Below are 115,343 nucleotides of genomic sequence, written 5' to 3' on the forward strand. Positions count from 1 at the left end.
TTCCCGGGCCAGTTCTGCGATGCGGGCAAATTTACCTTCCACAGGAATTTTAGTGTAATAATGCATCACATCAAGCGGTACGGCGCTATAATCATTAGCCTGGCGCAGGATTTGAAAACGTGCATCCTGAAAGGCCTGGAGCTGTGGATTGTCGGGCGTATTATACACGAAATAAGCCGAGTTAAGTTCCGACACATAACTTTTAGCACGATAGGCGGACGTATACTCATTTTTATTGCTCTTATCAATCGCGATCGGCTGTATAAAAAAGGAGGTGCTCGGTGCTACGAATTCTGTCGCCGAGAGTTTTGTTTTATATACTTCAATTTCCACTACCTTTTTGTTCTGCTCGGTTAGGGCATCCTTTAAAACAGTAGAATCGGTTTTGGTAAAATACAGGGGAATTGTAGCCGGATTGGGCAAAAACAAATCGCTTCTGGGAATGGCAGCATCCCGTTCAAAGGTCTGGCTCTCTGTATCAAATTTAGAATAGTAAAAGGCCGTTAAATATAGAGGATTGGGTTCTTCTTCATTATCTGAAAAATAGTTCTTAATGTGCGCCACAAAAAGCAATTGTTTGTCACGGCCCTGGCCACCACTCAACTGCGTATGATCTTTCAGGCTACTCGAACCATCTTTGTTTTTTTGCAACATAGACGACTGCCCCGCTTTACCACCGGCACCATATTCCGCTACTTTCTGTTTAATTTCGTCTTCCATCACCCAAACGACAGCGGCCAATACTAGGGAACTGAGCAGGATAAATAAACCTAACCTGCGCGTTAAAAACCACCAGTATCGCTGGGAAAGATCTTTATTATTATAAATAACTTGTACCGCATAGATAATGTAAGCAGTATATAATACCAGGGGCACAAAGGCTTGTAAAAGGCTCTGCACCGTAATATCACTTTGTTTCGCAATTAATACGAGGCTGATCACAAAGAATAAAGCAGCAGCCAATATAGGAAAATACCGCTTTCGGGAAAAGCCCCAACCCAGCAGCCAGCCAAAGGAAAACAGCAAAGCAAAAAGGGTAAATTGTATACTGACAAAAAAGACATCTATTTTTCCCAGCGTGATCCGGTCTATTGCAAAATAGATGAGGTAAAAAACAAGAATCAGTAGTAAGAAAGTAGATCCGAAACGAAGCCGGAAACTATATAACAGGACGGCCGCAAGAATTCCCAATTCCACAAAAACAGTATGCATGATATACTGGTTTTCCATGATCACGGCATAGAACTGCGCTGCATTCCATAAAATGAAATAGCAAACCAGCATCGTGGGTAAAACGAGGAAGAGGAATTTGGCTAAGGTATCTTTAGTATGTCTGCTGGCTAGGCCCATTTTCGGTTATATATGCATTTGTTCAAATTCACGGAGCACGACGATCAGTTCCTTCACATCTGCTATGCTGATCGCATTGTACATCGATACACGGATACCACCTACACTGCGGTGCCCCTCAATACCGGTAATGTTGCGGGCAGTAGCAAAGGCAACCAGATCTTTGGTCAACTCTTCCCTGTTCAGTACAAAACAGGCATTCATCCGGCTGCGGCTACTCTTTTCGGCTACGCCATTATATAATTGGCTTTGATCAATATAATCATACAGCATCCTTGCTTTTTCAAGACTCTCCTGTTCGATCAGGTCCAAACCTTTTTCTTTAATCCACCTAAGGTTAAGCAGCGAAGTATATATAGCAAATACCGGAGCGGTATTAATCAAAGAATTGTTTTTAGCCATGGCACTATAACTCAGGATATCAGTCAAATCCCGTACCGGCCGATCGATAAAATCTTTTTTTGCCACGACCAAGGTCACACCGGCAGGGCCTATATTCTTTTGCGCAACCGCATAAATCAGGCTAAATTGGCTATAATCGATCTTACGGCTAAATAATTCGGAACTAAAATCCGCGATCAGCGGTACGCTCGTTTCCGGAAAAGAAAACGTTTGTGTACCATAAATCGTATTGTTGGCGGTAAGGTGCAGGTATGCTGCATCAGCAGGAATATCCAGCACTTCGGGCACCGTACGATATTTTGATGCTTTGGTACTTCCGGCCACATGCAGGTTTCCATACCGGGGCGCATTGCTCATGGCATCGGCGGCCCAATGACCGGAGTCGATATAGGCCGCGGTACTTCCTTCTTTCAAAAAATTCATGGGAATCATTTCAAATTGCAATCTTCCCCCACCCTGCAACCACATTACGGCATAGCTATCATCCAGCCCCAACAGCTCCAATACCAATTGATTGGCCTCCTTCAAAATTGCGGTAAAATGACTGCCCCGGTGAGAGATACTCAGTATGGACATACCGGAATGGTCATACTCTATTACGGCGGTAGCGGCGGCGGCTAAAACATCTTGGGGTAAAGCGGCAGGACCTGCATTAAAATTGATCTTCATGAATGATATATGCTTTAATCGATGTCCAAATATCGCATATAATAACCACAATTATGAAAATCGAAATCGGGAATTACCATTTTTTTATAGAATCAAATCACAGAAATCAAGCTGCCTTTCGGGGAAGCATCTGTAAAGAAGGCGCTGTGCTATATACCGGGAGAAATAAATCGATCATTTAGCAGGCAATAAGCTATAGTAATAATATCTTTGCGGCTATGCATTATGTATCGGTAGACCATTTAAGTAAAACATACGCGGACAAACCTCTGTTTGAAGATATCAGCTTTCACATTAATGAAGGCGACAAAATAGCCCTGGTGGCCCTGAACGGCGCCGGAAAATCCACTTTATTAAAAATATTATGTGGTCAGGAGATCGCAGATGAAGGAACGGTATGGATTCATAAGGATGTAAAAGTAGTCCTGCTCGACCAGGATCCTTATTTAAATGACAGCAGAACCATTCTCGAAAATATATTCAGTTACGATCACCCGATCGTGAATGCCTTAAAAAGGTATGAAAGCCTTACGGAAGGCGATAACACACCTGATGCTGCCGCTCTAGCGGATGCGATTCAGGAAATGGATAACCTCAATGCCTGGCACTATGACAGCACGGTAAAGCAAATCTTAGGCAAATTAAATATCCATCATCTCGACCATCAGGTCAGTACCCTTTCCGGAGGACAGAAAAAGAGAATCGCACTGGCAAAGGTGCTGATCGATATGGATTTTGAACATCGCCATACCCTGTTGATACTCGATGAACCGACCAACCACCTGGATGTGGGCATGATCGAATGGCTGGAGCATTATTTAAGCCAGGATAAAGTAACCCTGCTGCTCGTAACCCACGATCGTTATTTCCTGGATAATATCTGTACCGATATTTTGGAGCTGGATAATGCCCGCGTTTACCATACCAGAGGGAATTATGAACGGTTCCTGGAACAAAAAGCCTCCCGCGTAGAAAATGAACAGGCCAGTATCGACAAAGCACGCAATCGGTACCGCAAGGAATTGGAATGGATGCGCAAGCAGCCCAAAGCCAGAACCACCAAGTCTAAAGCACGTGAAGAAGCTTTCTACGACTGGAAAGCAAGGGCGCAAAAGAAAATACAGGATGCGGAGCTGGAATTACAGGTAAAGATGACCAGGCTGGGTGGAAAAATTCTGGAGATTAAAAAATTATATAAGTCATTTGGCGACAAAGTAATCCTGAAAGGCTTTGACTATACCTTCAAACGTGGAGAGCGTGTAGGGGTTGTCGGTATTAACGGTGCGGGAAAATCGACCTTTATCAATATGCTCCTGGGTAAAGAACCTGCCGACAGTGGCAAGATCAATATCGGTGATACAATCGTATTCGGTGATTTCTCGCAAGACGGATTAGTGATCAAAGAGGATGTACGCGTGATCGAATATGTAAAAAACATTGCGGAATATTTCCCCTTGGCTGATGGTACTAAAGTGAGTGCGGCACAGTTTCTGGAGCGTTTTCTCTTTACGCCGCAAAAGCAATTTACCTTTATCTCAAAACTAAGTGGTGGAGAGAAGAAAAGATTACAACTCTTATCTATCCTGTTCCGCAATCCCAACTTCCTGGTATTGGATGAGCCGACCAATGACCTGGACTTGCCCACACTGGATATCTTGGAAGAATTCCTGATTGAATACCCCGGTTGTATCATTATTGTATCGCATGACCGTTACTTTATGGACAAGCTGGTGGATCACTTATTTGTCTTTGAAGGAAATGGCGCCATTCGCGATTTTCCGGGCAATTACTCCCAGTATCGCGATATCCTAAAAGAGGAACAAAAAGGAGCAAGCATGCCGGCAGTTGCAGCACCGGTAAGTGCTATTCAAATTGACGTTGAAGAACCCCAGGCAGCAGTGGCAGCAGGCCCTAAGCTTTCTTTTAAAGAAAAAAGAGAATTAGAGCAACTCAACAAGGAGATTCCCGCTTTAGAGGCCGAAAGAAAATCGCTGGAAGAGGCAATGGCACAGTCCGGTATTGATTTTCAGGAATTGCAAAAGATGGGCGACCGTATTTCTGAGATCATTCTTAAGATCGACGAGAAAGAATTACGCTGGTTGGAATTGAGTGAACGCTGATCATTGCCCTGTTAAAAAACAATACAATATCCTTTAGTAAGTGTAAAAAGTATACTTTTATACTGAATTAACTATTTTCATCATATATGACGCAATACACCAGGCTTTTTGACTGTATAGAACCAGAGCGTATTGGCAATAAAGAAGTGTTGCTGGCCGGGAAGAAGAACAAACAGTACGAACCTTTGTCCGGACCGGCAGTTATCGAAGAAGTAAATGCCCTGGCGAATGGACTGATTCATTTGGGACTACAACATAACCCTACGACTGAAACCCGGGAAAAGGTAGGCATTGTCAGCAACAGCAGACCTGAATGGATTATTACCGACCTTGCCGTGCAAAAAACAGGTGCCATTCTGGTACCGCTTTATCCTAATACTAACCTGGATGAAATCGCCTATGTTTTCAACGAAGCAGGTGTAAAGTATTGTTTTGTCCATGACAAAGCAACGTATAAGAAATTATGCAGCATTAAAGATCAGGTACCCTCACTGGAATATATTTATACCTTTTTAGAAGTAGAAGATGCTCCGAACTGGGCGAGCCTCAAACGCAGTCCTGATGCGGAAGCACAAAAAGTTATCGATCAAAGAAGCGAGGCCATTACAGAAGATGATGTCGCCACGATTATTTATACCTCGGGCACTACCGGAAAGCCCAAAGGGGTTATGCTCACGCATAAAAACATCATGAGCAATGTACGGACTACCGAAGAGGTGATCAATGGCATTGGCGTGGAAGAGAAGAAAAGCCTGAGCTTTTTGCCGCTCAATCATATTTTCGAAAAAACGGTAACGTATATCTACCTGTTCAATCAGTATTCCATCTACTATGCAGAAAGCATGGAAACCATAGCGGAAAACCTGAAAGAGGTACAACCCTCTTTATTTGTGACCGTGCCCCGCTTGCTCGAAAAAGTATATGAGAAAATCATGAATACCGGTAGCACCCTCACCGGTGTAAAAAGAAATTTATTCTACTGGGCCGTGGGCTTAGGCAATCAATACGATCCGCAAAAGCGTTCTGCCCTGTACAATATGAAGCTTGCGGTGGCCAATAAAATCATCTTCAATAAATGGAGGGCTGCGCTGGGTGGCAAAGTAAAAGCTATTGTAGTAGGCGGAGCGGCCTGTCCGCCCCGTATCGCCAGGCTATTTTCTGCGGCACAGCTTACGATTATGGAAGGATATGGCCTCACCGAAAGTTCTCCCGTCATTGCGGTAAACCGTTATGAAGCGGAAAACAGGGTATTAGGTACGGTAGGGCCGGCCATAAAGGGAGTGGCTCTGAAAATAGCAGAAGATGGAGAGATTTTGTGTAAAGGAGATAATGTGATGCTCGGCTATTACAAAAATCCGGAAGAGACCAAAAATGCTATTGTAGACGGATGGCTGCATACAGGCGATATCGGCACTTTAATCGAAGGGAAATTTTTAAAAATAACCGATCGTAAAAAAGAGCTATTCAAAAATAGCGGTGGTAAATACATTGCGCCACAACCTATCGAAAACAAACTGAAAGAAAGCCGTTATATCGAACAGATTATGGTTTTGGGTGCCAATGAAAAATATGTAGGTGCGCTCATCGTTCCTAATTTCGCAAACATGCAAAAATGGATGTTGCTGAACGGGCTGGAATATACTTCTGATGCGGAAGCCGTCAAAAATGAAGCGGTGATCAAACATTACAAATCGGTAGTAGAAAAACACAACAAGGACTTCAGTGCCATAGAGCAGGTAAAGCGTTTTGTATTGCTCGATAAAGAATGGAGTGTAGAAGAAGGCACCATGACGCCTAAACTAAGTTTAAAAAGAAAGATTATTACGGAAAAATACCAAACACAGATCGACGAAATTTACCGTAGATAAAACCTCAATATTATTTGATTAAGCCCATCCAAGGATTTTGCAAGGAATCTTTTGGTGGGCTTATTTCTTTCCCGAATATTGGACTAGCTTTGTAGCAAAAGCACCTCATATGGCAACAGCACTAATTACGGGAGCCTCCAACGGCATTGGCCTGGAACTATCTAAAATATTTGCCCGGCAAGGTAACGACCTCGTACTCGTAGCCAGAAGTGTCGATAAACTGCAGACCCTTAAATCGGATATCAGCCATCAATACCCCAACCTTAAGGTACATATAATGGCTAAAGACTTGTCCTTAGCGGATGCCGCACAGGAAGTATACGAGGAACTGAAAGCCATGCAGATTTCCATAGATTATTTGGTTAATAATGCGGGCTTTGGTGATTTTGGGTTCTTTACAGAAACGAGTTGGGCAAAGGAGCAGCAAATGATCGACCTGAACATCACTGCCCTGACGCAGTTTACAAAACTGTTTGCCCGGGATATGGTCAAGCAGCGTTCGGGAAAGATCATGAATGTGGCTTCTACAGCGGCTTTCCAACCCGGCCCGCTGATGGCCGTGTATTTTGCCACAAAGGCCTATGTCCTGCATTTATCAGAAGCCGTAAACAATGAAGTGAAGGATGCCGGTGTCAGCGTTACCGCTTTATGTCCGGGGCCTACAGAAAGTGGTTTTGTGGCTGCCGCATCGATGGATGACAGCGGCCTGATCAAAGGTAGAAAACTACCCACCTCAAAAACCGTTGCTGAATATGGTTATAAAGCCATGATGAAAGGAAAAGCGGTTGCCATCCACGGAACCTTAAACTACATTATGGCAAATGCCGCACGGCTTACGCCCCGTAACTGGGTGGTCGCTATCGCACGCAAATTACAAGGTGGCAACCTGTAATTGCGTCGCAGAGGCATAGCTCATACATAATTGCTCAGTTCTATCAAATTCAGATCCGGGTCTCTGAAATAAACGGAAAGAATCGGGCCTTGCGCACCCGTACGCGATACAATCCCCCCTTCCAGTATGTCAATATTCAAGGCATTCAATTCGGCCAGCACAAGAGCCACAGGTGTCCGGGTTATAAAACACATATCGGCTGTGCCCGGAGCAGGATGTGCCGCTTTCGGATCAAGCTCCCTGCCTTTTTGGTGCAGGTTTATTTTTTGATTGCCGAACTTTAAAGCTTTTCTGCCTGCGCCAAAAGTGATGACTTCCATTCCCAATACCTGTTCATAAAAAGCAACCGTACGGGCTATGTCGGCCACGGTCAATACCAGATGATCTAGATGATCTATTTCCATTTTAATTTAAGTTGTGATGTAAAGACGAAGATAATAAAACCACAAAATAGTATCTATACCTGGTCTTAAAAACGGGCTTACAAATAAACATGGCCTATGCACTTATTCAACATTTTAACAATACATTGCCAGAAATCGCTTGTTTATTCCCGACTAATTTCTATTTTTGCGGTTCAATGAATGCCAATTCTATTATATCAGTAGCTAATTATTATTACTATTCTAAACTATCCAGTTTGGAGTAGCGGCTACTTGTATATATCTCAAATGATATACTTTATCCCCGGTTCCAAAAGAACCGGGGATTTCTTTTTTTCAAAAAAACCATAAACAATGGAACGTAACAAACCACAGACACAGCAGTACGATCAGTACACACAAGAGGACTTTACGGTTTGGCAAACCCTCTTCGAACGCCAGATGATTCTTTTAAAACAACATGCCAGCCATACCTATTTGCAAGCACTCGAAACCATCGGTTTTCATGCCGGCGAGATACCGGATTTCAACAAAGTAAATGAAACCCTGTCCGGGCTTACGGGCTGGCAGCTCACCGTCGTACCGGAATTGGTGCCGCAACAACATTTTTTCGAGTTGCTCTCCCAAAAAATATTCCCGGCTACCTGTTGGCTTCGTACCTTTGAAGAACTGGATTATATCGAAGAGCCGGATATGTTTCATGATGTATTCGGGCATGTACCTTTACTGGCCAATCCCGCTTATGCCTCCTTTATGCAGTCCTTTGGCCAGTTGGCCTTGGAATGGATTGACGACGAAGAGATGATCGCAATTCTGAGCCGCATCTATTGGTTTACGATTGAGTTCGGGCTGATCAAAGAGGGTTCGGAACATAAAGTGTATGGCGCAGGCATCTTGTCTTCTCCGGGTGAAACGCGACACAGTATGGATACGGACACGACAACCATAACCTTTGACGTAGACACGATCTTACAGACAGCCTACCGCACAGATGTAATTCAGGAGCAGTATTTCGTGATCGACAAGCTGGAACAGCTAGACCAAATGCTACCAGAGGTGCGCTCTTTATTGCATAAAAAAGGCGATCATTTTAAATTATCTGCCCCGGCAGAAAAAACGATTATATATGAACCATAACAGCAACACAAACTGGGAAACACAAGACAATTGTCTGTACAAATCATTCCAGTTTACCGATTTTAGCGAGGCCTTCGGGTTTATGACCCGTGTTGCCTTGCTGGCAGAAACACAGAACCATCATCCCAAATGGACCAATGAATGGAATAAAGTAAGTATTTGGCTAAGCACGCATGATGCCGGTAATATCGTGACGGATAAAGACCGGGCGCTTGCTGCCGCAATCGATACCTTGTTGCCATAAAATATACACACCGTTATTAAGCGTTTTGCAAAAAGGCAATGCTCCGTATTAACGGTGTGTATTATCTGTATTTACGTTTGGCCTTTAGTAGACAAGCCGGTTATCTCTATTTTATTTGTAAGCGTTATGGCTGTGATTAAAACGGAAGCAGCTGTTTGTTTTAAATGGATACTCCGGTTACCTATATCCTACTTCAGTACAGCGGCCAGGCGTTTTAATTGTGCGACCAGAGCAGCAGATTCTTCAAAATTAAGCGTCTGTTGTGCATCACTCAAAGCCCGTTCGGGCTGCGCGTGCACCTCGTATATAATCCCGTCTGCTCCCGCTGCGGCGGCCGCCAGTGCTACAGCCGCGACATGGCTGCGTATGCCAATTCCATGAGAAGGATCTGCAATAACGGGTAAATGTGTCTTTTCTTTGAGCAAAGGAATAGCATTGATGTCAAAGGTATTCCTATAGGCACTTTCAAATGAACGAATACCTCGTTCACATAGCATCAGCTGTTCATTACCCGCCGAGAAAACATATTCTGCAGACTGCAATAATTCATCTATAGTACCGCTAATACCGCGTTTCAACAGTACCGGCTTATCCGTTTTTCCCAAGGCATTCAACAGGTTGAAATTTTGCGTATTTCGGGCACCCACCTGAAATACATCTACATAATCGTACATCTGCTCTATTTGGGCAATCTCCATGACTTCTGTAATCAGATAGATACCCGCTTCTTTACAGACACGATGAAACATACGTAAACCCTCTATACCCAAGCCCTGAAAGGTATAAGGCGAGCTTCTGGGTTTGAATACCCCACCCCTCATCACACGAATGCCTTGTTGTTTCAGATGATCCACAACAGCCCTCACCTGATCTTCACTTTCAATTGCACAGGGTCCGGCCATCAAAACGGGTTCCGGCCCGCCGATCAGCACACCGGGTCCCAGCTCAATTGCGCTGGTCTGTTGCTTCCATTTACGGGACACCAATTTATAATTTTCGGAAACCCGGTATACATCCGCCACCCCTTCCAAAGAACCGATATGGCGTATATCAATCTCTTTTTTACCGATGCCCACAAAATAATTTCCTTTCTGCGTACTGACTTCTGAAACAGTGTAATCAAGGCTTTGCACAAATTGAGCAATCCTCTCCTTTGTACTACTGTCGATATGATGTTTTAATTGAATGATCATGAGTATAATGATTTAATAAAATGAGGAATTGTATCCTGAAGAGCAGCATCGCCACCGGTCGCAATGGCTTTTATAAAACCACTGCCCACAATGGCACCCTGTACATATTGGCAAACGGTATGGAAACCGGTATGGTCATGGATTCCAAATCCAGCCAGCACGGGATTGCGCAAATCCATTTTTTGTATCGCTTCGAAATAATGCGTCTGCTGAGTGGTAAAGCTGCTCTGGCGGCCTGTAGTACTGGCTGCCGTAACCATATAGACAAAGCCGGTAGACAAGCGATCGATCTCCCGGATCCTTTCTGGAGCCGTCTGAGGGGTAATCAGGAAAATCATTGCGATGCCATATTGTGCAAACAATGACTGATATGCCTGCTCATATTCCCGCAGCGGCAGATCGGGTATAATCAAGCCATCAATACCACAAGCCTTTGCCTGTTTCAATAAGGCCTCCATGCCATATTGCAGGATCGGATTGAGATAGCCCATGAGGATAAGCGGAACGGAAGTGACCGTTCTGATCTCCTTCAATTGCTCCAGGAGCAAAGCCAGGGTCATTCCGTTTTTCAAGGCTACAGTATTGCTTTGCTGTATTACCGGCCCATCCGCAACAGGATCAGAAAACGGGATTCCGATTTCGATCATATCCACCCCTTGTTCCGAAAGGGTTTTGATTACCGTCACCGTACTGTTGAGACAGGGATAACCCGCCGTACAGTACACGGAAAGGATACGGTTCTTTTTTGTATTAAATAAACAATCAATCCTGTTCATCATCTTTGTGTTTTATATAGGTTTCCAAATCTTTATCGCCCCTACCGGAAAGACAGAGTACTACCTTATCGTCGGGCATAAAGGATTCCTTTTCCAGCACGGCCAGCGCATGGGCGGTTTCTAAAGCCGGGATAATACCTTCCAGCCGCATTAAGCGATAAGCAGCCTGCAAGGCTTCGTCGTCCGTTGCCTGCAAATAACTAGCTCTTTTACTAACATAAAGATGAGCATGTAAAGGTCCTATGCCGGGATAGTCCAATCCTGCAGAAATACTATAGGGTTCGGTTATTTGTCCGTCGGGCGATTGCATCAAATAGGTTCTGCTGCCGTGAATAAGGCCCGGACTTCCCTGTGCCATCGTCGCAGCGGTATAGCCTGTGTCCAATCCCTTACCGGCAGCTTCCACTGCAATTAATTGTACCGACGCTTCATCCAGAAAATGGTGAAACGCCCCGGCTGCATTACTGCCACCACCCACACAAGCAATCACGGCTGTGGGTAAAGGACTACCGGTATGCTGCTGCAATTGCACACGAATCTCTTTGCTGATAACGCTTTGAAAATGCGCAACCATATCGGGATAAGGATCGGGACCAACCACAGATCCGATAATATAATGTGTTGTTTCCGGATGACTGATCCAATCCCGTATCGCCTCATTGGTCGCATCTTTCAGGGTTTCGCTGCCGCTGTGCACGGGAATTACCTCCGCACCCAACAAGCGCATCCGGGCGACATTGGGTGATTGTCGCAGGATGTCTTTTGCGCCCATATACACCTTACATTCCAATCCCATAAGGGCACAGACTGTTGCGGTCGCGACACCATGCTGCCCTGCCCCGGTTTCAGCAATGATCCTGCGCTTACCCATTTTTTGCGCCAGTAAAATCTGCCCGATCGTATTATTGATTTTATGAGCGCCGGTATGGTTAAGGTCTTCCCGTTTCAAGTAAATGCGCGTGTTGTAATGTGTGGAAAGACGGGCAGCATAATACAAAGGTGAAGGGCGGCCTACATAATCGTGCAGCAATTGATCCAGCTCCTGATTAAATGCGTCCTCCCGAATCAGTTCTTTATACCTTTCTTTTAAAGCCTGGATATTCGCATAAAGCATTTCGGGAATGTAAGCACCACCAAATGCGCCATAATAGCCCTGTTCGTCAATTGCGTATTTCATAGATAAATTTATTTAAGAGACTAATATTTTTAAGACCCGGCTGCTCTTCAAAGCGGCTGTTCAGGTCGATTGCTTTAAAACCTGGATGTTGGAATCTCTTTAGTACAGCAGCCTGTTCCGGACCGATCCCCCCACTCAAGAAAAAAGGTTTAGACAAGGTGTACTGTTCCAGCAAGCCCCAATCAAATTGCTGTCCGCTGCCGCCATAACCGGCTGTTGCGGTATCAAACAGGTAATGGCGACAAGACGCTTCATAAGCAGATAATACGCGAAAATCAAATTCAGGATGCATGGAGAAAGCCTTGATGACCGGGTATGCACGGGAAAGTGTGGCACACAGCAAAGGGTCTTCCGATCCATGCAATTGTATATAATCTAAACCGTATACTTTTGCGGTCTCCAGGATCAAAGACAAACCGGCATTGACAAAAACACCTGTTTTGGCAATATGTTGTATCCCGGCAATATATTTTGCCTTTGCGGCTTCATAAGCCAGGTATCTTTTAGAGCCGGGATAAAAGATAAACCCGATATAATCGGGGCGCAAATCCACCACTGATTGTATATTTTCGGTATGGCAAAGCCCGCATATCTTAATCTCCATGTGCCAATACGTTTAACTGTTTTACAAAATCGGCACAGGCCTTTTCAGGAGCGGCAGAACGCATAAATTGTTCCCCGATCAACAGGCCCTCAAATCCGGCTTTTTTCAGTTTCCATGCGGTCTCCGGACTGTCAATTCCGCTTTCCGATACTTTCACCATGCCTTCGGGTATATAGCGCAGCAGTTCTATAGAATGTGCGCAATTGGTCTCGAGTGTTTTCAGGTTCCGGTTATTGACCCCGATCAGATCGACTTCAGTGTTCATCTGTTGCAGTTCCTCCTTTTCATGCACCTCGAGTAAGACTTCCATTCCTAAAGCATGTGCCATCCGGGTAAAAGCATTGATCTGATGCTTGCTTAAGATCGCTGCAATCAGCAATATGGCATCGGCACCCTGGGCACGAGCCTCAATGATCTGGTATTCATCTATGATAAATTCCTTTCGGAGAATAGGACAAAAATTATAATTGCGTGCTGTTTCCAGATCATGATGCTGGCTTCCGAAATATATTTTATCCGTCAATACAGATAAGGCGCTGGCGCCTGCCTGCATATAGCCTATCGATACCTTTTCAATAGATGCATATTCATTTATGGCACCGTGTGAGGGCGATCGTCTTTTAAATTCGGCAATGATGCCACTCTTATCGGCACGCAGCACATATTCTTTCAGCGAAACGGCAGGTGCATCAAAGTACACAGACCGTTCCAGTAAGAGCATCGGATATAATGCTTTACGCTCTGCAACCTCTGCTTGTTTGGTCGCTACTATTTTTTCCAGTATACTCATATAGGTTGTTTTAATAAAGTTTGAAATGTTTGATAAGCCTTAAGGGAATCCAATGCCTCTACCGCCAGCCCCAGACAGTCTGCAAAAGACTGATCCGGACGGGCGCAGTGCAAAGCCAGTGCGGCATTGGCAACGACTACTGCACGCTGCGCTTTTGTACCCTTTCCTTGCAATACTGCTATAAAAATATTGGCCGCTGCAGCTATACTATCTCCCGATTGCAGGGCTTCGGGAGCCACTTGTTCTAAACCAAGGTCTGCCGGCAGGCACAAGCGCTCCTGCGCTGTCGAGATCAACTTAAAAGCACCGGTCAGCGAGAGTTCATCATAGCCGTCCAAAGAATGCACAATGGTATATCGCCTACCCGTTTCCTGGAGCAGATAATGATACATGCGTCCTGTTTCCAGGCTATTGACCCCCAACAATTGGTTTTTAGGCTGTGCGGGATTGATCAATGGCCCTAAAAGATTAAAGAAGGTACGCACGCCCATATTTTTGCGTACCATAGCCACCTGTTTCATGGCCGGGTGAAATAGCGGGGCATGCACAAAGCATATATTGGCCTGTTCGAGTTGCGTGGCGAGCCGCTCCTGCCGCTCGCTAAATACATATCCCAAATGCTCCAGTACATTGGAAGAGCCACTCACCGAAGAGGCGGCATAATTACCATGCTTGATCACGGGCACACCTGCGGCGGCGGTAACGATTGCCGACAAAGTGGAAATATTAAATGTATTTTTCCCGTCCCCACCGGTACCGACAATATCTATGGCTTCATATCCTGCAAAATCCAGGGGAATACATAAGGCCATCATCGCATCCCGGAAGCCTTCCAATTCGGCAACAGAGGGCCGGCGCATGATATAGGCCGACAGGAAGGCGGCGGCCTGGCTTTCATTACAAGCGCCTAAAGCCAATTGCTGTAAAGCATACTGCGCATCATTTTTCGTTAAGGTACCATAATGATACAGGGTCTCTAGTATGTGTTTCATTAGCTATTTTTTTAACCAGTTTGTGATCATTTGTGCGCCGGAAGGTGTGAGGATACTTTCGGGATGGAATTGTACTCCACTTACATCATAATGCTTGTGTCGTAAGGCCATAATATACCCTTCTGCATCCTGCATGGTGACCTCAAGCGTATCCGGAAAGCCCTCCCTATCTACTACCCAGGAATGATAAAGCCCTGCGGATACCGGTTCCGGCAAGCCATCGAACAGCGGATCATCAGTACAACGATGCAAAGTCGTAGCGATACCATGCCGGACGGAAGGTATATTGACCAGACGGGCACCGAATACTGAACCGATTGCCTGATGCCCCAGACAAATCCCTAAAATACTTTTGCTTGCTGCGTAAGTATGTATGGTTTCCAGTAATTGCCCCGCCTCTTCCGGCACCCCGGGACCCGGAGATAAAATGAGTTTATCGTAAACAGCCAGGGAAGCCATTTCAAAACAGTCATTACGCAACACTGCCGGTTCTATGCCGCTGATGTTGCGCACCAGTTGTACGATGTTGTAGGTAAAGCTGTCGTAATTATCGATGATGCAAATATTCATATAAACAGGTTTTGTGCGGCTTCAATAGCTTTGCGTAAAGCCGCGATTTTATGATTGACTTCCATCAATTCATTTTTGGCCACCGAAGCAGCCACAACGCCGGCACCGGCACGATAATAAAGAGTATGGTCTTTGCTGAGGAAGGAGCGGATCATGATGGCCTGATTAAAATTGCCGTCAAAACCCACATAACCGATACTGCCGCCATAATATCCTCTTGCAGTAGGTTCATAACGGTCGATCAGTTGCATCGCTTTGTGCTTGGGCGCACCGGACAAAGTGCCTGCAGGAAAGGTATCGGCCACGACACCAAATTTGGCTGTAGCAGATACCGGATCTGCTCCGGTCACTTCCGAAACCATATGAATAACATGGGAATAAAACAGGAGCTCCTTTAAAGCGGTTACGGATACCTTACCGAAGCATTTGCTCAGGTCATTTCTGGCCAAATCTATGAGCATGGTATGCTCGGCATTTTCTTTTTTATCGGCTTTTAAAGCAATGGCCAGTTTAAGGTCTTCTTCCTTATTGCCCGTTCTCCGATAGGTGCCGGCAATAGGATGGATGCTGGCTTTTCCCTCACGAATTTTAAGTTGTGCTTCGGGAGAAGAACCCATCAGCCGGTAGCTGCCATAATCATAGTAGAAAAGGTATTGAGAAGGATTGATGGATCGAAGGGCACGATAGACATTAAAATCATCTCCGGAGAAAGGGGTTTCAAATTCACGGGACAGTACGACCTGAAAAACGTCGCCCCGAAAGCAATGCTGGCGTCCTTTTTCGATCACTTCCAGAAAGGCTTCATCTTCAAAATTGGAACGTTCTGCCGCCGTGGTCTTAAATGGATAGGAAGGAACACTCCGATGGTCGATGTATTGCGCGATCAGGGCTATATCCTGCTCTGCTTGCTCCGGATCGCCCAGCACAACAATGTATAGTTCGTTCCTGAAGTGATCAAAGACGATGACAAAGTGGTACAGGTTCAGGCGTACATCCGGGATTTGTTTTAATGAGGGTTTTGTGGCGTCAAGTGTTATGTTTTCAAAATACCGTACGGTGTCGTAGTTAAGGTATCCAAACAGTCCATTTACGTCAAAATGATAGGGATGCTCGGCAACGGCAAAACGATTAAGATAATCATCTATTTCCTGTACCAGATTTATATCTGCTGTCATCTCCTTACGGATATTATGTCCATCCGGAAATTTATGTTCCAGTATATTGCCGGATAAGGAGATTCCGGCGATGGGTGCGCAACAGATATAGGAAAAATCATTTTCCGGATTGCTATGGTCTGCGCTTTCCATTAAAAGGGTTTCGGCAAAATGGTCTCTCAATTTGAGGTAGACACTAATGGGTGTTTCTGTATCGGCCAGCCGTTTATGAATACGGCATGCTATTGCATAATGCATATAATCATTTTTGTAAGTGGAAAAAATAAAAAAAGGGCCCGCATGAACAGCGGACCCTTATACGGGAGATATTTTTATACAAAAAAATACTAGCTATTCACGCGTTGCCATCGTGAAAGCCACCAATATTTATTTGTAATTTGTTTGATCATATGTTGTGTGCAAGCAAGCCACATTTAGTGCTTTTGCATGCACAAAAATAAATATATTTTCATATCATCCAAATTTATTTTCCATAATATGATGCTAAAAGGCTCTGGATGGGAAGTACAGTAAAAGGCAACATTCAATGTTATCCTATGTGTTCCAATAACTTATACGCTTTCTTTATGACCAACAAATGACATAAGTATTACCTTCTACTGACAAAGCTTTTCGCACTTCAACAGAACTTTGCGCCCGAAAAAACAGATTTTTATGCGCAAATTATTATATGCAGGGCTCTTGATAGGTTTACCCTTGATGGCTACGGCACAGACCAACAGACACAACAACCTCGGATCGGAAGAGCACCTCTGGAAGATGAAAAAAATTGCACCGCATGAGTTTATTGCGGTGGGCAATGGCGCTTCGGTTGTGAGGTACAATGACAGCTGTAATGACTGGTTGCCTTTAACGGTAGCAGCCGGCAGTGAATTCAGAAATATTTCTTTTCCAACGCCCAATACCGGTTATATCAGCGGTACCGCCAATTCCCTTTTTAAAACAACCAACGCCGGCAATAGCTGGACCGCTATTCCGGCTACGGCTACAGGATTAACCAACGGCAGTATTCAGTGTATTCATTTTCTTGATGCACAGAATGGTTTTATTGCCGGTAGTCAGATTGGGGTAAGCGGTGGTGGCCGCTTCATCAAAAAAACAAGTGATGGTGGTACAACATGGACAACTGTGACACCGGCAGGTATCGCTACTTCTACGGTATATGATATGGCATTTTTCCCTTCGGGAACGGGTATCGCTGTAGCGACCAATAATCAGGCTTTCCGCAGCACAGACAACGGGAATACCTGGACGGCCATTGCAACACCCGGAACAGTCTATTCTGTAGCCGTAGCCGGTAGTACTGTAGTGGTGGCGGTAGCAAATAGCCTGATCATGCGCAGTGCGGATCAGGGGCAAACCTGGACGACGATTCCTACTACGGCCGGCGGTTTGCAGGGAGTACACTTTTATGATGCCCAGCATGGTATGATTACCGGGGCAAACGGCACCATATTGTACACTACTGATGCGGGTCTGAGCTGGAGTACCATACCCACGCTGCTTAGCCAAAAATTATATGATGTGCAAATGACCAGCGCCACTACCGCAGTAGCTGTGGGTGCTAACGGGGTAGCGATTGACATAGATGTGAACCAGCATTTCCATAGATTTTTTGAGGAGCATTTCTGCCATCCGCAGGATAGCATTACGTATACACGGTATAACAATGCGGATAGAAGTGGCGCAACCAGCCCGAGAAAATGGTTTTTTAATAATGTAAATGAAGACCAAAACGGCTTGGAGGCCGCACAGTGGTTTCCCGGTAAATTTGCCATCTACGATGCCTATTATTATGAAGATGTCTTGATGCAACATCATTCGGATAGTGCGTATATCGAAACAAGAATATTGAATTTATCTGGTGCCAGCCAGCTTTCTCTGGAATGGAATGAAGCATTTTATACGCATGTAGACGGAAGGAGCAAAACAATTGTGGAAGGTTTTAACGGAAGTACCTGGATTAAATTATCGGAAAGTACGGGACTGGACTTTGGTGATGGGGTATCTTCTGCTGTGTTTCCTTCTTTCAAAAGAACAATAGATATTAGTCCTCTTGCCGGGCTTAGCAATGCCAGACTGCGTTTTGGATATATTGCCCCGAATACCAATGACGGACTAAAAAACTTCTGGGCGGTTAGTGATATCGTGATCAGCAACAGAAGTACGGCGGTACAACTGGATAGCATTTTTGCAGATAATACTCCGAATACGGATTGCCTGGACATTAGCCCCAAAGCGATAAAAGTACGTATGCGTAATACCGGCGATCTTCCTGTATTCCCGCTGGAATTGGCCTGGAGCAGCAGCAATGGCCAATCGGGTGTGACTGCCGACTATAATGCACTTAATGCCGGTAGCTTTACCGATATTGAGCTGATCAGTAATTTTGCACCGCCTTCGGCTGGTGGTGCCATCACTATCAAAGCCTGGATCAAAAAATTACCGAATCAAAATCCGGCTAATGATACGATCAGTAAAACCTTTTATTTTGTACCCAGCACAGGGAATACTGCTCTATTGGGTAACGACAGGAGTATTTGTCCCGGGACGACACTGGTACTGCAAGCACCTGCCTCTTTAGCAAATAGCACCTGGTCTGACGGCTCTACCGGCAATAGCCTGAGCATTAACAATGCCGGTACCTATTGGATTAGCGGTACTTATGGGACTTGTGCGGTAAGCGATACGGTTACCATTTCTTTATTCACCGTAAGCACACCGGTTATTAGCCAACAGGGCACTACCCTATCTGTCGCTACCGGTTACAGTACTTATGAGTGGTTTAAAGACAATGTGGCTATTGCGAATAGTAATAACCCTAGTCTTTCGGTTACACAAAGCGGTAATTATACGGTACAGGTAACCACTACCGACGGTTGTACCGCGCTATCTTCGGCCTATGCCTATAGCCAAACTACAGGGATTGAGGGCGTTGATAAAAATCGTCCGCAGTTGGTGCTGGCACCCAATCCGGCTACAGATGTGGTGCGCATTAGCAGTAACACTATCCTTCCAAAAGATGCCGTACTATCCTTGTATGACATGAGCGGGAAACGCTTGCTGGAACAGCCGTTCAAAGGAGATCACCTGCAATTGGATATAAGTAAACTGGCTTCCGGCATCTATTTATTGCGCCTTCAGGCATCCGGATATACTGCTCAGCATAAGCTGATCAAAAAATAAATAATTTCTTTTATTTCCTGATAACATAAGGCCCGCGATCGTTGATCGCGGGCCTTATGTCTTCTAAACACCGCCGACCCGCAGCAATAAAATAACCGTAACAAAGGTGTATGCACACCGGATGTGATTTTGATTATCTTTGCGCCACAAATATAACTTTATGAAGATCAGTGGATTTACAATAATTCGCAATGCAAGCCTATATGACTTCCCGATTGTGGAGAGTATTCGTTCTGTATTGCCGCTTGTTGATGAATTTATCGTTGTGTTGGGAGACAGCCAGGATAATACGCTGGATCTTTTACAGACAATCGATTCTCCCAAGATCAAGATCATCAATACTCATTGGGATATCGCAACGTTTCATAAAGATGGCAATATCTATGCCCAACAGACCGATTTAGCGTTAAAGGCCTGCACGGGCGATTGGTGTATTTATATCCAGGCGGATGAAGTATTGCACGAGGCCGGTTATACGGCTATTCAAAAGGCCTGTACAGATTATTTGCACGATATCCGTGTGGAAGGCTTCATCTTGAAATATGTACATTTTTATGGCAATTATGATCGATATATAGACGCCTTGCATTTTGCTTATCCCAAAGAAATCCGCATCGTGCGTAATCTCCCCAAAACCCATTCCTGGAAAGATGCACAGTCTTTCCGGTACATAGAGCACTTTGACGGTATTAGCTACGGACAAAAAGAAGGCACACGGAAACTAAATTGCCTGTTGATTGATGCCTATATGTATCATTATGGATGGAGCAGAGATCCGAGAAAGATCGGTAAGAAAATAGTGGAACAAAAGACGATGCACGATGGTACGGTTGCTGAACATTTTAAAACAGCCTTGTATGATTATGGTAACCTCAGCTATTTTCCCCTTTTTAAAGGAACACATCCCGGGGTTATGGCAGAGCGTATTAAACAGATGGATTGGGATACTTTTTTACAGTATACCGGCGCGCCTACTTCAAATATGAAAAAGAAGTTTAAGCTAAAATACAGGATTATCAATTTTATAGAAAATAAACTCTTAGGTGGCCGGACGATAGGTGGATTTAAGAATTATAAACTGATTGGTAAAGCTTAGTCTTTTTGCATCATCCAAAACATCGCGTCTCCGTGGGACACCATAATTGCAATACCCTTCACTTTGCCGGTAGGTACAGCCATTCGTACCTTAGCTTGCCATCGAATGATGCTGATGTATGCTGTTATGGCCTGATATTTTATTCCGAAAAGGAGCGGATCACTTTGCCATCGTAACGGTATAAACTAGTATTTCTGGTTCCCGCCCAAATATTTCCCTTACGGTCTCCTAAAACACTGAAAACGGAATAATTACCTAAACCTTCTTCAGCCGTAAAATTTTTGAAGGACTGTCCATTATAAGACCACAGACCGCCCATATTATCCCTCATTGCAATATTAGCGGCCTCTGTACCAAACCACATATTTCCCGATTCATCCTGCGTGATGCATAGGACACAGCATTCATCAAATAGTCCTTTTTGCAAAACATTGGTAAAGCTTTTACCATCAAAACGGCACACGCCTTTTCCCCGCCGGCCGGCCCAGATATTTCCGGCTTTATCTTCAAAAATACGCGAAAACCACACCTCATCATTTGGCGTAAAATGAATTACAGCCTTCCCGTCATACCGGCAAAGTCCTTCAAACCAAGTGGAGAACCAAATATTTCCGGCCTTATCTTCCAGTATCGTATTTACTGCATTAAGTTGCAGACCGTCCTTATTCTCTACCTTATCCTGATGTAAAAAATGGGTAAAAACTTTTCCATCGTAACAATACACCCCATCATTATTGGTGCCGATCCAAATGGTCCCTTTTTTGTCCTGAAAAATACTCCATATCTCCATTGGGGCTTTAGCGGCTTTATTTCCAATCGCCCCATAGGTATAACTGCCGTTGATGACCGATACAGGTATATTTCTAAATTTCTTTCCGTCGTAGCAAGAAATACCCTCGGGAGTGCTTATCCAGATATCGCCGTTTTTATCTGCTGCAATGCCGGAAATGCGATTGCTCATCAGACCGTCTTTCTCTGTGAAATTGGTAAATATTTTTCCATCATAGCGATAAATTCCTTCTGCGGAAGTGCCAAACCAAAGGTTTCCTGCCTGATCTTCTATGCTTTGGCCAACAGTGTTATACTTATTGTCCCCTTGTGTCTTTATCATTTTCGCAGGTCTGGTAGCACGCGCTACATCGGCTTTCGATACACTCGTACCGCCTTGCGCGTTACAGGAGATCGTAAACAATAAGAACAGTAATAGTACCGGTATTTGCGTGGCTAAGTAGTGCTTTTTCATTATCGTTATTTTAAAGGTTTTGTATTTACTGCTTACAGCATACTCGTGCTTAGTGCCGCAAGTGCTATCATACAATAGCAACACATCAGGCAAAATAAGCCTTCCCTTTTACTGCGGGACAAGTATCGATTTTTATATACAGTAACAATTAATGCCCTATGACATAGAGCGATACAAAACCATGAATATAATTCAAATATAAAACGATATACCTATTTTAGAATAGTAATTCTATTTATTTAACGGATGTAAACAATGCTCAAAACCCTAAGTACACTACAAAATTGCATTCCCGTGATGAAAACGACAAAGCGATACCTTAAGGATTCTTTGTTGTAGCAAGTGTATCCTGGATATAGTTTGCAAGCTCATGTTGCACAGAACTATCACTTTCTTTCAAATGTTTGATTATCCTTTCGCGCTCGACTAGGGTCTTATTCTGGCTTAATTTCTTTTGTCCCTGCAAGTCGGTTACTTCCAGCTCAAAAGCAACAATACCCCGCATCATCCCTTTTTTAAACTTATCAGAAAGGGTACGCCATTGTTCGCGGTAATCCTCATCATAAAAAGTAATCATCTGCTCCAAAGCCTTCATTTTCTCTGCTTCCGTTTGTAAAATCCGCGCCTTACCATAAGCATGTACGGCTATATAATCCCAGGTAGGCACACTTTCCTTTTTGTCATAATGTTGTGGGGAAACATAAGCATGAGGCTCGGTAAAGATAACCAAAGAGATATTGTCTTCTATATATGCCGCCTGTTCATTCGCAAGGGCGAAATGGGCACTGAGCAATACTTTACCCGAACGATCGTCTACAACAAAAGGTAATTGGGTGGCTATGGGTACCTGATCTTTTGTTGTTACCATCGTTGCAAAAGCATATCGCTTCATAAAAGCAATTTTTTCGGCCTCGTTATCGAAATGAGATAGATTGGGTATAAACATAAGCCTTGATTTTTTGAATTATAAAGATGGTACACGGTGTATTAATGCCTGGCTATACATATAGAATTGATGAGTAGCAGGACATTCAACCAATCATCAGGATCGCCACGTTAAAGATAAGAGACTATTTTGCAAATCTGCGGCTACCCGCAACACAAAGAATGACGCCGACCGTGATGCCCAACATACCGATACTGACCGGTTCATGCAATAAAGTAGCTGCCAGTGCCAATCCAAAGAAGGGTTGCAACAACTGCAATTGTCCGACGGCAGCAATACCTCCTTGGGCTAAACCTTTATACCAGAATATAAATCCAATAAACATACTAAAAAGGGAGATGTACGCTAAACCTGCCCAGGCGCTAAAAGGCACGCCTGCAAAAGAGGAGGGTAAATACAGGTATAGCAAAGGGATCATGACCGGTAAGGACAAGACTAATGCCCAGGAGATAACTTGCCATCCGCCTAGTGTTTTGGAGAGTTTTGCGCCTTCCGCATAGCCCAGTCCGCACAAAATGACGGCAAGTAACATGAGGATATCACCAAGGGGCGATGCCGATAAGCCCTGGGCAATGGCATAACCGATTACGAAGAGGCTGCCTAAGCAAGAGAAGATCCAGAATGCCTTACGAGGCCGCTCTCCCCCACGAAGTACTCCGAATACAGCCGTTGACAGGGGGAGCATGCCCAGAAATACCATAGAATGTGCCGAGGTCACATATTGCAAGGCCAGGGCACTGAGCAAGGGAAAGCCTACCACGACGCTTAAAGCAACAATCGCTAAGGAAAGCAGCTGTGTTTTGGCGGGACGCTTTTCTTTAAAAAGGAGCAAAACACTTAAGGCAAGCAGTCCTGCGATCACCGCACGGGCAAGTGTTACAAAGACAGGATGAAATACCTGCACGGCCATCTTTGTTGCCGGTAAGGAACCGCTGAAGATGAGTACCCCGAGCAAGCCATTAATCCAACCGTTCAAAGGCTTATGGACTGGTGCCTGTAGCAATAATTTATGATTCATGAAGATGTTCTTTTCTGATGAGTACACGAAAATAGAAAGGTATGACAAACAAACACAGCCACAGTTTTACTTATCTGTATGGATACAGTTATCCATACTACAGCAGCCATAGGTTAGGCCATCTGTTCAACCCCGGATCAAAGATTAACGAAGTGTAATAGGGTTTCGATTATTGTACCCGCGGTTGGCATGAGTTCTTTATATTGTGTTATGCCAAGTCCCAATCAGGTGTGGAAATAACAGAGTTTTACCCCTCCTGCGATTAACAAGGTAATGAGCAGTGTTTTTCCGCGCGCAGACTATATAGTTCTATTTTATTTATATTTACACCCTCATGCAACTGAGCTTGTAACCTGACTATTTTATTTTTTAACACCATATCGAATTGATCACATTTACATTCCGTAGATCTGGTTTGCATGAGGACGCTCGGGTAAACCAAACATATTAATGACTTCCATTTTTTATCCCTTAATTAAGTGCTATGCCGCGTATCCCTAAAAGTCCATTTACCTTATCCTTAATATTATTCCTCCTTATCTGGATAGATATATCCTGTAAGGCCCAAAGCGAGGCTAGAACGGTCAAGACCGGCAGTACCAAAATATTTGATGTAAGTTTCTATCCTGACGACAACAATGTCGCAAAGGCCGCGGTTATCCTTAATGATGGCTTCCTTATTGCAGGTCAAAAATTCTCCAAACAAGACGGCCCTGATATGCTCCGTTCGGCAATTATAAAGCTTAACCTTAAAGGAGAGTTGGTCAAACAGGATTTTTTGGGCAACACAGGTTACCGGGATGCTAAGACAAGCGCAATGATCGAGCAAATAATCAAGATTGATGAACAAACTATTTTTCAGGTAGGCAGTAAATCAAACAAGCTTTGGGTAAGGGTACTTAATCATAACCTGGATTTACTTCAGGATACAGTAATCAGCGCTATTCCGGTGACTGGTATAACGCCTCCAAAGGTTGGCAGAAACGGTAAGGGCTGTTACATTATTACGGAACCCGCGGGTATTGTAACGATTGATCCTCTTGCCCAGCATTTTAACTATCATGCACTGGCACAAGCGAAAAGCACTTTAAACCTGGCCGAGTTTTCAGTTACCGGTGGTGCCTTGGATGAGGCCAGTGGCTTATGCTACATTGTAGGCGGCGTATGCACCAAGAGGGAGGACTTGTTTTGCAAGGAATATAAACAGGTGTTACTGATCTACGATCCGGCTACCGGGAATATTATACGGGAGACATTTTTGAACGAATTTTATCATATCAAATGTGTACAAATTTACAAGGGCCAGGTTTTCCTTGCCGGTGAAAGCATCCAAACACGTGCGGCTAAGGTTGTCAAAAAGCCAGCCCGACTGATCAACCAGGACTGGATGGTCTCTACCTATACCCTTCAGGGCGACCACCTGAGTCAGTTCAACTTAGATGTAGAAGATACAGAAATGGTCTATGACTTATCTGTCTGGAAGGATAAAATCTATGTGGTGGGTGAATGTTACGATGAATTGGCCATTAACTTTAAATCGCTATATGCCGCCTTTGATTTAAAGGGCAAGCTCCTGGATCAGCAACTCTTTTTCTCTGACCCAACGCTTAACCGGGAAAACCGGTTCACAAAAATCTATCATACGGCAGACGATAAAACGTTGCTGCTGGGCAAAGGAAAAGGTTGGCGTATTATTTTGCTTAAATAGGTATTACATAAGTAACACAAAGTATGGGCTATTTATTTTCACATAGTCCATTTTGCCTTTAAACGGGGGAATCGTTTCGGTGTTCGTGTGTTGTTACTTTTATACAGGTCTGTTGCAGCAGAAAGGACCGGTCTCTTGAGGCTTAGCAGAATGCAATGAAAACTACAGGCAGATTTGAGTGATTAATTAAGCATAAAAAAGCCCCATTATGATTATTCATTACGGACTGGTGGATTACAGGTATTGTTGCCTGATAACTCAAAATAAGAATTACCTTCCCCAAGCAAGTGGATGCTTTTTTTATAACTAAATACAATTAATGCTATATAAAAAAGGGCATGCTTTTGGGAAAATAACGATGGTTATGATCATCTGTTTGGTGATACCGGCCATACTGAAAGGACAATCCTTTAAGAAAAGATTTCGTTCGGATGATTGTAAAGGATATACCATACATAAAGATTCTGTCTTTTTGTATGATGCCTATATCAGATTTGCAGACCCTAAAACGTTTAAATGTATTACCGGAGAATATGCAAAGGACAAAAATGCTGTTTTCTTTGCTACCGCAAGACTTCAAAAGACGAATCCTGCTACTTTTGTTGTTTTGAAAAACGGTTACTCCAAAGACAACAATCAGGTTTACTTCAACTATTCTGATGCAATAATACCCGGAGCTGATCCTAAAACATTTATGATTTATGAGCTGGCCATATCAAAAGATAAAAATGCTGTTTATTCTCAACCGGAGATCGGTAAAATAGAAACAGCGAGCAATGTAGATGCCGCTACCTTCGGGCAAGAAAACGGATATTATTATGATGCGACATATCTCTATTCTATCGATATGCACGTTTTAGCAAAACGAGATACTTTTGAGATACACAGTTTTTTTAAAAAATGATTACCTATAGCGTATTCAGGTAGGGCCCTGCCTTTTCTTGTTGTATTAGTTTTTTATTTGCCGGTAAAGAGCGTTGTTTTAATAGAGCGCCCTTCTTATTGCGATATTTATACCAAAAGAAGTGGTCAATCCGAACAACGGATTGACCACAAATATCCCTACAATGTAGCACCTTAACCGGGTTATTTTGCTACATATTTTCCAGGCGACACTTCCGCTTTCAATGCTTTTACTTCAGCACTAAGCGCGCTGTTTTGCTGCTGCAGATGCTCTGTTTTCACAGCGGTCTCCCCTAAGGCAGCGGTCAGTTTTTCAATCTGTTTTTGCTGTTCTTTAACCGCATTGACCAGCATGTACATAATGGCATCTGCCTTGTCAAACTGCAGCAGTCCTTTACCGCTGTCATCTATTTTCGTTTCTGTTTCTGTTACCGTATAAGGTGCCAACTGCTGCATATCCTGGGCAATAATACCTACTTCCTCTTTTACTGAGGCTTTGATACCACCTTCCCCGTTATACTTAAAAAATACTGGTTTGATCTGCAGTACTTTTTCCAATCCATCTGTAAAGGGGCGAATCTCTTTTTTGATACGTTTATCAGAAAACACCGCCCAAGCCGTACCACCGGATGCTTTGGAGGCATCTCCATTCACGGACAGCAACTGATCGGGAGTATTGGTACCAATACCCAACTTGCCATCAGTAGTTAGTTTCATCCTTGCGGCGTCTCCAACCATAAAATCTAAAGGATGAATAGTACTCGTGCCAATCCAGGCCGATAATTGACTGCCATTCGAAAAACCGGAACCGATATAGGTCCTGAACTGTACCGTACCGTCTGTGTGTTGCAACCCGTAACTGCCGCTACCGGTAACTACATCCAGCTTAGTTGCCGGGCTATTCGTGCCAATACCGACACGACCATTCGATGCCACTATTATTTTTGACGTACTGGCCGCCGTATTGCCACCGTCTACCTGTAATTTAGCACCGGTCATTATTTGTGTTGGATTTTCTCCAATCTTTACCTGAGCGCTTACTGTCAAGCCAAAACCGGCTAACAGGTAGCCGCAAAGAATCGTGTGTTTTAGTGTTATTTTTTTCATATTTAGTTTTTATATCAATTTAAAATAATTAAAGGATTGTGCCGGTTGCTGGTATATAAGCCCTAAGTAGCACTGAAACAACAGGCTATTTAATGCGGTACCGGCTGTGGGTGTATTATTATTTTTTAATGAGCCTGGACTGGTAAACAGGTTTGCCTTGGCGGGATACGCTTAACAGGTAGACACCGCCAGAGTAAGCTTCCATGTTCAACAAGGCAAAGTCTCCTGTAGCGTTCATCGTATACAACAATTCGCCATCGGCGGTGTAAAGCTGAAGTTGATCGCCCTCACGGGTACCTTTTACCTTTGCCGTATTTATTGCAGGATTGGGATAGACCATAAACTCTTGCTCAACGGCTCCCAGTGCTACTTTCACAACTTTACTATAAGTAAAATTATGATCCAGGTCCACCATCTTCAGGCGGTAAAAAGCTTCCTGATCGGGCTGTTTGTGAACCAATGCATAACGTCCTTCAGGTTGCCCGCCGGCGAGCTCGCAGACAGGGGTAAACTGAACGGCATCGGTAGCATACTCCACTTCATAGTGCGCAAAAGATTTCTCATTGGCTACCTCCCAGCTAAGCAACACCTGGTCTCCCTGTTCTATGCTGGCTGTGAAGTCAAGTAGCGTAACCGGCAGTGCAATGTCTGTTGCACCTATGCCAATAGCGCTGATACCGGATTGCATGGTACCGGTAAGCGTACTGTTCTCTGTATTGCCGCTGGCCGCGGATGAGCCCTGGCTTGTGCTGAGGTCGATCCACTGGCTGCCGTTCCATCCTACCAGGCGCAGGTTGGCGGCAGTGGCATTGCTTAGCGCCGGAATACTTACGGTAATGGTAGCACCGGCAGCATTATTGTTCAGGTCCTGCCAATCCCACTGCCCTAGTTTACTGACACTCATAATACCAGTCCCCAGAGATGCAGTGCTATGTGGCCCGGAGGACGCACCAGTGCTGGTAGGATCCAGGTTGCCCACGGGATTGCCTGCTATCCAGGCTGTGGCAATAATCGCATTGTCGGGTAGCGTACCGCTTACTGACAAAGTGCGCAGGTCTCCTTCAGCCGCAGTCGCGCCATTAACGCCCACCGGGAAAGAAAAGGACTGGTTGGCTGCGCTGGCATAGAATTTTACATAGCCGTCAACAAGAGCTGTACCGCCGTCAGCTGCGCCTGTAAAGGTTCCTGAAGGACCTGTTGCGCTGAAGTATCCCGGTGTGGCAGCACGCGCTGTACTCCAGCTCCCGCCAGTCGGGGTGGCGAGGTCGGTAGTCCCGAAGCTGGTTTGCTCTGCCCCACTGAATACATAGTTGCCGGACTGCGCATAGGTCAATGCGCCGCTAAGCAACATTGACAGGGTAAATAATGGTTTCATCATAGTCTGTATGTTTTGTTACTAAAAAAAAGATTTTACATAACGATTGTTTTGAAGGGGTTAATTGCAACCTGTTAGGGTCAATTTATCCGCTATGTACATTCCATAAGGAAGAATATGCCAGCAAGGAAACCCATTGTAACACAAGCGCTTGAACCTTAAAAGAACGCGCATCAATTTTATAAAGCATCCGGCCCTTTGAGGAGCCGGATCTTTACAGGATGCAGGTCTGGTTAAGGCTTTTAATTACTTCTATTGTTGGTAAATGACTTTTGGACGAAATCACAAAGTGAGATACGCCTGCAGGAAGGTCGCCGAATTCCATTACACTACAGCTCTTTTCATCGTCTTCCATATCAGCTGTCTGATATCTGCGCCAAATTAAGGAGAGCGGGCAGAAATCATTCATCCGTGCTAAATTCATAAAACCGGTAGTGGTGGCCATAACCTCCCAATGCAGCACCAGATGCACATTCGATCATCCGAAATCAAATTGGAAGAAGTATAAGGACTATAGTAGAAGTATCTTATTGTAAGTTGCGTTTTTCATATTAGTTTAGTTTAGAATACAAATGTAATTGCGTTCTCGCTGACCCAGCTACTACTTTTGTAGTATTTTAAATAACCAAGATTTCATTACTTTCGTCAAAACGTGCACATATAATGTATTTCAGATATAAAAATATAGCAATACATCTGGGCTTATATTTCTTGTGCTATTCCTTATTTTACCTGCAAGCCTGTCGTAGAAGCGACCATAATACTACAGTAGTACCGCCGTCTATTATGCAACGGATCGACTCTATGGAAAAGCGCAGCTATAGTGTACCTATAGACGAGGGACTAGTGCTGCAGCAACAAATATATGTATTGGCGAAGCAGTATGGATTGACGGATGAAGTGATTGGATCTTATTGTCATCAAGCTTATCTTATAGGGCGTACTTATATGGATATCAGTCAGGGGAAAGCTCTGCTGGACAGTGCCGCTGAACTGGCTTATAAGCCCGGCCACGAAAAAATGCAGCCGGTAGTGGATCTGTATTATAGTATTTTGTATAACGGACGCGACGATACCTTATCGCCTTATTATCTGGAAAGGGTAATGCCCAAAATAAATGAATTAACGCCCCATGACAGGATTTGGGCACTTGGAGCTATGGGTAATATCCATGCTCAAAGAAACAATTCCGAGTATGCCCGCAAATATTACGACCAGGCTTTGAATGAAGCTAAAAAGTTACAACCGCGCGATTTTAAGGCGGAGATAGCGCTTCACGATAACCTGGCCATTAATCACTTTTTTTCGGAACGGGATACACTGTCTGCCGTTAAGGAGTGGCGCAAAGGGATTGCATTAATTACGGATTCTATTGAAAAATTAGGCGAGATAGAGTATATCTGTGGCAATTTTGGTCAGAACTATATAGACAGGGGAATGACGGACAGCGCCCTCCCACTCATCAATAAGTATGCAGAGATTGTTGCCGATCATTATACCCAAAAAAGTTCGCTGCTGCTGCCAAATATCTATTTTGCCCAGATCGCATTTCTGAAGAAGGATTATCGAAAAGCAGATTCTCTGTTGGCCACTTTTGGCGCCTATATTGACACGATTGATTTTAGTTCGGAAGATGTTACCACTACTTGTGTGCCGGGAGAATGGTTTGTGAATACTTATTACACGACACTTTACAAAGTAAAGAAAGCGGAGGGTGATTTACCCGGAGCATTAAAAGCGCTGGAAGACCAGATACGATTGGAGGTATTAATTAGAGGAAAAAAGAAAGATGAAAAATTGCTTCAATACGACCAAAATCTGGCAAAAACGAAGAGCGAAAAAACAATAGCTGAGCAAGAAAAAAAAATTGCTGATGACCGGTCTACCTTTTTCCTGTTGGTTACCTTATTATTATTAGCGATCGTTATTGGCCTCTACATTTTCTTCAGAAATAAAAAATACTTGTATGAGCAAAAGCAAAAAGCGTTGCAGCAGCACCTGGAAATAGAACAAAAAGAACTGCTTCTGAATGCGGAAATCGCTGAGCGAAGACGTATTGCACAGGAATTACATGATGAATTAGGCGGGGCGCTTACCGTAATCGGCATGGCGACGCAAATGCTCAGGCGATCAAACATTGAAGCCATTGCAACACCTGTGGAGGTGCTGGAACGCAACAGCCAGAAGCTGGCAACACAGATCAATGAAATTGTATGGTCGCTGAACGATAGTAATGACACACTGGGCAGCCTCCTGGCTTATGTACAACGATATGGAGAACAACTCTTATCCGATGCGCGCTTAAAGCATAACTTTAATTTTGATATGGAAGCGGCAGATCTTCCTATTGATGGTTATAAGCGACGCTATTTATATTATAGCATCAAAGAATGTTTGAATAACATTATAAGACATAGTGCTGCTACGGAAGTATATTGCAGTGCATCGGTAAGCCGGGAAAAGCTTGTGATCAGTATTGAAGATAATGGGAATGGGATGCCTGATGATGCCTTGCTTATCAAAGGAAACGGAATAGACAATATCAACAACAATATACAGGCTATAGGCGGAAATGTAGTTTGGGAGCGGAAAACAAAAGGTACCTGTGTTGTCCTTAAAGTGCCGCTAAGCGAAATGGAAGCAACCGAATCTTAAGATTACAATTATCATTTATTGAGTGCCCACTTTTAGGAAACAAATACTTAAATGTTCTTTTGATTTCCATTTATTGCTATGATGTCCCTTTGGGCTTGATGCAAAAGATACCGCCAAAAAAATCGATACCCGGAAACTAATAAAATTGTGATGTAGCGCAGTCGCTTTAATGAAACAGGCATTTTTTTCCTTTTATGGCCACAAAAGGAAAAAAATGGTTGCTATATGCCCGTAATCTTTTTAATGTTTAGCCCTTATTGATATTGTAATACTTATTGATCGCCTCCACACGGTTATTCACCTGCAGCTTTTCATAAATACGGTAGATATGCGTTTTTAAAGTTTTCACACTAATAAATAACTGATCGGAAATCTCCTGGTAGGTCCTTCCGAAAGACAACTGTTCCAGTACCTGCGATTCCCGGGAAGTAATGCCATACTCCGCTTTAGGATAGGTTTGTTGTATTTGTTTCACTACCTTTCTGGCAATATCGCTGCTCATAAGGCTTTTGCCCTCAGCGACCTCACGAATGGTATTAACCATAAATTCCACCGTATTATTCTTCATGAGATAAGAACTGGCGCCGACACGTAAGGCTTCATACACAAGCTGGTCTTCGTCAAAAGCGGTACACATAACAAACTCTGTATGCTTACATAACGGTTTCAATTGCCGTACACAATCGATACCGCTCATATCGCCCAGATGAATGTCCATTAGTGCAACCCGGGGCGTACATTCCTTGATCAGTTCAATACCCGCAGCTCCCGTCACAGCACTTCCTACATGCAACAAATCTGTTTCGCTATCTAAGAGCGCTTCTAATAAAGCCACGATGTCTTTATTGTCTTCAACAATGGCCACAGTTATCATAATAATGTCATATAGGTTAATGCTGATTCAAATATATGCATTATTATTTTTGAACCGGCAGCTGTAAATCATCATCAGACAATACTTTGATTCATCGGAAAGAGGTTCAGCATAAAGCAAGGACAGGACTCGAATCAAAAGGCGAGGAAATAAGGGGTCTACAGACTTTTGCGCACGATGTTGATATAGTTATTAAAGTAGAAGACGGATTTGCTTACGCACAAGGTCGTTTCGATCCACCAAGTCAAATGAACATACATACGATAGTACCGGAGCCGCTTTCCAAATTCTCATAGGTACAAGGGATGCGCTCAGTATCGTCTGCGACAAACAACTTGTTTTCTATAAAGAAATGCATAAATATTCTTTCCTTTTTTCATTAATCCGGTTGCCTTTGTATCGCTTCTTTTGGCTTATGGATGGCATTATTTTTATCCCCCTGTTCATATCTACCACTTGTATGCCTGTGCATGATATTTTTCTGGTGTTTGATGGCGGATTGGGGTAATACTCTATTTCCCCTTTGGCTAAAGCTATTGTCAATTGTATTTTGTATGCTTCTATCTGCTGCTTTATACAGCAAAATATTGTTAGTTCAGCTGCTGTACTTTCAAGGCAATTTTATTGCTGTCTGTTTGTTCTCGTTTGCCTGTAATTACTTTTGCCTATTTGATAATGGCAAATTCATTATTGGGTAAAACAATGTATCCGGGCTGATGCCATTTATTTAATACGCGCCTGCAAATTGCGCTTTTCAAAAAGTAGTTGTAAGAATTAATATTAGTATAAATGTTGTAATAGCTTTGCTCTACATTCAATATCACATTAATGATTAAAGATATTTTGGTCGTTTTCAATTTTCATTTTGTTAAACATCAGCTTGCCATTTTTTAAATCAAAAAGCCAAATGTGACCTGTATTGATGTAACTGGGACATATCGCAATATCACTATTCGGATTGGGTTTTAAATTTGCGCCTGATTGATAATAAGTAAATGTTACCTAGTGGTTTTTCTAGTTGATATCAACATAATAATGGCAGAAGCAACCTTTGCACCAGGGTAATTACTTATTAAATATTGTAACATTTTTTTTACGGTATCTGTTTCTTGCTTTATATCATTAACGATTTGTTTTAAGTCATTTGCATCAATCAAGCCACCAGCAAACAGAATGGGTACTTCGCTGCCATTGGTATTCAATATTAATTCTGAAAATCGTCTTCAGGAAAAGTTGATTTATTCATTATCAGGCTATCGTACTCTTTTTCGATTTCGTTTTTTTCAATAGAATTAAGTAGGCATTGCTGTTTTTCTATTTTCCAAATTCCTTTATCAATCAATAGAAATTTGAAATGCTTTTTCAATGCAGTTTTGTTTTCGTTGTTGATGTCGGCTACTAATTTTTAAGGGCAACAATATAAGACGTGGAATTATACCTAGTTTTTTTGCAACCATTGTTACGGAAAACAATATAAATGCTATGAGCATGAATTGCATTTTCATTTTTTAGAGGTTGTAGGAGATTACAAGTGAAAAGTAGAAAATTATATTCAGTATTAAGTTAGTCACATACTATAAAGGCCACTTCTTTAATAAGAAGCGACCTTAAAAGTCAAAACAGGATATTTAAAAGGTATAGATTAGGTTTTTGCCAGTTTTTTAGCGCTTATCTGTATTCCTGACGCATCAATAATATGTATAATATAGCTACCCGCAGCAAGGGTGCTTATATCAATAGTACAAGTATGGCCTCCCGCCTTAACAGTAGAGACACGCTGCCCCCACATATTGGCAATGTATATGATTTCCCCACCGATCAATCCTTCAATCCTTATTTTATCAGTAACCGGATTAGGGTAGATATTGATACTTGTTTCATTGGCAAAAGCAATCGTTCTGACAGCACTATATTCATATTTTCCGTCAAAGTCAATTTGCTTTAAACGATAATAGTTCATCGCCGGGAAAGGTTGTGCATCTTTAAAAGAATAAGATAGCTTAGTATTACTATTACCATCAGCAGATAAAGAAAATAAAAATCCAATATTATTCCAGACGCTGCCATTACTACTTCTTTCTATTTCAAAACCTTTGCTATTTTGCTCAGAAGCTGTAGCCCATTGAAGCAGTATGCTACCACTTTGTTTGGATGCCTGGAAGTATAACAGGCTAACAGGCAACGGGAGGCTCCAGTTAATAGTATAAACAGCAGGAGTGGGATCTGCAAAACCTGCAGCATCTAAATAAGCATATTCAAATTGCAGACTTGTGTAACCGGAACCTGTTAGTGTTATTGTTAATAATGCAGGGTTAATAATAGTATCTCCTATCGTAACCGGTGCGCCGTTATAATATAAAACACCATTGACAGGAAGGCTGGTAATGATTACCCCTGAAGGATTTCTGACGGTACCTGCTGCACCGGTATAAGTACCGTCTTGAATGTCGCTACCCGACAATAAAGGCAGATTGGCTCCTAATCCATCTAAAACTAATGTATCGTTTGTATCAGGTTGTGGTATGGTGGTATTGTGATTATCACTCTCTGGCAATTGCTGAATACCAAAATTAATATTGATTCTGTTCCCAGCTTCATTCACTTCAAATATTTCGCTTACACCAGTACACACACCGGTATTCCCGGTATTGGGTATACCATTAAAAGCACCTGTATTTACCCAGCCGGTTGGTGCCGTATATGGTGCAGGGGCCATTCCACTGGTGCTTAAAGTGCTACTTAATACCACTTGATAACCATTCGCATTTAGCTCACCAAAATCAAACACTCCGTTTGTACTTACCGGCACAGACTTAAGTACAAATCCTGTTGCGGTATCAATCAGGTTGGCATAAATACCACCAGGCACTAGATTTGCAGCACCTGTACTATTATCTATATGACCACCATCAGGATCATTGAATACATTACCAGTCACTTTTGATCGTGCAAAGGAAACGGAAAGCGCAAAGGCATCTGATCTTACACTTTCTAAATCTGACCAGCGCGGATATAAAGTAGCACTGAAGGGGTGATAAATGACATTGGCAGGCGTGGGACAAGGAATGGAATTAAATGCATCTGTTACCCTACCCTCATCACTGCGTAAATAAATGCGTAGGGTAAGAGTACTAATATTAATGGCATTAACCACAAAACTACCAGAGGCACCATAGGTGGTTTTACCCCCGTAACAGGAGCCTGCAGACAGCGAGCTAAAACCTAACCAGGTCGTACTGGTTTTTGCTTTTTTGACTAATGGATCTACATCAAAATAAGCGGATCCAGAAAGGCGCATAACTGAATATGCATTCAACAACTCAAATACCGGCGTAAAACCAAGCCAGCTATGGTAAGCCGCATTTGGCAAAGTTACATCTGCAGTACCCCCTAAACCTCCCAAATGGATTACCGGGTTAGAAACCGGCTCATTAAAAGTGAGTGTAATGTCGGCAAATTGTATATCTGTATCCAGGTCGGTCATACCATTAATATTGTCTCCTGCTGCATTGAGCAATGCATCGGTAAATAGTGCTATGGTAAAGGCTCCTGTGACAGGGGCATTAATACCGGTACCTGGTGCTGCCATTTTATGAATGGTAAATAGATTATTGGCAGGCGTACCAAAAGCGTATAGATTTGTAAACCGATTATTGGCTATTGGGTCGGCATTACCTGTGCCGCCTACAGCACCAAAGGCAACAGCACCAGAATAGATAGGATTCACCATTCCCTCAAACGGATGGGCGGTGGTGTTTCCATATTGCTGGTTACTAAGTGAGACGGTTACGTTTGTAGTACCAAAAACAGCAGGAGTCGCATTATTGACAAAAGTGGCTTTTTGATTAGCCACTTCATATCCTGAGCCTATGGCACCCCCTATTCCTGATGAAGTACCGAACCGGTAACTTGTTTGTGCTATTGCGGAATGGCTAAGCATACCCCATACTAATATGGGAAGAATGATTTTTATATTATGTAATCTATGACTCATTTTGTATTTAATGAAAACTGGTTTTAAGTAATAATATTCAACACTATTTTAAATTAAAATCGAATAATTTTAATAACGATTTGTAAGTAATGCAAAATTGAATCATTTAGCATCCTTTCCCTATCATCCATAACAGGTAATTATCTTACAATAAGTATCTTATAATTACTACATATGTAGTAGAAAATAATTAGGTTATATATTGTAGCTTTGTAAATTGATTATGAAGAGCAACATAAATATTTCGGGCATTCATATCTTATTATTAGATGATCATGCATTAGTAGCAGAAGGGCTTAAACAGCTTTTAATAAAAATGCTTCCAGATGATTGTATCATCAATGTATTCAATGAGGTTGAAAAAGCAAAAAAAGAGCTTCAATCTATTCATTATGATTATGTAATTACCGATTTAATAATGCCGGGACAAAACGTGCCTGAGTTTATTACCTACATGCGTATCCATGATCCGGAACTTATTATCCTTGTATTAAGCAGCATTATAGATATTAATTCTATAAAAGAATGTTTAGCCTTGGGCGTTAATGGGTATATCAGTAAAGGAACACCTCCGGAAGAAATGAAATTGGCATTTGAGAATACACATAGAGGCCGAAAATTTATCAGCAGTGATATCAGCGGAAGACTGGCAAGCAGCATTTTCTCCATAGACAATACAACACTTACCAAAAGGGAATTGGAAGTATTACGCCTGTTGGCCACAGGTCACAAAACCAAAACAGTTGCCGAAATACTACATGTGAGCCCTATTACCATTATGACACACAAACGAAATCTGATGCAGAAACTACAACTGCATTCGGTGGTCGGTCTGGTAAAATATGCGTACGATAATCATTTGACATAACGAAAAGTACCATTTTGTCTTCTTGAATACCACCATCTTATGATATATGTTGACCCATATTTCAGCAATGCCGATCAAAATTGTATAATTTATGACAAAATCACTGCTGCTACTATACAAAAGCCTATTGTCGGCTATAGTAATTCTATGCATGGCCTATACAGGATTTGCTCAGCCCGGCCGTAACGAGTGGAACAGATTAAACCAGCAATACAAAACCGGAAAGCTAAACGACACCACCTATTTTCACAATGCCGAGCGTTTAGCAGATCTTTTTCTAAAAGATGGATTTCTTAAAGAAAACCTTGAGCTTTATAAAAAGATTGCATGGAGTAAAAAACAGTACCAGCCTTATCGGGTCAGATACTATTCTTTTTTGGCTAACAATGCCACATTTACCTCCAAAGACGGCGCCGCAATCTATTACCTTCAAAAATCAGAAGAAGCATTAAAGGAAAGCCAACCCTATATTAATTCTTTAAACGAACCCAGGCATCTACTCACTATCTACGGGAAAAATGAAAAAGGCAATTATGAAAGGCGTAAAGAAATATTTGTAACGATATTTCCCTTTTTAAAAACCTTACCCCAACTTATTCTCAACAAGAATGTACCTGCAAATACCTGTACCAATGCAATGACTATTTTAAATATTGCTTCCAGGATGTATGCAAGTTTAAATGACTCCGGCATGGTCAAGGAGATCGAAAACATTTCAGAAAAAATATGGAAGAGTCTACAGAAAGAATACCTTACACAGGATAAAATGCAGCAATGCCTTTATTTATACTATCAGGTGCGATACACCAAAACTCTGATGCAACGGGATTACGTAAAGGCCAAAAATATACTGGATAGTAGTTACATCATCATTCAGACAGATACTACAATAAGGCAAGTATGGGCCCGATCGGCAGAAAGGGCCTTATTAAGAAAGTACATTGACTTATTTATTGTTCAGGGACAAACAGAACGCAGCAAGCACTATTTGCAACTGCTCGCACAAAAAATCAATAAAAACGACCCCGGCGACGGAAGGGCGCAGTTATTATACACAGCTAAAGTAAATGCAATTGACAATAACTTTAAAGTAGCTTACCAAGATCTTTTGCAAGCTTATGAAATCAATGATTCTATAATAAATCTAAAAACAGCAGATATCAACAACAACCTATACGCCCAGCTTGTAGCCGAACAAAAACAGGAAGAGGTCATGCTCCTGCAAGCGCAAAAACACACCCGGAATATCCTGATTATTATAGCTTCATTTACTGCCGTAACATGTATCATTTATCTGGTTATTAGAATGCGGCGAAAAGAAAAAAAATCAAATAAGAAAATTGAGGAGCTGAACAGGCTTACCCAAATAGAAATAGCTGAGCTCACAATGAAGTCCGATCGCATTCAACGCAAAATGGGTATGGAACTACATAATGACATAGCCGGACAGTTGGTTTACCTATGCAATTTTATAGATAAAGAGCTGTTGGATGAACCTGACAATAAACAAGCTAAAAGACTCCAAGACATCAGTAACCTGGCAAGAGCAACCTACCAGGAAACCAGAAATAAAAGCCATGAATGGTATGTCGGGGGCTTGAAAGAAGAGATCGCCTCCTTTTCGGAAAGTGTACATAAGTTGGCCGCATATGCGCTGCCGGAGGAGCAATATAAAAAGACGATAGAAATAGATGATACCTCTTTGCAAAAAGTATCCTACACTATAAAAATAGAGCTGCTTCGCATTGTACAAGAAGCTTTTGTAAATATTCTTAAGCACGCCGAAGCTGATAAAATATCGCTTTATATCTATGATGAGGACAATATGATACTGCTACAAATAAAAGATAATGGCAGAGGCTTTGATCCAAGGCACCTACCTAACGGAAAAGGCATAGGATTACAATCTTTACGAAATAAAATTAAAGATATTGGAGGTACATTAGATATTCACTCTGCTAAAGAAGGCACCGAAATATTCGTTGCGATCCCAGTTTAATTCCATACAAAAGCATTTTTACACAACGCACATCCTGAGTCATAGCAAATGTCCCTGTCTTATGATTCGCAAATCTATACACCGCAGGAACTTACACACACCATTATGATTATATGAAATAATGGTAATGGTGAAGAAAATAGTTGGTGTTAAATTGCCTTAAAAAGCTTTTAGTAGCATTGTAAATCAGAAGAGGACCTAAGCTCTGCTGGAGAGCAACTTAACAGCAATATGATTTACCAAGAAGAATGGTGTCTTCTGCAAATGTTTGCAAAAGATTTTTTGTTTTCATTCTTTGCGATTTATGAATAAAACTCAAGTATTATTTCTAAAGTACAGATACCATTTGATAAAATTCCTCCTGTGCTCTTTGCTTAATCCTCGGTGCAACAGCAGATGGTTTTTTAAGCGTCCGAAGAAGGGTTCCAGTCCGTTTTTTGATTTTGGACTTTTGCTGTTTTGTAGCAAATGGAACATATTTAGTAAGGCATTTTTAAGGTGAATAAGCGCCCTCGCGTACCATTTTATATTTGTACCAATATTTGTTTATTGTTACACTAAATGGGTTTTATGTAATATAGGTTTTATGCATTTTGTACCAGGTAATGCTGCACAATAATATCTGTACGGCTATGCCTTATCGTCTTTAAATAGCTTTATGCCCATCACAGGCAATACTCTTAATGCTCACTCCAAGACGCAACAGTTTTTCAAGATCTTCTTTAATTTCTGCAAAGTGTTCTCCACCCGAAAGGCGGTACAATTGCGTAAACTTTATTTCATTATCCTCGTAAAAAATCAGGCAGACGTCATTACTAAAATAAGTACCATCTATAAATAAATGAAGTTTTTCGCAACAAAATCCTTTACCATCCTGTATTAAACTCCCAAAAGCATCAAATATAGATTTTTTATAAAAAAAGGAAGCCTCTTTGAGAGAGGCTTCCTTTTTTTGGTGGTGTGGGCCGGGATCGAACCGGCGACACAAGGATTTTCAGTCCTTTGCTCTACCGACTGAGCTACCGCACCGTGGGTAATGTGTCCCTCTTAAGAGGAGTGCAAAGATAGTAAAGTGATTTTATTTTTCCAAAAAAATATTACTTCTTCCGATCAAATTATGAACGGGTGTTTATGGGCGCTTCTTCTGGCGGCTGAATATTCTGCTATCGTTATAAAAGGAAATGCGATATGGGCAATTATTGCCCGTCCGGTTGTGGCTCCTGAATTGTTGGTTCCGGTTCAAAATCTTCCGGTAATAAAGCAGCTGGAATTTGTTTACTAGATTTCAGCCCCAGTTCTTTCAACTTCAAGGCCTGCCCTACCAGGTTTCCGCTACCAGTATTTAACTGCCCTATAGCTGCAGTATATGATTGTTGTGTCCTGTTGATATGCTTCCCGAGATCTTCGAGCGTGGAAACAAATGTTACAAACTTCTCATACATTAATTCTCCGCGTTTTACGATCTCCATTGCATTTTTACTTTGCATTTCTCTCTTCCACAAGTCGGACATTAGTTTCAGACAGGCAATTAAATTCGTAGGACTGATCAGTAAAATGCGTTTTGCATAAGCATAGGCCCACAACTCCGGATCTGCCTGAATAGAAACCAGGTAAGCCGGCTCAATAGGCACAAACATCATGGTAAAATCTAATGATGCTTCCAAATGATCATACTTTTTGCTATGCAAATCATCGATATGACTATATATAGATTTTAAATGATCTGCTCTATAAATCGCCTGCTCCTCCGTTGTATCGGCCGAGGAAAAACGATCATACGCCACCAATGAAACCTTTGAGTCTATAATAATGATCCGATTGTCCGGCAACTTGACCAAAACATCGGGTCTTAAATTTCTCCCGTCTTCATCTTTAATCGTCGGCTGTACAAAATATTCCCGGTCTTTTACCAATCCCGATTGCTGAAGAATGCTTTCCAAGATCATTTCCCCCCAATTGCCCTGTTTCTTTGCCTGCCCCTTCAAAGCAGTGGCCAGGTTATTGGCCTCACTACTTACTTTGTTGGTCTGTTCTACCAATTCTTTAACCTTCTCTTCTAGCGAAAATCGTTGCTTAGATTCTTTATCATATGTTTCTTCAACTTTCTTTTTAAACTGATCAATATTCTCGCTAAGTGGCTTCAGTAGGGCCTCAATATTTGCTTTATTGGCTTCTGTAAACTTCCCCGATTTTTCTTCTAAAATCTGTCCGGCAATTTTCTCAAACTGAAGATGCGCCGTTTTTTGCAACTCCAGCATGTCGGTTTTCTGGACAGAAAGTTTTTCATTCAATGCGGCATTATTAGCGGTAAGCCTGCTATTATCTGAACTAAACAGGAGGTTCCGTTCCGTCAATTTTACCAACTGCTCCTTTACTTGATTCAGGTCGTCGGACTGCAGGGTATTGATTTCTTTCTGTGCATTTATACGCTCCGTCAATGAACCTGTTGTAGCCTTTTCTGTCGCCAGGTGCTGGTTTAATGCATTTATTTCCTCCTGAAGTGTTCTATTTAAAGCATGCTGATCAGACAAAGATTTCTTTAGTTCCTCATTTCTGTGTTCTTCATTTTGTATCCTTGTCTCCAGAGTAGTCGCTTTAGACTGCAATCCTGTAATATCTTGTGCCCTTAGTTCATATTTTGTATTCAGGCTTTCATAGGTTTGTTGTAGCAGCAGCAGTCTTTCTTCCGTCACTTTTATCTGCGTATGGGTTTCATTGAAACGTGTGGTTAACGCATCATAAGTCGTCCGGGAAACGTTTTTCGCTTTATGCAGCAAGGTAAAGGTCAGGTAGGCCAACACAAGTCCCGCAACCAGTCCGATGAAGATTGAAATGATATCCATTTTCCTTAATTATTTTGTCTTTGATTTATTACTGATCGTATGATTATTGCAGCTATTGTGATGTGCTAAAGCGGTGTCGAATGATGTATTTCTCTCTATGCTGCTCAATAGGAATTTCAAAGGTGACTGCCTTAAATTCTATTGCCCGCTCTATATTGCTAAAGATAACAAATAATCCTTTTTAAAACCGGTAGCTTATGTTATGATGCAATATAGCTTAGCTATTTCTATTTTGAAAAATTATTGTTCCGCGCGTCGCTTATATTTATACGGAAGCAACCCGTTAAGAAGCCCTGCAGACTATTGAACTCATTGATTAGAAAATGTCCAGGCTTTTAAAATATGGACAGACTAATCGTTTTGAGAAAGATCCCTTTACCTTAAGCCATTACAGGAGTATCAGGATGACCGAAGTGTCGGCAATAAGTATTAAATCAGGATTTTATATTATATTCGAAAGACAAAATCATAGACCCTTTTTGCAGTACATGGTGTAAAACACAATCTATCATTTAATACAATTAGCTTTAATCATATACATAATCATCCAAAATTATGGAAAATGCAAATAAAAGATCGGATCATTCGATGAAGTGGTATCATTACATTGCGGCGTTTTTTGCAGGTGTATTTTTAACGAATGCCCTTCCCCATTTTATGAACGGGATTTCCGGAAATCCCTTCCCGACACCGTTTGCCGACCCACCCGGCAAAGGACTTTCTTCCCCTTTAATTAATATCCTATGGGCACTCTTTAACCTGATTGCAGGATATTTATTGCTTAGATATAGTAAGGCGACTACGAAAAACAGGTTAAGTGTGTTCTTCTTTTTTATTGGATTAGCGGTTATTAGTCTCTTATCCAGCATTACATTTGTGGATAAGGTCCAATAATCATCGCCTTAAAAATGAATGATCAATAACCGATCTATTGACCGTACCACATATTCCAAAAGATATCTCAATAGTGATAAGTTAACCATTTTGAAAAAACAAACGATTCTACCCATACTATTACTTTTGGTTAGCTGTGCTCAGACAACGACTCTGCGAAATGGTTATTCAAAAGCACCAACCAAGTCCAAGGTATTTAAGAATAGCGTTTACTTTGAGCAAGCCATTTTGGATCAGATTGATACGACCGTTATCTACGAAGAATATAATGACAACTATTATGAAGGTCTGGTCAAACAAGAAAATGTATTAGCCCGGCACAATTATGCAAATCGACATACGACGTACGGCGTTTATCGATTCTATGGGAATGGCTGTTTTAATCTTTTTCATTTAGACAGAGACAAACCCGAATTGACAGCAGAAATGTTTGATCCTGCTTACACCGGATGGAGAGGTGTTCTTTATAAGAAAAAGAATAAAATATTAGGCGATATGTTTACCCAAACCGGACAAATGGGTTGGCAACTTGGAAAACAAACGGAAGCATTTATATTCAGAGGCGACACGCTCATTGTTGAATTAAAGAACGTACATAAATTTTTTTACATAAAACGACACATAGACAAAAAGCTACTGGAGCATCATGCGGAATGGTAATCATTCCGGGCACAAATCTTTGTGTTTATTAAAGGGATATTCCGTTATATTTTTTTCGGCAATATCCATATAGCACGTTTTTTGGGGTTAAGATTCCTATAAAACAAAAGGAGCCTGAATACCGAAAGCAAACAGCAATCATCGTATAATTTATTGAAATACAGATTGGTATATTTCCACCACGACCAACCTTTAGGATTCACTTAATGTCTTAAAGAGTATTCCCTCACGCGTATATCAGTATGATTTCATGATAAAAACAATACTTATAAGCATTCTTCTATCCCTTACTTTAATCACTACTGCGCAACCTGGTTGGCAATGGGGAAAACGCGGTGGCAGCGGCGGAAGTGGTAGCGGCTCGCTGGCCAATGAACAAGTAATTGATATGGCTACAGACCGCAATGGTAATGTATATGTACTGGCCGTAAATAATCCCGGGCTCGCTAATGTAGATGGCCATACCGGTATCAGCGTACGTGACCGGCTGACGATTGCCAGCTGGAGCTGTAACGGAAGTTTTCGCTGGATGAAAAATATTGGCGGCGCCAGCTCTTCTGTCGGGCGGGCCCTGGGCGTGGATTCTGCAGATGGTGTTTATGTAATCGGGCAAACAGTTAGTAACAACGCATTGGGCTATACCTATTTTGATACCGACACAACTTTGGGTAATACCAACAAACGATTATTCCTGATCAAGTATGACACCACAGGCCTTTATAAGTGGCTCAAAATGCCCCAGGCCGATACGGTGAGTACATTTAACGAGTCCCGGCCATTGGATATGAGCGTTGCTCCTAATGGCGATATTTTCTGGTACGCCTTCCTGCAACCGGGTAATTATGGCGGAGGGGCTTTTACCATTACCACACCCGGCTATTACATCAGTAGATTTAATACTTCCGGCGCTTATCAGGGCTTAGTTTCTTTGGACATGGCCACAACAGACGGAGGCAATACCGCCAATCTGAATGGCATTACCAATGCAGAAAGCGGGCATTTTTCCCGCGATCATAATAACGGCCGGTTTTACATCTGTGGCCAATATGACAAAACATATGGCACTTTGGCTTTCGGCAGTACGAGCATCAACGCTATCGGTAATATAGGTGCACTCCCCATTTACTTAAGCGCATTTAACAGCAGCGGTAATGTATTATGGACCAAACAATCGGCCGCAAACCTGTATGCAAGTACTCGAAATGGCCGTCCGGTAATCGACCCGCAGGGAAACATTTATATCGGTGGTGATGTATATAATGGCAATACCTTTGCAGGACATACCTTTACCAATAGCCTGAGTGTACATACCTTCCCTTTTGTGATTTCGCTTGATGCCAGTGGCAATTACCGCTGGGCCAGCAGTGGCAAACCAAAAGACGGTGCCTGTGCGGGATACAGCCTTGCTTATAGTCAGAATACCATCGGGCTCGCCTGTTATTACGGAGGATTACTGAAATGGGATACCGACTCGATAACAGCACCCTTGACCATGTCGGGCACGGCCTATATCTTGCTGGCACGCCTGAATGCAATGACCGGTGCCCTTATAAGTATGGACTCTATAGCTTCTCAAAATACGCTCAACAATTACAGTACCGCCATAGCGGGAGACCGTAAAGGAAATTTCTTTGTCGGGGGCAGTTTTGATTACCGCTTATTCCCCGGGCCTGATACGATTGCCATTACAGGGGGGACTTATGATTGGTTTGTGGCCAAATTCGGCGCTAGCCAATGTAACTGTATCGCACCAACTGCACATTTTACAGCTGTTAACAGCAGCGGCAATATCGTCAATTTTACCTATAGCGGCAGCACACCCTACACTTCACTCAGCTGGAACTTTGGCGATGGCAGCCCGGCCGTATCTTCTGCCAATCCTATACATACTTATAGTAGTTCCGGCAATTACACGGTATGTGTGACGGTCACTAATGCATGTGGCAGCCATACTTATTGTCATGCCCTTAGTACCGGCGAATTGGGTATCGCTCCTATGTCTGGTTTCCCGGAAATCAGCATTTATCCCAATCCGGTCACCGAGGAGATAAGGATAAAAAATATAGCCACAGAAATGACCATGGAGGTTTATACAACTACCGGTATCCGGGTATTTAAAACCCTGCTACAACGCAATCAAGAGCAGGTGAATGTAAGCCAATTAAGCCCGGGCATCTACCTGATCCGTCTGATCAATAAAGAGGGCAGACAGGGCACAGCACGGTTTGTGAAACAATAATATACAATCTTCAGAAGGCAGGTATAGATTAGAAACGGCTTTGTCTTTTAAGTGGGACTGTTATTACCTTATTATATCCAACTGATAGTAACAACAGTATTTTGAAATCAGCGCCGTCAATTCCAACTGTCAGCATACCGTACCTGCTTCCTTTATACCTCTTTGAGTTTGAGATATACAATACGCAAATTGTGTATAAAGCGAGGCCACATTTATGTACTGTTGTTTTTAGCTTTTGCGGCTCATTCTGTAAGCATAAAGTATTAACTCACATAAGGCAACTAGGGCAGCTTACTGAAACATCGACTATGCAGCAGCAGCCCATCTTGATAACAATGGATATAATAAACCCCCGGAGTGAGTGAGCCAATATTCAGGGTCTCTTGTTCGTTTTTCAACTGTTGTCTTAACTGCATCCTACCTAGTGCATCCGAAACAAGTAAGGTACAACCCGATGCGCCTACTACATGTAGGATATTTGTAGCAGGGTTAGGATAAATATGCAGGGCCTTGCTTCCGGTACCCGGATTTACCATACCTGTAGTATGCCGTGAATCGTAGGAAGCGCTGTCCGGATTCTGTGTACGCCCAATAAATGTACATCCCTGTATTACCGTATTGGTATCATTGACCAGCCATATATGTATGCGATAGGGTTCCGGTGTGTAAATGCGTATTATGGTATCCATTACCGGATTCGTTTTTATAAAATCGCAGGAGCGGTAAAAGAACGTGATGACATTGACCGGTGGATAGATCAGTGCCACCCGGTCGAAAGTATGCACTATAGAATAACTGGAATCGGGAAAATGAAAACGCACGAATAGCTCATGCGGATTTACCGAGCGATTGACGTGAAAAGAGTCTATCGTCTGCGCTCTGCTGTGTTCTGCAGCTGTTAAGAACAGCATGATCAGCAACAATTTTACCTGTTTTGCCATAATCTTTATATTGATTGTCTAATGCGACACGAACACACGTATCACTATTTAATATATAAGACGATTATAGCATGTAAAACCTTAGACATCAGTTATTTTGGCTGCTTTCAAGATTACCTCCGTTAATGATAACAGTATTGCCTACCGCCTCAAGATTTTGGCCATGGCATTTGGCAGTCAGGGCAATATGTCAAATGATCTTCTGTGGTTTATTATCTTCTTGCTGACGAAGATTGTTTACCTTCGCACAATTAATATCTTATCATGACTTTTGAAGATTTAAACCTAAATGCCCCACTACTAAAGGCATTGGACGAGATGGGTTTTGTGCATCCTACTACCATTCAGCAAAAGGCCTTTTCTGTAATTATGTCGGGAAAGGATGTATGCGGCATAGCCCAAACCGGAACCGGTAAAACTTATGCCTACTTATTACCTTGCTTGCGACAATTGGAATTTTCGAAAGACCGGTTTCCGCAATTGTTGGTGATTGTGCCTACGCGCGAGTTGGTGGCCCAAGTAGTAGAAGCTGCTATAAAGTTAACAGCACATCGTTCTCTGATTGTGTTAGGTGTATATGGCGGCGTAAATATGAAACCACAAGTTGCTGCTGTAGATAATGGCGTAGATATTCTTGTGGCCACTCCAGGCAGACTCTACGACTTAATGTTGAGTGGCACATTAAAAACAAAATCGATAAAGAAATTTGTTATTGATGAGGTGGACGAGATGCTGAATCTTGGTTTTCGTTCTCAGCTCAAAAATATTATGGATTTGCTACCAGAGAGAAGGCAGAATCTTATGTTCTCCGCCACCATTACCGAAGAGGTGGAGCAAATGATCGATCAATATTTCAACATGCCTGTGCGTATTGAAGCAGCGCCCACGGGCACGCCTTTGGAGAATATTAATCAGATGGCTTATGAAGTTCCGAACTTCTACACTAAAGTTAATCTCCTGGAATTGTTGCTCAACGAACAGGAAGATTTATCAAAGGTGTTGGTCTTTGCGGCTACTAAAAAATTAGCCGATGAATTGTATGAACAAATGCAAAGCCGGTTTCCGGAACAAGTGGGCGTGATACATAGTAATAAAGAACAGACACATAGATTTAATACGGTAAAGCAATTTAAAGAAGGTACCTATCGCTTTATTATTGCGACAGATATTGTTGCCCGTGGAATAGATATTGCTGAAGTGACGCACGTGATCAATTTTGATTTACCGGAAGTACCTGAAAACTACATTCACCGTATCGGGAGAACGGGCAGGGCAGATAAAAAAGGTATCGCCATAAGTTTTGTTACCGAGCGGGAAAAGGAATACAAGGATAGCATTGAGTCGCTGATGAAATACGAGATTCCAATGCAATTACTACCTGATCACTTGGAAATATCTACGGAACTAACAGAAGATGAAATTGAGAAAGTTATAGTGAAAGAGGTAAAAATAAAAATACCTAAACGTGAAAATGTGGGTGCATCTTTCCATGAAAAATCGGCTAAAAATAGCAGACAACCAACGAAGCGCGTAAGCCATAAAGATAAGATGATGGCTAAATACGGCAAGCCAAAATCGAAAGGAAAGAAGCGATAGAAAATAAGCGTGTTCATTGACGCCTTTTAATGTCACTACATAGAATGCGTCAATGCCCTTACTATCCAGATAAGCGCAGATGGAATGCCAATCATGCAAAATGATTTTCCTTTCCGGTGCAATCCATTACTCTTTTCCGGCATTTATAGCGTCTAGCATACGAGAGTAAGTACCCTTTCGATTAATTCATAAAATACTTTACTAGAAAAATATACGATAACCAAATAAAAATGATAAATTGGTTGCTTTTGTTTTAATGACAATATTTTCACGCGTTTCGTTTGGTGTGTTGTACTTAGACATATACGTTCGATCTGTCGTAAACACCGGAATGAATCCTTTTTGATATCCAACACTTAACAATAAAGCACTACTTTTAGATAGCCGGAATTCATTCTCCAATGTGAATTTTATCAAAGGAACAGGCCATTTATTTTGTTTTGCACTATTATATAAATAAAAGCTTTTTCCGATATCTCTACTGCCATTATTCAAGTTTCCATCAATATCATCATAAAACTTATTATAAATGAGTAAACCAAGGCGTGGATTAGCTGAAATATTCAAATTGTAAAATTTATATTTCAAAAGATTATATTTTGTGCTTATACCCAAAGTCACTACTATGTTTGATGCGGCCAGTTCCTCACGTCCCATTCCGATCCCAACAGTATTTCCAGTATCAAAGCTTCCATCTTTTTTTGATTGAGTGACGTAATTAATGTCTGCAAAATCAGTAGTAATACCATAGGTCAGTTTTCCGAATTTCTGCTCATAGCTGGCCCCAAATCCACCCATACCCATACCCTTAACTGTAAAATTAACAGGTTTATTTATTACAGTGTTATACCCTCTCCAAATACCTGCATTTATTGAAAGACTTCTGTTATGACTACCTTGTGGGTAACCAATAACAGAAGCCATCATTAAAACAAGCAAAATAAAAATGCTTCGTTTATCCATGTACTTCAGTTGTAGTTGAAATATTTTGTGAACCAATTATACCATTACTATTGGTTACAGTAGTCGTTACAAAGTCAAAATAGCGCATACCACGTTTGCCTTCATATACTCTCAATTTTCTTTCTCCAGTAGTAGTGGTAGAAGATGGATACTGTCCAGTTTTATTTACCTCACTACTACTTCCTCTTGCTTTATACCTAACAATGTTGCTGGAAGAATTGTTATACCAAAGGTGACCGCTTGGGTACACTTCCCATCCGAATATACCATTCGCGCCATGATGTCTCCATTGTACTTTACTCTTTGTTATCAGACTGAAATAGATAACAGAGGCTTGATAAGAATTTTCTGCGCGCACACGAAAATCTGATATTTCAGTTTCTTCAGTCGTCTTTGTTTGGGTATTGTTTTGACCAAATAATCCTGCACCAATTGTTTGCACGTTAATGCCATGTATACCTGTTCCTAACAATTCAAACACGTCATTATAGTTTCCCAGATAGTCAGCTTCGATAGAACTAAATTTGTTCATAATTTCTGAATTGAATATCCCGGCTTTAAAGTTATTCCATGCCCAAGATATATTTGCAGCATCCATCTCCAACATATAGCCTTCATCTAAACGGGAATTAAAAATGTATACGCCGATTTGAATTATGCCATCCTGATTTATAATTCGCTTAAATAAAGGGTCAAATACCTCGCTGTTTTTGTCTTTTGGTGGAACTTGGGTACGGTCTTCAATATTGAAACCATATTTCGTGTATGCTGAGGTATAACCGAGAGATGATTCCCAACTATCGAGTTCATCATCAGACATCTCAGATAGAATGTGCAAATAATGCTCATATTGATTCACATCCTTAAACATCAAATATCCATTTTCGGATACCTGTATGCCTGATAATTAGACATTCATTTTTTGTAGATTAATGTTCTTGTTCGTTCCTTCTGCGTTTGGCTTGATACAGGCTGCGAAAGTTAAAGCACCTCCAATAAGAATGAGGTTTAGGTTTTTTTTCATTTTGTTGGTTTTTCGAAAAGTTTACCAACAATATTAATATTTTATCAAATAACAAAAAAAATCATTTATCTAAAAAAGCAATAGAGAATGCATCTAGGACTACACTTTCCAATGCTCTCTTTGAGCATCAAATGTTTATCATTAACAAAATACAAGCGCTACTGCTCAATCATCAAAAGAATAACCGGTACCAATAATTGAATCCCCAATGGCCTAGAATTAGAAAAAGGGTAAAAAGTAGGAATATCTATGGGAACAAAAGACCAGTTGAAAGAAGATTAGATGCGATACCTATTTACCGCTTTGACGTTTTTTAAAGTGATTTTTATTTAACAATTTTTAGTTCTGTTTCTGAAGAAATGTCAATTCCCATGTATACCAATTTGTACTTATTTTACGCTATGGCAATTAACGCCGCCAAAAGCATCAAAAATATCAATATCGTTCTGAAATGAATAAGAGAAGACCTAAGCCTGTTACACGGAAAGCCGTAGATGGAGTAATCCGTAACAAAGAACTTACCCGGCAAAAAAAACAAAAAAAAGCCCCCGACTAAAAGCCAGGGGTAATTTTTTTGTTAATGAACTTCTTGAAAGTAATAACTTTTTCGAATCACTAACCGAGGTTTGGCACCGTGGTGTGGGCCGGGATCGAACCGGCGACACAAGGATTTTCAGTCCTTTGCTCTACCGACTGAGCTACCGCACCTTCAATCTTTTTCCTTGATTGGAGTGCAAATGTACACAAGATTTTTACTCCATCAAATTTCTTTTATACTTTTTTTAAAATATTTTTTTTCCTCACTTATTAATTTGCCGGCCAAGTTAGCAGAATAAACATTATTTTTGTTGCTCATTTTTATACTAATCTATTATGAGATTTATTGTTTCTTCATCTACCCTACTTAAGAACTTACAATTAGTAGGTGGTATCATCAGTTCCAATACGGTAATGCCTATTTTGGAAAACTTCTTATTTGAGTTGAAAGATAATACCCTGACCATTACCGGATGCGATTTGGAGACGATGATCAAAACAAAGCTCGATGTGCAAACTGAGCTGGGTGGAGAAGATAATAACGGTAAGGTTTGTGTTACCTCTAAAATCTTATTGGAATACTTGAAAAACCTTCCGGACCAACCCATCAATTTCAATATCAACGCGAAGGACAATACCATTGAAATCGCGAGCAATTCGGGTAAATACAAGATTGGCGGGGAGAAAACGGATGAATATCCGAAAGAGCCTAATCCGGAAAATGCCAATACCTTAACCATTCCTTCCATCAAATTGGTAGAAGCGATCAACAAAACGATTTTTGCCACGAGCAGCGATACTTTACGTCCTGCTATGACGGGGGTATTTTTCGAAATGAACGAAAGCGACATCACTTTTGTGGCAACAGATGCACACAGACTGATTCGCCTGGCTTATTCTGATATTACACCAACGGTTACCGGTAACTTTATCGTTCCGAGAAAACCCTTACAACAAATGAAAAGCTGGTTGCCTAATGATGATTCGGCAATCTCTCTTTCTTATACCGATACTCATTTATTTATCAAAACCAATCATACCAGCTTAAACTGTAGATTGATCGACGGTAAATACCCTCCTTATCGTGCAGTAATCCCAGCAGAAAACCCGTTCATGCTGACAATCAACAGAATGGATTTAGTCAATGCGTTACGCCGTGTAAGTGTGTTTGCAGATAAGAGCACGAGTCAGGTAGTATTTGACATTATCGGCAATACGGTAACCTTAAGCGCACAATATACCGACTTCTCTTACGAGGGTAATGAAAAAATGAATTGCCAGTATAATGGTGAAGACATGAAAATCGCTTTCAATGCCAAATTACTGGTAGAGATGCTGAACAATATGGAAGGCGAAGAAGTTGCCTTGGAATTAAGTATCCCATCCAGAGCAGGTATCTTCAAACCAACAGAAAAAACAGAAAATGAAGACTTACTGATGTTATTGATGCCATTGATGGTGAATATCTAAATAACCCGCAAATAATATAATGCAAAAGCGCGCAACNNGTTGCGCGCTTTTGCATTATATACCTTTAAGCGTACGGCTACCTTATTCCGACAATAATACTTGCCAAGCGGTATCCAGGTCACCTTTACCTATAAGTTCTTTGGCATACTGATGCAAAACCTGCACTTTCAAAACACCATCTGTGTCATATGTTTTTAAAATATTGATCAGGCGTTCATCATCCTGTAAATCCGCAACAATCGGAATACCCGTACAGTTCCCCAATATACCCAGATCATTGCCCGATAACACTTCACTGTTTTTAATGCTTAACGGTAACCTGTCGATACCGATACCTAAACTCAGGTTGGGCTTCGGCACTTCAAATACACTTTCTCCGGAAGCACGGCAATAATAGTCCATACCCATACGCGCCACTAAGTCTATCTTATGCGGATCGATCTGTTGGTTTTCATCCAGGATAGCATCATCAATATGCATCTTGACTACCTCACAAATAATCAGGTTAGCGGCACCACCTTCCGTTCCCATCGCCTTTACTTCCAATACTTTACATTCCAGGCTTACCGGCGCTTCTTTAACCCGGAAAGGCTTTACCAAAGTGGAGGCAACAGGCGTAAAACCTGATTTTTCAAACTCACTCACCCCTTTAGGATATTCGCAACTGGCCAGGCTCATTTGTTGTACCATAGCATAAGACACTACATTAATCACCACTTCTTTGGTCGCAATCACATTTTCCAGGGTATCTTTAATCGTATTGTCACGCACACGGCGCGCAGGAGAGAATATACAGATCGGCGGCTTGCTGCCGAATACATTAAAAAAACTAAAAGGCGACAAATTAGGCTTTCCTTCGCTATCTACGGTACTGGCAAAACAGATGGGTCTCGGGGCAATGCTTCCTAATAAATAGGCATGTAATTGTTTCGTACTAATGTCTTGTGGTAATATTTCCATTCTTCATGTTTAAGATAAGCTAAGATAGCATAAAAATATGTGTGCTACGGTATTTACAGGGTAAATTACAAAGGAAATTTTTTAAAAAAATGCAGTACTTTGCAGGCACTAAATTTATCAGATGCTATGTCTACTTTTGAAATAAGAGGCGGAAAACCGTTAAACGGTACCATCGTACCACAAGGGGCCAAGAACGAAGCCTTACAAATATTATGTGCCGTATTACTGACCGAAGAAAAAATAACGATCAGCAATATTCCAAATATCCTGGATGTAAATATGCTTATCGAATTACTGGGTGATCTGGGCGTAAGCATCGAACAAATAAACGAAGACACCTATACTTTTGAAGCAAAGCAGGTGGATATTGAATTTCTGCAATCGGAAGCTTATAAAAAGAAATCGGGGAAATTAAGAGGTGCGGTAATGCTGGCGGGGCCATTGTTATCTCGCTTTGGCAAAACGTACCTACCACAGCCGGGCGGTGATAAAATAGGCAGAAGAAGATTGGACACGCACATTATCGGTTTTGAGCGTATGGGCGTTACCTTCCATTATGATGCGGATCTAAAAGAATTCGCTTTAGATGGAACACATATGAAAGGTGCCGATCTTTTACTGGAAGAACCTTCCGTAACCGGTACGGCTAATATTGTAATGGCGGCAGTAATGGCAAAGGGCAAAACAACTATTTATAATGCCGCCTGCGAACCCTATGTACAACAGCTATGCAAAATGCTGAACAGTATGGGCGCGCAAATTGAGGGTATCGGATCTAACCTCCTACATATTGAAGGGGTACAAAAGTTAAGCGGTTGCAGCCACCGGTTGTTGGCCGATATGATCGAGGTAGGCTCCTTTATCGCGCTGGCTGCGATGACGCAAAGTGAACTCACCATTAAAGATGCCGATGTAGCGCATCTGGGTATCCTTCCCGAAACGTTTACCAAATTCGGAGTGGAACTGCACATACAAGGAAACGATATCCACATTCCGGCACAAGAACATTATAAGATTAAACAGTTTATAGACGGTTCGGTATTGAACATATACGATCATCCCTGGCCGGGTTTATCGCCCGACCTCCTGAGTGTAATCCTCGTCATGGCGACTCAAGCTAAGGGAACGGTACTCATTCACCAGAAAATGTTTGAAAGCCGCCTGTTCTTTGTAGACAAGCTGATTGATATGGGTGCACAAATCGTATTGTGTGATCCGCATCGTGCTGTAGTGATTGGCCTGAACAGACAAACCGCATTAAAAGGCATCAGGATGTCTTCTCCTGATATCAGGGCGGGTGTGGCTTTGTTGATTGCGGCGCTTTCTGCCGAAGGCAAAAGTGTGATTGAAAATATTGATCAGATTGATCGTGGATACCAGTTTATCGATAAGCGTTTACAAGCCCTCGGTGCTGACATTAAGCGCGGCGTATCTTAAGCAGTATAACTCTTTGGCTAGTCCAACAAAAAGCCCCAACAAGATGTTGGGGCTTCTGTATGCATTATGATTAATTAAGATTACCTGCCGCCTAAGCCGGATACAAGACCAAGAAAAAGGAACATCAATATATATATCGATATGGTAATAATTGCCAGAATACCCATAAAACGATACATATTCCGTTGGTAACGGAATGCTTCGGTAATCTGTAATTGATTTTCCGTAAAAAGCCCTGACTTCATACAAACGGTAAATTTGTATAAACAGAAAATAGGATAGAAATATAAAAAGGCAAAAGCAAGATATAAAAGACCAATACCAATACCACCCAGTACGCCCAAGCCCGAAAAAGGAGTAGAGGACATACTGCCGGCAATCCCGCCAACAGTCATAAAAATAAGTGCCACGATCACCATAAAACCTGTAACGATAAAGCCCAGAATAGCCATAAATTTCGTCCAGCGTACGGTTTCCATTAAATAGCCTTTGGATATATCGTCCATTCCTGCCGTATTCAAAATACTCAAATCCTGTTGTTGTTGTTCCATAAATTGTTTATTGGGTTTGTATAAAATAAAAGTTTATTGTGTTTGTATCAGATGGTATTTATTTCAAGGGTTCTACCGTAAACCCGTCTTTGCGCAATAAAGCGATTACTCCTGAGCTACCACCGAGATGTCCCGCACCTACCGCAAAAAAAGTACTTTTCTCCCGGGCCATTTCCGCTATTCTGGAAATCCATTTCCGGTTCCGGCCGTCCAGCAGTTTATCCATACTCATCGTAGCATTATCTTCTGCATTAATCAGCCGATACAAGGCTTCAATATCCTGCGCTTTGTACAGGGCCACCATCTGTTTAAACACACTGGTGTTCTGCTCCGTTCGCCCGTCAATAATATCCAATATATAAGGCTTTATCTTATCATTTGGGATATCATTCAACGCATTCATCTGTTCCTCCACGGTTTCTAATCCCGTCACATTCATTTTATATTTTCCGGCCGAGTCCATCAGTCGCGTTTCATAGGCCGTGGTGGTTTCACAACCGACATCCCCACTCGACAAGCTCAGCACCACCCATATCGGCTTCAGGCGGTTATACACTTCGATACCTTGCCCGGTTTCTTCCTTGATGTAGGTCGCCAGGCGTGCATACTCTTTTGGTGTCAAATAATCTTTAAGGGTCTTACCATCGGTACTCATGGAACTTTGTGCGATCTTGACACTCATGAGCGGGTCATCCATATCCAGCTCCAAACATAGCTGCTCTGTCCGGTGGAAATATTTCTGCATCGTATCGGTCCAGAAATAATCTTCGGTACAGATTTGGTGAATGGTTCCGAATAAATAGGAAGGCTTGCTCAAACCCTTACCCGATATCTTCCACAGCAGGGCATTTCCCTGTGCACAAAGCGATCCGGCAATGCTCTGCAGGCATAAGAACAATAAAAAAACAAGCTTATTCATTACCCGATTAATTTACACTAATATTAGTCTTTTTTGTTCTAAAAGAGAAATACATCTGGGCAAAATAACTCGTAATAGACAGGATAACAGTAGTCAATGCCTGAGAGGGCGTAGCCCAGAATCCGCAATAGCCGGCAAAGAAGTGCAATAAGCCATAGTTAGCGACCACACTAAAGATCGTGATCATGGCATAGCGGAACAATTGTACCCGGCCCTTTAGATGGGATTGCTGAAAAACAACAAATTTATTCAGGACAAAACCAACAGGAAAACTAAACAGTAAGGCAAAAACAAAGGCAGCGATATAGCGGGTCATGCTAAAAGCGCCTACAGCAATAACTTCTTCTGTAAATATGTAGTTATTGCCCACGTAGAACATCAGCAGGTTAAAGACCGCATTGCCCCCACCGCAGGCAGCATACCTGAAGGTTTGTACGGAGATATATCTATGGAATACAGGAAAGTAAAAAAAGTCTATGACCTGTATAATCAAATTTTTGGACCTGCCCAGCATCGTGAAAAATTGTGCGCAAAGGTATAATATTTTATTATTTATCAAATCAAAAAAATGGACCGTAGAATAGTTTATATTTTAAAGCAAAAGGGCCTATTTTTGTAGGATATCGATTAAAAAACACATTTCAGAATTTATGAGAAAGGATACTGCCATTTTTGAATTAATACAGGAAGAATTGCATCGTCAGCGAAGAGGACTGGAACTGATTGCTTCGGAGAATTTTACCAGTTTACAGGTACTGCAAGCTATGGGCAGTGTGATGGCCAATAAATATGCCGAAGGCTATCCGGGCAAACGATATTATGGTGGCTGTGAAGTGGTAGACAAGAGTGAACAACTGGCGATAGATCGTTTAAAAGAAATTTTCAATGTAGGTTATGCCAATGTACAGCCCCATAGCGGTGCTCAAGCCAACATGGCGGTACAAGCGGCTATTTTACAACCGGGCGACGTGATCTTAGGGCTGGACTTGAGTATGGGCGGACACCTGACGCATGGTTCTCCGGTAGCTTTTTCGGGCAAAACCTATCAGGCACATCACTATGGTGTAAAGAAAGAAGATGGCAGAGTAGATTATGAGGCACTGGAGCAAAAAGCACTGGAAGTAAAACCAAAACTGATTATCTGTGGCGCTTCGGCCTACAGCCGCGACTGGGATTATGCCCGCATCCGCGCAGCAGCAGATAAAGTGGGTGCTTTGGTCCTGGCAGATATCGCGCATCCTGCAGGCTTAATCGCGGCAGGTTTGCTGAATTCTCCATTTGATCATTGTCATTTTGTAACGTCTACAACGCATAAAACCCTGCGTGGACCAAGAGGCGGTATCATCATGATGAAAACCGATTTTGAGAATCCATGGGGCTATAAAACACCTAAGGGCGAAACGAAAATGATGAGCACCCTGCTCGATCTTTCGGTATTCCCGGGTATTCAAGGCGGACCATTGGAACACGTAATTGCCGCAAAAGCAGTTTCTTTCCATGAAATCCTGCAGGACGAATATAAAGTGTATGCACAGCAAATGATCAACAATGCACAGGCCATGACAGCCGCCTTTTTAGAGAAAGGTTACGACCTGGTGTCTGGCGGTACAGATAACCACCTGTTGTTGATCGACCTGAGGAATAAAAACATTTCGGGCAAGAAAGCGGAAAATACGCTGGTGAAAGCAGACATTACCCTGAACAAAAATATGGTTCCTTTTGATGACAAGTCACCGTTCATCACTTCCGGAATCCGTGTAGGGGTACCGGCGATAACGACCAGGGGCTTAAAAGAAGGCGATATGGCTCATATCGTTAACTGGCTCGACAAAGTATTGATGCATGCCGATGATGAAACCGTGATCAATGCCGTAAAAGGTGAAGTAAATGAATTTATGGGTGGCTTTAGTATGTATCCGGAACTGGGTGCCTAGAGGACTTAATTTATATAAATGAGAAGGGCTGCGTGATACGCAGCCCTTCTCATTTATATAAATTCTTGCTTTAGCAAACCCGCCACTACCCTGTCGGCAGGCAATCCCTGATGTAATAATTTATTGCGAATAATCCCTTCAATGCGAAATCCTAAGCGTTCCATCAATTGCTGTACCCGTTTGTTGTTGCGTACAAAAGTCACCTCAACCTTATTCAGCTTCATTTCCGTAAAGCCAAATTGCATCATTCGCCTAATGGCCTGCCGCATGATGCCTTTATGCTGAAATGCTTCATCAATCCAAAATCCTAATTCTGCTATACCAAGTGCATGATCCCATTCCTGGAGACTCACAATACCAATAAGTTGCTCCTCCGAAAACAAACCCAGGCTTAAGGCTTCCTGTGCATCGATCTGATGCAAGGCATCCTGTATATATTCCAGTACCTGATCGGCTGTATTCCAGTCACGTACCCAAGGTATCCAGGTTTGCAGGTATGCTTTATTCCGGGTGATGCAGGTCCATAATGCGGGGGCATCTGCTTCCTCCAGACTGCGTAAACGCAGTGTTTCGGTAATCAATAAGGCCATCCGGATTATTTAAACATTTTCATGACCACATCCAGCAATCCTCTGGTCAGCGAACGCTGTGCCTGCTTACCCGCAGCACTGTTCAATACTTTCTCAAACATCGAAGGCTCTTCTTTTACCGGCCGCGTTGCTTTAACGGGCGCTATCTTTTCTTGTGCGATATTAGACTGCATTTTCGCATTGAGTAATTCATAAGCACTTTCACTGTCAATGTCTTGATTATACTTAGCCACGAGCTTTGATTCTGCCACAAGTGCCTCAATCTCATTCGGCTCTAAAATATTCATCCTCGAAGCGGGCGATAATAGAAAGGTTTGTACCAAAGGGCTGGGGATACCTTTTTCATTCAGTAAGGTCACAAAGGCCTCTCCAATCCCCATTTGGGTCATGGTTTCATCGATCACATAATAATTAGTGTCCGGGTAGTTTTCCGAAGCCTGCTTGATGGCTTTACGGTCATTGGCGGTAAAAGCCCTTAACGCATGCTGGATTTTCAAGCCTAACTGGCTCAGTACCGATGCCGGTATATCCTGCGGATTTTGGGTACAGAAGATCACCCCTACTCCTTTGGAACGGATCAGCTTAACAATCGATTCAATCTGTTGCAATAAATCTTTACTGGCCTCATTAAAGATCAGGTGCGCCTCATCGATAAACATCACCAGTTTTGGCTGCTCCATATCTCCCTCTTCGGGCAGGTTAGCATACAATTCTGCCAGCAATTGCAGCATAAAGGTCGAAAACAACTTCGGTTTGTCTTGTATGTCGGTCACCCTTAAGATAGAGATTAGCCCTCTGCCATCGTCTGAAATGCGCAGCAGGTCATCAATCTCAAAACTTCTTTCTCCAAAAATATGGTCTGCTCCCTGGTTCTGCAACTCGATCACCTTACGCAGGATGGTACCCAAAGAAGCTTTGGAAATATTGCCATAAGACTGGCTGATCTCCCCATTTCCTTCCTCCGCTGCATATTGTAACAACTTAACCAGGTCTTTTAAATCCAGGATAGGTAAATGCTGATCATCCGCATACTTAAACAGCATAGCCAATAGCCCTGACTGGTTATCATTAAGATCCAGGACCTTCGACAACAGTACCGCGCCATATTCCGTCACTGTAGCCCGTAGCCGTACCCCTTTCTCCTGGCTTAGCGATAAGAGTTCTACCGGATAGCCCTTCGCCTGCCATTCCAGCCCCATCTGCGCATAGCGTTCTTCAATAATTTTATTGGATTGTCCTGCAGCAGCTATCCCGCTCAGGTCTCCTTTTATATCCATCATCAATACCGAAACACTGGCATCACTCAAGCCCTCGGCCAATAGTTGTAAGGTTTTGGTCTTACCCGTTCCGGTGGCACCGGCAATCAAACCATGGCGGTTCATGGTCTTCAAAGGGATGTTGACAACTGCTTCAGACACCACGGTACCATCTAGCATACCCGATCCCAGGCGAAAGGATGCGCCTTTAAAGGTATAGCCATTGGTAACATCTGAGATAAAGGTTTCTTTATTGGACATGAGGGTTAAATTAATCTTTAAAAATTTAATGCCGAAAATTACCATTTTTTAACTAATCTATTTTACTTTACACGGTGAAAATTTTTAACTTCCTGGAGAAGTACAACGTACCTCAATTTTTGCTGCCTAACCATCTCAGGCAGATAGAAACCTATAGCCCCGACGAAGCGACCGAAGCCGAACCGGAACTGGAGGCACAGAGAAAGAATATCTATTATACGGTTTACGGATTTGACGAGATCTCCGCCGAGATCTTTAAAACAAAGAATGTAAAAGATTGTTTTATCAATTATATTGATATCGACAAGGTCTTTTGGATTAATGTGGATGGCCTTAGAAAAAAAGAGGTGCGTAAATTGTGCGGGCATTTTAATGTACATAACCTCTTGGTGAATGACATTGTCAGCATAGGACAAAGGGCCAAAACAGATGAGATCGATGAGCATTTTTTCTGTTTATTGCCGATGCTGACTTATAATGAGGAATTGGGTATTGTAGAAAAGGAACAACTCAGTATTTTACTGGGTAAAAATTATGTGATCTCATTCCAGACAGAGCATGATAAGGACCCATTCAATGCCATACGCCAAAAGCTTAAGAATAAACTGGATGCGGTACGTAAGAAAAGTGCCGATTATCTTTGTTATCTCCTGATTGATGCGGTTGTAGATGATTATTTCGAGGTCTTGGAATCTTTAGCAAAACGCCTGGAAGCCCTGGAAAAAAAGGCCATTACCTCCCGGTCTAATAATAATATCCTGGTAGAGATCAGCAATCTGCGCAATGAAATAATGGTGATGCGCCGGGCCCTAACACCGGTACGGGATCTGGTATATGCTTTTTGGAAAACAAATTCTCCGCTCATTGATATTGCCAATGCCCGTTTCTTTAAAGATATTTTTGACCATATCCTCTTAGCAATTGAGTACAATGAGAGCTACCGCGATATGACGATTAACCTTCAGGACCTGTACATGAACCAGGTGAATACGAAGATGAATGAAGTGATGAAAATACTGACCGTGGTGACGGTATTGCTGGCGCCGGCAACTGTTATAGGCGGTATTTTCGGAATGAATTTTGAACGCATTCCTATGTTGCATAATCAATTCGGCTTCTACATGAGCATTGTATTCATGCTACTCGTATCCGGTGGTATGCTGTTTTATTTTAAGAAAAAAGATTGGTTTTAAGGGTTGCGGCTGTATGCAAAATTTGCCTTACCTTTGCAGCCACAAAATGGCCTCGTAGTACAATGGATAGTATAAGAGTTTCCGAAGCTCCAGATCCAAGTTCGATTCTTGGCGAGGCCACAAACACCTGATAATCAGGTGTTTTTTTATTTAGAATATATCTTCACAGACATATTTGCATACCTTTAATGCTGAGGACTACGGCAAAACGAAACGATGCTTTGCAGTGGTATTAGTAAGACGATTTAGGAGCTTGTTGACATTAAACCAGGCATTCAGACAATGAATGATGTAAATACTTATACCTACACCTAAATGAGCTTAAACACCAGCGGGACAACCCAAAATACATTTCAATGTAAACCATGTTATTTATAGGAACAACAATTATATCGAAAGACAGAAAAGAAAAAAAGAGGGTGTATAAAAAACAAGTTGCACTAAAGGTAATCCGAGGCAATCAGGCACATATGCTGCCTTGAAGACGGGTCATTAACAAATGAAGAAGCAAAAAAGTACTATTCTATTTGGTGAAATATTTAATCCATCAACCAGGAAGAGATAAGATTTAATCAGTAAAAAAACCTGTTGGCCTGCGGTCTTCTATATGCAGCATGCCATAATATATGTTTAAAGTACTGTCACAATTGCATTACTAATCGCGAGCAACAGGCAAAGGGGGCTATAGATATAGGTATCTCTACAGGCAAAGACACTGCCCTTAAATGATTTTGCGATGCCGATGTATCTAAAATCTCCAATAAAACGAACCAGGAATATGAGGGAAATAGTCCATAATGCATATTTTATATAAACCGGGTCGACGGGTATTTTAAGCATGCCGTTAAATCCCATATTGACTCCCGCAAAAAGCATAAGACCCAATGCGACCGTAAATGTCCCCAGCCTACTGGGAGCAAATACTCTTTTCCCATTTGCATTGGTAGGCACGGCTTCTGTAAGCCCAAGCTGCCCTCCGAATACCCAATAAAGGTGGAGCAGCGCCAGAAATAAGTAAATCGTAATATTCAGTATTGACAGTATAAATTCCATTCTTTCGATTCGTGGTTAGCAGTTACAGGTACGCTTAAACATATCATAGACTCCCTTTCGCTCTTTCCGGTTGGCTACCGATGGGGGCAACAAACCAATTATAAGACCATCAGGATATTACTTTTAAAAAACGTGATGCAATATAGTTATTATCCGCTACATATGATAGCGCATAAGTATTATAAACTTAAGGATTTATCATGCGGGCCAAAGCAAACTAAAAATTCTCTTGGGCACCGGGAAACAAGGAATCTAGAGCCCTCCGGAAAAGGGCTTAATAAAGTAAAAAACAGCTTAGAAAGTATTTATGCTATGGGTAGATTATGGTAAAAATATAAGCCATTAAATTGACCAGCAAAACCACTCCATACAGCATATTTGTTTTCCCCTTACTCAGGGAAAGCATTACAATAAAAACGGAAAGCCCTAACAAAATGGTGGATTTTGTATCGAGGCCAAGAATTAGATCCAGATCATAAATATGACATACAATCGTCACCGCAGGAATAGTCAGTCCGATGCTGGCTAAGGCGGAGCCCAATGCCAGGTTAAGGCTATTTTGTAATTGGTTTTTCCGGGCCGATTTGATGGCCGCAATGCCTTCCGGAAGCAATACCACCGTGGCAATAATGACGCCCACTAAGGATTTGGGCAATTGTGCCTGCTCTACCATATCTTCAATGGTAGGCGATAATTTCTTAGCTAGGAGTACCACGATACTTAAGCAAACAATCAGGCATACCAGGCTGACAATGGCTTCGCCACCTGAGGGAATTTTATGGGGTTCTTCTTCTGTTTTTGATAAAAAGTAGGATCGGTGCCTAACGGTTTGTGTGAGTAAAAATACGCCATAGATCACCAGGCAGGAAATGGCTACAAAAACAAGCTGCGGCTTAGAGTAAACCGGGCCTGCAATACTTGTGGTATAATTGGGTAAGACCAGTGTGAATAAAATGATGGCTACCAGACTGACCAATGCCGTGTTGGTGGAGTGTTTGGAGAAAAACTGCTCCCGGTGCATAAAGCCTCCGATCATCAGGCAAAAGCCGATAATCCCGTTGAGGATAAGCATGGTGGCCGCAAAAACGGTATCCCTAGCTAAATAAGCGGTATCGGTGCCTCCTGTCGTCATCAGGGAAACAATAATGGCCACTTCTATAATGGTAATGGCCACCGCCAGGATAATGGTTCCAAAAGGTTCTCCAACCTTATGCGCAACCACCTCTGAATGATGTACAGCAGACAATACACTTAAAATCAAAAAGATCCCTGCTACAATCTGAAAGAAAGTATTGGTCAGAATCAATCCCGAAAAATAAAGTAAACAAGCAATTAAGGGAGAGAGAAGCGACCAGTTTAAGTACTTTTTTATCATGCTAAATTGTTTATAATGTCAGAAAGATCGTAATGGAATGCATTTGTGTATGTGGGCGACAAATCCTGGTCATCATGTGTACCAATCATCACCTATTGTATACGGTTTCCCTCTTGCTATTTGATCGATAAGGGAAAGGATATGCTTGTAACGGAATTGGCAAGATAATTCAATATCTTAATGTCACCCGCGGTATCTTGTAAATTTAACACAAAAACATTAATTGCATTGCTTTTTAAAACAAAAACATCTCATAAATACCTGAGCCATAAGCAATCAAAAAAAGAGATCCTTTTTACAGCAGGCAATCCCGAAAGATATTGTACCCCATCCAAAAGTTTATTCACCTTATTAAAAACAACAGGAAAAACGATGTCGTTTTTCTATTTCTCAGGTCTTAAATCTGAATAAAGATCAGATTAAGATAACTTTTTCAATACCTCATGCTTTTTCTCCGCACTATTTAATCAAGTGATTGATTAATCTATGCCTTCAAAAGACAGACCACATCAAAAACAGGAAAGTAATTTCCCATGCTTAATTAAGGTTAAACACAAATCAGGCTTTGTACGCCGCAGTATGCGCGGTACAAAGCCTGAAATTGTTGATACTAGTCCATTATGCGCATGCAGAAATCTTCCGATACATCAGGGTCTGTTTAGAGCAGGATGAGAAGGAAATGGCTTAAGCTCATTACCAAACAAAAAGGTACATATATTCGGCTGTCTCTCCTGGCAAAGGGACTAGTCCGCAAGGTTTTGCTAATACCCACATACCTGAAATCACCGACAAACCGAACAAAGAATGCCAGGGCGATCACTGCCATGGCCACATTAATTACTTTTTTTGAAATCACCAGGTTGATGAATTCTTCATTAAACATATTGACCATAGCAAAGGCATAAAACATAAAGGCGCCTAGAAATAGCCATATTGGGCGGGGTTTCCAGATCGTCCTCCCGCCGGCATCGGTCGGGATCATTTCAAATACACCGGGATCGTTTGAAATAGCCCAGTAAAGGTGTAAAATAGATAGGAATAAAAAGATGATGGTATGCAGGAGGGATAAGACAAATTCCATATTGCAATAAATTTAAGTTGACTCATTTCAGGTGTACCCAAAGGCCGCATCATACCATTCCGTGAGGGTCGACACCAATTGAGTTTTTTGGGGATAGGAGATAAAAAAGGAAGCGCCTGCTGAAGAATCAACAAGCCTGCTTCCACACTAAAAATGAACCAAGATGAATAAAAGCCGGGGGGTGCTAATCACGGAACCACCGCCCGACTTTCAGGTGTTTAAACAGGATTATTGCTTAACCACTTTTTCGTATATTTTATGACCATGTTCCGTATACACTTCTACATAGTAAATACCTTTGCTTAAATTTTTAAAAGGAATGTTTATCGTAGAAGCATTAGCCTTAATTTCCTGGATCGTTCTGCCATAAGCATCCCGTACCTTAATGATATCATGTTCTGACAAACCTGTTACTTTTAAGTTGTCTTCTACCGGATTAGGATAGAGCTCAATTTGCTTTTCCGCATCAAAATGTATTTGTTTGATCACACTATATTCATAGCGACCGTCTCTATCCAATTGTTTTAAGCGGTAATAATTTTTCCCGTTAACCGGTTGTGTTGCCGTATACTGATAATTGAGCTGGGCAGTACTGTTACCATCCGGCGCTTTTGAACCCACAAAGCTCATTGTTTTCCAATCACTGCCATTTGCACTATGCAATACTTCAAAACCTTTATTATTCACTTCGTTTGTCGTAGCCCAATCTAATACAACGTCGTTGTTCTTGCGCTCAGCGGTAAAAGACACCAGTTTGATGGGTAAAGCAATATCGGCAATAAAAGTAACAGTCGACTGAGAAGGACAAGCACCGCTACTCAGGTCATATTTAACCTCTACGGTTCCCGCACCGGTTATCGTTAACAATCCGGTACTCGGATCGATGGTTCCTGCTCCGCGAACCAGGCTATAAGTACCACCAGCCGGGGCTGCGATCATCTGATACGTTTGTCCTGCCTTTGCATTCGCGATAGGAAATAAAGTTGCGGCCAGGGTACTCGCACCACACATATCCAATTGGCTGGTCGAAAAGGAATAATTGGGAATATCTGCATCTGTAGCACTGCCATCGGCCATGCTACCACCGGTTTTATGCCCTACATATCCAAAAAAGCTGGAACACTTTTTCAGCACCATAGTCGTATGGCCTCCTGTTTCAACGGCCATTACTTTGTCCGTAGCGGTCATACTGCCGACATTAGTAGATGGGTTAATGTTCGCAGCACTACCACCCAACATTTGGCGGCTGTTACTGCCCCAGGCATACAATGCAGTATCCGCAGTAATGGCATTTACGGCAGCATAAGTACCTCCGAAATCGTGTTCATTAGGACTGAACCATACAACATCCGTCAGATAATCACCGGCAGTAGCCGATTTTTGCACCTGTACCCAACTGGTTTCTGTGCCGGTACCAAAATTGCCCAGTTGTCTTTGGGCATTGTTACCCAAGGCATATAAATTGCCGTTAGTAGCCAATAAATAATAACTGGAGGTAGCGGCCGTTCCTCCGGTGTTCATGCCGATCATCTTAGGACTGATCCCCGCAGGCAAATCCATTGAAGTAGCATATACCCTTGTTGTTGATGCAGATGCATCCCCTAAATAGGTACCGCTTCCCCAAGTGTACACCATACCGGTACTCGTCAGCGCCATAAAATTCTGCTGGCCATTACCCCTCAGCGCGACAACATCCGTTAAATCGGCAGCTGCACTTGTTTTTACACGATGCCAAACCTTATTGTTTACCGCGTTATACGTGGTGGTGCCGTCGCCATAAGCTGCAGAAGTAGCCGCATTAGTAGCTGCAACCAAGGTATAGGCTTCGCCGCTACAGGTTACCAGGCCCAACATACGGTGGGTACCAAATAGCATTTTAACATCTGCAGGGTTTACACCGGCAGGAAGCCCGTTTGCAACCCCGTCAATAGTCAGCTTTTGAAAGGAGGTACCTGTACCAATACCCCAATGATCTGTACCCCAAAAATAGAGTCCGTTTGTCGTCAGTACAAAATGTTGTGAGTTTGTATTGATCTGAGACCCTCCGGCAAATTTGAGGATTTCTCCGCTCAGGCCGGAATAATTACTCGCGTTTATTTCTTGTGGTGATAATATGTTAGCGCCTCCGCTGCCAATCTTTTCCCCCCAAACCAATACCCTGCCGTCCGCCTGTCTGGCAAAAGTGCTATGAAACAAAGACACGACATTATCGTATTCAATCGTGTTTGGCGTACTCGAATTAATAAAGGAATTTGCCCTATCATTTCCGGAACAACCTACAGAAGGCGCGACGCATTGCGCCTGAGCAACTACAAAAGACAAAATGGCAGAAGCCGTTAAGGGTAAGGCTCTTTTGAGTAATTGATTGGAATCGTAAAATTTCATCATTCAAATTTTGTTTTAGTACATTAATATTGGTTTGGATAACATTATCCGGGGCAATATTATCCTCAAAAACAAAGCTGACATAATGATTACTTACGCGAATTCAGGAATTCAAAAAGTAAATAAAAAAGACAAAAGTCTTTACAGCGCTACATTACAAAGAAGAACAGCACAGTGAGTATATCCTATCAGATATGGTCTTATTTATAGCCCAAAATGGCGGCTTTTACCCTATAAGGGTATGATCAGATAAGGAAAACGCAGGAAAACGAAGCAGGTTATGGTACCAAAATATACCTATACAAGCATATTTCATGGATTGTATTTGCAGGGTTATCTAAAAATAAGATATGCTATTTTGACAGAAATATAAACTTATTGTTTGGCATCCAACTTCATATTGCTGATAAAAGCGGAAGGAGAAATGCCGGTTATTTGCTTAAAATTGGTTGCAAATTTACTATGCCCGGAGAAGCCAGACTCCTGAGCAAGGTAGGCAATCTTATAGTCCCGGTATATGGGTTCGGTCTGTAATTTGGCAATTATGTAATTGATCCGAAGCTCATTGATGTAGTTATTAAAGTCTTTTCCTTTATGCTCATTAATGATACTTGACAGATATTTTGTATTTGTTTTTAATCTTGCGGCAAGGTAAGGCAAAGTAATATCTGATTTTAAATATATATATTTTTGTTCAAATCGGTACAAATCCTTTAACAAGCGTTCTTCCGTTTCTTTAGAAATGGATACACCCAACTTATGATTTTCTATTAGTACCTCCGCCGGCGCTGCATCTATTTCTACCCCTGCGCCATCTGCTGTAGTTTCATAAACAAGGAGAACATCTGTACTCACCTGATGCGGTGCAATGTCCCCTATCTGATTTATATCGCCGATATGCGCTTCCGATTGGCTGCTTTCCAGTGCCGGTAGTTTCTCGCGGTCCAGGCGAAGCTTATGTATGTAATCAAGGTATTTCTCCCGTTCCTTTTTTCTGGATCTTCTCGAGTATACATAAGAAAGGATCATGACCAAGAGTAAAAGGATGCAGGTGACCGTTAAACCAAGGTTTCGGGTATGATTCTCTTGCAACTCAGAATCAAATTTTTCAATAAGACTGTTCGATACTTTAGCGGTGATCGTTGTCTGCATCTGCGACAGTTCTATAAACTTAGACTGATACAGCATTACCTTTTCCTGATCTCCGACCTTAAGGTAATACGCATTAAGGCTTTTATAAGTCATAATCTTCATATTAAAATTATTGGACTTATTGGCAAAAGACAATGCAGAATCCAAGGCTTTACCTGCCTCTTGGTATTTCCCCTGCTTTAAAGCAAGCTCTCCAAGATTTTGATAAATGAATCCTTTTAATTCCGTTTCCTGATGCGCTAAAATTTTTAAAGATTTAAGGAGATAAGTTTCGGCTTCCTTAAGATGTCCCAATTGCAGATGACAATAGCCTTCCAATTGCAGACAGGTCGCCATAAAAATGGCATATTCATTACCTTCTCCGGCTGCTTGCAGAATATCAAAAGCGATTTTGACTTCTGCTAAAGCATTTTCATATTTCTGGGCCTCGATTTCATAATATGCTTTTTCCTGGTGGATAAACATTTGGATCAGCGGTAAGCCCTGTGGGCCCTCGTTGGCTTTTTCGGCTTTAGCCAGATACTTTCTCCCTTGTACCAGAAGACCCAATTGCCTGAAGCTGGTCGAAAGAAACCCCGATATCCTGATTTCCCACTCTTTATTCTTTATGTTTTCCGCAATCTTTTCTCCTTGCACCGCAAGCAAAAGCGCTTCTGTATATTCACCGGTCCTTTCTTTCAAGGTCGCCAGCAACATCAGGCTTTTCATCTTTTGCAAACTGTCTACGGCACTATGTAATAAAGTATCGGCCTGTAAAATGGCCTCCTCAACATTTTGTGAGGCGAGTGCTGTGGCTATATACCGGAATGCACTGTCAAATTTTGGATTTTGTTTATCGGTATTTTGGGCAAAAAGCTTTTCACCAGGAACAAGAAAGGCAAGCCAAATAAATATTGCGCAGCGCAAAATTTTATGCATAAAAAAACTATTTAACATCTCTTCTATCGTATCGAAAAATTACTAACAATTTGATTACAAGCACTTAATAAGCGAAATTACAATTTTTAAAGGAGTATCGATAATTGTTTATTGCACCCTGGCAAGACCCTATGCCCCTTTACCAAGAATCCATAAAAAGGTAAAGCCATAAAGAGTATATGGTAAAAAAGTTGAGCCTTTATCCTTCTCTTCGTATCAAGAAAAGGATAAAGGCTCATGAAAAGTTTATGGGCAATTTACGAGGGATTAGTCGACCACAGGCCTACTTCTTTAACAAAGGCCCTTTGCGGCAATTTTAAATGGTTCACGACCAAAAAGGCCAGGTCTTCGGGTTGCAATACCTTTTCGACATTACCATCAGTAAAGTTTGCATTCAAAGTCATATCGGTTGCGATAGTACTCGGATTAACCGTTGTAACCCGGATATTCGATTTACGTACTTCCTGCATCAGCGATTCAGTAAGATTGATGACCGCCGCTTTTGAGGCACCATAGGCACTCATATTTGCCGCACCTTTCAAACCCGCTGTAGAAGCGATATTGATGATATCGCCCTGACCTTGTTTTAAAATAAGAGGCAATACTTCATGTACCATATAATAAGTACCCAATACATTGATGCGGAACACCGCTTCCCATTCTGCAACCGGCAGCTCCAAAAAGCCTCCCATTTTCAGGATACCCGCATTATTGATCAGTATATCTACTGTTTTCAATGCATCGGCAATAAGGGCCACCGCCAAAATGACTTCGGTATAGTTTCCTACATCTGCAGTAGCATACGCGATATTTATTTCCGGATTTAAACTGTTCAATTCTTTCTGAAGGCTTTCCAGCTCCGTAGTTGTCCTGCTGATTAAACCCAAGTGCACACCCTCTTTGGCTAAGGCAATGGCCATGGCTTTACCCAAACCCTTACCGGCACCGGTGATAACAGCCGTTTTTCCTTTTAATGATTGCATATAATTATGATTAAAATTTTCAGCTTCAAAATTCATTATAATTAAACTTTAATCCAAACATTTATAGATTTGAGGTACATTTATTACCCGATTAGTGCCGGACACACACTGATTAAAAGAATCAGGCTTTGCACCGGGAAAGGATAATGCACCAACAAACGCATTGGCCTAGAAAAAACCACACCAAAATTGTATTGATGAAAATAACCCGACTTTTATGCTGCTGTTTATTACCGATAAGCATTTTCGCACAAGCGCAATCCGGCAGGGATACACTTGTGGTTACAGCCGATCTAATGCCGCAAGAAAGAACGCAGCGGCTTTCTGTTAAACCCTTTATTATTCCTTCCGTACTGATAGGCTATGGAGCGATTACTTTGGGTAGTAAGGGCTTGCAATCGTTCAACAGGAGTATTAGAAAAGAAGTGTACCTCGACCGGCCGCATAGTGCGGTACATATTGATGATTATTTACAATACGCACCCGCCGCAACCGCATTTAGCTTGTCCTTAATGGGAATAAAAGGCAAACATGACCTAAAACACCAGGCCATTATTTATGCCATGGCCATGACGATTTCCACCGCAGTTATTGTACCCACCAAAAGAATCGCGGGCATAGAAAGACCGGATGGCAGCAATTTTGCATCGTTTCCATCTGGGCATACCGCTACTGCATTTGTAGCGGCCGAGTTCTTAAGGAGGGAATATAAGGATCAATCAGCCTGGTATGGCATTGCGGGTTATGCAGTGGCTACGGGCACCGGCTTTTTAAGAATGTATAACAACAAACACTGGTTTAATGATGTCGTGGCTGGTGCCGGCATTGGCATTGCCGCTACCACAATTGCCTATTGGCTGCATGATAAAATCAACTGGGGGCCTAAATATAAAAAAACGGCTGTTGTTTACCCCTATTACAACACGCAACACTGGGGTATTGGCTTTGTTACAAAAATATAGCATTGTATCGCCTGATTACGAACCGGGCAGATAAAAGTAAAACACCGACCCTTTGCCGAGTTCTGTCTCTACCCCAATCGTACCACCCTGCGCTTCAATAAAGTCTTTACTGATCGCCAAACCCAGTCCTGTACCGGATTTAGAACTGCCCGGAATCTGAAAATAACGGTCAAACACCTTATCTCGGTATTTGCCCTCAAACCCATTTCCGAAATCGGTTACGGCATAATAAACCAACTCATTTTTCTTTTGTAAAGAAAGCAGGATCACCCCTCCTTCATGAGAGTAGCGGATGGCATTGCTCATAAAATTGGTGAGTACCCAAGCCGTTTTTTCCGAGTCCATCGCTACGGTCTTTACATCCGGATCTGCTTCTATACGGATCGTAATCTTCTTTTGATCGGCCTGCATCCTGGTCGCATTAACCGCATCTTCTAAAATGGCACCGGCATTGTCGGGATGAATATTTAACTGTATGGTACCCGTTTCGACCTGAGACATATCCAATAGTTCTTTGGTAATGTTTAAGAGCCGGTTGGTATCTTCTTTAATACTTTCCAAAAGTTCCTGCTGTTCGGGATTCACGACACCAATCCGCTCATTTTCCAGAAGCTGCAAACTCATCTTGATCGAGGCAATGGGTGTTTTAAATTCATGAGAAACGGTAGCGATAAAATTGGTTTTTGCCGTATCCAGTTCCTTAAATGGTGTAATATTTTTAAGAATGATCACATAACCAATAAATGCAGACTCTTCTTCCCCGGTGGGCACAATATTGATGGCGACAATCTCCTTTTGAAAATAACTCTCTTTATGGTCTGCAAAGATCTTGACGGGTTCTGTAGCCGGTTTATAATCGGCCGGGGGCATGATGTCTGCGATTAATGTTCTGATCAGGTCATTATGCACAGCCACGTCCTGTATCCTGCTGCCGATAAAGGCTTCACTTTTGAGGCCGGCCACTTTCAGGGCTTCGCTGTTGGCAAACAAAACGATCTGATGCTCATCCACGCCAATCACGGGGTCATGCATGTTATTGATCAGGGTTTCAATTCTTTTCTTGCCCTTTATGATTCTGGCGAGGTTGCTCTCGGAATACTCTTCGAGCTGCTGCGCCATGGTATTAAAGGAACTGGCTAAGGCACCGAACTCATTCTGACCCGTAAAATGAACTCTTTGCTTATAGTTTTGCGCGGCGATCTGTTTAATACTTTCTGTCAACTCTTTAATCGGATTGGCAATGTTGCCCGGAAGATTGACCAGAAGGGTAAAGGAAATAATAAAACAGATGGCGCCTGTAACCGACAACCAAATGGTAGCCGTTTCTGCCGTATCCTTTGCAATTTCACTCTTCCGGCCAATGGCATCCATATTTAAACGCGTCAAATCGGAAATATCTTTACGGATGGCCGATTTAATCAGGGGATCAGCAGCAGCTTTTTTTAGTTTGCTAAAATGTTCCGCGATTTGACCGGTCACTTCCTTCTCTCCTATTTCAGTAACATTTCTGGCCTGCTTCTGCAAATTAACTTCAAATTTTTGCATCGGTACCGGATCGCCGTCTGCTCCCATTTCTTCTATCGCTAAAAGCATATTGCGGGAGTATTCAAGTGTATTATAATTGGAGACGAGAATATTGTTAGTATCCTTTTTTAAGGCATTAATATAATAAATGCTCAGGTTGGCCAGGAGCAATATGAACAAGAAAAGTAACCCCACGCCTATGGTTAATTTTGTTTTTATTTTCATCTGTCTGCTTTTATATGCGTTTAAAGATCTCCAAAGGTCAGGAAAGAATGATCAAATCAATATCCTCTAAAGATAATTTATTTAAGAGTTGATTAAAGATTCCGGTCGATAATATAATGTGGAAAATGCTGAGCTGCGGTTTTCCAATACAAACGGTAGTCACATTCAGGTTGATGGCCTGCTCCATTATAGCAGTCGGTACATTTTTACTTTTCACCTGAATCACCTTAGCTCCCAATTCCGTAGCGAGCTTCAGGTTATTAATCAGTAGCCGTTGCTTGTCCAGTGGAATTTTCGCCACACTTTCTTTGGGCGTCTGCACATACAGCACATACCATTCTCCGCTATAGTAACCTGCCAACCTTGCCGTTTTGCGAATCACGTTCTTAGCTTTCTTAGCATCGCTGCCGATACAGGCCAAGAATTTCTCATGTTTCAAGGCTACATTCTTATGCACCTCAATATCTACTTTACGCACGACATGGCCTGCCACTTCCTTAAGGGAAAGCTCGCGCAACTGCAGGATATTTTCACTCTTAAAAAAATGCTCCAGTGCTTGCTTGATTTTATCCGGCGGATATATTTTTCCTTCTTTCAGGCGTGTGATCAAATCTTCGGCCGTCAGGTCTATATTCACAATCTCGTCGGCTAAGCCGATGACCTTATCCGGAATACGTTCCCGGACTTCAATACCTGTAATCACTTTCACCTCTTCATTCAGGCTTTCAATATGCTGAATATTCAAGGCGCTGATCACGTTGATACCGGCTTCCAGAATATCCAGTACATCCTGCCAGCGTTTCTCGTTTTTACTGCCTTCTATATTGGAATGGGCCAGTTCGTCTATAATCACGACCTCGGGACGCAAATTAATGACCGCCTGTACATCCAACTCTTCCAGCTCTTTTCCTTTATAAAACAGTTTTCTTCTGGGAATCAGAGGCAGCCCTTCCAGAAGGGCTGCCGTTTCCAAACGCTGATGCGTTTCTATAAATCCAATCTTAATATCGATCCCATTTCTTAACAAGGTATGTGCTTCTTGCAGCATCCGGTAGGTTTTACCCACACCGGCACTCATACCAATGTAAATTTTAAACTTACCCAGCCTGGACTTCTTGATCAATTGAAGAAAATGTTCTGCACTCTTTCTGTCGGCTTCCATAATGTGGTTACGGGGTCTTTATACGCTTAAAATTAAAAACTAATGGCCAAAGCGCTGGTCAGCGTCAGGCTGTTTTGACTAAGGCCTTCCTTTCTATTAAGGAAGAGTGCTTCTTTACTGCTCAGGCTTCTCGCTTCTACACGCCATAATACATTGGGCAAAATAAAATAATCTGCATTCAGGGAAAAACCAAAGGTCTGAAACCCTTTTGGGGTACCGCTTGCAATGATTACGCCATGCTCATCTTTATAGTATTCCCCCCGGAGCGAAACGCCCCATTTTGCAGTTGGGGTATATCGGGCGATCAACACCGGTGTATACCAGGTATTATATTGGTTGCTTCCTTTTGCTTTTTGTTCGGCTCCGATATCAAAACCGGCAGTAATTCCAATCTGATCATTAGCCTGGTAAATCACATAAAGATTATGAAAGTAGCGCATTTGACGACTACTGTCTGCCTTATCATTTCCGATAAAAGAGCCACTGTTGAGGGTCCATTTGGCATTGGGTTTATAACTGAGCTGGTGTCCGAAAGCAGGTGTACTATTCCCGTCTGCCCGCTGTATGCGCTGCCATCCGTTAAGCAGGAGCCCACTCATAAACCATTTGCCGTTGGGTGTGGTATAGGAGAGTTTTGCACCCGTTTCAAAGTAGGGCGAGTTATCGGCAAATAAACTTCGGGTAAGGGTCCAATTGTCCTTACCGACCGCACTTTCAAAACCCAGGTGTGACGGCAGAATACCGGCATCCAGCCATAAATCATGCTTCTTCGATAGCTTCACGCCTATATTCGCTTCATAAATATTTTTTAATACCCCTGGTTCTGCGGCATAGTTGGCATTCATATACGTACCCACCGCCAATGCCAGACTGGCCCTTACTTTTTCAGTGCTATAGCCCGCTTTAAGATAAGCCAGGTTTACCGTTACCTCATTTGCCCTGTTATGGCTGTACACAAATCCCGGACGCTCGTTGCGGATTGGCCTGTTGGCATCATAAAGGTAATAAGCTTCGGCATAGCCACTAATGCTTAAAGGGTTTTTATGGGGTTCGGCGTTCTCCTCTTTTGGGTGTTGTACCTCTTCCGGAATCAAATCTGTTTCTTGTGCCTGTATGGATCCGATACCCCCACTTAAAATAGCGGATAGGATTAAATGTTTGTTCATTATTGGTTCTGTTATTTAGGTTATTTCAAGTCGTCTAATGCGATATTGAGTTTGAGTACATTAATTTTTTCGGGGCCGAATAAACCCATAAATGGTTTTTCGGTTTGTTGGGCGATCAGTTCCTCCAGCCGTGCTTCGGATATATTGCGGCATTTTGCAATGCGTTTTACCTGCACTTTGGCTGCTTGTACGGAAAAATGCGGATCTAAACCACTGCCACTGGCCGTGACCATATCTACCGGTATTTCTGATTTTTGAATACCGGGGTTATGCACCAAGAAAGTATCGATACGTGCCTGTACTTCTTTTAAATAGGCTTCGTTAGAAGGGCCTTTATTGCTACCTCCCGAACCGGAGGCATTATAAGCTACCGAAGAAGGACGAGACCAGAAATATTGATCCTGAGTAAAGGCCTGGCCAATATTGCTATAATATTGCTTTCCCTTGTGTGTGATCAGCATACCCTTACCATGATTGGGTGCTGCCTGGGCAATGGCCCATACAGCGAAGGGATAGACCACGCAGAAGAAGATTATGGTGACGAAGCTCAGCTTGATAGCAGGCAAAATATGTTTTTTCATCTTTTATAAATTGAGGATTTGTACGGTTAAAAATGGCTTACATAAATAAAGACACGAGCATATCAATAGCCTTGATGCCGATAAAAGGAACGATAATTCCACCCAGACCGTAGATAAACAGGTTTCTTCTGAGCAATGCGGAGGCACCGATGGGTTTATAGGCAACGCCTCTTAAGGCCAGGGGAATCAACATGGGAATGATAATGGCATTAAAAATAACGGCAGATAGTATCGCACTCTCGGGGCTGTGCAAATGCATGATGTTTAGTCCTTGCAAGGCCGGAATGGCTGTGATAAACAGTGCAGGGATAATCGCAAAATACTTCGCCACATCATTGGCAATACTAAAAGTAGTAAGGGTACCCCGGGTCATGAGCAACTGTTTTCCGATCTCCACAACTTCAATTAGCTTGGTCGGATCATTATCCAGGTCCACCATATTACCGGCTTCCTTAGCCGCCTGTGTACCACTGTTCATCGCTACTCCGACATCAGCCTGGGCCAGTGCCGGTGCGTCATTGGTACCATCTCCCATCATCGCGACCAGTCTACCTGCTGCCTGTTCTTTTTTAATGTAGTTCATTTTATCTTCCGGTTTGGCCTCCGCAATAAAATCGTCTACACCGGCTTTTTCAGCAATAAATTTTGCCGTTAAGGGATTATCTCCGGTTACCATTACGGTCTTGATGCCCATTTTGCGTAAGCGCTCAAAGCGCTCTTGTATACCGGGTTTGATGATATCCTGCAATTCAATGACACCTAATACACGTTCATTTTCCGAAACTACCAGTGGTGTACCCCCGTTATTGGAAATGTTGCGTACCTGAGCCGCAATCTCTTCGGGAAAAGGATTCCCGGCTTTTTCTACCATGTTTTTAATGGCATCTGTAGCGCCTTTTCGGATGCGTGTCTCCCCAAAATCAATACCGGAACTCCGGGTTTCTGCAGAGAATTTTACAAAGCGCGGTTCCTTGATGGCAAAGCTCAAGGGATTGAGGCTCGCCAACTCTATAATGGACTTCCCTTCCGGGGTATCATCACTCATGGAACTTAAGGTAGCTGCCTTAATCAATTGTTCCTGTCCCACACCCTCTGCGGCATAAAAATGGGTGGCCTTACGATTACCAATAGTGATGGTACCGGTTTTATCCAGCAAAAGCACATCAATATCTCCGGCGGTCTCTACTGCTTTACCACTTTTGGTGATGACATTGGCGCGCAAGGCCCTGTCCATACCGGCAATCCCGATGGCAGACAATAAGCCTCCGATGGTTGTGGGAATCAGGCATACGAATAAGGAAATAAAGGCGGCGATGGTGATCGGTGCATTTGCATAGTCTGCAAAAGGCTTTAAGGTGACGGTAACGATGATAAACACGAGGGTGAATCCAGCCAACAAAATGGTCAAGGCGATTTCGTTGGGTGTTTTTTGACGACTGGCACCTTCTACTAAAGCAATCATTTTATCGAGAAAACTTTCTCCGGGTTCTGTGGTTACTTTAACCAGAATCTTATCGGACAATACTTTGGTACCGCCGGTTACGGAACTCTTATCGCCTCCCGCTTCCCGGATCACGGGTGCCGATTCTCCGGTAATGGCGCTCTCATCGATGGTTGCCAGCCCTTCTATAATCTCGCCATCGGAAGGAATAATATCGCCGGCCTCGCAAATAAATACATCTTCTTTTTTGAGTTGGGCGGAAGAAATCGTTTGTCCGTTTTGCAATTTTGCCGGCGTTTCCTCTCTGGTTTTTCTTAAACTATCGGCTTGCGCTTTTCCCCTTGCCTCGGCAATGGCTTCTGCAAAATTGGCAAACAAAAGGGTTAAAAGGAGCACCACAAATACGAAGAGGTTATAGCCGAAACTTCCTTGTGCCTTTGCGCCTGCCAAAGTCCATAAACAGACGAAGAACATGACCAGTGTACCGATCCAGACGGTAAACATCACCGGATTACGGAACATTTTTTTAGGACTAAGTTTCAGAAAAGAATCTTTTAATGCCGTTTGCATCAGTTCTTTTTGAAATAATGATTGACTATTGGGTTTCATTTATGATAATTAAATAAGGTGATTAACTAAAGAAATTGACTGTTATGTGCTTATCGCATAGAAAAGTATTCGGCTATGGGTCCTAAAGCAAGTGAGGGGAAGAAGGATAAAGCAGCGACGATCACAATCACGGCAAATATGACTAAGGCAAAGGTGCCGGTATCTGTTTTCAAGGTGCCGTTACTTTCCGGGATATACTTCTTACCTGCGAGCAGGCCTGCGATGGCCACGGGGCCTATGATGGGTAAAAACCGTCCCAGGATCAGGACAAAGCCGGTCGAGATATTCCACCATAAATTATTATCGCCTAATCCCTCAAAACCACTACCGTTGTTGGCCGATGAAGAGGTATATTCATACAGGATTTCGCTAAAACCATGAAAGCCGGGATTGTTTAAGGTGGAGGCGCCCTGCGCCGGAAAGGCGGTTGCTAAACCTGTGCCTACTAAAATCAGGAAGGGATGTAGCAAAGCGATAATCATCGCTATTTTCATTTCACGGGCTTCAATTTTTTTGCCTAAAAATTCCGGGGTGCGGCCTACCATTAAGCCACTGATGAATACGGCCAGAATAATAAAGATCAGGAAATTGAGTATGCCTACCCCATCGCCGCCATAGAAGGCATTGACCATCATCGCGAGCAATTCATTCATACCTGATAAAGGCATAGAACTGTCGTGCATGGAATTAATGGAGCCGGTAGAAATAACGGTGGTCACAATACTCCAAAAGCCAGAAGCCGCCGCACCAACTCTTGCTTCTTTACCTTCCATAGCACCCAAGGAATTGTCGATTCCCATAGCGGCAATGGCAGGATTGCCTTTCATCTCCATATAAATATTGGGAATGACTAAAAGCAGAAAGCCAATCGTCATCACGGTATAGATCATTACCGCCAGTTTTTTACGCCTGATGAAATAGCCAAATGCAAAGACCATAGCCATCGGAAGCACGAATTGCCCCCACATCTCAAGCATATTGGTCAGGTAAGTCGGATTTTCGAAAGGATGTGCCCCATTGGCGCCAAAGAAACCGCCTCCGTTGGTACCCACGTGTTTGATGGGTACAAAAGCCGCCACCGGTCCAGTGGATACGGTCATGGTATCGCCTTGTAAACTCGTAAGGGTTTGTTTTCCTTCAAAGGTCATGGGCATGCCCTGAAACACAAAGAAGATGGCTAAAATAACGGAAATCGGTAACAGTATCCGGGTACAGGACTTGATCAGGAAATCGTAAAAATTGCCTAATTGTGTGGTCGTTTTTTCTCTGAAAGCCACAAATACGGCTGCAGCTGCGGCCATCCCGGTACCGGCACTCACAAACTGCAGAAACATCAGCCAGATTTGCCCCAGGTAACTGACCCCGGATTCTCCGGAATAGTGTTGCAGGTTACAGTTCACCACAAAGGAGATTGTGGTATTAAAAGCCAGATCGGGCGACATATTAGGATTGTGATCGGGATTCATCGGTAACCATTGCTGACACATCAGGATGAGCATACCGAGCAGAAACCAAACAACATTGATGGTTAATAAAGCCACCATATGTTCTTTCCAGTTCATTCCTTTTGCAGGATCGATGCGGCTTATTTTAAAGAATACTTTCTCCAGCGGATTGAAAACCGGGTCAAGAAACGTCTTTTGTCCTGCATAAACTTTTGCGATGTATTTACCAATAGGAATAGCGGCCACCAGTGTAGCGGTAAACATTAAAATGATTCCTAAAATTTCTGTATTCATGTTTTTATTAATTAATAATTTATTGCGATAGCGTTGCACAGCAGCCTTATCGGCTATGGATCTCTTTTTTGTATACTCCGGTTAGAATTTTTCGGGTTTCAGGAGTACATAAACCATATAGATAAATACGGCGATGGCGACGATAAATAATAGTTTCATTTTTATGGGGTTTAGATTTTTTCAAAATAATTGATGGATTTATAAAAGAGCCAGAAGCAAAACAGCCCGGCAAAAAGGAGGATAAGGGTGAGCATATCTGTATTTTTTGAGATTGATAATTTGAGTTATTTCAAGTGGTAAAAGCACCTACGCATGCTGTTAAATACCCGATCGGTATACCTGGTTTACATATGCGGTATGCAGCTTCAGTGGTATCTTGGCCAGCAACCGGTCTTTATCCCTGCTGTTGCAGGAGGCTACAATGTGGTCGAGAGAGAAAATGAAAATATTTTCGATAGCATTTCTAACCAGCAAATCGCCTTTAGCATAGATGCGGTCGATGAGTTTCAGGCATTGGTCTATCCTTAATTCATTGTGTTGTTCCACCATTTTTTGGGTATGCCTGGTCACCACCCTGATGAGGGCAAAGGGATTTTTCAGATAAATAATCTTGGAAACTTCGGCTTTAACTTCGGGTAATGCAGTAGCGATTTCATCGGCCACTTCGTATTGGTTCATGTTCGGAAACTTTGTTTGTTAGTCTATGTGCCAAAACCGTGCAAACAAACCAAACAAAAACACAAACACTTGATAATCAATTTAATAAAAAATTATACCCCACATCACAAAACAAAAAAGCCTTTCATTTTGAAAGGCTTTTTATCAAAATAGAAGGTATGATTATTTAATCTGGTATTCTTCGAGCTTACGGTATAAAGTCGCAATGCCGATTTCCAGTAACCTAGCGGTTTCTGCTTTATTGCCCTGTGTATGGTTCATCACCTTACGGATCTGTAGCTGTTCTGCGCTGGCCAGAGAGAAGGCAGAAAGCACCGGAACACCGGAAGCATTATGATGATGTAATTCTTGTGGCAAGGTACAGCTGTCCAGTATATTATTTTCAGTAAGGATCACACTGCGTTCGATTACATTTTTCAATTCCCTGATATTCCCTTTCCAGACATGGTTTTCCAAAGCGTGTATATATTCTTTGGAGAGGGTAACCTGTCGCTTATTTGTTTTTAAAGAATAGGATTGCGCAAAATGTTCCGCCAGGAGTTCAATATCTTTTTTGCGTTCCCTTAATGCCGGCAGTTCAATATTAAAGACCGAAAGCCTGTAATACAAATCGCTGCGGAACTGGTGATTGGTGCTCTCTGTTTCCAGATCCCGGTTGGTTGCTGCAATGATCCGTACATTGACTTTTGTAGGCTTGCTCTCTCCCACTTTTAAGAATTCGCCGGTCTCCAGCACGCGCAGTAATTTTGCCTGAAGTTCAATCGCCATTTCTCCGATCTCATCTAAAAACAACGTTCCGTTATGGGCTTCTTCAAACAAACCCGTTTTATCTTTGACCGCTCCGGTAAATGATCCTGCTTTATGTCCGAACAGTTCACTTTCCAGTATTTCTTTGCTAAAAGCGGCACAGTTGACCGCTACAAATTTATGGGTATTCCTACTACTCTTCTGATGGATGGCCTGTGCAAATACCTCCTTGCCCGTACCGGTCTCTCCCAAAAGTAAGACAGTCGTATCGGTCACCGCTACCAGCTGTGCCAAGTGTATCGCATCTGTTATCTGTTTTGATTTGCCCAGGATATTATCGAAGGAGTATTTCTTACCGACCTGTTGTTCCAATTGCACCACCCGCTTGGCTAAGAGTGCTTTTTCGGTGGCCTTATAAAGCAACGGAATGATTTTATTATTATCGTCGCCTTTGGTAAGGTAATCAAAGGCACCGTTTTTAATGGCTAAAACGCCATCGGGAATATTACCGTAAGCCGTTAAAAGAATGACTTCTGATAAGGGTTGTATTTCTTTAATCACCTTCACCATATCTACCCCATTTCCATCGGGTAGTTTCACGTCACAAATCACTACTTCAAATGCTTCCTGGGTCAGTTTTTTTTGTCCCGCTTTAAGAGTCGCCGCCTGTACTACTTCAAAACCTTCGAGGGAAATTATCTTTGCCAGAAGGGCTCTGAGCTTTTCTTCATCATCTATTAAAAGAATACGTTTCACTTGTTCACAATTTATATGCCTCAAAATTAGCTATAAAATTCTAAATCCTATACCCGCTTTATTGCCCGCCGCATCCATTTTATGTCACGACATGGCTCTAGAAATGACTCCTTATCCACTCGTATTTTAAAGCTAATCAATAGACTACACCAATAAAATATTTCACAAATTAGTGTTTTACAATACATTAACATACTGTTTATTACAAATGAGCAGGCACGTATTCTTTTGGCTAACAAAAGCACAAACAGCTGATTATAAACACATTATCTAGAAATCATTTAATTGTCGCGACATCTTTATGAATAAAAAAAAACTATAAGCGCTAATTCCACATAACATGCTGTCAATCAATATATAGCAACGATAAAAGAAAGACATACATTTGTGCACAGATGCATAATTCAGCTGTGAATTATATAAAAGTTGCATGTATTTTATTATGATAAAAACCCTTTTACCCATAACCATTCTTTTAAGCCCTTTATGCACCACGGTAGCGGTGGCACAAACGGCATTTAATACTCCGGTCATCACAACGGTGAGCGGCACGACCAGTACCTTCTCCTCAATCGCACAAGAACCGCAAGGATCAACGGTAGGCCCAGCTTCTTCTGGCGTGCGGTCAACTTATAATTTTGGGAATAATAATAAACGATTATCTTCTTTTACGATCGGAGGAACCGTTTATAACAGAAGCAATTCCAGAGCACCTGATGCTATTTTCTTAAGAAAAAACAATGCCAGCGGGGATAATACCGTTTTTAACGGAGGCTCCTTATATGCCACACAACAAGCCGCACCCTGGAAGGACAGGCAGATATTTTATGCTGAGGGAACGCAATCAGGAACCACCTTTACCCTTACACCTTCTTATCCGGGTGCATTAGGTAGTGCGGGCAATATGGAAGCGGCCACTGCGCTGCTTAATGGTTATGTGAATGTTGGGATTGATAATGCCTTCGTAAACCTCGAAGTGAATACCGGTGCCGTAGGAGATGCCAATGTAAACGCCAATAACATTGAGCGGATTGATTTGATCTGGAACAGTGGTATCGCTGTAACGGCCGCAAACCGTACGGTAAGTGGTATCATTGTAGCCAATCGCGGACAAAATGATGATGCGATGCAATTATCGGCCATTAAAGCCCTTAGTGGCGGACTAAATACGGGTACCGGAACCAATTATCTCTATAGTGATGTACTGGCCTTTAATAATGCCTGGACTCAAAAAGGCGTAAATGGTGCAGCCCTTAGCGGTGCCTATACCCCTACCGTAATTTTAGCAGGTGTCAGTACTATTGTTTTCCGCAGATCTGATAACGATGCTACTCTTGGTATCAATAATCAACTGAGTATTGCGGATACGGCTTATGTATCTAATGTGCTTGCTGCACAAAACATCTCGGGTATGTTTCTAAGCTTTGCCGATTTAGGACTTGCTGTAGGAGAGACTTTCTACGGTTATTCTATCCTTCCCGCAGACGCAACGGTAACGGCGAGTACGCCTTATAGTACCCGTATCAACAGTTATCTGAACAACACCATATATCCTAATAATTCGGGAAATGCAGCCAATGGTCTGGATCTTAGTGCCATCAATGGTTATTTTGCACCGGCTGCCATCTTACCGATCACTTTAAGTTCTTTTAGTTTGAAAGGCAGGGCTACAGATGTACTGTTGCAATGGACTACGGCAATGGAAGAAAACAGTGATCGTTTTATGGTGGAGCATAGTATGGATGCCGCTAACTGGAATACACTCGGAAGTGTAGCTGCCGGTGGCAATACAGATATACCCCAAAACTATTCCTTTACAGATGAAAGCCCTTTAAACGGCACGAATTACTACCGTTTAAAACAAACAGACAGGGATGGCCATTTTGAATATAGCAGTATACAAAAAATCACCTTCACTGATATCCAGAACAATATCTCTGTAATGCCAAATCCAGCCAGAGATGCCGTGTACCTCAAAAGTAATGAGGTGCTCAGTCAGGTAAACCTGTTCTCTACAGAAGGCCAACGCATACGCCAGTACAACAATTTCCAAAAGGGAACACCTATTGATATTAAAGACCTCTTACCGGGTATCTATTTTATCCATATTATAGATCAGAAGGGATATGCGATTAAAAAACGCTTTATAAAGATCTAATCCATAATACAGATTTTATCATCTGCTTTTCATAAACCCTGTACACATCAAGTGACAGGGTTTATGCTTTTAAAATAGTTTGTATCTCCTTATTCCTGTGCTTTTAAGCCTTAATTTTGTCCTCGGGTACAGGTTCCGGGCACCTTATAGAATGCCCTGCAAAAAACAGAGTGCCTTTTTTTATACCTCATGAAACCGATCTACTTATTATATTATGTCCTGCAAGCCAAAGACGATGCCTATTTAGAACAGGCATTGACGGGCTTTCCAGAGCAGATGCGTAAGGAGATTAACCGCTATTCGGGTGCTGACCGGCACCTGCGTATCGCTACAAAAATAGTCACGCAGCGTATTGTTACTGATTTTGCCTACACCGGATCGGTCCTGAGCGATATACAAAGGGATCGGTATAACCGGCCTTTTTTACCGAATACGGATATAAGGTTTACGAGTGCCCATAGTCACTATATGGCTGTTGTTGCAGCCAGCACTGCCTATCAGGGGCTTGGCGTGGATGTAGAATTCAGAAAAGCAATCGACCTCCCGCTTCTTGAAGATTGCTTGCATCCTGGGGAGATTACTTTTTTAAGGGAGCAGGAACATGCTACAAACGCATTTTATGAAATATGGACGCGCAAAGAAGCGGTGCTTAAAGCAAGCGGCCTGGGTATTTCCAAAGAATTGAATCAGGTTGATGCCCACAAGGAAATCGTGTTTATAGAAGAGCAAGCTTTTTTTACCCAAAACCTTTTGCTTAAAACAGATTACGCCCTATCTGTTGCCGCAACGGATGCCCTTACTACTGTACAGATTAAGGAAGTCACTTTTCCATAAAACAAACCAAAGCAACATTTACTTCAACCACTTTTCATACACAAGCCGAATTGGCTTATAGCCTTGTTTGCTCAGCCAGTGCTGCATCTTGTCGTTATTGTACAAGGTATAGCGGTAGATTTTACGGATGGGAAAGTCTTTATACCGGGTTTCAAAAGTCTGGTTCAGCAGGGTGTAAATACCTTGTTTCCGATAATCGGGTTTTACATAGCCTTCTGAAACATACAAATCATTATCATCCCCTATTTCAAAGTTGCTGTCTTCTTGCTCGACCACATAGCCAAAGAGAAAACCGATGGCCACACCGCGATCTTCTGCAAGAAGAAAAGTACCCTGACAGGTTTCCTGACACTCTTGTAAAAAATTGAGGTAGTGCTTTCTGATCATGGGCCAATGCGCCGTACGGGGATTGAGTTCCAACTCTGACTCATGTAAGGCCCCGACCAGTTCGTCGGCGATATCTCTATGCTCCGCAATATTAATCGACCTTATGGTAATGTGTTCCATCAGCTTATTTTGCTTTTACCGGACTACCGGTCCAGGCGGTGTTATCGGTAAGGGATTCGCCTTTCATCACCAGCGATAAGGATTCAATACTCACGTGTTGGCCTATAACACTATCATATAGAATAATGGTACGGGAACCGATAGTCGTTTGTGCCCCAATATGCACCGATCCAATTTTCATGATCCGGTCTTCAAAAAGATGGGTTTGCGGGCCGCAGTCTTCATTCAGCATGGCTTCATCGCCAATAGTGACCATATCAAACTCTGTAATATCGGTCGTATTCAGCCATACTTTTTTTCCTGTTTTCACCCCCATTAAGCGCAGCAATATCGGCAGCCACATGGTTCCCCTCAGGCTATCCAGTAAGAAGGGTACCGACAGCGCCTCATAGAAAGTGGTGACCGCCTCACTAAGCCAAACCTTAAGGCTATACATGGGCATCGCAGTCTTTTTATAACGACCGACCAGCAACCATTTCAGGATAACGGTAACCACAAACAAGGGTATGGCCATGAACAATAAATAGTACACCGGAATCAGCAATAGTAATTTGCCCACAGATACCTGCAATAAGTTATGTGCATAGGCAATGAACAAAACGCTGGAGATAATGATAAACGTTTGGGGCAAAACGATGCGTAGCCCTTCCACAAGTGCGCGAGAAAGTTTTTTTAAGGGGGAAGGATGATAGGTTAAAGAGGCTTCAAAGTCGGTATTTTTTTGACGGGCAGGCAGGCCTATTGGCGGCGAACCAAACCAGTCATGATCACCTGATGCGTTCTGCTGAGCCTCAGTGGGCGCTTTGGATAGCACGCCGATAAGCATATTGTCACCCAAGGTATAACCTTGCGGAATCAATCCGCTGTTCCCCACAAAACTATTGTTGCCGATTTTTGTTCTTTCCAGAATCAAGGCTTCATTTCGCACTTCATGCTCTCCCAGTATGACGGCATCTGCAATGAAAGATCCTTCTCCGATCTCGGTCAGGTGATGGGTAACATCGCTGGCTGTAGAGATCTCCGAATTGTTCCCCACTTTTGCGCCCAGCAAGCGATAATACATGGGAATGTATACGGTGGCATATAAGGGATGTAAAACGGTAAGGGACAAATTCATCAATTGGTCTTTCATCCATTTTCTGTAATAGGTAAAGCTATAAATGGAGTACGTACCGGGAGTCATTTTTATCTGTAATAAACGGGAGATACCTCCGATCACCAATATAAAAATAAAGAGGTAAGACATCGCCAGGAAAGGCGTTTGCCATAAATAAGAAAAGTCATAATCACTGGCATGATCGTCCAACACATACAAGGTATACAGGGTCGGGAATAAAGGCAGGATGACGATTAGCGGGAAGATAAACAAGGAGCATAAATAAACAATAGCATATTTGTTTCTGCGTCTTTTGGGCGCCAGCACGATTTCCGGAAACTCCGCCTCGGGCACTGTTTTTATTTTTACGGCAGGGCTGCCATTCCACACTTCCCCTTTACCAATCGTATTGTGCTCCGGCAAGCAACTCAGGTCTTGTAATTCGCCATAGGCTTCTATCGTGGCACCACCGCAGACAATGGCAGAGGAACCCAGATAAGCATGGTCTCCCAAATGTACTTTTCTCAATTTAAGCCAGCCGTTTTCTACGGTCGCATTATCAATAGCACAAGCTGAGCTGGTACTTACGTTTTTACCAATGGTGACCAGGTCTTCGGCACCGATTTGCAATAAACTCAATTGTGCCGTGGGATCTACTTTCACCCCTAACAAGCGTAAATAACGGGGATATAAAGGCGTATCTACAATAAATTGTGAAGGCAAAAGCCTTTTCATTGCTTTCCATAACCACCAACGGTAATAATACCAACCCCAAAGCGGATAATCACCTTCTTTGATCTTACCGATGATCAGCCATTTGGAGGTAAGGATGAGCAAAGCAAAAATCGGCGGAATGGTACAGTACAGAACAAAGGCACTGAACAAAGCCGTGACATGATTATAGTTATTTACCAGCAGATAATAATAACTCAGATAAGGAAAAATAATCTCGATGGCCAGCAGGCCGTATACAATTATCAGGCTTAAGGTTTGGGCCAGGTTACATAAATAATACTGCCGGTTAGACACGCGGTGAAAAGGCTCACTGATGGTCTCTTTCCGGTCTTGTTGCTTCTGTTCCAGACAAGCGACGAATGCACTTAAGGGACGGTTTTCATAAACATCTTTTAAAGACGCCAGGGGCAATCCTGCCTTCTGTCTTAAATGAGAAACAAGGGTTGCAGCCAGCAAGGAGTGCCCGCCGAGGTCGGTAAAAAAGTCTTGCTCTAGGTTGAGTTCCTTTCCGGGGAAAACAATATTGAGTACCTTCAACACCCGCTCGCCTATGGGGGCTTGAGTGTTAATGGCAATTTCTTCTTTTAGGCCTTCGGTATGTTTAAAAGACTCCGGTAAAGGAAGGCTTTTCCGGTTTATTTTACCGCTGGGCATTCTGGGCATTTCTGAAAGCTGCACCATAGCCACCGGTACCATATAAGGCGCCAGGAAAGCCGCCAGTTCTTTGCGCATCTTATCCTCATCGAGCTTAAGCCCTTCCTGCAGCACAACATAACCCACTAATTGCTCCTGTGCATTATTATCTTCCCGTATGGCCACTGCGGCAGACGACACACCTGCAATGTGGTTCATACGGCTTTCGATTTCGCCTAACTCGATCCGGTAACCTCTTAGCTTTACCTGATCGTCAAAACGGCCGTGGAACTCAATAAACCCATCTTCCCGAAACAAAACCGCATCACCGCTTTTGTATAAAGTATCGCCGGGCAATTCCGGAAAAGGATTGGGTAAAAATTTTGCGGCCGTCAGTTCGGGCAGCTTAAAATATCCTTTACTCACACCCGGGCCGGTGATGATCATTTCCCCTTTTTCGCCCCGGGGTACGATGCGCATTTGTTCATCGACTACGGCCAGGTGATAATTGGGCAAAGGCGGGCCAATCGTGATCTCCGCCCCGGCTTTAATCATCGCCATGTTGGAGGTCACTGTTGTTTCGGTAGGACCGTAACTATTTATAAACGTCCGTTCGGGGGTACCCCATTTATCCAAAACCTGTTTGGTACAAGCTTCTCCGCCCGCGTTCACAATACGCAAAGCAGGCACCTCATCAATGATGGCGAGAATACTGGGAACGGCATGTAGAATGGTTATCTTATTATCGGTAAGCACGGTGCTTAATTCATCGATCGCTTTTACGGTAAAGGCATCGGCAATCCAGATGGTGGCTCCGGCAAACAAACTCACCCAAACTTCTTCACACCACATATCGAAGGAAACAGAGAAACCCTGATAGACCCGATCTTCGGGGCGGATACCCAGTACATCCTGTTCTGAGCGCACAAGGTGACAAATATTATGATGGCTGATGGGAATGCCTTTTGGCGTACCTGTGCTTCCCGAAGTAAAGAGTACATAAGCCCAATCGGCACTTGTCGCGGTGATCGCTACCGGCGGTATGTGCGCTGAGGGCATTTCCGGTATGGCCAGCGGCGGGCAATGAATACCTGCATCGGTATCGGAAAAATAAGTCTTCACCTTTATATCGGTAAACACTTTCTCGATACGCTCCTGCGGCATTTCACGGTCTAAAGGCACATAAGCGGCTCCAGCTTTCAATATCCCTAAAATGGCTACGGGTAAAGCCAGGCTTCGGGTATGCCATACCCCTACTGTATCTCCGGCACGCACCCCCTGCTGTTGCAGGTATAGCGCAATGGCATTACTCCAGTTGTCCAGTTCCGCATAGCTGATCGAACGTTCCTTAAAGATAAAGGCTTCCTTTGCCGAATGTTGTTTAAAGGATTCGGAAAGCAATACCGGTAAGGTCTCGTCTTTTATAAATTCGGGGGCTATTTTACCTAAAATAATACTGTCTGCTGCCATAGGGATAAGGGAATACGCAAATTAGATACTGCAAAATTACAACATGTAATCGTCTCTTTTTTCGTAAGTTGGAGAAAACATTTTCCACATTTCCCCAATAGGAAGCCTCAAAATTTTTCTACTGCTTTCAAAAATTGAATTTACTGCTTTCCTTTAAGATTCTACCCTATTTCGACAAATCCGGCAAGCACTTTTTCTTCCTTTATCCTGATATATTTTCCGCTGTTTTCGATAAGGGAAAGAAGCCCCCATTCCGCAAAAACCTTGAATACCGTTTCATAAGTGGTCGCGGCATAGGCTGCAATGTCCTGGCGTGTTACCGACAAGCGGATAAAACCATCAGCAGAAACCCCAAACCTATTTTTAAAATCGAGCAAAGCCTGAGCAATACGCCCCTTAACCGGCATATGCGCGAAGTCGCTCATTCTTTGCTCTGTTTTTTGCAACTCGGCGGCATAAAACTGCATCAGACTATAGGCAAAAGATCCATTGGCCTTCAGACTGGCCTCAATATGGGCATTAGGAATAAAACACACAGTGGTCGGCGCCAATGCGGTGGCCGTCGCCGTATACGCTTTACCCTGAAATCCCCTGATCCCCAAAATATCCTTATCCGCTACCCAACGCATGATCAATTCTTTTCCATTCCATTTACGGTGCACTTTCAGGGCTCCTTCCAGGGTAAAATACATACCGGTTACGGGATCGCCTTCTTCAAATAAAGTCGCTCCTTTCTTGAATTGCAGCGTCTGTTTTTTGAGTGCTGTCAATGCGGACCATTCCGGAACACAATGAGCACATAGTAAGCAGGCAGAGGTATTGCATAAACCGACGTGCTTCATAATATTGTTTATATTATATTAAAATGATTAAAAAGCAAAAATAACTAACATTTTATATTGTTTATACAATACTTTTGCAAAAAATATGATCGGTTTAATGTATTATGAGAAAGAAAATAATTACGCATCACTATTTTAAATTATGCCTTTATGCCCTGTTCATCGGGCTGATCGCCACGCTCCTCGCCTGCTCTCTCAAAGCGCTTACGGCAACATACCAGGATAAAATCTTCGAAAAAGTATCTCATACGGCTCCTTTGCTGTATATCCTCTTACCTTCCATCGGTATTACCCTGATTTATTTTCTCCGTAAGTATGCCTTTAAAAACAAGAAGAACACCGGCATCAGGGAGATTTACACGACACTGGAAACCCGAAAGAATTACCTCCCTTTCTTTAAAATACCCTCTCATTATATCAATGGCTTTCTAACCGTTATTTTCGGGGGTTCGACCGGTATAGAAGTCTCTACGGTTGTGGCCACAGCCACTGTGGGCGCGGTAACGCATCAGCACGGAAAGGCCGCACAGGTGTATAAAAAAGAATTGATCTGTGCCGGGGTGGCTGCAGGCATTACTGCTTTATTTGGCAATCCTCTAGCAGGCTTACTTTTTGCTGTTGAGGTTATTTCGGGAAAAGTAAGTAAACCTATACTGATCAGTTGTGGTAGCGCTGTGCTGATTTCCGGGCTGACGATGTATTATTTAGGCACCCAACCCTTATTACCTTTTACGGTGCAGCAATGGCACTTGCAGGCACTACCCTTTATTGTCATACTCAGTATTTTATCGGCTTTGCTAGCGGTTTATTTCACCCGGATAGTGATCCTGATCAAGGGGCTTTTCTCGCGGATCAGCAATAATTTTATAAGGGTCAATATGGGTGCAATACTGGTGGGCGGACTGATCTTCCTGCTGCCTTACTTGTATGGAGACAGCTACCGTGGTCTTATCGAACTGCTTCATCATACAGACAAATATTCCTTTACCCTTGGATTTGGATTTATGTTGCTGGCTTTGGTATTGCTGAAGCCACTAGCCGCCTCCCTCACTTTAGGTGCGGGTGGCGATGGCGGAGTATTTGCACCGGGCATTGTATCGGGTGCTTTCCTCGGTATCCTTTTTGCAAGCGCCTGCAATTATTACCTGCATACGCAACTGATTGTCCTTAATTTTGCCCTGATCGGTATTGCCGCTACCCTATCTGCAGCCATACATGCGCCTTTGACTGCTTTATCGCTTACCTGTTACCTGGTACAGGGCGGGTACTTACTCTTCGTTCCGATCCTGATCGCCGCTTTTGTGGGTAAAATAGTTGCTCAAAAACTGCTGCCTTATACCGTATATACTTATAAAGCGTCGCAGCCGGCAAGCGTACCGCTAGGCCGCACCTAGACGAATGCTGCTTCATACCGGAATTACCGTTTGTGGCAGGATTCCGAAAATATTATTTTTACATTTTAATCCTATACAGATCACATTCATGAAAGATAAATTGAAAAGAGGTGCCCGGATTACCCGGTATTGGGTGTACAAAGAAACCCTGATCGACAAGAAGGAACATCTATGGTCTTTTCTGGGGGCCTTTACCGGTATTTTACTGATTACCTTATTCCAGGAAAAGCTCTTGTTTTCCAGACTAGAAAATGTGTTCCTTATCGGTTCTTTCGGAGCCAGTTGTGTCTTAATCTATGGTGCCATACAAAGTCCGTTGGCGCAACCGAGAAACCTGATTGGCGGACATGTGATCTCTGCCATCGTGGGCGTAAGCATCTTCAAGTTGTTTCCCGATTGGATATGGCTGGCTGCTCCTTTGGCGGTAAGTTTATCAATCGTATGTATGCAGATCACGAAAACCTTACATCCTCCCGGTGGTGCCACAGCACTGATTGCAGTAACCGGTACCGGCCGGGTTCAGGAACTGGGCTATTTTTATGTGCTCAGCCCCGTTTTATCGGGCTGCCTGATCTTGCTGATCGTGGCTTTGGTCTTTAATAACCTGACCCCGAATAGAGAATATCCTACCAATTCCCGTTTTACAAGGCTGATCAAAAAGCGAAGGAAGCCAGAATAAATAAAGTGTGTACACTTTATTACAGGTGAAAAACCGATATGGTGCACAAAGTTTCTTCAAACAATTGCGCTATAAATGATATAAACCACACAAGTCTTTAGTTTCCCAAAAGTGATTGTGTTTTTCAATAAAATGCTTGTCATGATTCTTCTGTTTGTATGTAAAAAAGGCATCAATTCAAAAGCGCATTTATCTTAGAATAAAAAAAATATATGGAATTAAAATTTTCATATATTTGTGATATATACAAAAAAATGATGCCGCTATACATGAAGAATCCTGATTCTATCATTTTTTGATCAACTATTAAAACTGGGCATATGGAGTTATGCACCAGCATAGTAAACAGAAAAATTGTGACTAGAAGAAGACGTATTAGTAAATCCGTATTGCTCACAATCTAAAAAGTTTAAACTATGAACAAAATTTTCTACACCCTTACAGGCATTGCTTTATGCCTTATGGCTGCACCAGGTATTTCTTCAGCGCAATCCTCCGGAAATAGTTTCAGGGACAGGTATTACAGAGAGGGCAGTTATTTTTTTGACGATATTACAAAAATAAGATTACCCGAACTATTCACCATCTATAAGGCCGAGTTTGGCCTGGGCCAGGATGACGACATGGTGCAAACCAACAATGTCGTTACAGACCAAGGTCAGTTTACCACTAAATATGAGCATTATCATAAAGGTATTCCGGTAGAAGGATCCATGATCAATGTGATCGGAAGCAAAGGTATTGCACAATACGCTAACGGTTTTTTAGTAACGGAACTCAATATAGACAACAGTAACATTATCCCGGTACAGCAGGCGATAGACGCCGCCATTCAATATGTGGGGGCGACAACCTATCTTTGGCAAGATCCTTTATTAGAAGATGAATTAAAGGCGGAAAGTGGAGACCCTGATGCGACTAACTTTCCGAAAACAGCCGATTTAATCATCACCAAAAAACGAGGGGAGCAATATACAGCCGATGCCCGTAATTATCAGCTCTGTTACCGGGTGGTGATTCATGCCCTAAATCCTTCCTCTGTTACCGATGTTTATGTAGATGCCAACACGGGAGCGCTATATACATCACAAAATGCGCTGGAACATGATTATACGGCTACGGGTACCCAATGGACCTGGTATAATGGCTGGCATAATAATATAAAAACCAGGAGTTGCGGCAGCTGTTTTAACTTTTGGCTGCATGATGTAGATAGAAATATTTTCACTACGAAATATGGGGTTAATCCCTGGAATAAGGGGTCTTATAATAAAGACAACAACAACAATTGGGTAGAAAATGATACAAAAACGGCCTCCTCTGCCCACTGGGCTTTAGAACGCGCCTGGGAGTATTACATTAACAGACATGGCCGTTGGGGCACTAACTATGGGGGCAAAAGGGTTCATGTACAAACCGCAGCCTCCGGCATTTTGGGTACAAGCGCCAATGCCGGCTATCTTGATGCCAATGGCAATGATAACATCTATCTGAGTAATGATGGCAGTTATCCCGGTTCGGGCTCTGCAGGTGGCGCAGGATACAGCATGGCCGCTTTAGACATAATGGGTCATGAATATAACCATGGTATGATTAAAGCCAGTTCTGCACTGGGCTCTTTGGGAGATCTGGAAGCGAAGGCATTAAATGAGGGATATTCTGACATTTTCGGCAATAGAATTGAGCGTTATACGCTTGGCACTACCGATTGGAGTATTGGGGAAGCTACCGGCTGGCTTGTACGCTATCTCGACAATCCGCATAACGACATCCCTACCCCTTCTCCTGCACGTTACCTGGAGCCGGGATACTGGAATGCTAGTGCTTATCATAATGCGGGAGGCGTAATTCGCAAATGGTTTTACTTACTGGCAAACGGCGGTACTTTTGGTGGCCAAACGGTATCTGCAGTGGGTTTAGAGACGGCCGATGATATCGCTTACATTACGTATAACTGGTGGTTGTGGAGCAATGTAAAATATCTGGAGGCGGCCAATCAGACCGTTCATGCCACGGTTGCGCATTGGGGCCGCTGCTCTCAACAGCACAAACAAGTGGTGAAAGCATTTAGAGCTGTAGGTCTGAATGTACCCATACCTCTTTGTTTTAAGATTGACATTGATGGTCCTGTTATCCTACAACCTTCAGAAAGCGCTGTATTTAAAGTAAGATTAAATGAGATATCAGATCCCAATGGCCAATACTCATGGGATATACCTTCTTCATGGAATGCTGTGGCACAAGGTAATACCTTAACCTTAAACAGCGCGAACAGCATAGAATCCCGTGAAATTTCCGCAAAGTATACTGCTGCAGACGGAACGGTAAGCAAAGCAAGCATGGTCGTTCACTTTAGTGATGTACCATGGCAGCCGACCAATAATATGCCGGTGAGCCCCGTAAGCGGTCAATTAGAATTATTACCGGAGCAAATTGATGCGATCAATATCTATCCTAATCCGGCAACCAATACGGTTACGATCAGCATTAAAGGATTCACCGATAAAGCAAACTTAGAGATATATGACCTCGCAGGCAGAATCATAAAATCTGAAATATTAAGCGTAGAAAAAACTAATATCGATATTTCTGGTATAACCGAGGGTATCTATCTTATAAAACTGAACATAAACGGACATATGCAGACTAAAAAACTAAGCATTATTCGTTAATCTAAATATTAAATATAAGGATGCTGTTTATCCCTAAACAGCATCCTTATTTAATCACATACACTATGAAAAACTATTCCCTTACCTTTTTGATTTTATTATGTACACTCAATAGCTCTGCTCAAAAGAACGGCATAGAAATAGGAGCCGCGGGATATACTTTTTATCAGATAACGGAGCAACAAAAGGATTTGATTAATGTCGCCAGCCTCGGATACAACAGGCATATCCATAAAAAATGGTTTGCTTTTTTACAGTATAACAAATTACCTATTAAGGGTTGGCTTTTAGTACAGGAGCGTCCCGGTTTGGCTAAAGAATCGGTGCAAAAACTAACGAGCAGAAATAAATATAATTACTTTGATCTTGGCATGCGGTATCAGGTATACCAAGTGAAGCAACATCACCTTTCTATATCCGGAGGCCTGTCTTTCGCCTATGGAACAAACAGTTACCTCCTAAACGTTATATGGACAGAACCAGAACCCGGTGAACCTTACGGACATCCCATAGACGCCCAAGTCCAAACAAAGAAAGAGGGCTATATAGGCGGATTATTGGGTTTTCGCTATGATTACCGTTTATGGAAAAACCGTATTAATTTAGGTGCGGGTATTACAGCACGCGCATACACCCGGGACTTTCCCTTTCAGATAAACTATGGTATACATGCAGGCTATAATTTCTAATTTTTTTGCAAACACGACTGGTTAACGCTTAACCGAGTATAGCGGACACATGATGCTGTGCAAAACCTGCCGCTGTGGTCATTCCTTTACCACCAATACCCGTCACAATATGAATGCGATCGCCTATGGTATGGCAGAATATTTCGTCTTCATGCTGGGCATAAAAACCGGTCCAGTTCTGGGCTATGGCCCAATTATCGAGTTGCATGATCTTCTTTGCTTCCCGTAACATCACCTCATTTATAGCCATATCATTATAAAATATGTTCAGGTCGTCTTGCTCCTGAATAGGAGCATACTGATGCGAATCTCCAATGATTACGCTACCGTCTATACGTTGTTTGAACAGAATATGGATTCCATACGCAGCGCAATCGGCGGGCACTTCGGCAGGATCTAACAAGGCATAACTGTCGCAGCTGCTAAAGCTCTCGTATCGTCTTATGCTTAGTCCGGTAAGAATATTGCCGGGCAATTTTGTGTGCTGCTGGGGATAGGTAGCCATCATATTCAGTTTGGAAACGATCAGCCCGCTACCGGCAAAGACTTCGGGAAACAAGAGTTTAAACTCCCGGCCCGAGCAGATAAAACAATGCGCTGCTTTGTATTCTTTTTTGTCTGATACTTGTACGGTTACTGCTGTGCCGTTTTGCGCAACATCTACTACCGGACAATTATTGCGGTGCACAAACCGGTCTTCAAATTTAAAACTCAAATACTCCAGTACCCGATGGATCAGCACTTCCGGTTCTGCGGAAACTTCCTGTGGAAAGAACAAAGCACCGGCCGCATAGTCTTTTTGCAGCATCGGATAATGTGCTAAAGCTTCTGCTGCGGTCCATAAAGAAGATTGATAATCTTCTGCTGCAAACTTCTGCTGCAATTCTTCCAGCACTGTCATCTCCTGCTCATTACTGGCGATATAACAGGTGCCGTTAGGGCGAATCCCGATGTTAAATTCCTGTTGAATTTCTTTATACAGTGCTGTGGCGATGCGGCCATACTGATGCCATTCGCTCCCGGGGACTAATCCCGAAGGCACAACCTGGCCAAAATTACGTACGGTAGCTTCCTGTGCTCTTTTATCTTTCTCTATAAGTAATACGGTCTTGCCTGCTTTCAAGGCATGGTAGGCATGAAAAACGCCCAAAGCGCCCGCGCCTACTACAATTAGGTCAAACTGATTTTGTATCATCTTTCTCTCTTGTTTTTAAAATAAGTATTACTGCCTTTCCCGTAGGAAAAGCAGTAATACCGGTAAAGTTGCTTAGTGTTGTATGATCAGTTTTTGTGTTCCTGATGTGCTTTCATTGCTGATCGTTACGAAATACATACCTGAAGGTAATGCATCGGTTGCGATCGTTACTTGTTCTTTTTGTGTGCGGGTTTCCAATACCACGATGCCCATATTATTGCGGATCACAATCACAGATGCTTTCGCTTCTTTAAGCTTTATTTGCAACTGATCTGCCGCCGGATTAGGATATAGTTTGAAATGAGCCGCAGCTACATTGTTAATAGCATTCGGTGCCGCAGTTCTGAAGGCATAAGGACCTTTCCATGGATTCAATCCCAAAGTACAGCTATCCTGAAGGTAAAATTCATAATCTGTATTATTGCTTAAGCCTCCAAAAGTATATTCTGCAGTACTAAGTGGTCCTACTTGTGTGCCACTTCCCAAAGGAAAGCCTGCAGTGCCATACACAACATTCCAACGGCTGGCGGTGCTACTCCAGCTGGCTTTTGCGCCGGTAGCGGTCACATTACTCATCACAATATTTTGTGCCGGATTACAAGCTAAAGTAGTAAAGGTAAACGGTCCTGCCCATCCGCTGTTAGGGACGCTTGAATTACAGTTTGCTCTGATGTAGAAATCATAAGCAGTGTTGGGAGCTGCTGATGTAAGCTCGTATCTCTTTTGCGTTACATTGGTCTGGATGCCGAATGCCGGATTTCCAAAACCCTGGTTGCCCCAGCTCACAATATAATCCTGTGTTACCACACCATTATCTTGCCATTTCACGAGCAAAGAAGCATCGGTAATACTGTCTGCAGTAATGTTGTACGGTTGCGGACAGGTATTCAGGGTAGCAAAGTAAAAAGGTCCGACCCAGGCACTGCTATTTGTTGCATTACAAGAGTCCTTGATATAAAATTTATAGGTCTGAGCGGCATTTAGGTTGGTCAGGGTCATTGGACTGTTTGCCGGATAAACTTGTGTACCTGAACCTAAAGTAAAGCTGCTGTTGCCATACTCTATTGTATGCCCTGCTGCTGTAGAAGTCCAGCTGATCGTCGCTGCGCCGGTATCTACATTACCAATACTTACGTTTTGTGGTGTGGCACATATTGGTGTCGAAAAATCAGCAAGCACAAAATGCTTTACACCCAAAGGTTGTTGTATATGCAGGATGCTGGTCGCTACCGTATGTACTGCAGGTGTTTGTATCCACAGGGTATCATCATTGGCTTTTCTGTTATACACATGCAGGTTTGCATTATTGGCTACTGCGTTCGGATAAGTACCGTAATGATACGCCATCTTATAACTTGCCGTTTTATTGCCGGCGGTAAATACCCCGAAATATTGATTGGTACCACCCGGTTGTACGATGCCATTTGTATAGTTCGGTGCATTATTCATACGGTACAGGTGTAGTCCTGTGGCATTGGCTTCTACTGTATCTACGGACAACTGTCCCATGGCATTACTGTTTAAGCTTAGGCCCACATTGTTCCAAGAAGCAGGATATATATTAATACTGGTATCTCCGATAGCTGCGCCGCTAACGATTCTTTGCGGGCTATTCAACAAGGTTCCGTTGAATACAGTACCCGTACCGGCAAGATTAGTCAATACATTACCTGCTGGTTCATCCATGCGGTAATAAGCTAAAAGGTTGGTATCCGCTCCGTTTACTTTCTGGCACATATTTGCCCTGATTTCAGCTGCTGATAAGGCCTTGCGCCATATTTTCAATTCATCCATGGCACCTTTAAATTTAGGGCCATACACCCCGGTACCGTCCTGACCGAGGCGAATCGGCAGTGTACCATCAATCGTTTTACCCGAATCGGCCGAAATATTGATCGGACTGCCCGCAGGTACACCGTTCAGATATGCCGTTAAATTGCCTCTTCTGTCTATTACCATCGCAATGTGGTTCCACTCTGAAGGATCCGGCACCGTAATGTCATAATCTCTGCGGGTCCCCCCTACCGGCTTAAAGTTAAAACGTAAACTATTGCCGCCGTTCCAACACCAAAGGATGCCGGTATTTTGGCCATTGGCCCAGTTTTTATTCCCGATAAAAGAAGGGTCGCTGGAAGGATTATTAAACTTGATCCAGGTTTCCAGGGTCAGATCTGTAGTACCCATAGCACCGGATAAGGAATCACCGAGGTTTACATGTTCATTCGCCGCAGTACCTTGAAAACGCATGGCATAACCACTCCCATAAGTACTATAGTCAATTGCAGTCGTAAATGTATAAGGTCCTGCCCAAGCACTGGCTCCCAAAATAGAGGCACAGGTATCCTGTACATAGAACTGATAACTGGTATTGCTTTGCAGATTATTCAGCAGATAATTACCGGTACTGATATTTTGTACGGTGATACCACCTGCACCGGGCACAAAAGCACCGGTACCATAACTTATATTCCATCTGTTGGAACCGCCTGTTGTCCAGCCGAGCACCGCACTATTGGTACTTATGTTTTGTGCGTTCAGGGCAGAAGGGGTATTACAAGTCAGTGAGGTCACAAAACTTCCGATAATCAGTTCTTTTCTTGCGGTAATGGCTTGTTTGCTCAGGGTATTATTGGTGGTATTTTTAAGGGCAGTCCATAACATCCAAGTCGAATCGATTCCATAACGTTGAAACAGATCGATACCGCCTTCAAAAGTATTTGCTGCAGGAAAATTGGTATAATCGTATACAAGCGCATAGCTGGCGGTATCCACTACCGGGAATACACCATAGTATACATTATTGGTACCGGGATTGGAAATACCTGTTGTGGTATTCGGCACGGCATTTACTTTATATAAATGGACGCCCACAGCACTATTGCTGATATTGTTGACCAATACATTTCCATTGGCTGCGGAACTTAAATTCAAAACCTGCCCGGCAAATGAGGCTCCGTAAAAATTGACGGCTTCATCTCCGATGGCAGCACCGCTGGCGATGCGCAAAGGTGTATTAACAAAAGTACCGTTGAAGAAACCTGTTGAAGTGGCCGCTTGATTAGTAACAGTCGTTCCGGTAGCTTCATCCATACGGTAATAAGCCAATAAACCACTTTCAGTTCCGGCTATTTTTTTACACATACTGTTTCTGATGTCGCTTGGCGTACGGACTGTATTCCATATTTTCAATTCATCCATATCTCCGTCTATAGGAAAAGCAGCATTACCATCGGCACCAATCCTGAAGGGAAGGTTTGCATGTAAGGTATACCCTGAATCGGCGGCAATGCTGATCGGTGTGCCATTCTGCACGCCGTTTACATAACCAGTAATGGTACCATTCCTTTTTACCGTGATGGCAATATGGTTCCATTTTTCATAATCCAGGATCATGTTGTAGTCTTTACGGCTGCGGCCCTCTGCCCTGAAATTAAAACGGAGGGTGTTGGTCGCATAACGACACCAGGCCATACCTGTATTGGAACCACTGGCCCAGTTTTTATTTCCTAGAAATACCGGATCAGAGGCATTGCTCCTGATTTTGATCCATAGTTCGATTGTAAAATCGGATTGGGCTATGGATTTGGAAAGCGAATCTCCCATATTGACCTGAGCCGTCCCATCAAAGCGAATGGCCTTAGATGCCCCCTGTGCATAGGCAACAGTACCGGTTACGGACAGCAGTGCCAAACAACATAATTGTAGCAAATGCCTTTTAAAATATAACAGCGTTTTCATTTTTATAAATTTTTGCTTTTCAATTCAAGATTTTATGTGATTAAGAAAGAATATATAGGAAAGCGCTGCCCTTTTCGCGCAGCGCCTGTCCTTATTGTAAGACGATTTTCCGGCTCGTTTGTTTTCCGTTGTTAGTCACCTGCATCATGTATAATCCTTTTGGCAAAGCCGTAAGATCAAAAGGCACGACCGTTAAACCTGTATTTGCTTTTACTTTTTTGCTTTGCGATACCGCTCCGTTAACATTGACAATGCTGATACTGATCTCTCCTGTAATGTCTTTAAAAGCGACTTTGAACGCACCGTTGTTCGGATTAGGGAAAATGCCCAATTCAATTGCTGCATTGTTTACATCTTCGATATAGGTAGGATGTTCGGTGCTTGTATCGGCCAGCAACCAGGATTTACCATCTAAATTCCAGCTCGGATTGGTTTGTGGATTTTCGCAAGCCGTTCCTTTTAACAGGTGTGCCAAGGCGGTAACAGCGATATCGGTCAGTACAGGTGTGCTTCTTAACAAAGTGGTGTCTACTGGATTTGCAGACATATAATAACTGCCTGGATCAGGTCCTGTGATTTCCAAATGGGGAACACTTGGTCCGGAAGCAACCCACCAAATATGTCGCTCAGTATTGGATTGTCCACCATGTGTGGTTCCGATACCACCATGGTCGGTAGTCAGCATGATCAACCAGTCTTCCTGATTATAGGTAGGTCTTTGGTATAATTTAGCCAACACTTCTCCGATCTGCTGATCTACATCCTGAATAGCGTTCATGTATTGTGCATTGTTCGGATTAAATCCTGAAGAGTGCCCGGTAGCATCTGTTTCATCATAGTGGATGAACAGGACGTCGAGGTTTGGATCGGATAACTGAATCTTTGCGGCAGCCGTTACTGCGCCTTGTCCGTGCGAACCGGCATCTATCGATTGGTTGAACCCGCTGTTGAAGACAAAACCGGCAGCATTATTACTATTGGTCGGGTCATTCATCGGATCCCAGGTAATGATCTGTATGGCTTTTAGATTAGGCAAACACTCTTTAGCACGCTTGGGAAAATAAGGATAGTTGGCAAAATTAGGATTGGTATAACTGTTATTGGTTACCTGATGCTTCGCTTCCCAAACACCGGTCATCATGGTAGACCAGGAGGCACCGCTTGAAGTCTGTCCACAATGCCAGGAATCAAAAGTATACAGCCCATGTGCCATAAGGGTATCGATATTGGGCGTATTGGCCTGTACCAAGGCATCTGAGCGCACCCCGTCGATCCCGATAAACAGCACCTTTGGTTTTTTAGGTGTGGTTTGTGCAAAAGCCGTTGCGGTAAGGCCGATCAATGCGGCAGTACTGAGTAAATTTTTAATCGTTTTCATTTTTGAATTGATTTTTATAATTTTTTTAAAAATTTATTTTGGTTTTGATATCAAAAATTTTGGTGTCCTACAGGTTGTATCGTAAGCCCAGTAAACCTCTTATGGAATAATATTCTGTCTTCACAGGGCGTTCCTTTTGCCCGCGGTACATCGTGAACGGTGTGTTGGTCAGGTTATTCAACTCTGCAAAAAAGGAAAAGTGCTGTTTAAAGTTGTAGGAAAAGGAATAGTCTACCGTCAGGCTCCGGCCCACATACACATCATAATTATTATCCTGATGCAGAATGAGTGTCTTTTCAGAAGCAGGGTCTTTAACGGCATAAAGATTCAGTTCGTAGAGATATGGGTCACGATAATTCAGTCCGATCCGGGTCGTAATATGTTCGTTTTCGAAGAACAGGGCTACATTCATTACATTGGGTGATTGTCTGGGTAGCTGTTGTGGCTTTTCTCTTGCGGCAATGTTCATCCGGGAGTATGTATAAGAATAGTTGAAATTCACCCCGAAGTTTTTGAACATTCCGGGCAGGAACCGAAATTTGGTCATTAAAGAGGCTTCCAGGCCGGCGGCATATGATTGCGGGGCATTCTGAAACTTCTTGGCGATTACCCCACCCGGAATCTGGAATTCATTAGAGACACCTGCATTGTCCGCACTGCTGCTTTCAAATGCGGTATAGATATGGTCTTTTACATTTTTATAAAAAGAAGAGAAACTAAACATGCTGGTCGCTCCCAAATAGCGCTCATAAGCCAAATCAATATTCCAGGAATAAGTCGGTTTTAAGGAGGGATTACCATATACAAGATCATTATTCGAGTAATCTATTGCAGCGGCTCCTGGCTTGATCTCGTTAAAGTTTGGCCGACGGAAAGTACGTGTTGTTGCAAAACGCAGGTTCTGCTTATCGGTCAGGGCATATTTTACATTAAGCATGGGTAATACTGACAGGTACGATTTGCCTGACTGTACCGAAACCAGTGCTACGGTACCCAATGCCGGGTCTATGGTCACAATACTATCTGCCTGTACATTCGGATTGGTATATTCTATACGGGCACCAGGCAAAATCGTCAGCTTAGGTACGGGACTCCATTCTGCCATTGCATAGCCGGCATATACCTGCTCTTTATAGCGATAGCTGGAACCAACCATCTGCTGAAAATAAGGGGTCTTGACACCGAAAGGAATATAGCGCAAGGTATCTCCCAGGCTGGACACAAAACGATCGACCTGATCGCCTTTCAGGAAAGGCAGCATTTTACCGCTGTATGGGCTTCCGAGCTCTTGCAGGAATCCTCCGCGTTCATTGACCAGACCCGGATTAAAGCTGTTGTACAGTATAGAAGTACTCAGGTCTTTGTTCCGCTCCCACAGCTCCAGGCCCACATTTCTACGGCCCTCTTTCATCCGCATTTTACCGCCGAATTTCAGTTTCAGGTTATTCTTGACTGCATATTGCATATCTATCTGCGCCGTAACCGGGTCTTTTTCGGTGGTCTGATTGGTTTCAGAATAGGCACGCGTAAAAGCAAAAGAATTATCAGAAGGATTGATTAGCGGTACTTCCCGATAGGTAGGTTGTATATTTTTATAGTTATCTCCGTATCCGGGTTCCGGGCTGTCAATGTCCAATAATTTAAGCCTGTCATAAGCATTACGCTCATCGGTTACTTTCCCGTTTTCATCCAGGTATAGAAAATCGGTAAAGTCGACCGCCTTTTCAAATTCCACTACATGGTAGCCATTGCGTGCATCTCCTTTACTAAAAGGTACGGCACCGTATTGAAAGGCATTGCTGTAGCTCGCTACCCGCCAACTGGCCGAAAGTTTTTTAGCGAGTTTTAGCTCTCCCCCCAACTCCGCACCCCAAAAACGGGTAAGCATAATATTATGAATATTTTGCAGTTTGATAGATTGTCCCCAACCGGTACTCCAGTTGTACATGGTCTTACGGTTGTATTCATCATCCTTCATACTACCGTATACTCCTTTGGCATAGATCCTGGCCTGCTCGTTAAATTTATATTCCAAGGCACCGTTAAACCCTAAGGTACTGCGCCTTCCTTCATAATCTCTCAGCTCCAGACGAGACAAAGACTGGTTCATGTTACTACCATAAAATACCTGATAGTTATCAGTTGCCCAATTACGGTTATATAAAGAACCACCGGCAAAATAGCCGAATTTTCCGTTTTTGCTTCGGTTGCCGTATGCCAGGGAAGCGTTATAGATGGGCTTATCGGCTTGTGCATTATAGCCGGCACCCAGAGAGGCTTGTATCGATTTTTTGGCAGGGGCATTTTTTGTAATAAAATTGGCGCTTCCGCCAATGGCATCGCCTTCCATATCGGGCGACAGCGTTTTAGAAACAACGATATAGTCGACCAGGCTTGAAGGAAAAATATCGAAATTCATTGCTCTGGTCTTAGATTCTTCATCTGCTACCGGCATACGGTCTCCGTTCACCAAGGCTGCGCTCCAGTCAGAAGGGGTACCCCTAAAGGAGATAAAACGCCCCTCTCCCTGATCAGACTCCATCACCACACCCGGCAGCCGCTGTACGGCTTCTGCCACATTACGATCGGGCAGTTTGGCCACCCCTTCTGCAGACACAATATTGGAAAAAACGGTGGATGATTTCATCATATTCAGCGCTTTGGTCTCTGTACCTTTAATGCTGGCCAGTACCAATACCTCATTCAATTCCTTTTCTGCCAGTTCTATAGTACCCAGAGAAAGGTCTCCGGTAAGTTCAATCACTCTGGTGTAAGGCTGATAGCCTAAAGACGAGACACTTAAGGTATATTTACCATACGGAATACCGATCAATTCGAAACGACCATCTATATCCGTAACGGTATTATAAGATTTATCTACCAGGTTGATGATAATACCGGGTAGGGCTTCCTTTTTGTCTTGTACAATACCTTTTATGCTTGCAGTTTGTGCAAACAAGGCTGCGGGTAATACACTAAAAGCCACAAGCGTAACTATACTTTTCATTATTTATTGATTATTATATGATCTTATTGATGTTCGTGTGTTGCATGCGCCTCATGATGTTTCAGGTCGGGCACCGGCGCTTTGGGATGCAATTGATTTTGGTGTTCTATAAAGAGCTGTGCTAAATCGGGCCTTCTGAAATACTGCACGACGGGAATAACCGTTTCGTAAAATGTGTTATAGAAAAACCGGCTTCTTTTTTCCGGTACGATCGCTTCGTACGTTTTTTTATATGTGGCCACACATTTAAGGAATAAGGTATCGGCAGGTAGCGCAACCGGATAATCGAGTTTGTATTTTTGCACCTTATACAGATCTCCGGCGATACAAAATTCATGCAGGAGTATATCTATTGCGACCACTTTACCCACGCTATCTCTTTCTGCCGTATGCTGCTGTGCAAAACTGTTGATTCCTGCTATACAGCAACACATGAACCACAAGACCCTTAACTTGCTCATAAAACAATTTGTTTAAGAAATAATTACAAGGCAAAATTAATAAACAGTAGTTTACAAATGCTTAACTTATGTTTACCAAATTGTTAAGAAAATGGGCAGAATATTAATTTCAAAAGGGAATTATGCAGAATAGAAAAGACACAATATCTTTGAGGTTTATAAATTCTAAACATGGAAGGAGCATTTTTACTGGAGGTAAGCCGAAGAATTAAAGAATTTCGGTACGAGAAAAGATTAACAGTACAACAATTGGCCGACAGATCGGGTGTGAGTAAAGGACTGATCTCTCAAATAGAAAATGGCAGAAGCATCCCTTCCCTTCCCGTATTATTTGGTATTATTCAATCTTTAGAAATGGCCGTCAGCAGTTTTTTTGACGGGCTCAATTTGCAAACGCCCAACGTAATCGTGCAGCGTAAAAAAGACTATGAATCCTTTACCAAAGAGGATGCCAAGGGTTTTTTATACAAACGTATTTTTGTAAAAAGCCTCTCCGCTTCTACCCTTGACTTTGTGATCCTGGAACTGAATAAGAATGCAAAAAGAGAGGAAGTAACCACCGATGCCTTTGAATATAAATACATCATACAGGGAAAGTGTGAATACCTGATCAATGGTGAGCGCTACGAATTAGCAGAAGGAGACTCTTTATTCTTTGACGGACGCCTGCCGCATGTACCCAAAAATACCGGAAATGATAAGTGTGTGATGCTGATTGTTTACTTCTTCAACCAAAAGTAAACAAATACTAAACATTAATTTAGCATTAAGATAACATTGGAGCACTACATTTGCGCCTGAATACAAATACTAAACATTAGTTTAATGAAAGTAAGGCAAAAATTAGCGCAAGAGGCTAATTCCGTGTGGTTTATATGTTTTGCGACTATAGCATCTTTTCTGACCTATACCGCTATGTATGCGGTACGAAAAGCATTTGCCGCCGGCACTTATGGCGGACAGACCTTTTGGGGTATCGATTTTAAGATATGGCTGGTTACGGCACAAACCATTGGGTATACCCTTTCCAAATGGATCGGCATTAAGATTGTCGCGGAAAATACTCCTAAACAAAGACCCCGCCTCATCATAGGGCTTATCCTGATCTCCGTGCTCAGCCTGGGCTTATTTGCAATCGTATCCAGTCCTTATAATATTGCAGCCCTCTTCCTGAATGGCCTACCCATTGGCATGATCTTCGGACTCATTTTCAATTACCTGGAAGGCAGGCGCAGTACAGAAATCCTTGTGGTCGGCCTCACCATAACCCAAATCTTTTCTTCCGGCTTCGTCAAAAGTATGGGCCAGTATTTTATCCATAACCTTGGGGTTAATGATATATGGATGCCCTTTATTATCGGGCTTTGTTTCTTACCGGTATTATTGTTTTCAGTGTGGATGCTGGAGCAGTTGCCTCCGCAAACAAAAGAAGATATTGCCCTGAAGTCGGCCCGAAGCCCTATGATTAAGGTAGAACGCAAACAATTTATCCGCCATTTCATCGGAGGCCTCACGATTTTTATGATCAGTTATATACTGATGACCAGCTACCGGGATTTCAGGGACAATTTCGCACCGGAGATCTGGCAGGGACTGGGGTTTGAAGGGCATTCTTCTATTTTCACGCTGAGTGAAATTCCGGTATCGATTATCATTCTTTTCCTGATGATTTTCCTGCAAAAAATACAAAACAATTTAAAAGCTTTTCTTTTTATCCATGCCATCAGCATTACCGGTGCCCTGATATTGCTTATCAGTACCCTTTGTTACGGATTCGGATACCTTAGCCCGCAACTGTGGATTTGTGCGACCGGTATTGGTCTGTATATTGCTTATGTACCGGCAAATACGATCTTCTTTGAACGCATGCTGGCGGTATTCAAACATGCAGGCAATGCAGGTTTTATCGTAATCATGGCCGATTTCTATGGCTATTGCGGGAGTATAAGCGTCCTGTTTTATAAAAACTTCGGCAGCCAAAAAATGAGCTATGTCGATTTCTTCTTTAATGCCTCCCTGGTGGTCGCCGGCCTGTTGCTGCTGGCACAAGTCAGCTCGGTCTTCTACTTCCTTCGGAAGGTAAATCCGCGACGCATACCCGCAGAAAAGGAATCTCAAAAGTTAAGTATTAGTAAATAATTGTTTTATATTTGTACACTTTCTTTAAATTAAATAACCAATGCAAACCGAATTAATTAAGCTTGCTGTTTTTGACATGGCCGGCACGACTGTTTATGATGATGATTTTGTAACCCGGGCTTTATGTGACGCCTTACAGCTGCATGGCTACAGCATATCCCTTTCTGCTGCCAATGAGGTGATGGGTATTGCAAAACCCGTCGCTATTGAAATGCTGCTGGATCGTTTTTACCCTGACGCAACAACTAAAAACATAGCCCTTATTCACGAGGATTTTTTAAGACTCATGATCGATTTTTATAAAAATGCACCCGGTATCTGTGAAATAGAAGGCGCTTCGCAAACCTTCCGTGCCTTACAGGATCAAGGGATAAAAGTAGGTCTGGATACAGGTTTCAGCCGCGACATTACCGATATTATCATTCAAAGACTGGGCTGGGCATCTTTATTGGATGTGAGTGTATCCAGCGATGAGGTGGCTCAAGGCCGCCCCTATCCCGATATGATCTTTAAGGCAATGGACCTTACCGGCATTGAAGATGTACGCCAGGTGGCCAAAATCGGGGATACTCCTGTGGACCTTGAAGAAGGCCATCGTGCAGGCTGCGCGCTCGTGGTGGGTGTACTGAGTGGTGCTAATGATAAAGAAGCATTGCAAAAACATCCGCATACCCATATCATAGATTCTATAGTAGATTTTACTACTTTGCTGAAACAAGAGCGTTTGTCTCCGGTTGCATAACATAACAACAGCATTGCCTACCTACAGAAAGGGTTCACCGATACCGGTGAACCCTTTCTGTTATCACATAAATAATGTGAAATCAGGATTTTGGATTGTGCTGCAAAACGCCCAACAGACTGAACAACCAGCCCAGGACAAAAAATACGCCTCCGATTGGGGTAATGATCCCTAAACCTTTCAACCCTACAGCGCCATTGTGCTTTAAGGCAACCAAAGCATAAATAGAACCGCAGAATAATACGGTACCGATGATAAACATCAGGCTGGCTCTTTGCAACCAGACAGAAGGCATATGGGCAAACATAATCCCTACAGCTAACAAAGCGAAGGCATGGTAAAACTGGTATTTAACGGCTGTTTCAAAGGTATTGAGCAATTCGGGTGTGAGTTTTTCTTTCAAAGCATGCGCACCGAAGGCGCCTAATATAACGGCCAGCATTCCGAACAGTGAAGCGGCTACCAAGGCTTGTTTGTACATAAAATGAGTATTTAAAATTGGAGTGAACTAAAAAGCTGCGCAAAATTAGCCATTGTTACGGATAATGCATCAAAGGAATAGGTAGATTTTTCATAAAAAACCACTCTTTGGGCTAATAAGCTTTCTATAAAAGCCAGCCGATCTTCGGGAGCAATATTTTCAAACATAGGGCGCCTTATTTTGGACTGCGTGAGCCTGCTGTGTATAAAGGCTGGTGTACCTTCCAGGTAGATGACCACGCCCTGCTGCAGCATGAGGTCCATATTGTCGAAGAAGCAAGGAGCACCTCCACCCGTAGAGACCACACAAGACTCGTCTTTATGTTGTTGTATAATTTTATGAAGGCATTCTTGCTCTATTTGCCGAAACATGTTTTCACTTTTAAGAAAAAGTTCCGGGATGGTTGCGCCGGTTTCGGATTCTATAAACTGATCCAGGTCGATAGCGGTACAGCCATAATGCCGTTTTAATTTTTTCATCCAATATGATTTGCCCACTCCGGGCATTCCCACTAAAAAAATTATCATAGACGATCTGGATTACAAGGCTTTTTATTCGTTATTTTGAACCGATTTTCGATTCTACAAAAGTATTCAAATATAAGGCCATTATGGAATTTTCGGTATGTATTATTAGCAATGTGATTGATCCGACCCTGATCAAGGCTGTAACAAGCTATCGTACCCTAAGCAATGATATCCTGATTGGCTTTAACGGATTGAGTGAAAAAGAGATCGACAACTTTCAAACGCAATATCCATTCCTCAAAACACATCTGCTGCCCTGGACGGGCTATGGCCCTACTAAAAATGCGTTGGCCGCCCTGGCTTCGCATGACTGGATTCTTTCTATAGACAGTGATGAGATTGCCTCGACGGAGTTGCAGAGGGCTTTATCGGAGCTCCGGTTCCACACTATGGAAACGGTTTATTGCATCAAACGGGCACATTTCATAGGCCTGGAAGTAATCCGTTACGGAACATTTGGCAGCGAGATTGAACTAAAAAGGCGTTTATACAATAGGACCAAATCACAATGGGATAAGGAAAAGGTGCACGAAGCGCTGATCATGCCCGCCACGGCTACGTTTGAGGTACTGGAAGGCATTTTGTACCATTATACGGCTGAAAGCGTCGCCCAGATTCAGCTTAAAAATGAGCAGTATGCAAGGCTGAGTGCCGAAAATATGTTTGAGAAGGGCAAAAAGTATTCCATACTAAAACCCTATTTATCCGGATTCAGTTCGTTTATGAAACAATATATTTTCAAAAAAGGATTTCTAGATGGCAAAATCGGTTATCAACTGGCAAAAGCGAGTGCGCGTTATGCCTGGATGAAATATGATTTTCTCAAAAAATTACAACAAAATAAATAAAGGAACCACTACTGCTGCTGATTCAAGAAGGTTAGTATTTCCTCCACAAATTTACGTTCATTCGCCAAACGGGGCACTTTATTTTGTCCGCCTAGTTTGCCTTTTGATTTCAGCCATGCATTAAAACTTCCTTTTGCTACGTCATGTACAATCGGCATTCTTAAGGCAATATCTTTATGGCGTTTGGCTTCATAATCGGAATTTACCGATTGCAGGGCCAGGTCCATGGCTTCAACAAAAACAGGTAAGGGAACGGGGAGGTTTTCAAATTCGATGATCCATTCATGTGCACCATTCGAATTTCCGGTCATATATACCGGCGCGGCCGTATAATCGTTCACGATGGCACCGGTTTGGGCACAAGCCTGCTCGATCGCATAATCACTGTTATCAATAATCACTTCTTCTCCAAAAGCGTTGATGAAGTGCTTGATTCTTCCGGTCACTTTGATACGGAAGGGCTCTAATGAGGTAAATTGTATGGTATCGCCCACAATATAACGCCACAAACCACTATTGGTACTAATAATTAAGGCATAATTGGTGTTGAGCGCAACTTCTCTGAGATTTAAGGTATCGGGATGTGCCTTACCATATTCCTCCATCGGCATGAATTCAAAAAAGATACCATGGTTCAGGAACAGTAACATGCCATTTTCATGTTCGGGCGTATCCTGTGCGGCAAAGAATCCTTCTGAGGCATTGTATGTCTCCAAGTAATGCATGTCCTCATGCGGAATCAATTGTTTGAATTGATTCTGATAAGGTTTGAAGCTGACACCCCCATGAATATACAATTCAAGGTTGGGCCATACTTCACGAATATCGGTCTTGCCGGTCTTTTCTAAAATTCTTTTCAGCAATACCAGTGTCCAGGTGGGTACACCCGCGATATAGGTAATATTTTCGTCCAGTGTGCTGTCAATAATCGTTTCGATCTTATGCTCCCACTCATCCATCAAGGCCACTTTCAGATCCGGCGAGCGCATCACCTGCCCGATAAGGGGCATATTTTGCAGCATCACCGCCGATAAATCTCCGTAAAAACAATCGGCATTCATTTGATTGACCTGATGGCTGCCGCCAATGGTCAGGCATTTTCCGCCAAACAAATCAGTATCGGGATACATGCGTACATACATGCCTAAAAGGTCTTTACCGGAACGGTAATGGGTATCGTCAAGGGTTTCTTTACTAACCGGGATAAACTTGCTTTTATCACTTGTGGTACCACTACTTTTGGCAAACCAGCTGATCGGGGTATTCCAGAGTACGTTCTGCTCCCCATCTAATATTCTTTGTATATAAGGTTTTACATCATCATATTCCTGCACCGGTACCCTTTCTTTGAACTCTCTGATCGCATTGATGGTATCAAAGCTGTACTGCTTACCAAAATCGGTAAATTGAGCAGAACCGATCAGGTCATTAAATACTTTCTTCTGGGTATCTATAGGGTTAAGCATAAAATTATCGACTGCGTTCAGACGCATTCTCATAATTTGCTTAATGGCAGGGCTTAGTATTGGCATAATTTGCGCTAAAGGTAATGGGCAAAAGTACTGAAATGATTTCTAATTTTATGGTAATAAAAAGGAAACATGTGTTACATCATAAATAAAATAATATCAAAGAACTGCGGTCTTCTGTTTTAATATTTGTAAATTCGCACACATTTTCGGTAAATTATTATAAATATACACTAAAGTTACGGTATGCTATCGTAATCGAAAACCTATTTATGTTACCGTTTATTCTAAATATTTATTAAGCGTTATTATAAATGATTGAGAAATTAGAAGCCTTACATGCGAAGTTTACGGATTTGGGCGTAGCGTTAACCAATCCGGAAATTGTGAGTGACAATAAAAAATTTACTCAGATTTCTAAAGAATATAAAAAGCTGGAACCGCTGATGCAATCCTATTCCAAATACAGAAATTGTTTGGACAGCATTGCTTTTGGCAAAGAGGTACTGGAAAATGAGAGCGATGCCGATTTAAGAGATATGGCAAAAGAGGAATTGGTTATACAAGAAGCGGAGAAAACTACGTTAGAAGAGGAGATCAGACAATTGTTAATTCCGAAAGACCCTCAGGATGACAAAAATGCGGTGTTGGAAATACGTGCCGGTACCGGTGGTGATGAAGCCAGTATTTTTGCCGGAGATCTGTTCAGAATGTATATGAGATACTTCGAAAAGAAGGGCTGGAAAGCGTCTTTAGTTTATGAAGCAGAAGGAACGGTAGGTGGCTATAAAGATATTCAGCTGGAAGTAGTCGGAAATGATGTGTATGGTACTTTGAAATTTGAAAGCGGGGTACACCGGGTACAAAGGGTGCCGGCTACAGAGGCCAGCGGACGGGTACACACCTCGGCTGCAACCGTGCAGGTGATGCCGGAGGCAGATGAGATCGATTTTGAACTCAGGGATGCTGATGTAAAAATGGAAACGGCACGAAGTGGTGGTTCTGGTGGACAAAACGTAAATAAAGTTGAGACTAAAGTACTGTTGACGCACATCCCTACCGGAACGGTGGTGGTTTGTCAAACGGAACGGACGCAATTAGGTAACCGGGAAAAAGCGATGACGATGTTGCGCACCAAACTCTATGAAGAAGAGGTACGCAAACATGAAGAAGCGATTGCGCAACGACGCAAGAGTATCGTAACCACAGGAGACCGCTCTGCGAAAATCCGTACTTATAACTACCCTCAGGGTAGAATTACGGATCACCGCATTAATATGACGAGCTATAACCTTGATGATTTTATGAATGGCAATATTGACGAAATGCTAGATGGCTTGCAACTGGCAGAGAATGCAGAGAAAATGAAAGCGGGAGAGAGTATATAAATTTAAGCATACACTAAAAAATACATGAATTTTAAATTTTACAAATGCAACAAAATAAGTACGACCTCGTAGCCATAATAAGAACCATTAAGTCTCGGGGTAAATTAGTATTAAGCATTACAGCATTAGGGTTAATTGCATCTGTTTTGTTTGTCTCACTCAGACCCAATGAATATACTTCCGAAGCCAGCATCATCGTAAAAGGTTTCATGAACTTTGACCGTAACCAGCTTTTCAACGACAATACGCTTTTTACCAAAGATGTATTTGCTAAGGATTACGAACTGGACAAAGCCATGACGATCCTGGAAAGTGGTGATGTGAAAGGTTATATCAATGAAACCGTTCAGTACCAAAAGGTAAAAAACCTGTCTTCTGACGAAGTCGCTTTCAGAAAAATCAAGAATAGCTTTAAGCTGAAGCGTACGGATAATTATGATATTGAAGCAAAATTTACCGATACCGATCCTAAATTAGCACATGCTGCTCTGGAAGCAGCCTTGTACAAAGCAGAAAGTATCTATATCAATTTCTTTGAAGATTATAACAGAGATGTAACCAAGGAAATTGATTTTAAAAGAAAGGCTATTACGGATTCAGTAGCCATCTTAACGGATAGCATCACCGCCATCAGAAAGCGTTATAATCTTTATAGCGAGTTGCTGCCCGTAAGAGGAACGGTCATGAGCAACAATCAATCTATTAATGCGGATAATGCCGTGGGGATTGAACAACTGCAATCGCTGATTCAGGTTAAAGACAAGCTTGATGAGCAAAATGCAAAACTGACGACTTTAAAAAGCCAATACAACAGCTTTCTGAACAACGATAAAATACACGTTTTCTACAAAGTAAGCGGCCCTTATGTACCAAATATAACTTCTAACCTGGCGCCTTTTATCGTTATTTTAGCGAGTGTATTGGCCGCATTTATTTTTGCCTGCTTATTGGTACTGATCACAAACGCATTTAAAAGTCAAGCCTAGTTCTCCCGGATGAATATTGCCCTGAATATACCTGCTACTAAAACGAGCAAACAGGAATGGTGGTTTTATGCCCTTTCTGCTCTTGTCTTGCTGGCCTGTATTGCCATATTCTCCAGCACACATTATTATTTTGTCATTGCCATTCCTTTTGTGATTCCCTTTGCCGCATGGATCATTCTGAACTGGAAATCTTTTTACTGGTTTTATGTGGTTTGTATTCCCCTGACGGTTATCGTTCAGGTCGGAGGCTCTTCGATGATGTACCTGCCGCAGCTACCGCTTACCTTATTAACGGCGGGACTCACCCTGATTCTTTTATTATTTCATAAAAGGATTGTATACGAAAACCTGCTGAGGCATCCGCTTACGCTAATCATCTTTTTACAATATTTCTGGCTGATTGTTTCTGTATTATTTTCCCAGATCCCTTTATTCTCTGTTAAGTATTTAGGGGTTAACACCATACAGCTCCTTAGCTTCTTTATTTTGCCTGCTATCGTTTTACAAACCAAAAAAGACGTGGGCAATGTAGCCAAGGCATTCCTGATTCCTATGACGCTGGTGGCCTTATATGTTTTTCTGCACCATGCTTATTACCGTTTCGGATATATACAAACCAATAAAGCAGCAAAGCCATTCTTTTATAACCACGTAGACCATGCCTGTATCATGTCTATGGTATTGCCGGTTTTCTACATCTTATGGCGGTATTATAAAGACAATAAAATGCTGCGCTGGTTCTTTTTTGCCTTGCTCCTTTTTTACATCCTTGGCATGTATCTTGCCTTTGCCCGTGCCGCTATGCTGGGCACCATATTTGCTTTTGTTGTGCTGTGGTGTATCAAGAAAAAATTGGTTAACTGGCTGATGCCTCTATTCTTTATCTTCTGTTTTACCATTATCGGTTTTATGGTGCAGAACAATAAGTATATTGATTATCGCCCCGATTTTAAGCAAACCTATTCCCGGCATACGTTCAATGACCTGATTAAAGCAAGTTTTGTGGGTGGAGACATGTCTTCTATGGAGCGTTTTTTCCGCTGGATCGCCTCTGCCCGTATGAGCCAGGAGCATCCTTTAGTGGGTGTAGGGCCTAATAATTTCTATTATTATTATAAGCCTCATGCTGTTACCGTATTCAAGACTTATGTGAGTG

Annotated in this window: 91 protein-coding genes and 3 tRNA genes (2 of these 94 cut by a window edge); 35 read left to right on the forward strand and 59 right to left on the reverse strand. The window is 42.5% G+C overall.

All coding sequences use genetic code 11. The features are described from left to right. A protein-coding gene (locus DBR32_RS14440; RefSeq protein ID WP_124637076.1) for a transglutaminase domain-containing protein crosses the window boundary here: on the reverse strand, positions 1–1,350 show its 5' portion. 1,266 nt of this gene lie to the left of the window's left edge; the window shows 1,350 of its 2,616 coding nt (coding positions 1–1,350); it begins with the start codon at positions 1,348–1,350; the stop codon falls past the left edge of the window. A 6-nt stretch (positions 1,351–1,356) separates the two neighbouring features. Continuing rightward, positions 1,357–2,421 (reverse strand): 3-phosphoserine/phosphohydroxythreonine transaminase, encoded by a 1,065-nt coding sequence (serC, locus tag DBR32_RS14445; protein WP_124637077.1) that lies wholly within the window; start codon positions 2,419–2,421, stop codon positions 1,357–1,359. A 218-nt stretch (positions 2,422–2,639) separates the two neighbouring features. Here serC and DBR32_RS14450 point away from each other — a divergent pair, with 218 nt between their 5' ends. From DBR32_RS14450 to DBR32_RS14460, 3 genes are all read left to right on the forward strand, one after another. Next, on the forward strand, positions 2,640–4,541 hold the full coding sequence (locus DBR32_RS14450) for an ABC-F family ATP-binding cassette domain-containing protein (protein WP_124637078.1): 1,902 nt from the start codon (positions 2,640–2,642) through the stop codon (positions 4,539–4,541). 86 nt (positions 4,542–4,627) lie between these two features. Then, a complete protein-coding gene (locus DBR32_RS14455; protein WP_124637079.1) occupies positions 4,628–6,409 on the forward strand; it encodes a long-chain fatty acid--CoA ligase in 1,782 nt (593 codons plus the stop codon). A gap of 109 nt (positions 6,410–6,518) precedes the next feature. Further along, positions 6,519–7,301 carry an SDR family oxidoreductase gene (locus tag DBR32_RS14460; protein WP_124637080.1) on the forward strand — a complete coding sequence of 261 codons (783 nt, stop codon included), beginning with the start codon at positions 6,519–6,521 and terminating at the stop codon, positions 7,299–7,301. Between the two features lie 20 nt (positions 7,302–7,321). On the opposite strand, the gene DBR32_RS14465 is transcribed toward DBR32_RS14460, so the two are convergent. Further along, a complete protein-coding gene (locus tag DBR32_RS14465; RefSeq protein WP_124637081.1) occupies positions 7,322–7,705 on the reverse strand; it encodes a VOC family protein in 384 nt (127 codons plus the stop codon). 333 nt (positions 7,706–8,038) lie between these two features. Here DBR32_RS14465 and DBR32_RS14470 point away from each other — a divergent pair, with 333 nt between their 5' ends. After that, entirely contained in the window at positions 8,039–8,821 is a 783-nt protein-coding gene (locus tag DBR32_RS14470) for a phenylalanine 4-monooxygenase (RefSeq protein ID WP_124637082.1), read from the forward strand. Beyond that, positions 8,811–9,065 (forward strand): 4a-hydroxytetrahydrobiopterin dehydratase, encoded by a 255-nt coding sequence (locus DBR32_RS14475; RefSeq protein WP_124637083.1) that lies wholly within the window; start codon positions 8,811–8,813, stop codon positions 9,063–9,065. Before DBR32_RS14470 ends, DBR32_RS14475 begins: the two co-directional genes overlap by 11 nt. A gap of 188 nt (positions 9,066–9,253) precedes the next feature. On the opposite strand, the gene DBR32_RS14480 is transcribed toward DBR32_RS14475, so the two are convergent. Genes DBR32_RS14480 through DBR32_RS14515 form a run of 8 tightly spaced genes read right to left on the reverse strand, consistent with a single transcriptional unit; the run spans position 9,254 to position 16,579 of the window. Further along, entirely contained in the window at positions 9,254–10,258 is a 1,005-nt protein-coding gene (locus tag DBR32_RS14480) for a bifunctional 3-deoxy-7-phosphoheptulonate synthase/chorismate mutase (protein ID WP_124637084.1), read from the reverse strand. Continuing rightward, complete coding sequence (gene trpA, locus DBR32_RS14485; protein ID WP_233559753.1) at positions 10,255–11,037, reverse strand: tryptophan synthase subunit alpha; 783 nt, start codon at positions 11,035–11,037, stop codon at positions 10,255–10,257. Before trpA ends, DBR32_RS14480 begins: the two co-directional genes overlap by 4 nt. Further along, positions 11,021–12,211, reverse strand: a complete 1,191-nt coding sequence (trpB, locus tag DBR32_RS14490) for a tryptophan synthase subunit beta (RefSeq protein WP_124637085.1) — start codon at positions 12,209–12,211, stop codon at positions 11,021–11,023. Before trpB ends, trpA begins: the two co-directional genes overlap by 17 nt. Continuing rightward, positions 12,195–12,815 carry a phosphoribosylanthranilate isomerase gene (locus DBR32_RS14495; RefSeq protein ID WP_124637086.1) on the reverse strand — a complete coding sequence of 207 codons (621 nt, stop codon included), beginning with the start codon at positions 12,813–12,815 and terminating at the stop codon, positions 12,195–12,197. The genes trpB and DBR32_RS14495 overlap by 17 nt, the downstream gene beginning before the upstream one ends. After that, on the reverse strand, positions 12,805–13,605 hold the full coding sequence (trpC, locus tag DBR32_RS14500) for an indole-3-glycerol phosphate synthase TrpC (protein WP_124637087.1): 801 nt from the start codon (positions 13,603–13,605) through the stop codon (positions 12,805–12,807). Before trpC ends, DBR32_RS14495 begins: the two co-directional genes overlap by 11 nt. Continuing rightward, positions 13,602–14,597: an anthranilate phosphoribosyltransferase gene (trpD, locus tag DBR32_RS14505; RefSeq protein WP_124637088.1), complete on the reverse strand. Its 996-nt coding sequence runs from the start codon at positions 14,595–14,597 to the stop codon at positions 13,602–13,604. The genes trpC and trpD overlap by 4 nt, the downstream gene beginning before the upstream one ends. A 3-nt stretch (positions 14,598–14,600) precedes the next feature. Then, positions 14,601–15,167, reverse strand: a complete 567-nt coding sequence (locus DBR32_RS14510) for an aminodeoxychorismate/anthranilate synthase component II (protein ID WP_124637089.1) — start codon at positions 15,165–15,167, stop codon at positions 14,601–14,603. Beyond that, positions 15,164–16,579 carry an anthranilate synthase component I family protein gene (locus DBR32_RS14515; protein WP_124637090.1) on the reverse strand — a complete coding sequence of 472 codons (1,416 nt, stop codon included), beginning with the start codon at positions 16,577–16,579 and terminating at the stop codon, positions 15,164–15,166. The genes DBR32_RS14510 and DBR32_RS14515 overlap by 4 nt, the downstream gene beginning before the upstream one ends. 417 nt (positions 16,580–16,996) lie before the next feature. On the opposite strand from DBR32_RS14515, the gene DBR32_RS14520 reads away from it, so the two are divergent. Both DBR32_RS14520 and DBR32_RS14525 read left to right on the forward strand, forming a co-directional pair. After that, on the forward strand, positions 16,997–19,528 hold the full coding sequence (locus DBR32_RS14520) for a T9SS type A sorting domain-containing protein (RefSeq protein WP_124637091.1): 2,532 nt from the start codon (positions 16,997–16,999) through the stop codon (positions 19,526–19,528). A 160-nt stretch (positions 19,529–19,688) separates the two neighbouring features. Further along, entirely contained in the window at positions 19,689–20,624 is a 936-nt protein-coding gene (locus DBR32_RS14525) for a glycosyltransferase family 2 protein (protein ID WP_124637092.1), read from the forward strand. A 139-nt stretch (positions 20,625–20,763) separates the two neighbouring features. Here DBR32_RS14525 and DBR32_RS14530 read toward each other — a convergent pair whose 3' ends face one another. The 3 genes from DBR32_RS14530 to DBR32_RS14540 form a co-directional block, all read right to left on the reverse strand. Next, on the reverse strand, positions 20,764–21,867 hold the full coding sequence (locus DBR32_RS14530) for a two-component regulator propeller domain-containing protein (RefSeq protein WP_124637093.1): 1,104 nt from the start codon (positions 21,865–21,867) through the stop codon (positions 20,764–20,766). Between the two features lie 319 nt (positions 21,868–22,186). Further along, complete coding sequence (locus DBR32_RS14535) at positions 22,187–22,813, reverse strand: FMN-binding negative transcriptional regulator (protein ID WP_124637094.1); 627 nt, start codon at positions 22,811–22,813, stop codon at positions 22,187–22,189. 124 nt (positions 22,814–22,937) lie between these two features. Then, positions 22,938–23,831, reverse strand: a complete 894-nt coding sequence (locus DBR32_RS14540) for a DMT family transporter (protein ID WP_124637095.1) — start codon at positions 23,829–23,831, stop codon at positions 22,938–22,940. A gap of 484 nt (positions 23,832–24,315) precedes the next feature. On the opposite strand from DBR32_RS14540, the gene DBR32_RS14545 reads away from it, so the two are divergent. After that, the gene (locus DBR32_RS14545; protein ID WP_124637096.1) at positions 24,316–25,539 is read left to right on the forward strand and encodes a hypothetical protein; all 1,224 of its coding nucleotides are present in this window, start codon (positions 24,316–24,318) and stop codon (positions 25,537–25,539) included. Positions 25,540–25,858: 319 nt separating this feature from the next. Continuing rightward, positions 25,859–26,443, forward strand: a complete 585-nt coding sequence (locus DBR32_RS14550) for a DKNYY domain-containing protein (protein ID WP_124637097.1) — start codon at positions 25,859–25,861, stop codon at positions 26,441–26,443. A 182-nt stretch (positions 26,444–26,625) separates the two neighbouring features. Here DBR32_RS14550 and DBR32_RS14555 read toward each other — a convergent pair whose 3' ends face one another. The 3 genes from DBR32_RS14555 to DBR32_RS14565 form a co-directional block, all read right to left on the reverse strand. Next, positions 26,626–27,549: a tail fiber domain-containing protein gene (locus DBR32_RS14555; protein WP_124637098.1), complete on the reverse strand. Its 924-nt coding sequence runs from the start codon at positions 27,547–27,549 to the stop codon at positions 26,626–26,628. A 118-nt stretch (positions 27,550–27,667) separates the two neighbouring features. Next, on the reverse strand, positions 27,668–28,927 hold the full coding sequence (locus DBR32_RS14560; RefSeq protein ID WP_124637099.1) for a T9SS type A sorting domain-containing protein: 1,260 nt from the start codon (positions 28,925–28,927) through the stop codon (positions 27,668–27,670). A 211-nt stretch (positions 28,928–29,138) separates the two neighbouring features. Next, positions 29,139–29,348, reverse strand: a complete 210-nt coding sequence (locus DBR32_RS14565) for a hypothetical protein (RefSeq protein WP_124637100.1) — start codon at positions 29,346–29,348, stop codon at positions 29,139–29,141. 239 nt (positions 29,349–29,587) lie between these two features. On the opposite strand from DBR32_RS14565, the gene DBR32_RS14570 reads away from it, so the two are divergent. Beyond that, entirely contained in the window at positions 29,588–31,579 is a 1,992-nt protein-coding gene (locus DBR32_RS14570) for a sensor histidine kinase (protein ID WP_124637101.1), read from the forward strand. A gap of 247 nt (positions 31,580–31,826) precedes the next feature. Here the strand turns inward: DBR32_RS14570 and DBR32_RS14575 are convergent, their stop codons facing one another. From DBR32_RS14575 to DBR32_RS14585, 3 genes are all read right to left on the reverse strand, one after another. Continuing rightward, positions 31,827–32,453, reverse strand: a complete 627-nt coding sequence (locus DBR32_RS14575) for a response regulator transcription factor (RefSeq protein ID WP_124637102.1) — start codon at positions 32,451–32,453, stop codon at positions 31,827–31,829. A gap of 998 nt (positions 32,454–33,451) precedes the next feature. Further along, on the reverse strand, positions 33,452–33,655 hold the full coding sequence (locus DBR32_RS14580; RefSeq protein ID WP_124637103.1) for a hypothetical protein: 204 nt from the start codon (positions 33,653–33,655) through the stop codon (positions 33,452–33,454). A gap of 440 nt (positions 33,656–34,095) precedes the next feature. Beyond that, complete coding sequence (locus DBR32_RS14585) at positions 34,096–36,447, reverse strand: T9SS type A sorting domain-containing protein (RefSeq protein WP_124637104.1); 2,352 nt, start codon at positions 36,445–36,447, stop codon at positions 34,096–34,098. A gap of 223 nt (positions 36,448–36,670) precedes the next feature. Between DBR32_RS14585 and DBR32_RS14590 the strand changes: the two genes are divergently transcribed. Both DBR32_RS14590 and DBR32_RS14595 read left to right on the forward strand, forming a co-directional pair. Beyond that, the gene (locus DBR32_RS14590; protein ID WP_124637105.1) at positions 36,671–37,315 is read left to right on the forward strand and encodes a response regulator transcription factor; all 645 of its coding nucleotides are present in this window, start codon (positions 36,671–36,673) and stop codon (positions 37,313–37,315) included. A gap of 91 nt (positions 37,316–37,406) precedes the next feature. Next, the gene (locus tag DBR32_RS14595) at positions 37,407–39,314 is read left to right on the forward strand and encodes a sensor histidine kinase (protein WP_124637106.1); all 1,908 of its coding nucleotides are present in this window, start codon (positions 37,407–37,409) and stop codon (positions 39,312–39,314) included. Positions 39,315–39,960: 646 nt separating this feature from the next. Here DBR32_RS14595 and DBR32_RS14600 read toward each other — a convergent pair. The 3 genes from DBR32_RS14600 to rmuC form a co-directional block, all read right to left on the reverse strand. Further along, a complete protein-coding gene (locus tag DBR32_RS14600) occupies positions 39,961–40,302 on the reverse strand; it encodes a hypothetical protein (protein ID WP_124637107.1) in 342 nt (113 codons plus the stop codon). After that, a tRNA-Phe gene (locus DBR32_RS14605) sits at positions 40,268–40,343 on the reverse strand. Before DBR32_RS14605 ends, DBR32_RS14600 begins: the two co-directional genes overlap by 35 nt. A 167-nt stretch (positions 40,344–40,510) precedes the next feature. Then, positions 40,511–42,157, reverse strand: a complete 1,647-nt coding sequence (rmuC, locus tag DBR32_RS14610; RefSeq protein ID WP_124637108.1) for a DNA recombination protein RmuC — start codon at positions 42,155–42,157, stop codon at positions 40,511–40,513. A gap of 555 nt (positions 42,158–42,712) precedes the next feature. Between rmuC and DBR32_RS14615 the strand changes: the two genes are divergently transcribed. From DBR32_RS14615 to DBR32_RS14625, 3 genes are all read left to right on the forward strand, one after another. Beyond that, complete coding sequence (locus DBR32_RS14615) at positions 42,713–43,051, forward strand: hypothetical protein (RefSeq protein ID WP_199724522.1); 339 nt, start codon at positions 42,713–42,715, stop codon at positions 43,049–43,051. Positions 43,052–43,141: 90 nt separating this feature from the next. Further along, positions 43,142–43,711, forward strand: coding sequence for a hypothetical protein (locus tag DBR32_RS14620; protein WP_124637109.1), 570 nt, complete (start codon positions 43,142–43,144; stop codon positions 43,709–43,711). A 250-nt stretch (positions 43,712–43,961) separates the two neighbouring features. Continuing rightward, positions 43,962–45,950, forward strand: coding sequence for a PKD domain-containing protein (locus DBR32_RS14625; protein WP_124637110.1), 1,989 nt, complete (start codon positions 43,962–43,964; stop codon positions 45,948–45,950). Positions 45,951–46,231: 281 nt separating this feature from the next. On the opposite strand, the gene DBR32_RS14630 is transcribed toward DBR32_RS14625, so the two are convergent. Further along, positions 46,232–46,891, reverse strand: a complete 660-nt coding sequence (locus tag DBR32_RS14630) for a T9SS type A sorting domain-containing protein (RefSeq protein ID WP_124637111.1) — start codon at positions 46,889–46,891, stop codon at positions 46,232–46,234. A 264-nt stretch (positions 46,892–47,155) separates the two neighbouring features. Between DBR32_RS14630 and DBR32_RS14635 the strand changes: the two genes are divergently transcribed. Beyond that, positions 47,156–48,487, forward strand: coding sequence for a DEAD/DEAH box helicase (locus tag DBR32_RS14635; RefSeq protein ID WP_124637112.1), 1,332 nt, complete (start codon positions 47,156–47,158; stop codon positions 48,485–48,487). Positions 48,488–48,688: 201 nt separating this feature from the next. Here DBR32_RS14635 and DBR32_RS14640 read toward each other — a convergent pair whose 3' ends face one another. The 3 genes from DBR32_RS14640 to DBR32_RS14650 all read right to left on the reverse strand — a co-directional run bounded on the left by DBR32_RS14640 (position 48,689) and on the right by DBR32_RS14650 (position 51,182). Further along, positions 48,689–49,450 (reverse strand): hypothetical protein, encoded by a 762-nt coding sequence (locus tag DBR32_RS14640; protein WP_124637113.1) that lies wholly within the window; start codon positions 49,448–49,450, stop codon positions 48,689–48,691. Then, positions 49,443–50,321, reverse strand: a complete 879-nt coding sequence (locus tag DBR32_RS14645; protein ID WP_124637114.1) for a hypothetical protein — start codon at positions 50,319–50,321, stop codon at positions 49,443–49,445. The genes DBR32_RS14640 and DBR32_RS14645 overlap by 8 nt, the downstream gene beginning before the upstream one ends. A gap of 788 nt (positions 50,322–51,109) precedes the next feature. Beyond that, positions 51,110–51,182: transfer RNA gene (locus DBR32_RS14650), tRNA-Phe, on the reverse strand. Between the two features lie 165 nt (positions 51,183–51,347). On the opposite strand from DBR32_RS14650, the gene dnaN reads away from it, so the two are divergent. Next, complete coding sequence (gene dnaN, locus DBR32_RS14655) at positions 51,348–52,481, forward strand: DNA polymerase III subunit beta (RefSeq protein WP_124637115.1); 1,134 nt, start codon at positions 51,348–51,350, stop codon at positions 52,479–52,481. An 81-nt stretch (positions 52,482–52,562) separates the two neighbouring features. Here dnaN and DBR32_RS14660 read toward each other — a convergent pair whose 3' ends face one another. Continuing rightward, a complete protein-coding gene (locus tag DBR32_RS14660; protein ID WP_124637116.1) occupies positions 52,563–53,441 on the reverse strand; it encodes a flavin reductase family protein in 879 nt (292 codons plus the stop codon). A gap of 126 nt (positions 53,442–53,567) precedes the next feature. Here DBR32_RS14660 and murA point away from each other — a divergent pair, with 126 nt between their 5' ends. Continuing rightward, positions 53,568–54,878 carry a UDP-N-acetylglucosamine 1-carboxyvinyltransferase gene (gene murA, locus DBR32_RS14665; RefSeq protein ID WP_124637117.1) on the forward strand — a complete coding sequence of 437 codons (1,311 nt, stop codon included), beginning with the start codon at positions 53,568–53,570 and terminating at the stop codon, positions 54,876–54,878. Positions 54,879–54,958: 80 nt separating this feature from the next. Here the strand turns inward: murA and DBR32_RS14670 are convergent, their stop codons facing one another. From DBR32_RS14670 to DBR32_RS14680, 3 genes are read right to left on the reverse strand one after another with little or no spacing between them, the layout of a single operon-like run. Beyond that, positions 54,959–55,429 (reverse strand): hypothetical protein, encoded by a 471-nt coding sequence (locus DBR32_RS14670; protein ID WP_124637118.1) that lies wholly within the window; start codon positions 55,427–55,429, stop codon positions 54,959–54,961. 58 nt (positions 55,430–55,487) lie between these two features. Then, a complete protein-coding gene (locus DBR32_RS14675) occupies positions 55,488–56,348 on the reverse strand; it encodes a TraB/GumN family protein (protein ID WP_124637119.1) in 861 nt (286 codons plus the stop codon). Between the two features lie 7 nt (positions 56,349–56,355). Then, on the reverse strand, positions 56,356–56,841 hold the full coding sequence (locus tag DBR32_RS14680; RefSeq protein WP_158606010.1) for a GtrA family protein: 486 nt from the start codon (positions 56,839–56,841) through the stop codon (positions 56,356–56,358). A gap of 157 nt (positions 56,842–56,998) precedes the next feature. On the opposite strand from DBR32_RS14680, the gene glyA reads away from it, so the two are divergent. Further along, entirely contained in the window at positions 56,999–58,282 is a 1,284-nt protein-coding gene (gene glyA / locus DBR32_RS14685; protein ID WP_124637121.1) for a serine hydroxymethyltransferase, read from the forward strand. Positions 58,283–58,335: 53 nt separating this feature from the next. On the opposite strand, the gene DBR32_RS14690 is transcribed toward glyA, so the two are convergent. Together DBR32_RS14690 and DBR32_RS14695 are read right to left on the reverse strand one after the other, a co-directional pair. After that, on the reverse strand, positions 58,336–58,872 hold the full coding sequence (locus tag DBR32_RS14690; RefSeq protein WP_124637122.1) for a GNAT family N-acetyltransferase: 537 nt from the start codon (positions 58,870–58,872) through the stop codon (positions 58,336–58,338). Between the two features lie 5 nt (positions 58,873–58,877). Next, positions 58,878–60,389 carry a helicase HerA-like domain-containing protein gene (locus tag DBR32_RS14695; RefSeq protein ID WP_124637123.1) on the reverse strand — a complete coding sequence of 504 codons (1,512 nt, stop codon included), beginning with the start codon at positions 60,387–60,389 and terminating at the stop codon, positions 58,878–58,880. 74 nt (positions 60,390–60,463) lie between these two features. On the opposite strand from DBR32_RS14695, the gene corA reads away from it, so the two are divergent. Beyond that, positions 60,464–61,582 carry a magnesium/cobalt transporter CorA gene (corA, locus tag DBR32_RS14700; protein WP_158606011.1) on the forward strand — a complete coding sequence of 373 codons (1,119 nt, stop codon included), beginning with the start codon at positions 60,464–60,466 and terminating at the stop codon, positions 61,580–61,582. Between the two features lie 48 nt (positions 61,583–61,630). Beyond that, positions 61,631–61,702: transfer RNA gene (locus DBR32_RS14705), tRNA-Arg, on the forward strand. Positions 61,703–62,212: 510 nt separating this feature from the next. Here DBR32_RS14705 and DBR32_RS14710 read toward each other — a convergent pair. The 6 genes from DBR32_RS14710 to DBR32_RS14735 all read right to left on the reverse strand — a co-directional run bounded on the left by DBR32_RS14710 (position 62,213) and on the right by DBR32_RS14735 (position 70,529). After that, positions 62,213–62,635 carry a DUF3995 domain-containing protein gene (locus DBR32_RS14710; protein ID WP_124637125.1) on the reverse strand — a complete coding sequence of 141 codons (423 nt, stop codon included), beginning with the start codon at positions 62,633–62,635 and terminating at the stop codon, positions 62,213–62,215. Between the two features lie 310 nt (positions 62,636–62,945). Further along, positions 62,946–64,010, reverse strand: a complete 1,065-nt coding sequence (locus DBR32_RS14715) for a calcium:proton antiporter (RefSeq protein WP_124637126.1) — start codon at positions 64,008–64,010, stop codon at positions 62,946–62,948. 658 nt (positions 64,011–64,668) lie between these two features. Then, positions 64,669–65,091: a DUF3995 domain-containing protein gene (locus DBR32_RS14720; protein WP_124637127.1), complete on the reverse strand. Its 423-nt coding sequence runs from the start codon at positions 65,089–65,091 to the stop codon at positions 64,669–64,671. A 228-nt stretch (positions 65,092–65,319) separates the two neighbouring features. After that, on the reverse strand, positions 65,320–67,479 hold the full coding sequence (locus DBR32_RS14725) for a T9SS type A sorting domain-containing protein (protein WP_124637128.1): 2,160 nt from the start codon (positions 67,477–67,479) through the stop codon (positions 65,320–65,322). Between the two features lie 372 nt (positions 67,480–67,851). Further along, positions 67,852–69,546 carry a helix-turn-helix domain-containing protein gene (locus DBR32_RS14730; RefSeq protein ID WP_158606012.1) on the reverse strand — a complete coding sequence of 565 codons (1,695 nt, stop codon included), beginning with the start codon at positions 69,544–69,546 and terminating at the stop codon, positions 67,852–67,854. Positions 69,547–69,803: 257 nt separating this feature from the next. Continuing rightward, positions 69,804–70,529: a 3-ketoacyl-ACP reductase gene (locus tag DBR32_RS14735; RefSeq protein ID WP_124637130.1), complete on the reverse strand. Its 726-nt coding sequence runs from the start codon at positions 70,527–70,529 to the stop codon at positions 69,804–69,806. A gap of 197 nt (positions 70,530–70,726) precedes the next feature. On the opposite strand from DBR32_RS14735, the gene DBR32_RS14740 reads away from it, so the two are divergent. Then, positions 70,727–71,491 carry a phosphatase PAP2 family protein gene (locus tag DBR32_RS14740; RefSeq protein ID WP_233559754.1) on the forward strand — a complete coding sequence of 255 codons (765 nt, stop codon included), beginning with the start codon at positions 70,727–70,729 and terminating at the stop codon, positions 71,489–71,491. Between the two features lie 15 nt (positions 71,492–71,506). On the opposite strand, the gene DBR32_RS14745 is transcribed toward DBR32_RS14740, so the two are convergent. The 9 genes from DBR32_RS14745 to DBR32_RS14785 form a co-directional block, all read right to left on the reverse strand. Beyond that, complete coding sequence (locus DBR32_RS14745) at positions 71,507–73,240, reverse strand: histidine kinase dimerization/phospho-acceptor domain-containing protein (RefSeq protein ID WP_124637132.1); 1,734 nt, start codon at positions 73,238–73,240, stop codon at positions 71,507–71,509. A gap of 37 nt (positions 73,241–73,277) precedes the next feature. Further along, positions 73,278–74,402 carry a sensor protein KdpD gene (locus tag DBR32_RS14750; protein WP_124637133.1) on the reverse strand — a complete coding sequence of 375 codons (1,125 nt, stop codon included), beginning with the start codon at positions 74,400–74,402 and terminating at the stop codon, positions 73,278–73,280. 32 nt (positions 74,403–74,434) lie between these two features. Beyond that, positions 74,435–75,568 carry a porin gene (locus DBR32_RS14755; RefSeq protein WP_124637135.1) on the reverse strand — a complete coding sequence of 378 codons (1,134 nt, stop codon included), beginning with the start codon at positions 75,566–75,568 and terminating at the stop codon, positions 74,435–74,437. 20 nt (positions 75,569–75,588) lie between these two features. Next, complete coding sequence (locus DBR32_RS14760) at positions 75,589–76,149, reverse strand: K(+)-transporting ATPase subunit C (protein WP_124637137.1); 561 nt, start codon at positions 76,147–76,149, stop codon at positions 75,589–75,591. A gap of 37 nt (positions 76,150–76,186) precedes the next feature. Then, positions 76,187–78,199, reverse strand: coding sequence for a potassium-transporting ATPase subunit KdpB (gene kdpB, locus DBR32_RS14765; RefSeq protein ID WP_124637139.1), 2,013 nt, complete (start codon positions 78,197–78,199; stop codon positions 76,187–76,189). A gap of 50 nt (positions 78,200–78,249) precedes the next feature. After that, positions 78,250–79,938, reverse strand: a complete 1,689-nt coding sequence (gene kdpA, locus DBR32_RS14770) for a potassium-transporting ATPase subunit KdpA (protein ID WP_124637141.1) — start codon at positions 79,936–79,938, stop codon at positions 78,250–78,252. 81 nt (positions 79,939–80,019) lie between these two features. Further along, on the reverse strand, positions 80,020–80,097 hold the full coding sequence (locus tag DBR32_RS15870; RefSeq protein WP_124637261.1) for a potassium-transporting ATPase subunit F: 78 nt from the start codon (positions 80,095–80,097) through the stop codon (positions 80,020–80,022). A gap of 159 nt (positions 80,098–80,256) precedes the next feature. Next, positions 80,257–80,616, reverse strand: a complete 360-nt coding sequence (locus DBR32_RS14780) for a hypothetical protein (protein ID WP_124637143.1) — start codon at positions 80,614–80,616, stop codon at positions 80,257–80,259. A 162-nt stretch (positions 80,617–80,778) separates the two neighbouring features. Further along, positions 80,779–82,119, reverse strand: a complete 1,341-nt coding sequence (locus DBR32_RS14785; protein WP_124637145.1) for a sigma-54 dependent transcriptional regulator — start codon at positions 82,117–82,119, stop codon at positions 80,779–80,781. A gap of 442 nt (positions 82,120–82,561) precedes the next feature. On the opposite strand from DBR32_RS14785, the gene DBR32_RS14790 reads away from it, so the two are divergent. Both DBR32_RS14790 and DBR32_RS14795 read left to right on the forward strand, forming a co-directional pair. Beyond that, positions 82,562–84,277, forward strand: coding sequence for a T9SS type A sorting domain-containing protein (locus tag DBR32_RS14790; protein ID WP_158606014.1), 1,716 nt, complete (start codon positions 82,562–82,564; stop codon positions 84,275–84,277). 189 nt (positions 84,278–84,466) lie between these two features. Further along, positions 84,467–85,111 carry a 4'-phosphopantetheinyl transferase superfamily protein gene (locus tag DBR32_RS14795; RefSeq protein WP_124637149.1) on the forward strand — a complete coding sequence of 215 codons (645 nt, stop codon included), beginning with the start codon at positions 84,467–84,469 and terminating at the stop codon, positions 85,109–85,111. Between the two features lie 18 nt (positions 85,112–85,129). Here DBR32_RS14795 and DBR32_RS14800 read toward each other — a convergent pair whose 3' ends face one another. The 3 genes from DBR32_RS14800 to DBR32_RS14810 form a co-directional block, all read right to left on the reverse strand. Further along, the gene (locus DBR32_RS14800) at positions 85,130–85,618 is read right to left on the reverse strand and encodes a GNAT family N-acetyltransferase (protein ID WP_124637151.1); all 489 of its coding nucleotides are present in this window, start codon (positions 85,616–85,618) and stop codon (positions 85,130–85,132) included. 4 nt (positions 85,619–85,622) lie between these two features. Further along, complete coding sequence (locus tag DBR32_RS14805) at positions 85,623–89,552, reverse strand: Pls/PosA family non-ribosomal peptide synthetase (protein ID WP_124637153.1); 3,930 nt, start codon at positions 89,550–89,552, stop codon at positions 85,623–85,625. 161 nt (positions 89,553–89,713) lie between these two features. Beyond that, positions 89,714–90,394, reverse strand: a complete 681-nt coding sequence (locus DBR32_RS14810) for a Crp/Fnr family transcriptional regulator (protein ID WP_124637155.1) — start codon at positions 90,392–90,394, stop codon at positions 89,714–89,716. 104 nt (positions 90,395–90,498) lie between these two features. Between DBR32_RS14810 and DBR32_RS14815 the strand changes: the two genes are divergently transcribed. From DBR32_RS14815 to DBR32_RS14830, 4 genes are all read left to right on the forward strand, one after another. Beyond that, complete coding sequence (locus DBR32_RS14815; RefSeq protein WP_199724524.1) at positions 90,499–91,788, forward strand: chloride channel protein; 1,290 nt, start codon at positions 90,499–90,501, stop codon at positions 91,786–91,788. Between the two features lie 88 nt (positions 91,789–91,876). Next, the gene (locus DBR32_RS14820; protein ID WP_124637158.1) at positions 91,877–92,467 is read left to right on the forward strand and encodes an HPP family protein; all 591 of its coding nucleotides are present in this window, start codon (positions 91,877–91,879) and stop codon (positions 92,465–92,467) included. A gap of 416 nt (positions 92,468–92,883) precedes the next feature. Then, a complete protein-coding gene (locus tag DBR32_RS14825; protein WP_124637160.1) occupies positions 92,884–95,139 on the forward strand; it encodes a M4 family metallopeptidase in 2,256 nt (751 codons plus the stop codon). A 65-nt stretch (positions 95,140–95,204) separates the two neighbouring features. Next, a complete protein-coding gene (locus tag DBR32_RS14830; protein ID WP_124637162.1) occupies positions 95,205–95,828 on the forward strand; it encodes a hypothetical protein in 624 nt (207 codons plus the stop codon). Positions 95,829–95,856: 28 nt separating this feature from the next. Here DBR32_RS14830 and DBR32_RS14835 read toward each other — a convergent pair whose 3' ends face one another. The 5 genes from DBR32_RS14835 to DBR32_RS14855 form a co-directional block, all read right to left on the reverse strand. Then, a complete protein-coding gene (locus tag DBR32_RS14835) occupies positions 95,857–97,023 on the reverse strand; it encodes a TIGR03364 family FAD-dependent oxidoreductase (RefSeq protein ID WP_199724525.1) in 1,167 nt (388 codons plus the stop codon). A 72-nt stretch (positions 97,024–97,095) separates the two neighbouring features. Further along, on the reverse strand, positions 97,096–100,761 hold the full coding sequence (locus tag DBR32_RS14840) for a LamG-like jellyroll fold domain-containing protein (protein WP_124637164.1): 3,666 nt from the start codon (positions 100,759–100,761) through the stop codon (positions 97,096–97,098). A gap of 91 nt (positions 100,762–100,852) precedes the next feature. Beyond that, positions 100,853–102,139, reverse strand: coding sequence for an alkaline phosphatase family protein (locus DBR32_RS14845; protein WP_124637166.1), 1,287 nt, complete (start codon positions 102,137–102,139; stop codon positions 100,853–100,855). 67 nt (positions 102,140–102,206) lie between these two features. Beyond that, a complete protein-coding gene (locus DBR32_RS14850; RefSeq protein ID WP_124637168.1) occupies positions 102,207–105,146 on the reverse strand; it encodes a TonB-dependent receptor in 2,940 nt (979 codons plus the stop codon). Positions 105,147–105,169: 23 nt separating this feature from the next. After that, on the reverse strand, positions 105,170–105,607 hold the full coding sequence (locus tag DBR32_RS14855) for a hypothetical protein (RefSeq protein ID WP_124637170.1): 438 nt from the start codon (positions 105,605–105,607) through the stop codon (positions 105,170–105,172). A 171-nt stretch (positions 105,608–105,778) separates the two neighbouring features. Between DBR32_RS14855 and DBR32_RS14860 the strand changes: the two genes are divergently transcribed. The 3 genes from DBR32_RS14860 (at position 105,779) to DBR32_RS14870 (ending at position 108,488) form a co-directional block, all read left to right on the forward strand. Continuing rightward, a complete protein-coding gene (locus tag DBR32_RS14860) occupies positions 105,779–106,348 on the forward strand; it encodes an XRE family transcriptional regulator (protein ID WP_124637172.1) in 570 nt (189 codons plus the stop codon). Positions 106,349–106,432: 84 nt separating this feature from the next. Further along, on the forward strand, positions 106,433–107,746 hold the full coding sequence (locus DBR32_RS14865) for a DUF5690 family protein (RefSeq protein ID WP_124637174.1): 1,314 nt from the start codon (positions 106,433–106,435) through the stop codon (positions 107,744–107,746). A 40-nt stretch (positions 107,747–107,786) separates the two neighbouring features. Next, positions 107,787–108,488 (forward strand): phosphonatase-like hydrolase, encoded by a 702-nt coding sequence (locus tag DBR32_RS14870; protein WP_124637176.1) that lies wholly within the window; start codon positions 107,787–107,789, stop codon positions 108,486–108,488. Between the two features lie 82 nt (positions 108,489–108,570). Here DBR32_RS14870 and DBR32_RS14875 read toward each other — a convergent pair whose 3' ends face one another. Together DBR32_RS14875 and DBR32_RS14880 are read right to left on the reverse strand one after the other, a co-directional pair. Beyond that, entirely contained in the window at positions 108,571–108,969 is a 399-nt protein-coding gene (locus DBR32_RS14875; protein WP_124637178.1) for a DUF423 domain-containing protein, read from the reverse strand. 11 nt (positions 108,970–108,980) lie between these two features. Continuing rightward, entirely contained in the window at positions 108,981–109,496 is a 516-nt protein-coding gene (locus tag DBR32_RS14880; RefSeq protein WP_124637180.1) for a shikimate kinase, read from the reverse strand. 83 nt (positions 109,497–109,579) lie between these two features. On the opposite strand from DBR32_RS14880, the gene DBR32_RS14885 reads away from it, so the two are divergent. Continuing rightward, positions 109,580–110,344: a glycosyltransferase family 2 protein gene (locus DBR32_RS14885; protein ID WP_124637182.1), complete on the forward strand. Its 765-nt coding sequence runs from the start codon at positions 109,580–109,582 to the stop codon at positions 110,342–110,344. Positions 110,345–110,352: 8 nt separating this feature from the next. Here the strand turns inward: DBR32_RS14885 and DBR32_RS14890 are convergent, their stop codons facing one another. Then, positions 110,353–111,837, reverse strand: coding sequence for a GH3 auxin-responsive promoter family protein (locus DBR32_RS14890; RefSeq protein WP_233559755.1), 1,485 nt, complete (start codon positions 111,835–111,837; stop codon positions 110,353–110,355). A gap of 290 nt (positions 111,838–112,127) precedes the next feature. On the opposite strand from DBR32_RS14890, the gene prfA reads away from it, so the two are divergent. The 3 genes in view from prfA to DBR32_RS14905 are tightly spaced (at most 44 nt apart) and all read left to right on the forward strand, a layout consistent with a single transcriptional unit that may run on beyond the window. Further along, the gene (gene prfA / locus DBR32_RS14895) at positions 112,128–113,201 is read left to right on the forward strand and encodes a peptide chain release factor 1 (RefSeq protein WP_124637185.1); all 1,074 of its coding nucleotides are present in this window, start codon (positions 112,128–112,130) and stop codon (positions 113,199–113,201) included. 44 nt (positions 113,202–113,245) lie between these two features. Further along, positions 113,246–114,187, forward strand: a complete 942-nt coding sequence (locus DBR32_RS14900; protein ID WP_124637187.1) for a Wzz/FepE/Etk N-terminal domain-containing protein — start codon at positions 113,246–113,248, stop codon at positions 114,185–114,187. A gap of 9 nt (positions 114,188–114,196) precedes the next feature. Next, positions 114,197–115,343 carry the 5' portion of an O-antigen ligase gene (locus DBR32_RS14905; protein ID WP_124637189.1) on the forward strand. The gene runs 326 nt beyond the window's last position, so 1,147 of the gene's 1,473 nt are visible here — the first part of the coding sequence; the start codon lies at positions 114,197–114,199; the stop codon falls past the right edge of the window.

The sequence above is a fragment of the Taibaiella sp. KBW10 genome, from assembly GCF_003852495.1.
Lineage (GTDB): Bacteria > Bacteroidota > Bacteroidia > Chitinophagales > Chitinophagaceae > Edaphocola.

What these genes read in the sequence shown, in the direction of transcription:
- serC (WP_124637077.1), bottom strand. Translation starts at nt 2,421, where the DNA reads ATGAAGATCAATTTTAATGCAGGTCCTGCCGCTTTACCCCAAGATGTT.
- DBR32_RS14450 (WP_124637078.1), top strand. Translation starts at nt 2,640, where the DNA reads ATGCATTATGTATCGGTAGACCATTTAAGTAAAACATACGCGGACAAA.
- DBR32_RS14455 (WP_124637079.1), top strand. Translation starts at nt 4,628, where the DNA reads ATGACGCAATACACCAGGCTTTTTGACTGTATAGAACCAGAGCGTATT.
- DBR32_RS14460 (WP_124637080.1), top strand. Translation starts at nt 6,519, where the DNA reads ATGGCAACAGCACTAATTACGGGAGCCTCCAACGGCATTGGCCTGGAA.
- DBR32_RS14465 (WP_124637081.1), bottom strand. Translation starts at nt 7,705, where the DNA reads ATGGAAATAGATCATCTAGATCATCTGGTATTGACCGTGGCCGACATA.
- DBR32_RS14470 (WP_124637082.1), top strand. Translation starts at nt 8,039, where the DNA reads ATGGAACGTAACAAACCACAGACACAGCAGTACGATCAGTACACACAA.
- DBR32_RS14475 (WP_124637083.1), top strand. Translation starts at nt 8,811, where the DNA reads ATGAACCATAACAGCAACACAAACTGGGAAACACAAGACAATTGTCTG.
- DBR32_RS14480 (WP_124637084.1), bottom strand. Translation starts at nt 10,258, where the DNA reads ATGATCATTCAATTAAAACATCATATCGACAGTAGTACAAAGGAGAGG.
- trpA (WP_233559753.1), bottom strand. Translation starts at nt 11,037, where the DNA reads ATGATGAACAGGATTGATTGTTTATTTAATACAAAAAAGAACCGTATC.
- trpB (WP_124637085.1), bottom strand. Translation starts at nt 12,211, where the DNA reads ATGAAATACGCAATTGACGAACAGGGCTATTATGGCGCATTTGGTGGT.
- DBR32_RS14495 (WP_124637086.1), bottom strand. Translation starts at nt 12,815, where the DNA reads ATGGAGATTAAGATATGCGGGCTTTGCCATACCGAAAATATACAATCA.
- trpC (WP_124637087.1), bottom strand. Translation starts at nt 13,605, where the DNA reads ATGAGTATACTGGAAAAAATAGTAGCGACCAAACAAGCAGAGGTTGCA.
- trpD (WP_124637088.1), bottom strand. Translation starts at nt 14,597, where the DNA reads ATGAAACACATACTAGAGACCCTGTATCATTATGGTACCTTAACGAAA.
- DBR32_RS14510 (WP_124637089.1), bottom strand. Translation starts at nt 15,167, where the DNA reads ATGAATATTTGCATCATCGATAATTACGACAGCTTTACCTACAACATC.
- DBR32_RS14515 (WP_124637090.1), bottom strand. Translation starts at nt 16,579, where the DNA reads ATGCATTATGCAATAGCATGCCGTATTCATAAACGGCTGGCCGATACA.
- DBR32_RS14520 (WP_124637091.1), top strand. Translation starts at nt 16,997, where the DNA reads ATGCGCAAATTATTATATGCAGGGCTCTTGATAGGTTTACCCTTGATG.
- DBR32_RS14525 (WP_124637092.1), top strand. Translation starts at nt 19,689, where the DNA reads ATGAAGATCAGTGGATTTACAATAATTCGCAATGCAAGCCTATATGAC.
- DBR32_RS14530 (WP_124637093.1), bottom strand. Translation starts at nt 21,867, where the DNA reads ATGAAAAAGCACTACTTAGCCACGCAAATACCGGTACTATTACTGTTC.
- DBR32_RS14535 (WP_124637094.1), bottom strand. Translation starts at nt 22,813, where the DNA reads ATGTTTATACCCAATCTATCTCATTTCGATAACGAGGCCGAAAAAATT.
- DBR32_RS14540 (WP_124637095.1), bottom strand. Translation starts at nt 23,831, where the DNA reads ATGAATCATAAATTATTGCTACAGGCACCAGTCCATAAGCCTTTGAAC.
- DBR32_RS14545 (WP_124637096.1), top strand. Translation starts at nt 24,316, where the DNA reads ATGCCGCGTATCCCTAAAAGTCCATTTACCTTATCCTTAATATTATTC.
- DBR32_RS14550 (WP_124637097.1), top strand. Translation starts at nt 25,859, where the DNA reads ATGCTATATAAAAAAGGGCATGCTTTTGGGAAAATAACGATGGTTATG.
- DBR32_RS14555 (WP_124637098.1), bottom strand. Translation starts at nt 27,549, where the DNA reads ATGAAAAAAATAACACTAAAACACACGATTCTTTGCGGCTACCTGTTA.
- DBR32_RS14560 (WP_124637099.1), bottom strand. Translation starts at nt 28,927, where the DNA reads ATGATGAAACCATTATTTACCCTGTCAATGTTGCTTAGCGGCGCATTG.
- DBR32_RS14565 (WP_124637100.1), bottom strand. Translation starts at nt 29,348, where the DNA reads ATGAATTTAGCACGGATGAATGATTTCTGCCCGCTCTCCTTAATTTGG.
- DBR32_RS14570 (WP_124637101.1), top strand. Translation starts at nt 29,588, where the DNA reads ATGTATTTCAGATATAAAAATATAGCAATACATCTGGGCTTATATTTC.
- DBR32_RS14575 (WP_124637102.1), bottom strand. Translation starts at nt 32,453, where the DNA reads ATGATAACTGTGGCCATTGTTGAAGACAATAAAGACATCGTGGCTTTA.
- DBR32_RS14585 (WP_124637104.1), bottom strand. Translation starts at nt 36,447, where the DNA reads ATGAGTCATAGATTACATAATATAAAAATCATTCTTCCCATATTAGTA.
- DBR32_RS14590 (WP_124637105.1), top strand. Translation starts at nt 36,671, where the DNA reads ATGAAGAGCAACATAAATATTTCGGGCATTCATATCTTATTATTAGAT.
- DBR32_RS14595 (WP_124637106.1), top strand. Translation starts at nt 37,407, where the DNA reads ATGACAAAATCACTGCTGCTACTATACAAAAGCCTATTGTCGGCTATA.
- rmuC (WP_124637108.1), bottom strand. Translation starts at nt 42,157, where the DNA reads ATGGATATCATTTCAATCTTCATCGGACTGGTTGCGGGACTTGTGTTG.
- DBR32_RS14615 (WP_199724522.1), top strand. Translation starts at nt 42,713, where the DNA reads ATGGAAAATGCAAATAAAAGATCGGATCATTCGATGAAGTGGTATCAT.
- DBR32_RS14625 (WP_124637110.1), top strand. Translation starts at nt 43,962, where the DNA reads ATGATAAAAACAATACTTATAAGCATTCTTCTATCCCTTACTTTAATC.
- DBR32_RS14630 (WP_124637111.1), bottom strand. Translation starts at nt 46,891, where the DNA reads ATGGCAAAACAGGTAAAATTGTTGCTGATCATGCTGTTCTTAACAGCT.
- DBR32_RS14635 (WP_124637112.1), top strand. Translation starts at nt 47,156, where the DNA reads ATGACTTTTGAAGATTTAAACCTAAATGCCCCACTACTAAAGGCATTG.
- DBR32_RS14640 (WP_124637113.1), bottom strand. Translation starts at nt 49,450, where the DNA reads ATGGATAAACGAAGCATTTTTATTTTGCTTGTTTTAATGATGGCTTCT.
- DBR32_RS14645 (WP_124637114.1), bottom strand. Translation starts at nt 50,321, where the DNA reads ATGTTTAAGGATGTGAATCAATATGAGCATTATTTGCACATTCTATCT.
- dnaN (WP_124637115.1), top strand. Translation starts at nt 51,348, where the DNA reads ATGAGATTTATTGTTTCTTCATCTACCCTACTTAAGAACTTACAATTA.
- DBR32_RS14660 (WP_124637116.1), bottom strand. Translation starts at nt 53,441, where the DNA reads ATGGAAATATTACCACAAGACATTAGTACGAAACAATTACATGCCTAT.
- murA (WP_124637117.1), top strand. Translation starts at nt 53,568, where the DNA reads ATGTCTACTTTTGAAATAAGAGGCGGAAAACCGTTAAACGGTACCATC.
- DBR32_RS14670 (WP_124637118.1), bottom strand. Translation starts at nt 55,429, where the DNA reads ATGGAACAACAACAACAGGATTTGAGTATTTTGAATACGGCAGGAATG.
- DBR32_RS14675 (WP_124637119.1), bottom strand. Translation starts at nt 56,348, where the DNA reads ATGAATAAGCTTGTTTTTTTATTGTTCTTATGCCTGCAGAGCATTGCC.
- glyA (WP_124637121.1), top strand. Translation starts at nt 56,999, where the DNA reads ATGAGAAAGGATACTGCCATTTTTGAATTAATACAGGAAGAATTGCAT.
- DBR32_RS14690 (WP_124637122.1), bottom strand. Translation starts at nt 58,872, where the DNA reads ATGGCCTTATTGATTACCGAAACACTGCGTTTACGCAGTCTGGAGGAA.
- DBR32_RS14695 (WP_124637123.1), bottom strand. Translation starts at nt 60,389, where the DNA reads ATGTCCAATAAAGAAACCTTTATCTCAGATGTTACCAATGGCTATACC.
- DBR32_RS14710 (WP_124637125.1), bottom strand. Translation starts at nt 62,635, where the DNA reads ATGGAATTTATACTGTCAATACTGAATATTACGATTTACTTATTTCTG.
- DBR32_RS14715 (WP_124637126.1), bottom strand. Translation starts at nt 64,010, where the DNA reads ATGATAAAAAAGTACTTAAACTGGTCGCTTCTCTCTCCCTTAATTGCT.
- DBR32_RS14720 (WP_124637127.1), bottom strand. Translation starts at nt 65,091, where the DNA reads ATGGAATTTGTCTTATCCCTCCTGCATACCATCATCTTTTTATTCCTA.
- DBR32_RS14725 (WP_124637128.1), bottom strand. Translation starts at nt 67,479, where the DNA reads ATGATGAAATTTTACGATTCCAATCAATTACTCAAAAGAGCCTTACCC.
- DBR32_RS14730 (WP_158606012.1), bottom strand. Translation starts at nt 69,546, where the DNA reads ATGCATAAAATTTTGCGCTGCGCAATATTTATTTGGCTTGCCTTTCTT.
- DBR32_RS14735 (WP_124637130.1), bottom strand. Translation starts at nt 70,529, where the DNA reads ATGCAATCATTAAAAGGAAAAACGGCTGTTATCACCGGTGCCGGTAAG.
- DBR32_RS14740 (WP_233559754.1), top strand. Translation starts at nt 70,727, where the DNA reads ATGAAAATAACCCGACTTTTATGCTGCTGTTTATTACCGATAAGCATT.
- DBR32_RS14745 (WP_124637132.1), bottom strand. Translation starts at nt 73,240, where the DNA reads ATGAAAATAAAAACAAAATTAACCATAGGCGTGGGGTTACTTTTCTTG.
- DBR32_RS14750 (WP_124637133.1), bottom strand. Translation starts at nt 74,402, where the DNA reads ATGGAAGCCGACAGAAAGAGTGCAGAACATTTTCTTCAATTGATCAAG.
- DBR32_RS14755 (WP_124637135.1), bottom strand. Translation starts at nt 75,568, where the DNA reads ATGAACAAACATTTAATCCTATCCGCTATTTTAAGTGGGGGTATCGGA.
- DBR32_RS14760 (WP_124637137.1), bottom strand. Translation starts at nt 76,149, where the DNA reads ATGAAAAAACATATTTTGCCTGCTATCAAGCTGAGCTTCGTCACCATA.
- kdpB (WP_124637139.1), bottom strand. Translation starts at nt 78,199, where the DNA reads ATGAAACCCAATAGTCAATCATTATTTCAAAAAGAACTGATGCAAACG.
- kdpA (WP_124637141.1), bottom strand. Translation starts at nt 79,938, where the DNA reads ATGAATACAGAAATTTTAGGAATCATTTTAATGTTTACCGCTACACTG.
- DBR32_RS15870 (WP_124637261.1), bottom strand. Translation starts at nt 80,097, where the DNA reads ATGAAACTATTATTTATCGTCGCCATCGCCGTATTTATCTATATGGTT.
- DBR32_RS14780 (WP_124637143.1), bottom strand. Translation starts at nt 80,616, where the DNA reads ATGAACCAATACGAAGTGGCCGATGAAATCGCTACTGCATTACCCGAA.
- DBR32_RS14790 (WP_158606014.1), top strand. Translation starts at nt 82,562, where the DNA reads ATGATAAAAACCCTTTTACCCATAACCATTCTTTTAAGCCCTTTATGC.
- DBR32_RS14795 (WP_124637149.1), top strand. Translation starts at nt 84,467, where the DNA reads ATGAAACCGATCTACTTATTATATTATGTCCTGCAAGCCAAAGACGAT.
- DBR32_RS14800 (WP_124637151.1), bottom strand. Translation starts at nt 85,618, where the DNA reads ATGGAACACATTACCATAAGGTCGATTAATATTGCGGAGCATAGAGAT.
- DBR32_RS14805 (WP_124637153.1), bottom strand. Translation starts at nt 89,552, where the DNA reads ATGGCAGCAGACAGTATTATTTTAGGTAAAATAGCCCCCGAATTTATA.
- DBR32_RS14810 (WP_124637155.1), bottom strand. Translation starts at nt 90,394, where the DNA reads ATGAAGCACGTCGGTTTATGCAATACCTCTGCCTGCTTACTATGTGCT.
- DBR32_RS14815 (WP_199724524.1), top strand. Translation starts at nt 90,499, where the DNA reads ATGAGAAAGAAAATAATTACGCATCACTATTTTAAATTATGCCTTTAT.
- DBR32_RS14820 (WP_124637158.1), top strand. Translation starts at nt 91,877, where the DNA reads ATGAAAGATAAATTGAAAAGAGGTGCCCGGATTACCCGGTATTGGGTG.
- DBR32_RS14825 (WP_124637160.1), top strand. Translation starts at nt 92,884, where the DNA reads ATGAACAAAATTTTCTACACCCTTACAGGCATTGCTTTATGCCTTATG.
- DBR32_RS14830 (WP_124637162.1), top strand. Translation starts at nt 95,205, where the DNA reads ATGAAAAACTATTCCCTTACCTTTTTGATTTTATTATGTACACTCAAT.
- DBR32_RS14835 (WP_199724525.1), bottom strand. Translation starts at nt 97,023, where the DNA reads ATGATACAAAATCAGTTTGACCTAATTGTAGTAGGCGCGGGCGCTTTG.
- DBR32_RS14840 (WP_124637164.1), bottom strand. Translation starts at nt 100,761, where the DNA reads ATGAAAACGCTGTTATATTTTAAAAGGCATTTGCTACAATTATGTTGT.
- DBR32_RS14845 (WP_124637166.1), bottom strand. Translation starts at nt 102,139, where the DNA reads ATGAAAACGATTAAAAATTTACTCAGTACTGCCGCATTGATCGGCCTT.
- DBR32_RS14850 (WP_124637168.1), bottom strand. Translation starts at nt 105,146, where the DNA reads ATGAAAAGTATAGTTACGCTTGTGGCTTTTAGTGTATTACCCGCAGCC.
- DBR32_RS14855 (WP_124637170.1), bottom strand. Translation starts at nt 105,607, where the DNA reads ATGAGCAAGTTAAGGGTCTTGTGGTTCATGTGTTGCTGTATAGCAGGA.
- DBR32_RS14860 (WP_124637172.1), top strand. Translation starts at nt 105,779, where the DNA reads ATGGAAGGAGCATTTTTACTGGAGGTAAGCCGAAGAATTAAAGAATTT.
- DBR32_RS14865 (WP_124637174.1), top strand. Translation starts at nt 106,433, where the DNA reads ATGAAAGTAAGGCAAAAATTAGCGCAAGAGGCTAATTCCGTGTGGTTT.
- DBR32_RS14870 (WP_124637176.1), top strand. Translation starts at nt 107,787, where the DNA reads ATGCAAACCGAATTAATTAAGCTTGCTGTTTTTGACATGGCCGGCACG.
- DBR32_RS14875 (WP_124637178.1), bottom strand. Translation starts at nt 108,969, where the DNA reads ATGTACAAACAAGCCTTGGTAGCCGCTTCACTGTTCGGAATGCTGGCC.
- DBR32_RS14880 (WP_124637180.1), bottom strand. Translation starts at nt 109,496, where the DNA reads ATGATAATTTTTTTAGTGGGAATGCCCGGAGTGGGCAAATCATATTGG.
- DBR32_RS14885 (WP_124637182.1), top strand. Translation starts at nt 109,580, where the DNA reads ATGGAATTTTCGGTATGTATTATTAGCAATGTGATTGATCCGACCCTG.
- DBR32_RS14890 (WP_233559755.1), bottom strand. Translation starts at nt 111,837, where the DNA reads ATGCGTCTGAACGCAGTCGATAATTTTATGCTTAACCCTATAGATACC.
- prfA (WP_124637185.1), top strand. Translation starts at nt 112,128, where the DNA reads ATGATTGAGAAATTAGAAGCCTTACATGCGAAGTTTACGGATTTGGGC.
- DBR32_RS14900 (WP_124637187.1), top strand. Translation starts at nt 113,246, where the DNA reads ATGCAACAAAATAAGTACGACCTCGTAGCCATAATAAGAACCATTAAG.